Source organism: Streptomyces sp. BK340 (assembly GCF_007827595.1).
Classification (GTDB): domain Bacteria; phylum Actinomycetota; class Actinomycetes; order Streptomycetales; family Streptomycetaceae; genus Streptomyces.
On sequence record NZ_VISR01000011.1, the window covers coordinates 44,925 to 160,267 of the forward strand.

The window sequence follows — 115,343 nt, forward strand, 5'->3', positions numbered from 1 at the left end:
GGTCCATCACCGTGCCCGTAGGAGTGATCGTCGAACCCTGAGGCACCGTGATCGGATTCCCGGCACCATCCAGCACCGGCTTTCCGTCCGGACCGACCACAGACCCGTTGCCGGTGACATGCGACCCGCTGGGCACCGTCAGCGAACCGGCCTGCGGCAGAGAGGACAGCGTGGAGGACGGGTCAGCAACCGGATTACCGTCCGGGTCCATCACCGTGCCCGTAGGAGTGATCGTCGAACCCTGAGGCACCGTGATCGGATTCCCGGCACCATCCAGCACCGGCTTTCCGTCCGGACCGAGCACAGACCCGTCGTCGGCGACCATCGACCCTGGCGGCACCGTGAGAGGAGTCGACGCACCCAGCGAAGGCGACCCCGAACCCGACGAGGAAACCGGATTGCCCAGCGCATCCATCACCGTGCCCGTGGGAGTGATCATCGAGCCCTGGGGCACCACGACGGGATTACCGGCGCTATCGAGCACCGGCTGACCGTCCGGACCGACCACAGACCCGTCGTCCCCGACCGTCGACCCCGCCGGCACCGACAGAGGGCTGTTGGAGGATGTTCCCGTGCCGGTGATGCTGGAGGTCGGGGCGGACGTACTCGTGGAGGCGGAGTCGGGCAGTCCTGACGTGAGGGACTTGTTGGCAGCGACAGGGCCGAGCGTGCTGGTGGGGTCGGCGGAGGAACCGCTCACACCCGTGATCGGGCTCGAGTCCGAGCTGATGCCGGTCCCAGTGGACGTGAGGTTCTTGAGGGGGCTGTCGGTACCGGTACCGGACGTGACCGTGGAAGGACTGAGATCGGAATTGGTGCTTGTGACCGAGTTGGGCTGCGTGAGGCTCGTGTTGAGCTTGGGATCATTCAGCAGGCTGTTCGGATCTGTGGTCTGCGCCGAGGAAGGAAGACGTAGCTGCAGCGGCACGAGCGAGGCCGGAAGCACCTGCGTCGTGGACAAGTAGGAGCTGTCGAGTGCCGACAGGGCGGAGCCGGCCGGTGCGTCCAGCATGCTGGCGATATTGTCGGTCCAGAGCTTCTTGGCCTGCGTCTGGAGTTGGTCCCAGAAGTCGCCGCTTTTCGGATCTCCCAGCGACGTGTTGATTGTGAAGCCACGCACGCTGCCCCCCGGGTTCTGGTCGAGCGTGATCGTCGCAGTGCCCATGACTGCTTTAAACGCCTGATCCAGGGCGTTCAAGGGCCAGGCCAGCGCACCGGCTCGCCACGCGCTGTACGCGTTGTAGAGAGCGACCGTGGTGTTCAGCAGTTGGGATCGGCTGTTCTGTATCGAGCTCGCAAAGCTGGATGGGGTATTGAGCTGGACGTGCAAGTTCTCGAACTCGTTGGCGAACGCGTTGAGGACGGCCTTGAATTCGCTGGCGGCGCTGCCCTGCCAGTCACTCGCCTCGCTCTCAAGGTCGTTCGCCCAAGCTCGGATGCGGGGGGTCCATCCCGTCAGCCAGGTGTCGACTTGAGTGAGCATGTTCGCGGCAGCGTCAAAGCTCCACACGCTGGTCGTGTCGTTCTGACCGGGTGTGCCGACCAGAGGCTCCAGGACGTTTGCCGGATCATGAACGAACTTGTACAGCGGGCCGGAGGAGTCGTTCAGCTTGGACCAAGGCAGGTTGGCGCTGACGACGATCGCATGGGACTGGGTGGAACTAGTGGTTCCGCCGCGGTTGGTGGAATAGGTGATAGTGACATCGAAGTTGTACGCCCACCAGAGATCCGAGTCGGCACCAGGGTCATGGCCGTCCACCATCTTTACGTTGTGCGATGTAAGCCAGGGGTCGCCGGTGACCTTTGAGCGGGGCGTGATCTCGGTCTGAGCCGTCGAGGCGAAGGCCCCCAGGCCGTCTTCCCAGTTCATCGGCGATTTTCTCCCTGTGACGTGGCCGACGCGGGCCGGGCAATGTCTGCCGAGGCCCGCGCCGGCAGGGCGCTCACTGCGGTTCTAGCTCTTGCTGCTGGTGGTTGTGGTGGTGGTCGGACTCGGCGTCGTGACCGTGGGGTTGAGTGTCCCGACGATGTCCGAAATGTCCTTCCACATCTCCGCAGCGGTGAGGTCGGCCTTGTCCTCGGCGTCGCTCAGGATGCTGTCGACCGTCTGGAGATCAACCGACATCCTGGTGCAGGTCTGCCGGAGGTTGTCGATCTCCTTCTGGAGGCTTCCGCACAAGTCGTGGAAGCGGGTCTGAAGGTCCTTGGCGGTGGACAGCTTGCCGCCGCCGGCGAGAACGTTGCCGAAGTGTCCCGGCGAGGACTCGCCACCGACTCCAGCGGCGAACTCCCCAAGGTCCTTGATGCCCTGGCTGTTCTGCAGGTCTTCCAGGAACGCGCCCAGCTTGTCCTTCGCGAAGTCCTTGAGGTACTGCTCCGAGACCTTGAGCGTCTTCTCCGCCATTCGTCCCCTCTCTTCCTTCTTCTAAGGTGCTCGGACGACTGGGAGACCGGACGGAAGATCTACCGTCACTGGAAGAGACTCGCGCCCTTGTTGTCCGCGTTGGTGAGGCACTCGTGCATGCCCTCCAGTGCATTCGTCCCCTGTCCGAAGTCGTTGTGCATCACGTCCTCGGCTTGGTGGGCGACCTGGAGGAAGGCGTTGAACTCCTGCGCGGACTGTCCCGAGAAGGTGTTGCGCATGTTCTGCAGACCCTGGATGAGTTCCTCCAGGTTGGAGATCATCGTCTTGGTGGCCTGCTTCATCTCCTCGGTTGCCTGCTGAACCGTCTCGTGCTGCAGTTGGATGTCTGCCACGGAACTGAATCCCTTCGATCAGTCTCTGTGCATGAGCGGGGACGACGGAGGCGTCGGCCCGCGGCGCCGGATCCGAGGCTGGACCCGCTAGCCGGCCAGCGCGGTGTACACCCCTCCGGAGGTGCCCCCCCAGTTGCCGCCCTGCATGTGGGCCTCTTCCTCGGCCGCGTCCAGGGCCTGCTTCACGCCGCTGGAGCCGGAGGCGAGCTTCTCAAACTGGCGCATGACGGCCTGGTAGTTGTCGACCCACTCCTGGACCTTCTGCTGGAAGGTCGTGCTGGAGCCGGCGATGTAACCCTGACGGAGTTCGTCGTTGATGCGCTCGGCCGTCTGTCCGGCCTGCATCATCGCCACCACGTGGTGTTCCAGGCTGGCGATGCCCTGCTGCATCGCCGCATCTTGCTGAGAAAGAAGGGCCATTCTGGGACTCCCTGCTCTGAGAGGGCACCGTGTGGCTGTCGCCGCCCCGGCGCCCTCTTATGGAATTCTCCGTTTGCTTCAACGGAGTTGGTGTGCCCGGGGGTTCAGGGAAACCGTCCGTGCCCAGACAGACTCACCATGTGACCGGCAATCCGAGCAGCCCGTGCACGATCGCGTTATGACGGAAGAGCAGCTCCTCGAACGGCGCCGCCAGGCGCAGTCCGGGCAGCCGGCGGAAGAGTGTCTGCAGGGCCAGTTGGATCTCCAACCGGGCAAGCCCCTGTCCGAGACACTGGTGGACGCCGAAGCCGAACGCCAGGTGGCGGTGGGCGTCACCTCGCAGGTCGAGCTCCCCGCCCTGCGGAAACACGGTGTCGTCCCGGTTCGCGACGGCCGGCATGCACAGCACTCCCTCCCCCGCCCGAATGGTCTGGCCTCCAACGTTGACGTCCTCCAGGGCGAGTCGGGCCACGCCCGCATGTCCGACCGGGGACAGCCAGCGAAGCAGTTCCTCGACCATGTCGTCGACCGACTCGGGATTCCCCCGCAGAGCCGCGAGCTGCTCGGGGTGGCGGAGCAGCGCCGCAGTGGCCAGGGAGATCATGTTGGCCGTCGTATCATGGCCAGCAACCAACAGCAGCCTGGACATCGAGGCGACCTGGCCCGATGTCAGGTCGGGACGCTGCACCAACCGGCTGATGATGCCGTCGTCGGGGGCGTGCCGCATGATCTCCGCGAGTTCTTCCAGGTACTGGGCCAGGTCGCTCCACGCGGCGTGCGTGTCCTCGGGATCGGCGCTTGTGTCCGCCAGGACACGGCTGCGTTCCTGGAAGAAGTCGTGGTCCTCGTAGGGCACCCCCAGCATCTCGCAGATGACGAGGGACGGCAGTGGCAACGCGAAGTCCGCGACCAGGTCCGCAGGGGGTCCCGCGGCTTCCATCCGGTCGAGGAAGTCGTCGATCATGGCCTGGATCCGCGGCCGCATGGTCTCGATCCGCCTCACGGTGAAGTACCCGGTGAGCATGCGGCGCTGTCGTGCGTGCTCCGGGTCGTCCAGCCGGACGAAGCTGGGCTCCCCCTTCGCGATGAAGTTGCGACCGGCATTAGGGAAGGGGAATCCGGGCCGGTGTGCCTCGGCGCTAAACCTGGGGTCGCCGAAAACCGCCCGCACGTCCTCGTGGCGGGTGACCATCCATGCGTAACTCCCGTCTGCAAGAGCGACGCGCTTGACCGGTTGCTCGCTGCGGGCCCGCTCGTGTGCGGGAGCCGGGGAGAACGGGCAGGAGCCCTGTTGGGCAAAGAAGACATCCTGGTCGCCAGGTGTCGTCGCCATGGTCGATTTCTCTCCTTCTGGTCCTCTGTCCCTGGGAACGGTGCAGTTCCTGCCTCGGACGACGTGCTGTTCAGTCCCTGTGGGTGTCGGTCACCGTGATGGCCCGGCCTGGGCAGCACGACGCGGCCAGGCGCACCGCCGGCTGATGCACAGCGGCCGGCGCCGGGTCCAGCAGTACAACGGCCCCGTCGTCCGGATCCTGGTCGAACACGTCCGGTGCCTTGGTGACGCACAGGCCGGACGAGCAGCAGCGGTGGATGTCGACGGTTACTTTCACGGTGTTTTCCTTGTCCTTCGGATCTCTCGGAATTGGCCGAGGGGGCAGGTGCGGCCGCCCCGGGTGACGACGGGCGGTTCGCCGCAGCGGTCGGGAGCGGGCGGATCTGTCAGCCGCCGCACTTCGGTGGTGATGCGGGAGGGCCGACCACGCCTCCGTTCGCAAGTACGGCCGGGTCCAGGCTGGGGCCGCTGGGCAGCATGCCGAGCAGCGCCCTGGGTACACCCGCCGCGGTGGCCGTGGTGTAGCCGAGCTGTTGAGCCGTCTGGCCGGAGGGCAGCGGGAACTTCACTCCGGCGTCCGTGACCAAGTAGTAGGTCGAGCCGGTTCCTGCGCCGGACAGGGAGCGGACCAGGGCTCCTCCCCCGGGTCTGACGGCGACGCGGTCGGCCTGGGTGCAGGAGGGGATCACGCCCGGCTGGACGGCCGGAGGATGTCCTGCCGTCGTCATGGTCTCGGCCACCGCGATCGAGAGGCGGGGTGATGCCGACGCCGGGTGGAGGGCGGCGCAGACGCTCTGATCCGGATCCAGGACGATCGGGGCGGGCGGCTTGGCCGGCAGCGCGTCGCCCGGCGAGCGCGGCAGTCTTCCGGCAGGGGCCGTATGCGCGGTCAGGTCGTCGGGTCCGATGGCCGTGGTGGTGACCGAGCCGCCTTGATAGGCGTCACGTTGCGTGCGCGGGTCCCCGCTGAGCAGCATGTACTCGATCCGCGTCAGCGTGACGAGCCCTTCGGCCGTGAGGAGGTAGTGGCCGCCTGCCGGTCCGGTGAACAACTGACCGACTGTGGTGGGCTGACCGGACAGTGCCGGCCCCGGGGCGCCACGGTCCGTTACCTCGGGGGCGGCCAGGTCGGGGCCGGAAGGGATCGCGTTGAGGAATGCCGCGGACACCTGGACAGGCTGCAAGCTGCCGTAACCGAGCGCCTGGACCGCTCCGTTGTCAGCGTCCAGGCGGAGTCGCTGTCCTTGCCAGAGCAGGTACCGGACCCCGTCCGGATCCGCTACGAGTACGCCCTTGCCCTTCGGCAGAGGGGATGCTGCTCTGTCCTGTTCGATCGCGAGGGTCAACTGTGGTGCATTACTTCCGGATTCGTCGGCACGCTGGCTCGCGCAGGCCAGCCAGGTGGCGCCACGCATCGTGGCCGGGTCCGGCAGCTCGTCCGGGGCTCCGACGATCCCGACCGGCGTCCCGCGGGCGGCCGAGGAGACGGATGCCGTGTCAACGCTGTCGACGACCATCCGGTCTCCGGCCAGTAGTTTCGCGCTGGCCTCGTTGAGCACCGGATGGAGGGAGCCGCCGACGTAGAGAAAACGTGCTCCTGTCTGTTTGACGACGACCAGCGTGCCCGGAGCCTTCCAGTCCGTGCCACCACCGGGAACGATCACCCCGTACAGCGCTGCCACCAGTCCGATGCCCACACCGAGGGCCACTCCCCAGGTACGGGCCCGGCCCGTCCGGCTGTTCGGGGTGTCCAGCGCATCCGGGTCCGCGCGCAGCATGCCCGAGGCGAGCCTGCGCATGATGAACATGTGTGCCTGAACCTGGTCGCGCCTGGATTGCATCCTTGTCTCCTCGTGTGCTCGGTGCGTCGTGTTAGGCGACAGGACGCCGTGGGCCGGAAGTCCGCTGAACCGAGGTGAACCGCCGGTCGGCTGGGCCGCAGGAGTGATCCACGCTGGGCCGGACGGATCGACAGCACTCAGCCGGTGAGGGTTCGCAGCATGTGGTAAACGCCAGCGATGTCCAGCGCGAGCGGGAACAGACTGACCGCCGTCATGGTGTGCAGGATGTCGCAGGCACGCCCGTAGTAGGGCAGCAGCCGCCTTCCCGGCAGCGTCCAGGCCGCGATGGAAAGCGCAGCGGCGAGCAGCAGGAGCGCGGACAGTGACAGCACCCGGCCGCCGTAGGACTGCGACAGGAGCAGGGTCGCGGTCAGGAGGGTGAGGCCGTAGACGCCGGGAAGCAGCACCGCCAGCCGCTGCCAGACACTGCCGAGCGTCCGGGCGTGCAGAAGTAGCAGGAGGGACAATGCGGTTGTCAGGGCGTGTACCGGCCAGCCCGTACCGGAGGCGAGCACGGTCATGCACGCCACGCTGACAAGCCCCAGCGTCGTGTAGAAGGCGATGAGATAGCTGTCGGCCACAGTGGTGCGGTCCAGCACTTCGGTCGCCGGGAACGGCTCGATGTTTTCCTGCAGTTCGTCGGCGTTGCGGGGCAGCGGGGGCAGCTGCAGCCCTGAGAGGCGAAAGGACACGGCCGGGATGAAGGCACCGAGGGTCACCGCCCACACGGCGATCAGCGCCACTGCGTGCTCCGGAGGAAGTCCGAGCATCAGCAGTGCGGCGGTGGCCACTCCCACGATCGAAAGCAGGCCGATGGCCAGGTAGAGCGGGACCGAGGCGGCCACGGCGGCCACGGCGAGCACCGCCCCGCCCGCCGCGGCGGAGCTGGCGGCGAGCAGACGGGCGCCGATCAGATCCGCGCCCTGGGAGCCGGTGGGCAACAGCGCCCCGGCCATGGCGAGATAGGGAACGGCCGCAACGCCCAGGGCGGAGCCCGCTCCCGCGTCACCGACGGCCCGCGAGGCGCTCGCGGCACCGATCAGCAGCAGTACCCCGGTGACTCCTGCGGCCACGGCCCGCAGAAGGTGTGGCCCCGGGAGGGCCAGCGCGCCGATGCCGGCGGTCAGAGCGAGGAGCGCAGAAGCGAGCGAGAGGTGGTGGGTCCATGCGGGACGCCAGCCGTCGCCCCGTTGCTGCATGCCTGTGGCGACGCCGTCGACGATGTCGTCGAAGTGCACGGGTGGCAGGGCGGCTTGCCGGGGGCGTACATAGAGCGCGTCCCCGTCGTGCAGATCCAGCGAAGCGGGCGTGGCCTCCTCGTCCAGAGGTTCACCTCCCAGCCGCTGGAGGATCCAGCCTCCGTGATCGATCCCGGTCTCCTCCATGTCCGCACCCGCGTACCCGATCACTGTCGGCAGCAGGTCGGCGAGCGGGATGTCCGCCGGTACGGCGAGCTCAAAGCCGGCCTCAGGCGCATGGAACCTCAGCCTGCACAGTCCGGCGACGGCGCTACCACTCACGCCTTGCCCTCTCTCTCCTGGAAGATGCTCATACTTGTGCGCTGGGTCAACGCCCCGGATCCGGCAGCGGTCAGGCGCGCTCTGCAAGACGGCGGGTCGGCGCCCGGCCGGGCGCCGACGAATCCGCCACAGGCGACGCCCCCATCACGGTCAACGGGGCGCGAGTGAGAATCCGTTCAGCCAGCTGAACCCCTGACCGGTCTGCGCCCGTCGTGCCGAGTGGAGGGCCCGCACCCGCGGGCGTACGGGCCGTCGCACGGGTGGGCAAACCTGCCGTCGGCGTCGAAACATGCGCCTGGCTTGCTGCCGGGAGCGACATGAGGAGCCGTTCTTGAGCGTGACCCTGGTCAACCGGCCCCCCAGGCGCCCTGGCCCGGAGATGCCTTCCGGCGACATTCAGCTGCAGGAGCCGCCGAGTCTGCCGGAGGTCCAGAGCGGCGCGTCAAACATGATCACCTATGCCCCCATGGCGCTGAGTTCGCTGGGCATGGTCCTGATCTTCATGCGTCCCGGCGGCGGCGCCCTGATGTATGTGGCGATCGGCATGATGGCGATGTCGGCCGTGGGCATGCTGGTGGCCCAGCTGTTTCGCAGCTCCAGCGACCGCAAGAGCCAGCTGCGCTCCGAGCGTCGCGACTACCTGCGCTATCTCTCGCAGATGCGCCGCCAGGTCCGGACCACGATCGACCGGCAGCGGGCGGCTCTTGCCTGGCGCCATCCGGACCCGACGGCACTGTGGTCACTGGTGCGCACCTCCCGTCTGTGGGAAAGGCGCTCATCCCACCCGGACTTCGGGGATGTGCGCATCGCGGTCGGCCGGCAGCGGCTGGCCACGAAGCTCGCACCGCTGTCTACCAAGCCCGTGGAGGATCTGGAGCCGCTGTGCGCCCATGCCCTGCGCCGGTTCATCCACGCCTACGGTTCGGTGCCGGACCAGCCCATCGCGGTGTACCTGCGCGGTTACGCGCAGGTACTGGTGCGCAGCGAGGACGAGGACTCCGAGGCGGCGCGGGCGCTGGTGCGCGCCATGGTGGCCCAGCTGTCGGTCTTCCACGCCCCCGACGAACTGCGCGTCGCCGTGGTCTGCGAGCCCGACCAGCGGGCCGTCTGGGAGTGGACGAAGTGGCTGCCCCATGCGCTACACCCTGTGGACACCGACGGTGCGGGTGCGCTGCGGCTTGTCGCGAGCAGCTTCGCCGAGGCCGAGCAGCTGCTCGGGGACGAGTTCGCCGGACGTCCCGCTCATGAGGCGGACGCGCAGCCGGGTCCGGACGAGCCGTACACCGTGGTAGTGCTCGACGGTCCCCGGGTCCCGTCGTCGAGCCGGGCGGCACTCGCCGGGTACCGCAACGCGACCGTGATCGACCTGGGCGGGGCACTCGACTGGAAACCCGACAGGCAGGTGCTGAGGCTGCGCATCAACGAGGGCGTCCTGGAGATGGTCGGTGCCGACCGCAACCGCAAGGACGACATCACCGTCCTCGGCCGTCCCGACGCCCTGTCCCACGCCGCCGCCAGCAGGCTCGCGGCCCTGATGGCGCCTTACCGCCTGGGGGACTCCACCGACAGCAGCGAGCCGCTCGCGAAGGACTTCGAGCTCACTGCCCTTCTCGGCATCAGGGACCTGCTCGCCCACGATGTCCAGAAGGCGTGGACTGAGCGTCCCGCCCCGGAACGGCTGCGGGTCCCGCTCGGTGTCGCCGCCGACGGGTCGCCGGTGGCGCTGGACATCAAGGAGTCCGCGCAGGGCGGTATGGGGCCACACGGCATGCTCATCGGTGCCACCGGATCGGGAAAGTCGGAGCTATTGCGGACCCTGGTTCTGGCACTCGCCCTCACCCACTCCTCCGAGACGCTCAATCTGATCCTGGTGGACTTCAAGGGCGGAGCGACCTTCCTGGGACTCGACGAACTGCCGCACACCTCCGCGGTCATCACCAACCTGGAGGACGAAGCGGCGCTGGTCGACCGGATGCGCGACGCCCTCCACGGCGAGCTGGTCCGCCGCCAGGAACTCCTGCGCCGGGCGGGCAACTACAGCTCGGCCCTGGAGTACGAAACCGCCCGCGCCGCGGGCACCCCGCTCAACCCGCTGCCGACCCTCTTCGTCGTGGTCGACGAGTTCAGTGAACTCCTTGCGGCCCACCGGGACTTCATGGAGCTGTTCATCATGATCGGCCGTCTCGGCCGAAGCCTGGGCGTGCACCTGCTGCTGGCCTCGCAGCGCCTCGACGAGGGCCGTATGCACGCCTTGGAGTCCCACCTGTCCTACCGCATCGGTCTGCGTACGTTCTCCGCGATGGAGAGCCGCGGCGTCCTGGGTGTCCCGGACGCCTACCAACTGCCCTCACAGCCCGGAAACGGCTTCCTGCGCAGCGACATCTCGACGCTGACCCGCTTCAAGGCCGCATATGTGTCGGGCACCTACCGCCAGTTCCGTCGGGCCGTGGCCCAGGAAGCGGTCGCCCAGCAGGTAGTTCCCTACGGCACCACCTACGTCGTCCCTCGTCAGCCCGTCGAACAGCCGCAGGAGGAAACCCCACAGGAGGAGGCGGAGACCAGGAGCCTGCTCGAGGTCGCGGCGGCCCGGCTGCACGACGCCGGGCCGCCGGCCCACCAGGTGTGGCTGCCGCCCCTGGAGGTGCCGCCGACACTGGACGAGCTCCTGCCGCCCCTCGCCCCGCACTCGCAGTTCGGGCTGACCACGGACGGCTGGGCAGGACGCGGCGCGCTCACCGTACCGGTCGGCGTGGTGGACCGTCCGTTCCACCAGATGCGGGAGCTGCACGTGGCGAACCTGTCCGGCGCGGGCGGCCACGTCGGTATCGCAGGTGCCCCGCAAGGCGGCAAGAGCACGCTGCTGCGCACTCTCATTACCGCGCTCGCCCTCACCCACACCCCGCGCGAAGTGCAGTTCTACTGCCTCGACTTCGGCGGTGGCACCCTGTCATCGATACGCGACCTGCCGCACACGGGAGGCGTCACCGGCCGGCACGACGCCGAGCGGGTGGCCAGGACCATCAGCGAGATCAACAGCATCATCGACCGGCGCGAGCAACGCTTCGCGGCCGAGGGCATCGACTCCGTCGCCTCGTTCCGCCAGCGCCACGCCGCCGGAGAGTTCTCGGACGACGCGCACGGAGACGTCTTCCTGGTCATCGACGGATGGAACACCCTGCGACAGGAGTTCCCCGACCTGATTCCGATCCTCACGCTGATCGCCGGACGCGGCCTCAACTACGGAGTGCACCTGATCGTCGCCGCGACGCGCTGGGCCGAGATCACCAGCGGACTCAGGGACCAGCTCGGCACGAAGTTCGAGCTGCGCCTCGGCGACCCGGTGGACTCGGTCATCAACATGCGGGCAGCGGCCAAGGTTCCCAAACTTCCGGGACGCGGCCTGACCGACGAGCACATGCACTTCCTCACGGCACTCCCCCGTATGGACGGCTCGGGCCGCCTGGACGACCTGGGCGAGGCCATCGGCGATCTGGTGAACGCCGTCTCCGAGCACTGGGACGGCCCGCGGGCCCCTGAAGTCCGGATGCTGCCGCTGCGGCTGGAGGCCGCCTCGCTCCCGGCCCCCGAGGGACGGCTGCGCGTCGCCATCGGCCTGGAGGAGACCGGGATCGCACCGCTGTGGCACGACTTCGAGGAGACACCGCACCTGATGGTGCTGGGCGACAGCGAGACGGGCAAGACCAATCTGCTGAAACTGCTCCTCTCCGGCATCCGCCGCGCCTACACGCCCGAAGAGGCCAGGGTCATGCTGGTCGACTACCGCCGTGAGCTGTACGACGCCGTCCCGGACGAGTACCGGCTCGGGTACGCGGTCTCGGTCGACATCGTGCGCCAGTTGGTGGACGGGACGACACGGGCCATGCACACCCGTCTACCGAAGGCCGAGATCAGCCCGGCACAACTGCGCCGACGGGACTGGTGGACCGGCCCCGAACTCTTCGTCGTCATCGACGACTACGACCTGGTAGCCACCAACTCGGGTACTCACCCCTTCGGACCGCTCCTCGAGTACCTAGCCCAGGGCACCGAACTCGGACTCCACCTGATCATCGCCCGCAGCGCCAACGGCGCCGCACGGGCCATGGGCGATCCACTGCTGCGGCGGCTGCAGGAAGTCAACACCCCCGCTGTGCTCTTCTCATGCCCGCCGTCGGAGGGCTATCTGTTCGGCAACGTCAAGCCCCGGCAGCTGCACACCGGTCGTGCCCTACACATCACACGGCGCCGGACGATCCAGCTGCAGACCGGCTTGCTGACCGAGCAGGAACCGGACACAGGCGACCCCACCACCTGACCACCTGCCTTCTCCCTGACCAGATCGCATCATCGTCCGCACCGATGAACCCGTACCCGTCCCGATCCCGTTGTCCGTAGCGCCCGGATCACAACCGCGCTCCGGCTTCCCATCACACAGCAGTGGAGGCACGCCCGATGCCCGAGGCCGTTCCCCGCGCCGGCCATGCCATGGGAGCCACCCCCGGCAGCACCGAACTGCACCAGGTCGGGCCCCACCTAGTCGTCGCACCCGCTTCGGCACTCCAAGGCCCGCTGATGAAGTACGTAGCGGAGCTGCCTTCCGATCCCAGGACGCTGATCTTGCTCGCCGCCGCACCCGACGCGGCATTGGCTCTTCGCACGCAACTGCCGTTGATCAGAGCAATCACCAGAGCGCGAAGCGTCGAGACCGTCGTCCTCGCCGCTTCGGGTCTGGCCACACCCGACCAAGACGGCCGGCTTCCAGCCGAGAACCTCGCGGCTGAGCTGGAGGTTCCGGTTGCGGCCCCAGACGGTCTGGTCTCCGTGCTGTCCGGCGGGAGGATCCGGGTCAATGCGCCTGGTGCCGCGGGCAACACGCCCGATGGCCTGACGCCGTCGTGGTGGCTGTGCGAGCCCCACCGGACACCCCGACGACTCGGCAGGGTCTGGCCGACGTCCGCCGCGGACAACGAGCCCACCACCTCTCAGAGCAGGCCCAAGGTGCGGACACCTGATGTCGCACGCTCCGATCCTCCCCGGCGTGCCGCGGCGGGTCCGGCGAGTGTCATCGAGCTGTCCGAGGGCTACTGGATCACCACTGATTCCGATCCCTCCCCGCTGCCTCCCGGCGCGGTCGGGGCGGCCTCGGCGGGTCCGGACGCCCTGGCGGTGATCATCGGGTCACCCGAGACGCCCTGTGTCCACCCGGACCTACTCGCCGAGGCCGTCGACGGGTTGGCCAAACCAACACGCCACGTGCTGCTCAGCGCCCCCTGGTCGCCGCCTGCCCTCCTGTACGACATCGCGGCGCGACTGGCGGGGCGCCTCGGACAGCCTGTCAAGGTGACCCCAGGACTGCCGTTGAGCGGTATCGACGGGCCCTCCCCGTGGATCCTCGACGCCGAAGGATTCCCCACCTGGGAGCCTTACCTCACCGAACTCACGGCTCACCCAGGACGCGGACGCATCCTGCCCACCGCCTGGCGCCTGCCGATGGCAGAAGCCCGCGAAGAGGGCCGCGCCGTCTTCACGGGGTTCGCCGACTGGCACCGAGCCGCCTTCACTGCGTTCACCGACTGGCAACTGGAAGCCATACCCTGCGGGATCTGGCTACGCCCACAGGAAGGCAAGGCGGACGGGGGAGTCCGGTTCCGGGCCGCCGACCCGCGAAAGCCCCTCCTGGTCATCGGCGACGAATCCCACCCCGTCCCCAAGGAGATCTGGGACGGTGTCGAGGACATCATCCAGCGCCTGGACCGCCGCGCAGACCGCCGGATGGGCCTGCTGGTACCCAACCTCGACGACCGCGCCCCGCAAGCCGTCGCCCGCTTCGTCTGCCGCCTCCACGACTTGGTGTGGGTGGAACCGAGCCGGCCCGATCGCGCCGTTCCGGTCGCGGTTGCCCAGCCGCAGCCGGTTCTCCCCGCTTCCGTGCCCGCCACGGAGAGCACACGATCGCTTCCTCCCGTCGCGGGCTCGGAGAGCCCGCCCGGCCCGGTGCCCGGCACGCTTCCGTTCACCGCGAGCCCCACGTCCCCTACCAGTCCGAGCACTCCCTTCGGCGGACTTTCATCAGCGAACGGACGCCCAATCCAGGACATCCCGCTCCCGCCCTTGCCCGTTGACTCCGGCTCCGGGAAGGCCGCACCCCTGGCAGAGCCGACGCACAAGACGCTGGACAGCGCCGGGGAGCCGTCCGAAGCCGCAGGGACCGCCAGAGCCCCGGAGCCTGCCCCACCGAGCCCTCCGACAGCCACTCACCGCCTGCATGTCTTCGCGCCGGAGACGTTCGCCCGACTTGCGGGGATGAGCACCGATGCGGAGCGCGCTGCGTTCAGGTCACTTCTCGGCAGCCACTACGTGCGCTACGCCAGTCGCGCCGACCAACTCGCGACGCGTCTACCGGGCCTGCGGTCGTCCCGCGATAAGGACATCACACCGGATCTGGTCGCGGCTCTCCTGTACAGCACAGATGCGGGTATTCCGGTCAGCTGCGACGAAGTGGTATCCCTGGCTCGCAACGGCAACGCCGGAGAATTGGCTGCCTATTTGGCCTGTCTTGGCTCGGGCCTGCTTCGGCTGCCGGTTCATCACGGCGGCGTTCTGCTGGGTGCCGAGGCCGACGCACAAGAGCTGGCCCATTACCAGGTCGGCACCGTCCTGGTCGAGCCCGCGCCCATGGTCGGTCTGCCTCGCGCGGACGCAGCCCTGGACGCGCCCGTCGAATTCGTCGTGTGGTCGACGACGGGCCGCCGCACCTCCCTCCTGGGCGGTCCATGGGTCGTATTCGGACCGGGTACGCGGTTCTCCGTAGTGGGCGTGGAGCCCGGCTCGAAGGCATCACGGCCCACACGCGTCCTGCTCCGCGACATCGGTGCGTCACTTCCCTCCCCCGCGCAGGACCGGCGAGTCACCGATCGCGACCGATCGGCGCAGGAGCGCCTGCGGCGCTGGCTGGAGCAGCGGGACAGCGTGGACCCTCAGCAGCGGCAGCGTGTCGAGAACCCCGAGCGATTCCGGCTCACTCCGGGACTCGCGCGGGTGGCAAGTGCTCGGCCGTGAACGACCGAGCCTGTTGACTCGGTTCGTACGGTTCTGTTTGCCGGGACTTTTACAGAAAGCCCCGGCGTTCACGCCTCTGTTGGAAAATCCGTGAACCGGTGATGATGAGTGTGCCGGGCTGCCGTGATCGGTCTGTTCGCCGATCGAGGGTGGGGCTGGATGTCGCTGGAGCCGCGGGCTGATCGCGAAGTGCCGGAGCTGACTGCGCGTGGGGTGCGGTCTTCATTCCCGATGGGGACGCTTGCGGCCCGTGTTCGTGAGGCGATCGGTCTGCCGTTCGAGGATGAGTCCTTTGCCGGGGCTTTCCCTGGACGGGGGCGGTCGGCGGTCTCCCCCGGAGCATTGGCGCTGGTGCCGCTGCTGCAGTATGGCCGAAGGGCTGACCGACCGGCAGGCCGCTGACAGGTCCGCGCCCGGATGGACTGACGTTCCTCCTCGGTTTTGAGCTCGACGACCCTGGGTCCGACCTCTCGCCGTCCTTGCGACTTCAGTACCCAGCTGATCGAGTTCGGCCTCGAGGGAAAAGGTCCTTGAGCGAATCTAGGGGCTCGGGCTGCTGCACACGGGAGGCCGGCGGACCAACTCCACCCACGTGCTCGCTCCGGTGCGGACTTCGAACCGGATGGAGTTCGTCGGAATCCCTGCAGGCTGCCCTGCAGGCCCTGTCGGCGGCGGCCCTGGCTGTCCGCGCGGGTCACCGCCGACTGGGTCAGACGATACGGCGCCCGGGTCGACTCCTAGCGCTTCCCCGAAGAGGAGAACATGCGCAAGTACCACCGCGATGGCGAGGGAGGTGCGCTGGCGGGGGGCAAGGACCTCCCGCCAGGCAGATGCCAGTCTTCTCTCCCTATGACCCCGATGCCCCGGGAATCCAATAGTCGCCAGACATGACCAGGTAGACCAGCATCTTGATCGTATCGGTGTAGTAACCGTCTCCGAACCGATGGCCTGCCAGCTCCTGCCAGATGCGATTCGTCCAATCCTGGTCACCCGCAGCCATGGCGGCCGGCCCGGCCGCGGCTCCGGCCTCCGCGGCCCGGTCCTCCCCGTACGGCCTGCAGTCGAGTGTCAGGTGCGGGTTGATCTCGGCGGGAACGGATCCGGACACCGACTTGAGGCAGGCCGACTCCTTGCTTGCTGTGGACAGGGAACTCGCCGCGGTACTGCGGCCGTACAGCAATGCGTCGGTGCCAAGGTGCCAGGGCACACGCAGGGAGTTGTAGCCGACGAGGTTGTCGGGCTGATTCTCCTGATAGTCGGCAGGCGCCGGTACGGGCGCAGTGGTGTCAGCATTGACCACGTAGTCGGACAACAGACCTGTGTCAGCGGAGTTGGCGCTGGTGAATGCGTCGATGACTGCCTCAGTACGCCTGACCACCTTGTTCCAGTCGTGGTCACGATCGAATGCGGCGAAAGTACGCAGGTGGTCCAGCATCATGTCACTCGGGCGAGCATCCGTATAGGGCCCGTCGTCCTCGCACTTGAGGTGTCCGTCAGGTGCGACGTCATGACGATAGACACCGGCGAGCCATGCCTTGGCATCAGAGGTGTAGCCACCCCACTGACGGTCGGCCAGGATCAGGCCGTAGCCGACGTCCAGGTCTCCGTCGGTGGCGGCGTCAGGGGTGTCGCGATCGGCGTACTTGCAGGTCCGGCCGTCGAGTCGCCACTGCATCATGCCGTACTGGTCGCGGTGACGCCTGACCAGCTGCCACAGTCCGTCGAACTCGGCATGTGCGTCCAAGTCATAGCCGGCCATCAAAGGGATGATGTTCATGCCGTATCCCTGGGATTCGGAGACGGGACCGCCGTGGCTGCCATTGTCGTCATCCTTGGTGGACACGTAGTACTCCCCGGGATGACACCCCTGGACAAGGTAGGTGGCCTTCCAGGAGTCATAGTGCTTCTTCACCGCGGCGTCACGCTCCGCCTGCGAGACCGAGGGCATGACGCCGACCGCATATTTCTGGTGGTGGGGGAAGGAAAGCTTAGGCGGGGAGTCCGAGGGTGATGAAGTGCAGGACGTCATGGTTGCCATGAGCAGGCAGATCGCGACCACATACCTGGCGGCACCCATCACTGCGAACGTTCCTCGTGCCGTGTCCACATCGATCCCTGTTCAGCTTTGTGTCCGGTGGCCGTATCGGCCCGGGTGAATCGTGGTGGGTACCACTGACGCCATTCCAAACAACTGCCAAGCCCCTTGCCGGGGAGGCTGCCGTACCTGGTCACGGCTTCGAAAGCGCCGGGTACAACGGTCTGAGGGCTTGGTACGCGCCCTGATACAGAGCGAAGAGGTCGTCGTAGCGGCCCTTGTTTCGTGGATCGGGAGTGACAGCGCGTGCGATACGGACCATCTCTTCGGAGGCGTCCCAGAGGTTCGTGAAGCATTCTGCGCCGACGCCTGCGGTGATCGCCGCTCCCATGAGCGTGGTCTCCGTGGTCTCCGGCATGAGGATGGTCCGACCTGTCACGTCGGCCTTGATCGCGTTCCACAGCTCGCTGCCGGCTTGTCGACCGCACACGCGGATGTCGGAGACAACGGCTCCGGCGCCCCCCAGCGTCTCCGTCAGCCATCGCAGTGAGTATCCGGAGCTTTCGATCACAGCACGAGCCAGATGGGTAGGACCGTGACGGAGGGTGAGACCGAGAAAGGCTCCGCTCGCGGTGTGGTCCCACACCGGCGCGCGTTCCCCCGCAAGGAACGGCAGGAAAAGTACACCGCCGCTGCCCGCCGGGGCTTGTTCGGCGGCGGCGATCACCTGAGCGACATCCCCTCCGGCGGTCGTGTCGGCCCACCACTGTGTGGCTTTGCCGCCTGCGGCGAAGGGCCCGCCGACGGCGAATGTTCCGGGCGCGACGCCGGGGACGGACCCGATGCCCAGTCCAGTGATCTCTTCTGGGGAACACAGGGCAAGTCCACCGGAGCTGCCACCGGTGTCTGCGGCTCGGCCCGGGCGCACCGCGCCCGACCCGAGCATGGTGGCGAGGGCGTCGGCCATGCCGGCCACCACAGGGATACCGTCCGGCAGTCCGAGCTGTGCCGACCAGGGGCCTTCGGTCCGGCCGTAGACCGTGCCCGCCTGCTGGTGGGGCGGGATGACCGCCGCCCCGGACAGGCCGGCGGCCTCTACCTCGGCGGTCGGCCACAGCGGCGCACCGCTGAGCCCTGACGCGGCGGCCGCGGTACCGCCCGTGAGCCGGTGCCCGATGAAATCCCAGGGACTGAGCGCCCAGCACGCTTTGCCGACCGACGCAGGCTCGTTCTCCATCAGCCACAGGAGGCGGTGAAGCAGGTTGAAGCCGGGTCTTGTGTCGCCCAGGCGCTCGGCGATTGCTGCACGCTGGCGCTCGGCGCGGGCATCCATCCAGGATATGGCTGGTCGTACCGGTCGACCTGCTGCGTCGGACAGGACGAGTACCGGGCTTTGGCCAACCGCGCATATCGCGCGCAGTTCCGCGGGCGCACCCACCGACATGACGTCCGAGACCGTCCTGCATACCGCGGCCCACCAGTGGTTCGGGTCCTGTTCAGCGGCGCCTGGCTCCGGTGCGCTGATGTCCGAGCACTCGCCGCGGGCGAAGCGAAGCAACCGCCCGTCCAGAGCGAACAGTCCGGCCTTGACGGCCGACGTCCCAATGTCGAGGGCGAGCAACGTTCCATTCGTCCCATGACGCGTTTGCACTGCGGATCCTTCGTATCGTTGTGAGCTGCGGTCGCCAGAGCTGACAGATGCGCCTCAGGGCCTGGAGACCTCGGGGCGGTCGAAGCGAAATGTTGCTTCGAACGCACCGCCCACCACCCGGCCGTAGGTGTGGCGTACCGGTTTCGAGGTGTCGAGTCGCAGACCCGGCAGCCGTTTCAGCAGGGCCGCGACACCGATGCGTATCTCGGTCCTGACCAGGCTGGCGCCGAGGCAGTGGTGTGCGCCGCAACCGAACGACAGGTGGCGGTTGGGCGTTCTGGTGGGGTCGAAGCGTTCGGGCTCGGGGAAGTGGCCGGGATCGAGATTGGCGGTGGATATGCACGCCTGGACAAGCGCTCCGGCCGGTACCGTGACACCACCGAGTGGGACATCGTGCCGGGCGCGGACCCGCATCACGGGGAGCGCCGGATACAGGCGCATCGTCTCCTCGATCGCGCCGTCCACGAGAGCTGGGTCGTTCCGCGCGGCGTCCAGTAGTCCGTGGGAGGCCAAACCCGCCAGGACGGGGCCGAGTTTGGCTCCCGTCAGCCCGGGGCTGACCGAGGTCATCATCGCCCCCATGACATCCCAGTCGGTGAGCGGCTCGCCGTCGACGAGATAGCCTTCGCGCTGTGCTGCCAGAAGGTGGTCGAGCAGGGTGTCCTCGGGTTCCCGCCGACGGCGCTCGATCAGGCGGGTGTAGTAGTCGCGGAGGTCCGGATGGTCAGTCGACAGACCGTTGTTGAGCGCTGACTGGCGTTCCCTGCGCCATCTGGTCAATTGGCTGATGTCATCGGGGTCGATCCCCGCCAGGGCGCTGGTGAACCTGCCACCCAGTGGGTCCGCCAGCTCACGGACGATGTCGACCGTGTCGGAGCTGGCCTCCAGTATGTCGTCGATCAGCGCGTTGATGATGTCCTCGATCTGAGCCTGCATGGCGAGGATTCTTCGTGGCTGGAAGTACGGCTGGACCAGCCTGCGCAGATCGTCGTGGCGTTGCCCGTCGGCGTTCCACATCCCGGCGAAGACGGGGTCGGCGTTACGGTCCCGCACCTCCCAGGAGAAGTCGTAGGCACCAAGCAGCACGTTTTCGACATCCGCGTAGGAGCAGACGATCCAGGCGTCCTCCGCCGCGTCGAAGTGCGGCGGGGTTTCGCTGGTCCACGGAAGTGGGGGTTGCTGCAGCATCTGCGCCTCCCGGTCGTCGTCTCGGCCGCGAGTGTCACCCGGCCCGGCGGCGCCCGACAAGGAATCGTTCCGCTTCGTGGAACCTCCTCTTGCCCTTCCCCTGGCCGGAATTCGATGGTGGTGGCCACCAAAGAAAGCCGTTGGAAGGGGTCTCATGTCCAAGACCATCGGGAGCGCGATACCGACCGCGGTGCTGGACATGCTCACAGCCCGTGAAGGTGACGGTGCGGAAGGACCGTGCATCATCGTCATCACGATCGACCCGGACGGACAGCCGCGGCCTTGTCTACTGAGCCCCGGCGAGTTGCTCGTGGTCGACGATCAGCAGCTTCGCGCCGCGGTCTGGCCGGGCAGCCGCACCACGGCCAACCTCGACCGCGGGGCAGCTGTGCTGATCACCGTTGCCGCGCCACCAGAGGTGTTCCATCTGCGAGCCATTGCGGAAAGGCTTCCCGACGCACCTGACAGTGAGCTTGCCCGCTTCACCTTCACTATCAACTCGGTGGAACGGGACGGGCATGAAGGACTGCCGGTCACGGCACCGATGTGGTTCGCGGCAACCGCCGAGGCGCGGCAGGAAGTGCTCGCCATGTGGGAAGAGCAGCGGCGGGCTCTCCGCCATTGAAACCCCCGGTCGCGAGTGGCCGGAGACGCACGTGGCATCGGTGCGTCCCGCCTTGGGGCGCCCTGCCGAAGACCCGGTGCCGGCAGCGGCCGGCCTGCACTGGGTGAGCAATCAGAACCACGGCCGCGGACCAGTTGGGGAGGAATACCACCATCATGCCGACACTCAGTCTCATCGGTTCCGCTGCGGGCGGCCTGCAGGAGCTCCGGACCCATCTGATGGAACCGCTGAAGGACCGCGGCTGGAGCACCGTGGTCACCGTCACGCCGAGCGCCTATTCCTGGCTCGAGACGGCAGGAGAACTGCCGAAGATAGAGGAGCTCTCCGGCTACCCCGTCTACGGAGCACCCCGTCTTCCCACCGAGACGACCGTGCCGCCGAAGCCCGATTGCTACGCGGTGGTGCCCGCCTCCTCCAACACGATTGCGCATCTCGCGCTGGGCATCGCCGACAACCAGGCACTGACCACAGCGTGTGCCGCCATCGGTGCCAGGAACACGCCAGTGATCGTGTTCCCCGTCATGAACCGCGCCTACGCAGGACATCCGGCATGGGATGGGCACATCTCCGTACTGCGCAACGCTGGTGTTCACATGCTGTACGGCGACGATGTCTGGCCACTCCCCGAACCGAACGGCGATCCCGGTTGGTACCTTCCCACCGGCCGTGTCCTGCCGTGGGATGCCATCCTGGCAGCGATCAGTGACACGGTCTGAGCCCACTGCAGAAGACGAGGGGCACGGCTCCGCAAGCCCGCGGGACCTGCCGGTCGCGGAGCCAGTCTCTGAGCCTGTCGTGGAGCCGACAGCAGTGCCGACCGCGGAAGGCGCCATCGCCCCTCCCATCGGGACCGCCCTTACCAAACTGGTCGGTATCCGCTATCCGATCGTCCAAACCGGCATGGCATGGGTAGCCGGACCTCGACTGGCTTCCGCGGTGGCGAACGCGGGGGCCCTCGGCGTCCTGTCCGCGGCAGCGATGAGCACCGACCAACTCGCCCACGCCATCGATGAGGTGAGGGCGCGAACCGACGCCCCTTTCGGAGTGTGCCTGGTCAATCTCCTGGCTGACGTCGCAGAAGCCAGGCCGAGGGCAAGGCTGCTGGTCGAGCGGGGGGTGCGGGTCGCCTCATTCGTTATGCCCCCGGCTCGGGACGTCGTGGACTTGTTGAAGGATGCCGGAATCGCGGTGATACCCGTTGTCGGGTCCCGCCACGATGCGGAGCAGGCGGTCGCCTGGGGCGCGGACGCGGTGATCGTGGAGGGCAGCGAAGGCGGGGGCCACACCGGAGAGGCGGCGAGCACCGTACTGCTCCCCCAGGTGGTGGACGCCGTGAGTGTCCCGGTCATCGCGGCCGGAGGCTTCCACGACGGGCGGGGGCTGGTGGCGGCGCTCGCCTATGGCGCGGCAGGCATAGCCATGGGCACGCGTTTCCTCCTGACCCGCGACTGCGCAGTGCCGGAAACCGTGAAGGAACAGTACCTATCCGCAACGCTGGCGGAGATGACCGTCACCCGTGCGTTCGACGGCTTCCCGCATCGAGCCCTCATCACAGGCAGCCGTGGTACCGACGAACGTACTGCACCGCGCGGTCAACTCCTCGACACCATCCGACAGATAGTCGTCCGGTCCTCGGACACCGGCCAGGGCCCGATGCGTGTCCTCAGGACAGCGCAGCGGCTGAGACGGCGGCAGGGACTCGAATGGCAGTCCGCCCTGCGTGCGGCCAGGACTCCGGCTCTGATCAAGGCTTCGCTCGAAGACACGGGCGCGAGGCACCGGGCGCTGGTGTGCGGGCAGGCTGCCGGGGTGATCGAAGACCTGCCGAGTTGCTCGGAACTGGTGGCGCGGATCACGGCGGAAGCACGAGTCGTCACAGCTCGTCTTCCCAGATGACAGCGCAGCCGGATGTGTGCGGCGAGTCGCCCTGCCTCGGCTGAGCCAGGCGTCCCGTGGCCCGCGTTGTCGTCCAGAGGCGATCGGGTGCGTCGCGGCGAGCGGCCGCTTCGTTCTGGGCGGATGTACCAGCGTTCCGGCCGACGGACGGGGCACGGACGCGGCGAAGAAGATCGTGCGCCACAAGCAGAGCAAGTCCGGGATGGAGCAATGGGAGAAAACGACCTCGTGAGGACAACATGACCGCCCATCTCCCCACTCGCAGTCGCCTGGTCGCCGAGGCCCTGGCCGCGGCCGGGGTACAGACCGAGATCCGAGAACTGCCGGACTCCGCCCGCACGGCCGCCGAGGCCGCGGCCGCGCTCGGCTGCGAGGTCGCCGCGATCGCCAACAGCCTGGTCTTCCTCAGTGGGGGCGAGCCGCTGCTGGTGATGACCAGCGGCGGCCACCGGGTCGACACCGCCCTCCTGGCCGAGCGGCTGGGCCTCGGTCCGATCGAGCGGGCGACGGCTAAGCAAGTGAGGGAGGCGACCGGCCAGGCGATCGGCGGAGTGGCGCCGACCGGCCACCCGGCACCGCTCCGCACCGTGGTCGACATCGCACTGGCCGAGCACCCGCTCGTCTGGGCCGCCGCCGGGACTCCGCATACCGTGATGCCACTGAGCTACGACGAACTGCTGCGGGTCACGGGCGGCACGCCGGCCAAGGTCAACTAATGGTTGCTGGTGCGGGTTCGGGCTTGGGCGAGCAGGTGGGGGTCGTGGGCGTTGATGAGATGAGGTCGGGGTCGAACGCCTGCCACAGTTCTGCGCGTCGCTCGTAGTTGGCCTGCACCTTGTGCCAGTCGTGGGCGATGACACGTTCCGTGGCGAGCAGCGTCTTCGGTGTCTTGCCGGTGCCATCGACTTGGCCGCGGTGGTAGAAGGCGTCACCGGCGTGGAGCACCCAGTGGTCTCCGGCGTCGACGGCGACCGCGGCGTGCCCACGGGTGTGGCCGGGTAGGCTGATCAGTACGATTCCGGATGAGATGTCGGTGAGTTCGGTGGCAGCCTCGAACCCTCGCCAGGCCTCGCTCGTCCCGGGCATGTGGCGGACGAGCGTCGGCCTGTGTGCACGCTGGGCGGGCTTGTATCGCTCCTTCTCGAACCGAGTTGCCGACTGGAGCGCTGCAGTGGCTTCAGCACCGGTGAGGTGGACGTTTACCCCTGGGAAGTCGGCCAGTCCCCCGACATGGTCGGCGTCGAAGTGTTCTCCACCGTTTGGCACTCTCATGAGACCCTCGTGCCAATGCAGCCGGGAGGGCACTGGGGCTCCGAACAGCTCAGAGTGTGGTTGCACTGAGAGTGGTGACGGGTTCCTGTAGTTCACCCGCAGGAGTGGCGGACCTACTGGTTGCTCGGCTGCTCGGCTAGCTCGGGAGATGCGTCGTTCCCCGCGCTGTCGTTGGCGATGCTGAGAAATAGCCTGGCGGCTGCCCTGGTGATGGGCTCATCGCTCTCGGCAAGCTTGTGCATCTCCTTGAAAAGAGCGTCAGTCACGGCCTCTTCATCGCCGACAGCACTGAGCGCTTGGCCGTCGATGATGTCACTGCCGACCATGGCTCGCAGCACCCTGCTCCCGACGGTGCCGGGGTCTCCGGCTTTGGTCGCGGTCTCGGCAACGCTCATCCAAACGCGCTTGAGTCCGTCGGCCTTCCTCCTGGCCTCGTTGAACGCAGTGAAGTCCTTCTTGAGGACGGTTTCAGCCGGTGCTCCTGGCGCCGTCCGCTCAACGAACAGGCTCAGTGCTTTCAGTAGACCGCTGCCATGGTCGAAAATCTCCCAGAAGCCAGCCTCGTTGAGCCATGAGTGCTCGGAGACAATGCCGTTCGCGGAGTTCACCAGTTGGACCGGGCTGACGTGAAGGGCCATGCTATGGCCCTTGTAGTCCATCGACACGGCCTGGTCTCCGAAGTTCACGACTCCGGCTTCCTGAAGCCGCTTGCGGACATGAACCGGAGCGAACCGCTTCATGCGCCCCTTGTCGTCCGTGGTCAGCCAGTCGGCAGCATGTCCAGGGTGGATGGCGAAGTCCATCAGGAGGTATTCGATCTCCAGGACGTCGCGCATGGCGTCGGACGCGACCGAGAAGTATCCCGAGAGGGTCGCTTCCAGCGCCGTCATGAAGTCCGCGTGGGCTCTCTGAATCATGAAGGTGATCTTCGAGAGTTCCGGCGTTTCGGCGAACGCCTTCCCGACTTCCGAGAGTCGGGTAAGCAGCTCGTTGATTCCCGCGAAGCGGACGTCGCCTGCGAGCCGCTTCAGATTCCGTCGGCGTCGAGCGTCCGCGGTTGCCAAAACGAGTGCGGGAACAGGGGCCCCGTCCTCGGCCATCTTCATGAGCTGCGACATGTACGTGTTGTTGTCCGTCATCTCACCTCTTCCTTCAACAGTGATGCTCAGCCCTGCTTCGTTTGCTGGGCAAGCCCAAATTCGAGGGCGTCGTCTGTGGATGCTGCGACGAAGGAAGCGGGGTGAGGGCGCCGTCGGAGTCCTGCGACCTCATCCCCGATGTCAGTGCTAGGTCGGCCGCCGCCCGGCTCCGGGTCGGCGCCTGCCCTGGGAAGGCTCGGTCCACCTCACCGTCGAGACTCTGTCCGCCCAATCCGACGTCCCGGAGGAACAAGTACTGCCCCAACGTCAGGTGCCGGATGTCCATGTCTCTGCTCATCCCGGTGGACAGCGGGTTCGAGGAACCGGCCGCGCGCAGCGGCGAGGCCCGCCGCAGGCCCTGCCCAGCCATCCAGTCCAACAGCGTGTTGATCACGGACGCCTCGCGGTCCCATCGGACTCCACCACCGTGCCCAGGTCACGGCCCCGCTCCGCCAAAAACTCCATCAGCCGCAGCACGATGTAGGCGTAGTGCCGCAGGATGTCCTCCGGGTCGCGACCCAGGTAGGTGAGGTGACGAAACCAGCCGCATGCTGGCTCGACCGGCCGCATCTGCCCGTCCACGATCACCGGCAGACGGTCCGTGAGGGCCCGGAAGTCCAGCCGCCGTAAGGCCTCCTCACCCACCTCCGCCCGGGCCAAGGAGGACCGAACCGCTGATCGGCAGGAATGCCTCCGGCGGGACATGCCGGTAGGTCGCCATCTGATACCAAGGCCTCTGCAGCGGGTGCAGCTCGGCCGGGCCGGCCAACTCGTCGCGTTGGACAACCGCCTTGGCGTTGGGGAACGCGGCCTGTGGGCGCGCGCCGAGGTCGTCCTGGTGCGAGGTCGTGACCAGCCAGCAGCTCAGGTCTCGGGTGTACAGGTGGTCGCACAGCAGGTAGTCGACGTCGCCCGGTCGGATGCCGAGGCGCGCGAGGCGCCCGAGCACCGCGCCGTGCTCGCGGACCGTCCGCCGCTCGATGATGCCCAACCTCTCGGGCGAGGCTACCGAAGTACGGCGTATAGCGACCCAGTTCGACGTCGCTCGGCTCGAAGAGCAGCACCCGCGGTCGCCCGTCGCTGTCTGCTACCGGATCACAAGTATGCGGTTGGTGATCGAGATGAACGGCGCGATCGCGCGTGACGCGCGGAACAGGCTGAACCGCAGGGGGGCAACGTGACCAGATCGCAGGTGACGACGCCCGCCTGGTGCGGACACCTTCTGATCGCTGAACGCGGCGCCGTGTGCAGCGGATTCACGGCGCCAGCTCCCTTCGTCAGATCTGGCTCAGGTCGGCCCGCACGTAGCTGCAGCCGTCCTCGTAGATGCTTATCTGCGCGTTCTCGTCGCCGCCTGCGACGGTGTCCAGTTCGTCATCGGAGAGCTGGTCGGCCTGGTCGAGCTGCTCGGGCTGGAACGCCATGAGTCTTCCGTTTCGTCAAATGTGGTGCGTCCGCCCGCTGCGAACACCTTCCCTCTCAGAACGTGGCGGGCACCGCGGCGGGTTCATGCCCCCTGGACCTCCCTGCCAGCGCCGCCAACGCGGGCGGGTTGGATCCGCATTGACGGCGACCAGGGAGGCCCGCGGGACGGCGGACGCGGCCTGATCCCGCGGGTCACGGACTTGCGCCCCTGGCACTCGCCGGGGCTATTCCTGTTGCCTACGGGCCAGGCGCTGGAAGAGACCGTTCTCGTCGGCGAGGAGTTCGGCCGGTGAACCGTTCTGGACGATACGGCCCTGGTCGAGGACGACGATGCGGTCGGCGTCCTGGACCGTCGAGAGGCGGTGCGCGACGACCACGCGGGTGGCCTGCAGGGTGCGGGTGCTCTCGGTGACGGTCCGCTGGGTCTCGTTGTCCAGGGCGCTCGTAGCCTCGTCGAAGAAAAGGATCTTCGGGCGGCGGACCAACGCCTGGGCGATCATCAGCCGCTGCCGCTGCCCGCCTGAGAGCGAACTGCCGCCGTCACTGAGCACGGTGTGAAGGCCCATAGGCATCGCCTCGATGTCATCGGCCAGTCCCGCCATCTCGACGGCCGACCGCACCGCGTCCATGGAGTGCTGCTGAGCGCCGCGGATGTTGTCGAGGACCGAGCCGCGCAGCGGGCGTGCGTGCTGCAGGACGACGCCGCACTGGCGCCGTACCGCGGCCGTGTCGAGCCCCGCCAGGTCCTGGTCGTCGTAGCGCACGGAGCCGGTGGTGGGCCGGTCGAAGCCGATGAGGAGGCGAAGGAGTGAGGACTTGCCGCTGCCGCTGGGGCCGACGATCGCGACGAACTCCCCGGGCTCGATCTGAAGCGACACGTTCTGCAGTACGGGCGGGCCGTCCTTGCCGTAGCTGAAGAAGACGTCGCACACCTCGATCTTTCCCGTCAGTTCGCCGGGAGGCCGGGGCGCCTCGGCGCCCTCGGGGACTTCACCGGGCTCCTCCAGGATCGGCCTGAGCCGTTCGAAGAGCGGCACGACGGAGCCGAGCGAGGCGACGGCGCCGACCAGCTGACCGGTGGCGGAAAGCTGTGCGGAGAAAGCCACCACGAAGCTGAGGAACTGGCTCACGGACAGGGTTCCGGGTCCGGAGGCGGCGACCAGCCCATACAGCGCCAGGGTGCTCAGCGGAATGTATGCGGAGGTGAAGACGGTCACCGCGTACTGCAGGCGCAGTACGCGGCGGTTCAGCTCCTGGCTGCGGGCGAAGTGCCTGGCCCACTCGCCGTAGGCGAAGTTCTCGGCGGCCGCCACTCGCAGCTTGGGCAGCCCCTGCAGGGTCTGGAAGACCTTGTCGGTGAGCTTGTCCTCCAGCTGTGCCAGCTTCCGCTGCCACTTCAGCTGCCGCAGGGCCAGGGTGCCGAAGACCACCGTGTTGACCAGGACTAGGCCGACGGAGAGTAGGGTGAGTGAGGCGCTGTAGGTCAGCTGGAGAACGAAGTTGGCGAGCGTCAGAAGAAGTGTCTGGGTGACGGTGGTGGTGACGCCGGACACGGACTGCCGGATGCGGCTGATCCCCAGGGCGGTTCCGGCGAGTTCGCCTGTGGACCACCGGGTGAAGAAGCTGGCGGGGGCCCGCAACAGACGGTCCCAGACCCCCGCCTGGACGGAGGCTTCGAAGCGTCCCTCGGTGCGGAGCATGGAGAGGTTCTTGACCACGCTGAGGGCCATGGAGACCAGTGCGGCGAGGGCCACCGCGAGGCAGGCCTGCGCGATCTGTCCGCGGTCTCCATTCGGAACGTAGGTGCCGAGGATCTGTCCGGTCACCACGGGCACGATCAGCCCCAGGGTCACCGTGACCGTGCCGGCGGCGATCACCCTGAGCAGGTCGGGAGTGCTTCCGCGCAGGCCGAACTTCAACAGGCTGAAGAGGGTTGTGGTGTCAGAGGTGAGGGGCCGGTAGAACATCAGCGCGGTCGGCTCGATCCGCGCGGCGGCCTCCTTCGTGACGCGACGGGTGCGGCCCGTCGTGGGGTCGGTCACCTGGTAGCCGCCACGGTGCGGGAGCAGGGCCACCGGGGTGCCGGTCGCGGCGGTCCTGCCGAGCAACGGGCCCGAGTCGCCGCGCCACCACGGTCCCTTGAGCTCGACGCGCCGGATGCGGACGTGCGACGCGATCGCGATGCGTTCGACCGGGTCCAGGCGGTCGTCGGTACTGCTCGGCGGGGGCGTGAGGGTGATGCCCATGGCCTTAGCCACCGCGGACGCGGCAGCGAAGGTGGCGTCATCGGTGCGCTCCTGGGTATGACGGCGGGGCCCGTCTTCGGGCGTGGTGTCCGGCTTCCCCGTCGTTCCGGCTGTGGGCTGCAACTGGGACCGCAGCGCCCGTATGGCACCCGAGAGCGCCCGGGCTGCGGCGTCGCGGCCGGCCAGGAGCCTCTCCTCGTCGTGGCGCCGCTGCCGGTCCAACAGGTACCGCACCTGCCGCTCACAGTCGGCGACCTGCGCCCACAGCGAGCCGTCCGCGAGCAGATCGGCGGTGCGGACGACGCCGAGCACCGCCTCCGACGTCGCATGCAGCGCATCTCCCGCGGCCAGCGGGACCACCTCGCCCGCGCCGGCCTGGCCCAGCATGCTGCTGACCGTTCCGCCGCCGACGCCCACCCACAGCAGGCCGCTCTCGCAGACGCCCTCCTGGCCCGCAGGCAGTGTCACGGAGCCCGGTGCCAGCGTGACGCGATCGTCATCGGCGTCCCCGTCGTTCAAAGAGGCCGTGTTCAGGCAGCCGAGCATCCCCTGCAATCCGGATTCGACGCCCCGGGCCAAGGCTCGGTGCTGCTTGGGCAGGGCACCGGCATCGGCCTGCTCGTTGCGATATGGGACCAGTTCGGCCCGCAGCTGATCGAAGTCCAGCCGGTGCAGCGAGGCGCCGGGGGCCGGGCGGGCGACCAGGATGTGGTCAGGCCCCGGAGAGCAGCTGGGCAGGACGCTGCCGGGGCCGAGCCGGGCCATGAAGCGCCAGCGGCCACTGCCGTGGCCGGCTACTCCGTACAGATCCGCGTGTCCCCCGGTGACCAGCCACAGCGGTCCTGGACCGAGGAGGGCGACCACGTCTCCGTCGGCAGCCTCGCCGGCGTAGGGCGCGAGCACGTCGATGCCGACACGCAGCATCTGAGTCTGCGACATCTGTGCCAGGGACATCTGGGTCTGGGACATCGGTGTCTCTGTCATGGTGGACGCCTCCCGGTCAGTGGTCCCGTACGAGGTCGGCGTAGGCACCGTCGGCGGCGATGAGTTGGTCATGGGTGCCCCGCTCGGCGATCTGTCCCTTTTCCATGACGATGATCTCCGTGCTGTCACGGACCGTGCTCAGCCGGTGCGCTATGACCAGGCAGGCGCAGCCGCGGCGGCGCGTGTTGTCGGCGATCTTCCGTTCGGTCTCGGGGTCAAGGGCGCTGGTGGCCTCGTCGAGCACGAGCACGCTGGGGTCGCGCACCAGGGCGCGTGCGATCTCCAGGCGCTGGCGTTGCCCACCGGAGAAGTTGCGGCCCGCTTCCTCGACCCGGGCATCGTGGATGCCGCCGCGGGCCGCGACGACCTCGTACGCCTCGGCGTCTCGCAGCGCGGCGATCACGGCCTCGTCCGGGACGGTGGGATCCCACAGGGCGACGTTGTCCCGCACGCTGCCCTCGAAGAGGAATATGTCCTGGTCGACGAAGGCCACGGAGGCGGCGAGCACGCTGCGCGGCACCTCCTCGCGGCTGTGCCCGTCGAGCCGGATCGCGCCGCCCCAGGGCGTGTAGAGACCCGAGACCAGCTTCGAGACGGTGGACTTGCCGCTTCCCGATCCGCCGACCAGGGCCACCTGCTGCCCGGGGCCGACCGTGAGCGAGAAGCCCTTCAACAGCGGTGCGCCCAGCGGGCCGTAGCCGAACGTGACGTCGTCGAGTTCGAGGTGGCCGACAAGTCGGTGGATCCGTTCCGGTTCGGGGTGGGTGAACGCCTCGTCCGCCTTGAACTGCTCGACGTCGCGCAGCCTGGCCAGATCGGCCGCGAAGTCCTGGACCCGGCCCGCGACACCGCTCAGTTCACCGACCGGCCGGGTGAAGCCGGCCATCAGGGCCTGGAAGGCGACCAGTATGCCGATGGACACGTGGCCGTCGACCGCCCGAACACCGCCGATGTACAGCACGAGCGCGCTGTTGAGCGCGGCGAGCAAAGGTGCCACGGTGGCGAGCACGGAGGCGGGTACGCCCACCCGCTGCTGGGTGTCGAGGAGTGCCGCGTGGTGTCCGGCCCACCGGCTGAAGTGGGAGTTTTCGCCGCCGGTCGCCTTGAGGGTCTCGACTTGCTGCAGTGCGTCGAAAGACGCCGCGTAGAACTTGGAGCGGTCGGAGCGGAGTTTGGCCACCAGGCTCTCGCGGACGCCGGCGGACACCCTGAGGGCACCGATGTTCAGCAGGGCCATGCCGATGCCGACGACCGTGAGCTGGGGATCGTAGGACCACATCAGGAATGCGTAGACGACGACCACGACCGCGTTCACGGCCGTGGTGACGAAGTCGCGGGCGACGATCTGGGCGATCGAACTGTTCGTTCCGAGGCGTCGGGTGAGTTCGGCGGGGCTGCGCTGTGCGAAGAAGCTGACCGGGAGTCTGAGGAGGTGGCGGAAGAACCTGGCCTGGCTGAGCGTCGCGGTGACGATCTGGATGCGGCTCAGATGGCTCTGCTGCAGCGCGGTCAGCCCCGCGCCGATGAGGATGATCGCGGTCATCGCGGCGAACAGCGGCGGCAGGACGGACGTGTCGCCGCGCAGCAGGGCGCCGTCGATGAACGCCTGGGTGAAGGTCGGCATGACCAGACCGACGAGGACGAGCAGCAGGCTGGCGACGGCGGCGAGGGCCAAGGGCGAGCCCGTTCCGCGCAGCCGCGTAAGGAGTCCGGACAGCGGGCGGGGCTTGCGTCCGCCGGGCTGAAAGTCGGGTCCGGGCTCGAAGGTGAGAACGACACCGGTGAACGCAGCGTCGAACTCTTCGAGGGTGACCGTGCGCCGGCCGCTCGCCGGGTCGTCGAGGAAGACGACCTGGCGGCCGAACCGGCGCCCGGTGCCCTCGTACACCACGAAGTGGTTGAACTGCCAGAACACGATGGCCGGCCCCTGGATCCGGGCCAGCGCGTCGGGTTCGGCACGGAATCCCTTGGCGACGAGGCCGTAACTCCGCGCTGCCTTGGCCAGGTTGGAGGCCTTCGCGCCGTCCCGGGACACCCCGCAGGCCAGGCGTAGCTCCCCCAGCGGTACGTACCGCTTGTGGTACGAAAGGATCATGGCCAGGCACGCGGCACCGCACTCGACCGCCTCCATTTGGAGGGTGGGTGTCGTCCGCACCGGCTTCACGGCCGCGGGGGCGTTTGTCGCGGGGGACTGGCTCGCGGTGGCCATCAGTTGCTCCTGAACCAGTCGACGGGGTGCAGGCCGGCCAGGTGGACCGAGCCGGTGACAAGCGACCGCGAAGGAATCCTGAAGGGCGGTTTGGCGCCGTTGGACCACACGAGTCCGGTGCGGCCACGGCTCTTGGCGGGGGTCAGCTTCACCAGGACCTGTACCGGCTGCGTGGTCTGGGTGAAGCGTTCGGCGAGGTCCTCGTCGGCGAGGAAGGCGGCGACCTGGGCGCGGCTCTCCGGCGCCTTGCCGATGGACGCGACCGTGCCGCGCACATGGCCGTACTTGGGCGGAGCGGCGTTTGCCACGGTCAGGTCGACCTGCTGTCCTACGGCGATCCCGTCGATGTCGCCGGGGGGCAGATAGAGCGCCGCCACCAGTGGCTCGTCGGCAGCGGACACGGGCTCGGCGATGGCGAGGGACGTGTCCGTCGTGACGACCTGCCCGTTGCGGACGGCCACCGATGTGATCACTCCCGAAGCGGCCGCCCGGACGTCGACCAGGTCCTGATCCGGCGTCACCACTTGGGCCACGACGTCTCCGGCGCTGACGGTCCTGCCCACCACCAGGTTGTCACCGGTCGAGACGAGCTGCCCGGCCGTGGTACTCGTCAGCGCGAACGAGCCGTGGGCATGGGTCAAGATACCGGGGCCCATGACGGTGCGGGAGAGGGTGCCCGCGAACGCCCAGCCGCCGCCGGCGAGTAGGGTCACCGCCAGCGCGCCCAGAGCGATCCAGCCCCCCGAGCGGGCGTACCGGACCGGCACGTCGAGTTCTTCCGGCTGCTCGAGCCGGGCCAGTGCGTTGCGGCGGTACTGCATCGTGCCCCCTCCTCCTGCTGCTGTTGTGTGGTGTGGCCCGTGGCACCGAAGATCGCCGCGCACATCCGGGACTGCGCGGCGCGGTGCGAACGCGGTTCAGAGAGTTCCGGGAGGGCGCGGCCGTGCATCGGGCCCGCACCATCAGGTATTCGCTCAGCAGCCATCCCCGGGCGCGCTGCGCGGCGGCGACGGCCGGTGTCCTGCGGCCGCCGTGTCCGGTTTCGCGCCCGGGGCCGGCAGCTTCAGATCGAAGGCACGGGCGGTTCGGCGGGCCGCCTCCCGGGAGGCGGTGTCGGCCGTGCCCCGCAGCATCAGGCCAAGTGGCTCACTTTCCTGACGTGGCAGCCGGCTGAGCAGTTCGCCCACGTTCTCCCAGATGTCGGCGGGCAGCGTTCGGCCCGCCGCGCCGACCACAAGCACGGGCAGCCGGTGGTCCGCCGCCCGGAAACGGACGTTTCTGTCCTTGGCCGTCCCCTCTTTGGGCACCTGGCGCAGCCACAACCCGCAGGGAACAGCTTCGAGTTCCCAGCCCGGAAAGGCCTCGAACACCGCCGGGCCGACACAGGTCGCCCCCGGGAACGGGCGGCGCCAGCCGACCGGGACGACCCGGCGCCGCTCGCGCGACGCGGTGAGTTTCGTCAGATACGGCTCCCAGGCGGGGTTGCCGTCCGCGTCGAGATACACCGCGGCGAACCCGCCCTGCAGGCCCAGCGAACGGAAGGCGGCGAACCGGCCGTCCGAGCCGGCCGGCATCGGCAGGCCGAGGGAGACCAGGACCTCCTCCCCGAGGTGGGCCGTCAGACGCGCCGTCATGTCGTACAACGGCGCCGGCGCGGCCCAGGGAGCGCTGAGCACCACCTGGGCTCTCTCTCCGGCGAGCGGCCCGACGATCTCGGCCAGTCGGTCGCGGTGGACGGTGGGCGCCTGAGACGACCCGACGACCACGGTCATGGTGTTCGCCCCAGCCCCGGCGTCACCGACCACTCCGGGCGGCCGATCCGACGGTGAGGTGGTGATCCAGTAGCCGCCCGCGATCTCCGTCACGACAGGACGTTCCTGGCTCAGGGCCTGCGGCTCCGGCCAGGTGTCCCCGAGCCGCGTGGACGGCTGCGCGGGGGCGCACCGCCACCAAGAAGCCTTGGTCTTCAGCGTTCCGTCGGGCAGCAGGGCGATCGCACCGTCCGGTGCGACGACCGTCAACCCTAGTACGTCGGCGAGCAGTTCGGCGGGTCGCGGCCCATCACTACCTGCGGCCGCGAGTCCGGGGGCGGCGAGGACCAGCTCGGTGACATCCCGTTCCTTCGCGATCCGGGCGATCTCGCTGAGTTCCCCGCGCAGGACGGCCGCGGCGTCCCCTGCAGGGGTGAGCACCACGAGCGTACGGGTGTCGACGGGCAGGGCGGCCAAGGACTCCGCGAACGGCCCTCGGATCGCTTCGCCGGGCGCGATGACGAGGTGAGGACCCACCGGACGCAACGGCGATGCGTCTGCCGTACGAGTGCTCATCGGCGTTTCCTGGACCCCCGGCTGGCATGGCTGGTGCTTACGGAGCGATGCAGCTCCTCTCACAGGAACGTGCACCGTGCCGATGCCGGTTCACCGCGTGCGCGCGCTGTGAACCCCACGCGAGTCCGGATACGTGGAGGGAGTGAAGAACGCCTCGCACACGTATGCGTGTGCCGGTCTGTGAAGGAGTCAGCAGTGGGCAAGGAGCAGTCCGGCGACGGACGCGCGCCCAATCCGCAGGAGGACCCGGGGTACACGGTACCGATCGTGCTGTGGGGCCTGGAGGAATCTGCCGCCACCGAGCCCGCGTACTCGCAAGCGGGCGGCAAGAAGCGGAAGAAGCTGCAGCAGACCGACGCACAGCACCCGGCGTTCCAGGTATCTACGGAGACGACTGCTTCGATTGATCTCTGGGCGGACGAGACCGCCGGGAATACCGAAGGTGCCAGGCCCCGCCGCGTCTCCAAGCCAGTGCTCGTGGCCGCGGTGGCCGCGGGCCTGATGCTCGTCGCCCTGGCTGCGGCGATCCCGCAGCTGTCCTCGGACGGACCTGCCCGGTCCGCGAAGGCGCAGCCGGTGAAGCTGGATCCGTGGCCGGAGTCGGGGCCCGAGCCCGCGCCCGACGGCTCGGGGTATCACGGCATCGCGGGTCCCGGATGCCGCAGCGAGGGCGCCGCGTTCAAGGAGAACGGCTTCTACGAGGGCGGCGACAGCGGCTGGCTGCGTGGCACCGAGGGCGGCTACACGAGCGACGCGTGCGACGGGCAGTACGACTCTGTGCCGATGTCCGGGAAGACTGGCAAGGACGACAAGAGCTCCGTGGTGTGGACGTTCTCCGCCGACTCGCTGAACGGCGTGTCCTGCAAGGTGTCCGTCCACATCCCGGAGTACTGGGACGCGAAACGGGTCGGGGGGAAGCCCACGTTCTACAGCGTGCACTCGGGCAGCGGCGCCGACAGCACCGTCTTGGGGACGTTCGAGATCAACCAGGTCGACAACGTGGGCAAGTGGGAGACCACCGAGAAGTTCACACCCCACGGCGGTTCAGTCTCCGTCGTGATGCACACCAGAGGCCAGGACGGAGCCGGCGAACACCATGCCGCCGACGCCGTCAAGCTGGTCTGCGGCGCAGCATGAGGTGCGTCTCTCAGAAACTGTGTCACACCCTCTTTCAGCAGGTCATGGCATCTAGAATCGTGGTGTCCCTCTGATTGCCGTTCGGTTTGGCGTCGATGGACGGACAACCGAATGGCAGCAAAGGACTCGATATGCCTCCTGCGAAGGGGACGGCTGCTGTTGGAGCTGGCGGTTCGTCCTGGCCATGAGCGGTCCCGTAACTACCGAGGGTCGACCGTGGAGAATGCCGCTGGGAGGCCTGTCGTGATCTCCTTCACTGCCAGGGCCCGTGGTGGTCACTGTGACTGTGGTGGAAACCAAGCTGGCCGACCTCGCCCGTCGGCATCTGCCCCGATGAGGTGGCAGAGCACTACACCCGGCTGCTGCGGCCGGCTCTGGGACTCGGACAGGAGGCGCAAGGACCCGTCGTGGGGCAGGTGGGCGGGCTGCCGTCGCTGCCGACCGGTATGGAATGGCCAATAGGGGTCGCCGAGTACGACAAGGAGCCGTTGGCATTCGTCGCCTCGATCGATCTGGGGCTGCTCCCGCGGTGTGTGCTGGACATTCCCCTGCCCGAATCGGGGACGCTGCTGTTCTTCTACGCCGACGGACAGGCCAGCAACACAGAGGGCTGGGAAGAAGAGCCGCCCTACGGCCCCGCGGGGTGCTCTACGTGCCCGCGGGAACGGTGACATCGCAGCAGGCCTGCCCAGAGGGGATCGGGCCCTACCGGTAGGTGGTACTGCGAGCGGAGGCGATCGGCACCGATCCCGAACACGGTCACCCGGTGTGGGGCAGGCTCCCGAATATCTGGTCGAGGCACAGGGTGCTCTCGGAGTATCCAGAGTTTTCACGGACACGGTGGGAGGAAAGGCTGCGGTTCCGCTTCCGGTTGGGGGGTTACGGATTCTCGTTTCACCAGGCGCCGGAGGTGGACTTCGACAGGCTTGCTCCCCAACCGGACGCCCCGGTGGCCGACGCGGGGGCCTTGCTGGCCCAGTTCTACAGAGGCAGCCTGGTCCACGAGTGGGGCGATGTCGGTGACGGGCTGCTGAACTGGTTCATCCGACCCAGCAGGCTGGCCGCAGGCGACCTGCGGGCGACCGGCTTCGTGTGGGGGAATGGGTGAGCCCAGGCATGCCTCCAGCCGTCTGAGCTGCTCTGGCTTTCGTGGAGTCCCTGGGAAGCGGTGTCACATTCTCTTTCCGCGGGTCACGCTTGTTGAATGGTGGCTGACCCGTTTCTGTCGGGTCTGTTCGTGCCCGCGTGCGGTGGCCGCATGGGTGGGCGCAGGGTGCTGCGGCTGGTCGCGGACGAGCCGGGCCGCGGTTGTGCTGTGGGTGGGTGAGCAGTTGATGCCGGGTATGAAGGCGACGGCGGTGCTCTGCTCGTCTGCGTGCCGCGCGCGGCATGCGCCCCGGATGCGACGCGCACAACCCGATCCGCTCGGCCTGGCGCACGCCCGGTGAGGCACGGTTGCTGCCGCCCGCGGACGCGATGGCGGTGACACCGGCCACCTTCAACACGGTCGACAAGTGGGCAGCCGGCGTCTCCGGCACCTTCGCCTTGGGCATCCTGTGCGAGGCGTATGGCATGGGCATTCCGACTGCTGTCCTGCCGTAAGTGAACTCGGCTCGGGCTGCCCACCCCGCGTACCGCCGCAGCCTGGAGTATCTGCGCGAGATGGACGTTCTGATCGGCTTGTACGAACTTCACCAACCCAAGGCCTGCGGTTGCGCGGATCGATACCGGTGGGAGGAGACACTGGAGCTCCTCGCCCCTGTGGTGTCCGTAGCGAGGTGATTGGCGTTGTTGTCCCTTGGGTACAGGTCGGCCAGCCGGTACGTCGTCGACCGGGCGCACGTACCGGCTGTGGAGCTCCTACAGGTCGCGGATGCGCCGACGGGCGAGCTCGGTGGCCGCGTTGTGGGTGGATGTGTTGTTCCTTTCGGCGAGTTCGAAGACTTCGGTGAGGGTGTCGCCGATGCGGGCGCAATCCGCAAGAACGCGGGCGCGGTCGTAGCCGTCGAGAAGAGCCGCGTTGTTGATCAGACCACCGCCGTTGGCGATGAAGTCAGGGGCGTAGAGGATGCCGGAATCGCGCAGGAGGTCGGCGACCCCGGGGGCGGAGAGCTGGTTGTTGGCCGCGCCGGCGACGACCTTGGCCTTGAGCCGCGGCACGTTCGTCGAGGTCAGAACATCGCCCAGGGCGCAGGGGGCGAATATGTCCGCGGGCTGGGTCGCGATGTCGTCGCTGGCGACCTCGCGGGCGTCGTACTCCTTGACGGCGCGACGTACCGCGTCGGGGCGGATATCTGCGACGAGCAGGTGCGCTCCCGCGTCGGCGAGCATCCGGCACAGGAAGGAGCCGACCTTGCCGAGGCCCTGGACGGCGACCGTGCGGCCCGCCAGGTCGGGGGTGCCCCAGACGCGCTGTGCTCCGGAACGGATGGCGGCCAGGACACCGGCTGCGGCGGGTTCGTCGGAGTCGACGCCTTCGCCGCCCAGGACGTGGTGGGTGGACTCGCGCATGACCGCGACGTCGTCGATGGCGATGCCGACGTCCTCGCCGGTGACGAACCGGCCGCCGAGCGTGTCGACCGCATTGCCCATGGCCCGCAGGAGCGCGGCGGTCTTGTCACTTCCCGGGTCGCCGAAGATGACGGCCTTGCCGCCGCCGAAGGGCAGACCGGCCAGAGCGGACTTGTAGGTCATGGCCTGCGAGAGGCGCAGGGCGTCGGCAATGCCGTCCATCTCGGTGGCGTAATGCCACATTCGGGTACCGCCCATGGCGTTGCGGGGGCCTGTGCGGTGCACAGCGATCACGGCGCGCAGTCCGGAGCGGTGGTCGCGGGCGAACAGGACGCGCTCGTGGTCGTCGTATGCCGGGTGGTCGAACAGGGGCACAGTGACTCCTGGGTTCGGCGAGGTCGGAGGGGCGCGCACACCGTAGGCCTGCGGAAGCGGCGGGGAACCGGTCCAAGTCGGAGTCGATGCACCGGACCGTCGGTCCGTCCGCGGCTTGGTGCGGTCTTTCGGGTCTGCCTTGGTCCGGGCGCCTCAAGGGTGGCGCTGCCTAGCGTCGTGCAACCACCCCATCCCTGCGCCTGCCCGGCGTTCACAGGAGTCGTCCCATGCCTCAAGCAGCACCCGACCGTCAGCCCCTGCTCGGCTACCACCACCTGCGCTACCACGTCGGCAACGCCAAGCAGGCCGCCCACTACTACCGCACCGCCTTCGGCTTCACGCCGATCGCCTACTCCGGCCCGGAGACCGGCAACCGCGAGAGCGCCTCATGGGTCCTCGCCCAGGGGGATGTCCGCATCGTGCTCACCGCCGGGCTGCTTCCGGGGCACCAGGTCACCGACGAGCAGCACCAGCACGGCGACGGCGTGAGCGACATATCGTTCGCCGTGCCCGATGTCGAGGCCGCGTTCGCGCACGCCCTGGCCGGCGGGGCCAAGCCAGTGGCCGAGCCGCACGAGATCAGCGACGAGCACGGCACGGCTCGGCTGGCGACCATCGCTTCCTACGGCGACACCGTGCACACCTTCGTCGACGCCGCCGACTACACCGGGCCGTTCCTGCCAGGTTTCCGCGCGGTCGGTGACACCGGCAAGCTCGGCGGGCTCAAGCCCCTGTGGACCGTCCCCCCGGGCCAGAGCATCGGCATCACCGGCATCGACCACATCGTGTGCAACGTGCCCCTGCACGAGATGGACGTGTGGACCGAGTTCTACCAGCGCGTACTCGGCCTGATCCAGCTGGTCCACTACGACGACGAGACCGTCGGCACCCAGTACACCTCGATGATGAGCAAGGTCGTCTGGGACGGCACCGGCAAGATCAAGCTCAACGTCAACGAGCCCGCCCAGGGCAAGTCGCTCTCCCAGATCCAGGAGTACCTGAACTACTACGGCACCTCCGGGGTCCAGCACATCGCATTCGCCACCGACGACATCACCACGACCGTGGCACACATGCGCGAGCGCGGCGTACGGTTCATGCGCGTGCCGGGGAACTACTACGACGAGGTCTGCTCCCGTATCGACGTCGACGAACTCGGACTGGACCTGGAACAGCTCGCGGACCTGGCTGTCCTGCTCGACCAGGACGAGGACGGCTACCTGCTCCAGCTGTTCACCGAGCCCGCGCAGGACCGGCCCACCCTCTTCTACGAGATCATCGAGCGGCACGGCACCCGCGGCTTCGGCCTGAACAACTTCAAGGCGCTCTTCGAGGCCATCGAGCGCGAGCAGGCGGCCCGCGGGAACCTGTAATCCAACGGTACGGGCCGACTCCGGCCATTCCGCGGGGCAGCACGAAGGGCCGGTTCACGAAAGGGCTTTAATGTCCCTTATGGCCTTCGATCAGACCGCGCGGGGATCCGAGCTGCTGCTGGCCATGGACCCCACCAGCAGCACTCCCCTGCACACTCAGCTGGAGCGCACCCTGCGGGAGGCGATCCGTAGCGGCCGGTTCACGGACGGTACCCGGCTTCCCGCGTCCCGGGTCCTGGCCACCGAGCTCGGCTGCTCGCGCTGGGTGGTCGTGGAGGCTTACCAGCAGCTCACCGCCGAAGGCTTCCTGCGGACGCGGGCCGGCGGCGGCACGGTGGTGATCGCGCCGCAGGCCGAACGTGGCAGCGTCTCGTCGGCCGCCTCCGCACCGGCGCCTGTGCCCCTCTTGGTCGACTTCGAGCCGGGCCTGCCTGACCTTGCCGCCTTCCCGCGCAGTACCTGGCTGCGTGCCATCCAGCACACGGTGCGCAACCTCCCGCCGCACCACCTCGACTACGGGGCCGATGCCGGGGTGCCGCAACTGCGGCGTGTCCTGGCCGAGCACCTGGCCCGCACCCGGGGGGTACGGGCGGACACCGACGGCGTGATTGTGAGCGCGGGCGTCAGCCATGGCCTCGCCTTGCTGTGCGAAGTCCTGCGCGATCAAGGCCACTGCCAGGTGGCCGTCGAGGACCCGGGCTGGCCGCGGCTGAGCCTGGCGGTGCGGCGCGTCGGTCTGGAGCCGGTCCAGGTGCCCGTCGACGACGAGGGGCTAATCGTCGACGTACTGCGCGGCACCACAGCGCGCGCCGTGCTTGTCTCGCCCGCGCACCAGTTTCCGGCCGGCGTGGTGCTCTCCCCGGCCCGGCGTGCTGCCCTGCTGGAGTGGGCGACCGCATGCGACGGCGTGATCCTTGAGGACGACTACGACGCCGAGTACCGGTACGACCGCAAACCAGTGGCCGCGCTCCAGCCGCAGGCGCCCGAGCGCGTCGCCTATCTGGGCACGGTCAGCAAGACCCTGGGGCCTGGGGTGCGGCTCGGCTGGCTGGTACCCCCGCCCGCTTTGCGCTCCAGCGTGCTCCACCTGCGGGAGTGCGGCGATCCCGTCCCCGCAACCGTCGACCAGCTGGCCCTTGCCCACCTCATCGAGTCCGGCGCCCTGGACCGGCATCTTCGCCGGACCCGCGTCGACTATCTTGCACGCCTGACCGCACTGCGTACGGCCCTGGCCGAACATCTGCCCGCCGCCCACATCCAGGGCGTCGACGCCGGCCTCCACCTCACCGTCCACCTGCCCGAAGGCACCGACGAAACCGCGCTGATCCGGGAAGCCCGCCAACACGGCGTGCAGATCACCGGTCTGCACGAGTACAGCAGCGGACGACCTCTGCGACCGGGCCTGGTCATCGGCTACGGCAAGGCCCGCACACGGCAGATCGCGCCGGGCATCGCCGCGCTCGCACAGGCGTACGAGGCCGTGTGCCGCACACGGCCTTGATCTCCCCGAGGACGGACCGGCTCACCGCCGTTGTGGTCCGGTCTTCGAGTCCTCGATCGTCCGGCCTCACGAGCCTCTACGGACAGCGATGGCAACCCCTCCGATCGTCGGCGTTGCTGACAGCGACGTCTCTGTCGCTTACTCCCAGCCCCGTCACCCCGGTCACAGCCCGGAAGCGGCCGACCCACCTGCGCTCGCGCTCCGGCTTGCCGGTCACATGCCCCGCGTCCTGCCGCACGGCCGAGCCCCCGCAGGCATACCAGGCCGGATGCCTTGTACGGCGCTGACAGCGCCGCGATGGTCCGGTTCACCGGTCGGTGATTGGTCCGGGCCGCCGGAACCTGTGGTGCCTAGCCTCACACCGGCACGGCATCCCCGGGCTTCTCATCCCCCGAACGACTTCTGGAGACCGTCATGGCATCCACGCCGCAGGCCATCAGTGCACCCGAACTCGCCGCTGCACCGGCCGCCCGCTTCTACTACAACCACGGCGTCCTTCACGGCCGGCAGCTGTGGATCTCCGGCCAGGTATCCATGGACGCCACCGGCGCAGTCGTCGGAGCCGGTGACATCACCCGCCAGGCCGAGCAGGTCTTCGACAATCTCGCTGCCGTACTGCGTGCCGCGGGGGGCGACCTGTCCCAGGTAGTGTCCACCACCACCTATGTCACCGACCGCGCCCTGCTGCTCCCGGTCAACGAGGTCCGCGGCCGCTACTTGACCGCCGACCCGGCTCCCACCAGCACGCTGCTGGTCGTGGCGGGCCTGGCCCGGCCGGACTTCCTGCTGGAGATCAGCGCGGTCGCCGTCCTGCCCGAATAGGCCCCCCACGAACCGCCCCCCCGCCGTGCCCCGGCCCACCTCCGATAAGGACACCACCCATGCCCAAGACCTTCGCCTCCTCGGGCGACCTGGCCGAGAAGAAGCAGACCCTGGAAGTCCTCGCTGATGGCGTCTACGCCCTGACCGCCGAAGGCGACCCGAACGTCGGCGCCATCGAGGGCGAGGACTTCGTCGTCTGCTTCGAAGCCCTGGCGACCCCGGTGGCTGCCCGGGAGTGGCTGGCACGCCTGCGCGAGCACACGAACAAACCGGTCAAGTACCTTGTCCTGTCCCACTACCACGCCGTGCGTGTCCTGGGTGCGAGCGCCTTCGACGCTCAGGTGATCATCGCTCATCACCGCACCCGTGAGCTGATCGCCGAACGCGGCCGACAGGACTGGGAATCCGAGTACGGACGCATGCCGCGACTGTTCAAGGAGCCCGCCTCCATCCCCGGATTGACCTGGCCGACCCAGACCTTCCGCGACCGGGTCACCATCGACCTCGGCGGTGACCGTGGCGACCTGGTCCTGGAGCATGTCGGCCGCGGTCACACCGAGGGCGACATCGTCGCCTGGCTGCCGAAACACAAGATCCTGTTCGCCGGCGACCTCGTCGAGTCCCAGGCCGCGCTCTACACCGGCGACGCCTTCCACCGCGAGTGGTCCACCGACACCCTGGACTGCGTCGCCGACTACGGCGCCGAGCTCCTCGTCGGCGGCCGGGGCCAGGTGGCTCGCGGACACGACGAGGTCCAGGCTGCCATCGCCCAGACCCGGCACTTCCTCCAGGTGATGCTGAACGAGGTCAGTGCCGTCCAGCAGAGCGGCGGCACCCTGAAGGAAGCCTTTCACGCCACCCACGCCGCGCTCGTCGACCGCTACGGCGGTTGGCCCATCTTCGAGCACTGCCTGCCGTTCGACGTCTCCCGGGTCTGGGACGAACTTACCGGCACCGAGCGCCCGGTGATCTGGACAGCCGAACGCGACCGCGAGGTATGGGCCGCCCTCCAGAACTGACCGACGCGGACCAACCAGGAAAGCACCCATGACGTACTACCGGCAGGTGGGCGATATCCCGCCCAAGCGGCACACCCAGCACCGCCGCCCCGACGGCGGGCTGTACTACGAGGAGCTGATGGGCGAGGAGGGCTTCTCCTCCGACTCCTCGCTGCTCTACCACCAGCACATTCCCTCCGCAATCGTGGACGCCACACCGTGGTCCCTGCCCGAACTGGCCACGCTGGCCAACCACCCCCTTAAGCCCCGGCACTTGAAGCTGCACGCGCTCTTCCCGGACCAGAGGTGCGAGGACCACGACGTGGTGACAGGCCGTCGGCTCGTGCTGGGCAACGCGGACGTGCGCCTGTCCTACGTTGCTGCGGGAGCACCATCGCCGCTGTACCGCAATGCGATCGGCGACGAGTGTCTGTACGTCGAGGCCGGTGCGGGCACCGTGGAGACGGTGTTCGGGACACTGCAGGCGCGGCAGGGCGACTACGTCATCCTGCCCCGCGGCACCACGCACCGCTGGATACCGGCGGGGAACCAGCCCCTGCGGGTGTACTGCATCGAGGCGAACTCCCACATCACTCCGGTCCGCCGGTACCTGTCACGCTTCGGACAGTTGCTGGAGCACGCCCCGTACTGCGAACGCGACCTGCACGGACCGTCGCAGCCTCTCCTCATTGAGGCGACCGACGTGGAGGTGCTGGTCAAGCACCGCGCGGGCAACGCGATCGCGGGTACCCGCATGATCTACGCCGACCACCCCTTCGACGTGGTCGGCTGGGACGGCTGCCTGTACCCGTACACCTTCAGCATCCACGACTTCGAGCCGATCACCGGACGGATCCACCAGCCACCGCCCGCACATCAGGTCTTCGAAGGACACAACTTCGTGGTATGCAACTTCGTGCCCCGCAAGGTGGACTATCACCCACTGGCCGTCCCGGTCCCCTACTACCACTCCAACGTCGACTCCGACGAGATCATGTTCTACTGCGGGGGCGACTACGAGGCCCGCAAGGGCTCCGGCATCGGCCCCGGATCCATCTCCGTCCACCCGGGCGGGCACGCGCACGGGCCGCAGCCGGGCGCCAACGAGCGCAGCATCGGAGCGGACTTCTTCGACGAGCTCGCGGTCATGGTCGACACCTTCCGCCCACTCGAACTCGGCGAGGGAGCACTGGTCTGCGAGGACCATGCGTACACCTGGACCTGGGCAGGACGGGGGCCACGGACATGACCGAGCTGCCCGCGATCGTGCGGCACCTGTGTGACGACGCAGCGGTGTTCCCGCCCGGACTGCTCCCTCTCCCCGCAGCCATCGCCGCCCACCGCGGCCATCAACGGTCCGCCTACGCCGAGTTGGTCGGATCGTTCGTTCTCGCCGCGAAGACGCTTGAAGGACCGGGCGAGCTGTTGCGCGCCGGTACGTCGAAGAGCCATCGACTGCCTCTGGCCGCCACCGTGCCAGGGCCCACACACATCGGCCCGGCACTGGCCGCTGCCGAGAACCTGCCGGTCAGCCTCCGCGCACTGGAGGTCTCGATCCCCGAGGACATGGCGGCCCGCGAACTGGTTTCCACGCTGGATGCGACGTGCGCAGAAAGTCAGGAAGTCAACGTGTTCGTCGAGGTTCCCCGAGACGAACGCCGTCCCGCCGTTCTCGCCGCCCTGTCCGGCACCCGGTATCGCGCGAAGTTCCGCACCGGCGGGGTGAAGGCCGAGCTCTACCCCGACGAAACGGAACTGGCCGCGGCCGTGGTCGCCGCGGTCACGGCGCACGTTCCGTTCAAAGCGACCGCCGGGCTGCACCACGCCGTCCGCAACACCGATCCGCGCACCGGGTTCGAGCAGCATGGCTTCCTCAACCTGCTGCTGGCCACGGACGCCGCCGTGCGTGGCGGGCGTCGGGACGATCTGGCGGCATTGCTCGCACAGCGTGACCCCGCCGTCGTTGCCGGCCGTGTTGCCGAGCTGGACGAGAAGCGGGCCGTCGCCGCCCGCTCGATGTTCGTTTCCTTCGGCACCTGCAGCATCATCGAGCCGCTCACTGAACTGATCGACGTGGGCCTGATACCTTCCTCACTGACCAGCAGCATCGGAGAACCCGCATGACCGCCGTGGACGTTCCCGAAGGCTCACCTTTTGGGCTGGACAATCTGCCTTACGGGGTCTTCTCCACACCTCGCAGCGCGCCCCGCATCGGCGTGCGGGTCGGAGAATGCGTAGTTGACCTCACCCGACTGCTCGGCGACGACGTCTTCGCCACCCCGTCACTCAACGCGCTGATGGCGCAGGGACACACACAATGGGTGGAGGTGCGCGAACAGCTGACCGAACTCCTGTGCCAGGACGTGCCAGACGAGGCAGTCTTCCCCGTGGACGAAGTCGCCCTGCATCTGCCGTTCGAGGTCGGCGACTACGTCGACTTCTATGCCTCGGAGCATCACGCCACAAACCTCGGCCGGCTCTTCCGCCCCGACTCCGCTCCCCTGATGCCCAACTGGAAGCACCTTCCTGTCGGCTACCACGGCCGAGCAGGGACCGTCGTGGTCTCCGGAACCGACATCGTCCGCCCCAGCGGACAGCGCAAGGCGGCCAGCGGCCAGGCCCCCACGTTCGGGCCCAGCCGCCGGCTCGACATCGAGGCCGAACTCGGCTTCGTCGTCGGCACCGGATCCCCACTGGGCCGCCCGCTCTCGACCGAGGACTTCGCCACCCACGTATTCGGCGTCGTCCTGGTCAACGATTGGTCGGCACGCGATATCCAAGCGTGGGAGTACGTTCCGCTCGGGCCATTCCTGGGCAAGAGCTTCGCGACCTCCATCTCGCCGTGGGTGGTCCCCCTTCTCGCTCTGCAGGCCGCGCGCGTGCCCACCCCGCCACAGGACCCGCTGCCGCTGCCGTACCTCCGGGAAGACCAGCCCTGGGGCCTGGACATCGACCTGACCGTTGAATGGAACGGGCAGGTGGTCTCGCATCCGCCCTATAGGGAAATGTACTGGTCGCCTGCACAGATGCTGGCACACATGACCGCAGGCGGCGCATCCACCCGCACCGGTGACCTCTACGCCTCGGGCACCATATCCGGACCGCAAAAAAACCAGCGCGGCGCGTTCATCGAACTCACCTGGGACGGTAAGGAGCCGATTCAGGTCAAAGGTGAGGAACGCACCTACCTCCAGGACGGGGACGAGGTCTCCATCACAGCAACTGCTCCGGGCGTGTTCGGCGGGCGCGTCGGCTTGGGCGAAGTACGCAGCCGCATCCTGCCCGCACACGCGAAGGGTCGCTGAACGGCTGAGACAGCTCGTCGGCGAGCCCCCGCAACGCGGGCGAGCGGGAGTCCCACTGCATGGCCCATCCTCAGACCGGGAAGTTCCGGAGCCAAGCCTGCTGCGCGGACCCGTCGCCATGATTGAACCCGGTCCGCGAACTCGGGATTGGTCTCGGCCCCCCGGCCCACCATCGCGGCCCAGAACGCTGACTTCGGTAGTGAGCGCCACCATGCCCGTACAGAAACTGGACACATTATCCAGTCTGGACGTAAGGTCCAGCCATGGGGACTGTGGAGGAGGGCACCGACCCTCGTGTGCGGATGTGGGCGCCGGCGTGCCAGGCCGTGGCGCTGCTGCTAGGTCCGTATGCCGAGGTGGTCCTGCACGACCCGGATACCGACCGGATCCTGGCCATCTGGAATCCGATGAGTTCGCGCGGCCCGGGGGACCCGTCGCTGCTGGGCGAGCTGGACGCCCTCGATCCGTCGGCCCGGGATGTGTTCGGGCCCTACGAGAAGCTGCTCGCGGACGGCCGACGCCTTTCGTCGGTCAGCGCCATCCTGCGCGACGCGGACGGCAGGGCTTCGGCGGTGCTGTGCGTCAACCTCGACCGCACGCCGCTGGAGCAGGCCGCGGCTGCACTGTCCGCGTTCGGCGCCCCAACCGTTTCCCGGCCGGAGCCGCTGTTCGAGCAGGCCTGGAGCGAGCGCGTCCAGCACATCATCGGCGCCTATGTACGCGAGTGCGGCCGCCCAGTGGAGCGGCTGACACGCGCCGACCGTCTGACCGTGCTCACCCGGCTGGAGGAAGCCAAGGTCTTCGCCGTGCGCCGCGCCACCCCGGTCGTCGCCCGCGCAATGCAGGTCTCTCGATCCACCCTCTACGGCCTGCTGGCCGAGCTCAGAGCACCGAACGCAGAGGACTCAGCACCATGACCCGGCTGCCCGACTTTCGTCTGGAAACGTACCTCGCTCGCTGGGAGATCACCGCGCGTCATCATTTGACCGCTTCTGATGCCCAGACCATGGTGCTCACCGAGCTGCTGGCTCTGGCCGACGATCAGGATCGGCACGCGTTCGACAACCTGTCCCTCGGCTATACGGCGTCCTACGGGGATCCCGGCCTGCGCGAGGCCATCGCACAAACCTATGCTCAAGTGGACGCCGCTGATGTCATCTGCTTCGCGGGCGCCGAGGAAGCCCTGTACCTGGCGATGAACGTGCTGCTGGGCGCGGGCGACCACGCGGTGGTGGTGACCCCGAACTACCAGGCGGCCGAGACCGTGCCACTGGCGTTGTGCGACGTCACCGGCGTCGCTCTCGACCCGGAAAACGACTGGGCCTTGCAGCTCGACCGCATCAAGGCTGCGATCCGCCCGAACACCCGAGTGGTCTCGGTGAACTTCCCCAACAACCCCACCGGCAAGGTCATCAGCGTCGCCGACTTCACCGAACTGGCGCGCATGTGCGACGAGAACGCGATTCACCTGTTCAGCGACGAGGTGTACCGGGGTCTGGAACGCGACCCGGTCCGCACCCTGCCACAGGCCGCGGACCTCTCCGACCATGCCCTGTCGCTGAACGTGACGTCCAAGTCACTTGGCCTTCCGGGCCTGCGGATCGGCTGGATCGCCTGCCGCGACCGCGCCCTGCTCGCACGGTTGGAGAGGGCCAAGCACTACACCACCATCTGCAACTCCGCTCCCAGTGAGGTCCTGGCCCGCATCGCGCTCAAGGCCCGCAGAGTCATCCTTGACCGCAACCGGGCCCTGATCGACGCGAACCTGCCAGCCTTCGAAGCCTTCTTCGCAGAGTTTCCGGACGACTTCGAATGGCGAGCACCAGACGGCGGCTGCGTCGCCTACCCGCGTTATCTGGGGCCGGAAGGGGTCGAGGAATTCTGCACCCGTCTGGTGGAGGAAGCCGGCGTCCTGCTGCTGCCCGCCGGCATCTACCGCTCCGAACTCACCCCCACCCCCACCGACAGGTTCCGCATCGGCATCGGCCGCGCCAACCCCGAGGAGGGCCTGGCCGCCTTCGCACACTGGATGAGAGAACACCGATGACCCTGCCCGTCTTCGACGTCACCGACATCGAACAAGCAGCCACTGCAGACCTTGTCTTCGACGCAGTCCGAGAATCCCTGATCGCCCACGCCCACGGCCGCACCACGGTGCCGCCACCACTGCACCTGGAGTTCCCTGAGGCCGACGGGGACGGCCACGTCAAGGCAGGCTGGGTCACCGGCTCCCCCGACTTCACCGTTAAGATCGCGACCGGCTTCTACCGCAACCCCACGGCCGGTTTGCCCACCAACCACGGTCTGGTCTGCGTCGTCAGCGCCCGGACCGGCCAGATCCGCGCGGTACTCGACGACAAGGGCCTGCTCACCACCTGGCGCACCGCAGCCGCGGGGGCGCTGATCACCCACGCCATGGCCCGCCCCAGTGCGACGACCTTGGCCGTCTTCGGCACAGGAGAACAGGCCCGCCTCCAAGTCGAATGGCTCGGCAGGCTCCGTCCGGTCAGCACAGTGCTCGTCCATGGCCGAAGCCAGGACAAAGCACGGGCGCTGTGTGAGAACTTCAACTCGCGCGGGCACAACGCCCGACCCGCCTCCGCCGAAGAAGCGGCGGCCGCCGACATGGTCATCACCGCCACGCCCGCGTCCGTCCCGGTACTGGAAGCCGCCCACGTCCAGGAGGGCGCGCACGTGACCGGGATCGGCACTGACATGCCCCACAAGAACGAGCTCCCCCCGGCGCTGTTCGGACGCGCTGCGCTGGTCGCGACCGACGACCACCACCAGTGCCTGCAACACGGCGACTTCGGCCACGCCGTCCGTGCCGGAACCGTCATCGCCACCGACGACACCCCCGTCGGCCTCCTGCTGGAAAAGCATGTCGAGCGGCCGGACGACGCGATCACCGTCGCAGACCTGACCGGGGTCGGCGCAGTCGACGCCGTCCTAGCCTCATCGGTCCTGCGTGAACTGGGCCAATAGGCACGTGCATATCCAACCCTCGGGCTGGTCCTCGTGGAGCGCCTCGGGACTCGTAGGTTCCAGATCCGCGCCTGGCAATGCCGTCTGCCCGGAGCTCTGAGCGGGCTGGTGTCGTACGGGTTTCACGCCTGGGCCCACAAGTCCGTGGACAGGTACTTGAGTCCCGAATCGCACACCACGATGGCAAGCGTCCTGCCCTGCATCTCGCCCTCCAGCAGCTTCATGGCCGCAGCGAGGTTGGCACCGGAGGAGAATCCTCCGAAGATGCCTTCCCGGGTCGCCAGCCTACGGGCGGCCATCCTCGCCTCATCGCCGGTCACCTGGACGAAGCCGTCTATCGGTATGCCCTTAAGGAAGTCCAGGTCGCCCATGGCGTAACCGCCGCCCTGGATGGGGTGATGGGGGTCGGTAAGGGGCTGGCCAGCGACGACTGCGGCGCCGACGGGTTCGGCAACGAAGCACCTCACAGCCGGGTTGTGTTCCTTGAGGGCTTTGGTCACCCCTGTGTACGTTCCACCTGAGCCCAGGAAGTCGACGAAGCCGTCGATCGCGCCGTCCGTCTGCTGCCACAACTCCTGACCTGTGCCGCGGTAGTGGGCGAGCCAGTTGCCGGCGCGGTGGAACTGATCGGCGCGGAACGCACCGCCGATCTGGGTGATCTCCCTCGCCCTGGCTTCGACAAGTTCCAGGTCTCCACCGGTCACCTGGCCGGGGGCGGATCCGGGCAGCTGGTCGACGAGGACCACCTCAGCCCCGAGCGCCGCCATCATCCGGGCCCGCTCTGGTGAGTTCCCCTTGGACATGACCGCGATGAACGGGTAGCCCTTGACGGCGCACACGATCGCCAGCCCGGTGCCCATGTTGCCGCTGGTCAGCTCTACCACGGGCTGTCCGGGCCTGAGCAGTCCGGAGGCTTCGGCCTCCTCGATGACCCCCATTGCCGCGCGGTCCTTCTTGGACCCGCCGGGATTCAAGTATTCGAGCTTGGCCAGGAGGGTGCCGTGCAGCCCACTCGTGATCCGGTCGAGCCGCACGAGCGGCGTCGCACCGATGGCTTCCATGGCAGACGATAGGACTTCGCTCATCTCCGTTTTCCTCACTGGTCGCGATGAAGCGGGCACCACAGCCCGGAGGGTAAGGGAACCGTGCCCTTGGGTCTTGTACGTTCTTGCGCCCCGGAACGGTCCAGGGGTACTGACTCCGACACCGGGAACTGACAACTCATCGGTAGCTTTCAGAGCGCGGTCGTCCTTTTCGAGTTCCCCCAAATGGACTGGGCTGGGTAGAGCTTGACGGCCGGCCCCGGGGGACCCTACGTTTGAGCTGATCAGAGGCCCATTGAGTGACACGATGGGTGAGCGCGCTCCTTTGAAGCCGGTGTGCCTGATCACCGGTCACTGTGGCCCCTCAAGGCGCCATCCCTTCTCTCTACGCGACTGGCCACCCGTGTCGGGGCTGACCATCACACACATCATGTGGGCTGCATCGCATGCCCGGAATCATCAGAATCAAGGGAGAACGTACGTTGACAGCGCAGCAGCTGCGAAAGGGCAGGCTGGATGTAACGGCTCTTCGTAGTCGTTTCCCGTCCCTTTCCCGAGTAACCGCCGATGGTCATCCTGTGGCATATCTCGACGGGCCCGGAGGAACGCAGGTTCCGGAATCAGTGATCGAAGCAATGAGCTCCTACCTGAGATCCGCAAATTCCAACATTGAGGGCGAGTACGAGCTGTCCGTGGAAACGGACAGGATCATTGAACGCGCTCGCTCCATGGCTGGCGTATTCGTCGGCGGCGATCCGGACTGCATAGCTTTCGGTCAAAATATGACCACCCTCAACTTCAACCTGTCCCGCGCCATGGGCCGTACACTCCGGCCGGGTGACGAAATTATCACGACCGCACTCGACCATGAGGCGAACGTCTCTCCTTGGCTGCTGCTGGCGCAGGACCGCGACCTCGTCGTGCGCCAGGTCGGTCTGAGGGAAGATCTGGCGCTGGACATGGATGACTTGCGCGCCAAGCTCAGTGATCGCACTCGGGTCGTTGCTTTCTCGCTGACCTCCAATGCAGTGGGCACGTTGACGCCGGCGCGGGAAATTTCCGATCTGGCGCATTCCGTGGGTGCTCTCGCATGGGTAGACGCAGTTGCCTATGCCGCGCACCGCCGCATCGATGTCGCAGCCATGGGCTGCGATGTGCTGCTTTGTTCGCCCTACAAGTTCTTCGGGCCTCATCTGGGGATGGCGTGGATGCGGCGCGATCTGGCTGAGTCCCTTCCTGCCGAGCGAGTGCGTCCCGCGGGGCAGGAGCCGCCGGGGCACCGATTCGAAACAGGGACGCTCTCCCACGAGGCGATAGCCGGGTTCATCGCGGCGGTGGAGTACTTGGCGTCTCTGGGCGCGGGGGACGATCTCCGTCTCGCCCTCGACACCGCCTATCAGGCCATCGAAGATCACGAGACCGAACTCGCGCACCATTTCATGCGGCAGTTCACCGGACTCAATGGTGTCCGCATCGCAGGAGTGGCCTCGCCGGACGCCGAACGGCGTGTGGGGACGTTCGGCATAGCGGTAGACGGAATGGAGCCCGCAGCGGTGGCCCGAGCCCTGGGAAGGGCGGGTGTCTACACGTGGAATGGAAGCTTCTATGCGCAGAGCATCATGGAACATCTCGGAATGGATGTCGAACGAGGTCTCCTGCGGGCTGGAATGGTCCATTACAACACCACTCAGGATATCGACCGTTTCATCTGCGAACTCGACCGTCTGGTGACGAGCGGCACTTCTGCTGTGTAAGGCGGAAAGACGCGAGCAGAAGCCGCCGAATAGGCAGGCGAACAGGACCGCCGCAGTGCAGACATGCCACGCCTGTGGTCGCCGTCATCTTGGCCAGGGGGTAGAGCCGGGCTCCGCATCCGGCGTTCCCCCCTTGCTGTCTTCGCGTCCTGCCGCACCCCGGTGACCATGCGGCTCAGCTGGCGAGCAGTGATCAAGACCCATGCCTACAAAACAAATGGAAAGAAAGGTGCAATGCACAACGTTCCGCCCAGGGTTGTAAGGATCGCACTAGTCGGTTTCGGCTCGGTAGGGAAAGCCCTAGCTGCCATCATTCGTGACGAGGGAGATCGCATCCGAAACGAGTGTGGTGTCGACATAGTCATCACCGGCATTGCCACTCGACGATTCGGGAGCCGGTCCTCGGACGACGGTATCGATCCCACCGACCTACTCGATCGCGCACACCGGGGAGCCGATCAGGGGCCTCCTGGGATGTCGGCTGCACGCTTTGCCGGTACATGTCCCGCGGATTTGATCGTGGAAACTCTTCCCCTGGAGCCCTGGACAGGAGAATCAGCCACCGAAGTAATCCGTGCTTCATTGCAGGCGGGGCGCGACGTCGTAAGCGCCAACAAGGGACCTGTCGCCCATGCCCTGGACGACCTGCGGTCGCTGGCCGTACGGCACGGTGTCAGTTACCGCTTCGAGTCTGCCGTTGCCGACGGCCTCCCGGTGTTCAATCTCATCGAGCACACATTGCCGGCGGCGGGCATCACCGAGATCAGTGGGTTGTTCAACTCCACTTCCAATGTCGTGCTGGACGCCCTGGCCGAGGGGGTGTCCCTCTCTGATGCAATTGCGCAAGCAGTATCTGAGGGAATTGCCGAAACCGACCCATCCTTTGACCTCGACGGCCTGGATGCTGCCGTCAAACTTTCCGCTTTGTGTGCGGCGGTCTGGGGCAGGCGACTGCCACTCGAAAACGTGGAGGTCGAACCGGTAGATGAGTCCGTGCGCGCCCGTGCGGTCGCTGCGCGGGAGTCGGGCGGAAGGCTGGTGAGCATGGGCACCATCAGTCTGGTCGATGGGGCTCCGGCCAATGCGCGGGTGCGCTTGGCGGACATCAAGCCGGAGAACATGTTCTACCCATTGCGGGGTGCGAGTCTCGGACTGTGCATAAAGTCGGAGCTGCTGTGTCCAGTTTCCGTGATGTCTCACCGGCCGACTGTGAAGGACACTGCATACGGGCTCCTCTCGGACATTTTGTCCATGGCGCGCGGCTCCTATCCGACACGAGGTACAAGGCTCGCGTACGACGCCGGTTGACGCCTCTGTCGGTGGCGGGTCGATTGAGCGGGAGGGCGGCGGCAGAGCCCGCAGCCGCACCCACTCGGGGGCCTCATCAGTGGCGCTGATGCACGGATCAGGAATCACCGTTGGAACTTCACACTGCTCCTGAGTCAGCATGAACGCATGGCTTCATTTCGCGTCATTTCGGTTGATTCAGAGGCCGGCCTGGCCTCGGGCCGCACTACGGCTCCGGTCCCCGCAGCACGCACCGGAGGGCGCGAGCCCCACGCCCCCTCCCATGACTTCACTGGTGGATGCCAGACCTGCCAGGGCTGGCAGGAAGTCATCGAGCTGCCCCACGGGCTGGTGGGTGGATCCGGTGGACCCAGCGGCAAGCCTTGCCCGCGCTGCAGGCCGCAGAGCCACTCAAGTGGATGGCGGATTCCGCGGCCGTCGCCAGGTCCGGTGTACTCGGCCGTGGTCTGAAGTTCATAACCCCCACTGAGTGTCACCCTGAACGCTGCCGCTACCCGGATGCTCAGGCGAGCCCCTACGCCGTCTCCCCCTTACTGTTGAGAGTGGGGGGTGATTGGCACAGACAGTCGTGCGGCCCGTGGACTTCCCATATGGCCCGTGGACTTCTCAAATATGGTCAGTCCTCGATCTGGGCGATGCCCGATTATGAATGGTGGCCGCCTCGCTCCCCTCTTTGACAGCTGGAATGGCTGCTTCCCCTCGGAGGTAAGGATGCGTCCCGCAGCATCGATCACCGCACTTGCCACCGGCTTGGCACTCTTCGCCATGGCAGCCTGCAGCAGTCCGTCCAGCCAGGCAGACCAGGGCGGCAACGCATACGGCGACTGTCTGGTTTCCGGGAAACGGGCTGAGTTCAAGCTGACGCCAGAAGCGGCCGACACTCTGACAGTCGAGGCGAGTCTCCCTGCTCCGGGCTGGTGGAACGGAAGTACACCGAATTCCGTGAAGGACGGATTCGAGTATTGCATGGCGGCCAATATCGCCTACCGTGCCGGGCTCGGCCGTGTGAAGGTGAAGAGCGTTCCCTTCGCATCGCTCGCGGAGGGTAAGACGAAGAATTTTGACCTCGCCCTGTCCGAGATCACGATAACGGATAAGCGTAAGGAAATAGCCGACTTCTCTCCTCCGTACCTCTACGCCGAACAAGGAGTGGGAGTGAAGAAGGGTGCGAAGATCGACTCGACAAGCATCCATAATGCCCGCATAGGTGTTGCTCTGGGTACGACCGGCGCCAGGTTCGTCATGGATCGGCTGAAGCCGGCCAAGCCGGTCAAGGTGTTCCAGAGCGCCCCGGACATGATCGCAGGGCTCGCGAACGGCGAGGTGGACGCTGTCGTGCACGACAGCACGATTCTGCTGGCCTTCGCCAGACAGCCGAAGGCAGACCTTCAGGTGGTCGGCCAGTACAGGACCGACGAACCCTACGGGGCGCTTTACCCGAAGGGGTCGCCGAACAAGGCGACTCTCGATCGAATCATCAAGCAGATGATCGACGATGGGACACTCACCAAGTTCTCCGCGGTCTATCTCGGCGCGGCCTACGGCATCGACCCCACCAAGCTACCGTACTTCACTGTGGGTAACCCCTCTTGACACCGCGCCAACGCCCCCCTGTGACCGTATGACGCCGCCCTCAGAGCCCCGAGTCGGTCCACAGATCCAGCAGAGCATCCGCATCCGTGGCTGATTCGGCCGCTTCGTCACCAACCACCTGTTCCGTCCATATGATCTTGCCGCGGTCGAGGTAGCGGGTCCCCCAGCGCTGGGAGAACTGGGCCACCAGGAACAGGCCACGGCCACCCTCGTCTGTGGTGGCTGCGCGGCGCATGTGCGGGGAGGTGCTGCTGCCGTCTGAGACCTCGCAGATCAAGGTGTTCCCGTCGCGCAGCACCCGGGTCCGGATGGGGTCTATGCCGTAGCGGATGGCGTTGGTGACCAGTTCACTGATGATCAACTCGGTGGTGTAGACGGCCTGGTGCAAGCCCCAGGCCTCGAGTTGGCTGGTGACCTCGGCTCGGATACGGGAGACAGCTGCGATGTCATTGGGAACGTCCCAGTCGGCGACTTGGTCCGGGGCGAGCAGGCGGGTGCGGGCGACGAGCAGGGCGACGTCGTCGCTGGGCCGGGCGGACAGCATCGCATCGAGTACTGTCTGGCAGGTTCCTTCAGGGCTCCCGTCCGATTTCGCCAGGGCGTCGCGCAGCATTTCGAGTCCGCTGTCGATGTCGCGGCCCCGCTCCTCGACAAGGCCATCCGTGTAGAGGACCAACTGGCTGCCCTCTGGCAGGTGCAGTTCGGTCATCTCGACCGGCAGGCCGCTGCCTATGCCCAGTGGGGGGGCAACGGGTACATCGGGAAAGGTGACTTTGCCGTCTGGCCCCACCAGGGCGGGTCCGGGGTGGCCTGCCCTGGCCAGACAACAGCGCCCGGAGACCGGATCGTAGACGGCGTATAGGCAGGTGGCGCCAGTGATGCCGGCGTTCTTGCCTTCAGCGGCCGCTTCCTGGTCGATTCGCTCGGCCAGCTCATCGAGGTGCACGAGGAGCTCGTCGGGGGGCAGATCCAGGGCGGAGAAGTTGTGCACTGCCGTGCGCAGTCGGCCCATGGTGACGGCGGCGTGCAGGCCGTGGCCGACGACATCGCCGACGACGAGAGCTACCCGGGCGCCGGGCAGCGGAATCACGTCGAACCAGTCGCCGCCCACCCCGGCCCGAGCTGGCAGATAGCGGTGCCCCACATCCAGGGCGGAGTGCTCGGGCAGCAGGCCGGGCAGCAGGCTGCGTTGGAGGGTGACAGCTGTAGTGTGCTCCCGGGTGTAGCGGCGGGCGTTGTCGATACACACGGCCGCGCGGGCGGCCAGTTCCTCGGCGCAGGGCAGGTCGTCCTCCTCGAAGGGCTCGCGGTCAGAGCGCCAGAAGTCGGCTACCCCGAGCAAGACGCCACGGGCATGCAGCGGCACGGAGATCAGGGAGTGGATGCCGTAGTCGATGACTCTTTGGGTCCGTTCAGGGTCCTGGGCGCGCCAGCCGTCGGAGGCGGCTAGATCGGCCTCGAGAACGGCGCGTTGAGTGGTGACGCTGGTGGCCACAGGACTCGTGGGGACCAGGCGGATGAGCCGCCCCACCGGATAGAACGGCGGGTCTTCGCGTATGCCGACGGCGGCGACCCGACGTACTTCGGTACTTGCCTCCGTCGGTTCCCCACCATGCAGTACAGGGTCCAGCAGTTCGACGGTGGCAAAATCGGCGAACATAGGGACCGCGACTTCGGCCAGTTCTTCGGCCGTGAGCACCACGTCGAGGGTCGTTCCGATCCGCAGCGCGGCCTCGTAGTTCAGCTGCAGACGCTGGCGTGCCTCTTCAGCCTTTCCGGTGAGCTCGCTCAGCTCCGTGGTGTCGCGCAGGGTGGCCACGGTGCCTGGCGGTCCTTCTTTGGGATCGACAGGCCGCAGATTGACGGCCAGCAGACGGTCCCCGGCCAGGCAGACTTCGTCGTTGGCTGTGCGCCCCGATACCAGAAGGTCGGCGATGTCGGGAGCCAGGCCGAGTTCTGTGACATGGTGCCGCTCGGCTTCCGGTGGCAGGTCCAGCAGCCTGCGTGCCTCGTCATTGGCCAGCAGCAGCCGCCGGTCATCGCCGACGATGAGCACGCCTTCCCGCACTGCGTGCAGCACCGCATCATGGTGCTCGTACATGCGGGTCATCTCCGCCGGCGCAAGACCGCGAGTCTGTCGCCGCAGACGGGAACTGACGAACGTCGCGCCACCCGCAGCCAGCAATAGCGCGGCGCCCGCGACGGCGATGAGTATCGGCAGCTGATGCTGGGCCGCGCTGCTCACTCGGTTGACCGTGACGCCCACGGTTATCAAACCGACCGGTGAGCCCTTGGTGTCGAAGACGGCGACCGTTGAGTCAACGGCCCGGCCCAGGCTGCTGTCGAAGGTTTTCTGAACCGGGACGCCGGTGAGTGCTTGGCCGTAGCCAGTGGTGACGTGCTGCCCGATCATGCTGGGGTCAGGATGGGTCCAGCGGAAGCCGTAGGGGCTCAGGGCGACGATGTAGTCGACATGAGCCAGTTTCCGTGCTGCTTCTGTGCGGGGTTGCAGTACTGCGCTGGGGTCGGAGCTCTTCATCGCGGCCGCGATGCCTGGAGAGTTGGCAAAGGCTTGGGCAACCGCGAGTGACCGATCGGCGGCACTTTCCGTGGTGAGGCGCCGGTCTTGCAACAGCAGCGTCACCACGGTCACGGCCACGAGCAGCACAACGAGCGCAAGTTGGAACAGGAAGACCTGACCGGCGACGCTCCGCGCACTGACCAGGCTGCGCAGGTGGCGTCCCAGCGATCGGCGCGGGACGGACCCGGACTGCTCTGTTTCCTGCCCTGGAGTCTCGTCAGGCCGCTCCGGCTCGTCGGATCGTCCCGAAATCTCCATAACCACAGTATTGATCCCCCGGCCTGCTGCCGCGCGGGTGCAGACCAAGACCATTTATGGTGCTCATCTAGCCCGGCCCCGCAACCCGGAACGCGCGGGTGCGGAGGGCCGTGCCGTGTGAAGGCCGTGCCTATTCCACTCCACCTACATGGTTACTTTTGGTGACTATTGCTTACGCAGGGCTCCCTCCGGAGCTCAGTTCACATAGGAGCCCGTCCTCAGGGGCGTCCACTTGCCCTCCCGTACCACGTAGACGGTCAGCTGCTTGTCGGTTGAGTCGCCGTAGCGGTCGAATGACACCGGGCCTGTCACACCGGAGAACGTGACCGACTGCATGGCATCGGTGACCGCTAGACGCGGGTTGGAGGGAAGTCGGCCGGAATTGTTGGCGACAGCACCCTTCACTCCCTGGACGATGGCCCAGGCACTGTCATACGCGTACGCGCCGTACGTACCGGGTGGCGTCTTGTAGGCGGCGATCTTATAGCTGCTGACGAAGAACCGAGCCGAGCTGAGAATATCGGTCGGTACACCGACCGACGTCGCGTAGTCGCCCTCAGCCGCTTTACCCGCCTCTTTGATATACGCGGGGTCGTCAATCGCGTCGCCGCCCATCACCGGTATATCGGTCCGGGTGACTGTCTTCAGCAGCTTGCTGAGCATACTGCATTCAGGATAGAGGCCCCCGAAAAAGACGAGGTCGGGATTCGACGCCGCGATCTCCGCAGTAATAGCCCCAAGGTTCTGCTCCCCCGGGCTGATATTTTCCCTCCCGGCCACGGTGCCGCCCTGCCGGATGAACTCGGTGCTGAATGTTGCCGCCAGCCCCTTTCCGTAAGGCTCGTCGTCGGCGACCACGAAAACGCGCTTTTTACCGAGTCCCTCATAGGCGAACTGTGCGGCGAAGGGGCCCTGGCTGGCATCAGTGGTGACCGTCCTGAAATACGACGGGTATCGACGTACCTTCTCCCCGGAGAGCCAGTCGGGACCAAGCGTGAGAGTCGGGTTGGTGTTGGCCGGGGACACCAGGGTGAGGTGTGCGCGATCCAGAGTCTCCTGCATGAACAGCGCCACACCTGAGTTGAGTGGTCCCACCATGCCGATCACATCGGATGCGCCCACGGCGCGCTCGGCGTTGGCCTTCCCTCTGGAGGGCTCCCCGCCATCGTCCAGGGTAGTGGTCTTGAAGGTGATACCCGGCACTTCCTGGGTTCTGTTGGCCTGTCGGACCGCGAGTTCCACCGAATTCGCGATTCCCTTGCCCATCGGGGCGAGCGGTCCAGTGAGCGGGGCGTCGACGGCGATGGTGACCGTACGGCTGTAGCTGGCGCCGGCGTTGTCGGCGCTGCACGCCGTGAGTACGAGCAGCAGTGCCGTCAGGACGGCGCCAAATGCCCACATCCTGCGGTGCTTCATGCGGTAGGGCATGTCATTCCAGTTGGGGCTCTCGACAGGTTGCTTCCCACTCATTGCGACGCCTCCGCAGCCTGAGCGCAGGCCAGTGCCCGGTCGAGTACAACGAGCAGCGCGTCGCGTACGGAAACCCGGCTGCGCGCGTCGAACTCCACTATGGGTACTGCTGGGTTCACGGAGAGCGCCCAACGGATCTCGTCCGTCGAGTAGCTCTCCTGACCGGGAAAGCAGTTCACGCCAATTGCGAAGGGAATCCCGGCGTTCTCGAAGTAGTCCACCGCGGGGAAGCAGTCCTCGATGCGGCGCGTGTCCACGATCACGAGCGTGCCAAGGGCCCCGCGCACCAAATCGCCCCACATGAAGCCGAAGCGGTCCTGGCCGGGTGTACCGAACAGGTAGAGCTTCAGGCTGTCGTCAAGGGCGAGCGAGCCGAAGTCCATTGCCACGGTGGTCGTCTGCTTGTCCGGGGTGAGACTGTTGTCGTCGACCCCGGCTGCCACCGATGTCATGACGGCCTCGGTGGTGAGCGGCGGGACGTCGGAGATGCTTCCCACCGTGGTGGTCTTGCCGACACCGAATCCCCCCGCGATGATGATCTTCACCGGCAGAGGGGGGCGTCTCCCCGGCGGGCCGGAGTGGGATTCAGGAGATTGCGCGGAGACCACGGATGACCCTCCGAAGGGTGTCGACGTCCTGGGAAGCATCAAACTCGGGAAGATAGGCGGTGACGCGGCCTTCGGCGTACAGGTCACCGACCAGGACACGGACAACGTTCAGATGGAGGCCAAGACGGGCGGAGATCTCAGCCACGGACAGGGGTTCACGACAGAGTTCGATGATGTCGCGACGTTCGAACGTCACGAACTCCCATCCGACCTGGGCGCGTTCGCTCGCCACCACCTGCGTCTCGATGGCGATGGCCTTGCTCGCACTGTGTGTGCGACCGTGTGTGAGGAGGAACGGACGGGGGGCGAGGCCGAGCGGTACGGCCTCACCGAAGGCGGCGTCCCGATGACCCGGAGTCCATGTGCCGGCCCCGTCTGAGGGCGGCTCGGGTGGGTAAGCCGTCATGACTGGGCGTGGGTCTTGAGCTCATGGACGAGTGCCGGGGTCAGGGCGGAACCGGCCCGGTTGGCGAACAAGGCCATCTCGTAGGCGATCTGCCCGAGATTTGCCTCCTTGGATGCGACGACACCGAGGACCGATCCACACCCGATGGCGGTGATCAGCAGGTATCCGCCGGCCATGTCAATGATGACCTTGTTGAGTGCGCCCAGCCGATAGGACCCGGCGACCCCGCCCGCGAGACTTGTCATACCCGCGACGATGGCGGAGAGGCGGTCGGCGTCCGCCCGCTCCCCCGCGATGTATGAGGCGATCATGAGCCCGTCGGCCGAAACGGCGATTGCGTCGCGAACTCCGGCGGTGCCCTCGGCGAACCGGCTCAGCAGCCAGTTGAAGTTAGCGGCATCGGTACTCAGCCCAGAAGACGGATTCAGCTGCATTTCAGACTTCCTCATCTCAATCTCGCTCTGGACTCGTGCCGGCTTCCGCGGCCAGCGCTACGCCGGCCTCGAAGTCGTTGATCATGGCCCGTACTGCTTCTGGATCCACAGCACCAACGCCGAGAAATCCGTTCTCCGGAGCGACGGATCCGGTAGGCAGCTGGGCACCTGGCACCCTGCGTGCGAGGCGACCTTGCGCCCGCCTGCCTTCCGCGAAGGCTCCGAAGTCTGCCGACGCGGGCGCCGGGGCGGCCACATCCGCGGAGGTCCGGGACCGGTCCTGATCATCCGATGGGGTCGGCACCGCTACCAGTGCGGGCCAGGGAGCGGGAGGCGGGAACGACTCGGGCACCTCGGGGTCAGGTCCGAGCGGCACCGGCCGGTGGTCCAGCACGCGCTTGATCTCGTCCTCAAGTTGCCGGTTGAACCAGTCGAAGGCACCCGCGCCCGAAGGAGAGACGGACAGTATCCGCCCCGTGTTGCTCGAGGTGTCGGCCGTGACCTGCTCCTCGGAGACAGACACTTGTCCCCCCGACGCAACGAGAGTGAGCGCGGGCGTCCCGGTCGGCAGGTCCAGTTCCTCGAGCGCACCTGCCTGACGCGGCAGTTCTGCAACGGCGTCCGCCTTCGAAGCCACGGAGGCAGCTTCAAGCTCGCGTGATGCCGCTTCCCATTCAGCCGGCTCCGTCCTTCGGAATACCTCAGGGGGCAGCATGATGTGGGCGGTGACACCGCCGCCCGGCGTATGGTCCAGCTGTACCTGAAGGTGGTGGCGTCTGCTCAACCGTCCTACAACGAACAGTCCGAGAACCTCGGTCGGCACGAGATCAAGTCGCTCCTGGCGGACGAGCCGCGCGTTCTCCTCCGCGAGGCGGGATGCGGTTATGCCGATGCCGTGGTCAATGATCCGGATCTCGACGTTCCCGCCAGGCAGCTGGTTGGCAAAGCATTCGACGGATGTGGCCGGCGGCGAGAAGGAGGTGGCGTTGTCGAGCAGCTCCGCGATCAGGAGCGCCAAGTCCGATGCGGCATGGGGAGCCACCTGGACTGCAGGCATGTGCCCCACTTGGACGCGCTGGAACTCCTCGATCGTACTCAGTGAGGAGCGCGTCAGCTCGCTCAGCCCAACCGTTGAGCCCTGTAGTTCCGGCTCGGCCCAACCGGAGAGGACGATGAGGCAGTTCGCATATCTGCGCAGCCGGGACGAGACGTGATCCAGCCGGTACAGACGCTCCAGGAGTGCAGGGTCGGTTTCGCCACGCTCCATCGCGTCGATCATCGACAGCTGCAGCGCGGCGAGATTCTGCGTGCGGCGCCCGACGTTGCCCAGCATGGCGGTGGTGTTGGTGCTGCTGCGCACCTGTCGCTCTATAAGGGTGACGGCGGACTCCTGGACGCGGTTGAAGGCCACGGCCAGTTGACCGAGTTCGTCCTTGCCCAGTTCCGGGACCCGCATCAGATGCGCTGCTGTTTCGGCGGGGGATGAGCCGGCGACCGTATCGTCTGCCACACGGGTCAACTCGGCATCGGCGGCCTGCGCAACCTGTTCGGCAGCACCGTGCAGCAGTCCCAGCGGCTTGGCTATGGACCGGGCGATCCGCGTGGTCAGCCAGACCATGCCGATCGAGAGCGCAAGAGCGGCCAGGAGGAAGAGGACTGCCAGGCTGTTCGCCTGTGTCGCACGGTCGGAGGCAAGTGCGGAGGCGTCTCGTGAGGTCTTGTTCTGCACCAGCAGCCGCAGCTGGTCCTGGGAGTCGGCGGCCGCCAGAATGCGCGGGACGGTGACGCCATCTGGGCGCTCACTGTGCTGCAGTCCGCCGTCCTGGTCGGCGTACGCCCAAAGGGCCAGCGCGTCGGCATAACTCTTGATCTTGGCGGCGGCGCTGCCGGATTCGACCGCCTGGAAGAGTTCCGCCTCCGAGGGGCTGGCGACCCGGAAGAACCGGCTTCTCTCCGCAGCCTCCTCGGCTGTCCGGCCCTCGACTTCACCCATCAGCTGCCGTGTCTGATCGGGGTTCGACACCACCGCCAGCAGGGAGGCGCCGAGGCTGCTGCTGTCTTCCTGCACGCGCAGCAGAGCCTCCATTGCTGCTTGCTCGTTCCTCAGGGTCCCTTCGGACGCACCCACGTCTGTGGTGTTCAGTCTGAGCGCGTTGATGAGCGCGGAAATCAGCGCACTGTACTGGGTGTTGGCATCCGTCGAGGTCAGGCCTCTTTCCAGGACCAGGCGCCGGGCCCGGTCCAAGTCGGAGACATCGCCCAGTGCGGCCGTCAGGGCTGGAGACTCTCCGCTCTCCAGCCGCTCCCGCAGGTCGCTGACGTGCGCGTCGGTGCGTGCTGCCTGCTGTACGACCGGGTTGCCTGCGCTGCCCGGGATGGCGAGATACGCACCGCAGAGCAGACGTTCCCGCTGGAGATCGGCGATGACACCGCCCACCTGCCGTGCCAGTTCTAGTTTCGAGGCGGACCGTGCCGAATCACTCGCCGACTGCATGCGCTCGATGACGAGGGGAGCCGTGAGCAGCAGCGAAACTGTCAGCGGAACCGCGGCCAGTACCCCGATACGGTGCCGTACCCGCAGATCACCGAGCCGCATCGGCCACACTCCCCCGCGCGAGCCGACCGTTGCTTTCCGGGCCGGGCGATCCTGCGTCCGGGTGGCTCCCGGCATGCTCATCACCGTCGGACTGCTCGGCGTACTGGTGGTCGGCCGAGCCCGACGCCCGCCTGCCGCCGGTCCGGCCCGGTGGCCGGGGCTTGCCCCGGAAGAGCCGAGTGCCCTTTCGCAGCCACATCGCCGCCCCCGCGAGAAGGGCACAGATGATCAGGACCAGCGCAACCCCTTGCCGGTTCTCCTCGGTGTCCTGCTGCCGTGCTCCGAGCAGGTGGTCCAGCGCATTCAGCGTGGAGGTGTCCAGTTGGAGCGCAGTCTGGGACAGCTGGGAGCGGTCGGAGCGCATGAGTTCGACGCTCGGCGGAAGAGGCTGCTCGACGAGAGGAGTACTCGGTGCCAGTGGCTCGACAGCCGCCTGGAACGCGTCGATCTTGTCGAGGAAGCCCTTGCCGATCGTGCCGCTGGCACTGGCACCGAAGCTCTTGGCAAGCCCTGCCTCGACAGCAGAAGCTGCGGTGCTCACCCGGTCACGAGCCACGAGCACGCGGGCGAGCGGTAGGTCCTTGCCGGTGCCTTGGTTACGCAGGACCTCCAGGTCGAGCATGCGACCGCTGTCGGCGATCAGCGCAGGCAGCCGCAGCATTCCCGCGTCCATCAGGTAGTAGCTGTCGATCTCAGGATCCAGGATGAGGTTCGAGGTGTCCCCGATCCGCAGCATCAGAATGAGTGCCACATCGATCGTCTCGGAGTACGTCGAGTAAGCACTCTTGCCGACCTGTGGAGTGGCCTGCAGCTGATCGATCTTGGTCTGCAGAGCGGTCCAGCTGTCGTGGACGCGAAGGCTCTCGCCGACGGTCCTGTCCGCTTGCGTGAGCTCCTTCACGACCCGGTTGATCTCCCCGGTGTCCGGACGGCGGCCGGCCACCGCAACGGACTGCGCGTCAGCAAGCGCTGCGACCAGCTCGCTCATGGGCCGCAGATACACGACGCCTTGCCGCTCGGCCTGCACGAATTCCAGGTCGCGGCTCGTGACATCCCAGAACTGCGCTGTGATGTAGATCATCGGCGCCAGAAGAGCGAGAGCGGCACAAAGCGAAGCGAGCAGGCGCCGCCGCGGCGACGGGCCCCGCTGAGCCTGGAACATCCCGGGCATGATCAATGGCACCGACTTCCCAATGTGACAACGTCTGAGGCTGCCCCTCTGGGGAGAACACGGACCGACAGCGCGGCAGAGTTCACAAGCCCGACACTTCACCGTGGCGGCCCCGCCATCGTCACCGCTGGGCCGCCCCTCGCGGCGGTGGGCGGCGTGGGTCCGTCGGTCCGCTGCGGCATCACGGCAGCACGCTCATAGCCCGCCGATCCCGTGTCGATTGGGCCGACAATCCGGCGTGGATTCTTGATCCCCTGGGACGATGGTGTTGTGGACCTGCCTGCCCATGACGTCCATGGCGAGGGCGTGTGGATACGCTCCCTGCTTTGTTCGCCCGGCTCCTTCCGGGCATGGTCGGGTTGGCGCTCGTCGGCAGCAGCGTCACCGCCTCACGCACGCTCGTCACCCCTCGCTGTTCACCACTCATGCGGGGGATCGGGCGCGCCATCGCCGGCGCGCTGACGGCCTTGCGCTTGGTTGGCCGTGGAACGCGAAGTCCGCGAAGTTGAGGGGATGTTCACGCTGCCAGGCTGTGGGAATGGGGGGTCTGCTGCACGATCGGGTCACCCGAACCTGCATCAGACCCAACCCCACGAGAGTTTCGCCGTCCACGGCGACGACGTGCTCCTGATCGGGATCGGCCAAAGCACGGTTGTGCCAAGCAAGCTCAGTCTCGCCCAACCACATCGAGGTGTCCGCCTCGCTCTCCCAGCCGATCAGGCCGTGAATGTCGTCTGGAGAGGTGGGACGGAGCATCAACACGTTGGCTCGATGGCGACGAACCGCCCCATATGGGATCACAGCCAATCGTTGTTCGCTGCTACGCGTAGCCCGACCCGGAGCAGCCGCGGATGCTGACGGACCTGGCCGTCGGAGAGTTCGGCCGACGCGACGTCCTGATCAACAACGCGGGGACCGATCAGCCGTACCGGGCCGTTCACGGATGTCGACCCCCAGGCGTGGCGTGCGACGTTCACGGTGAACGTCGAGGCACCGCTGCGGCTGGTGCAGTGCGCATGGCGAGGGTAGATGCGCAAGCACGGCAGCGCTGTGATCAACATCTGCATGAAGGGCGCGGGGCACGGGGGGCCGAATGTGAGGGCATTCGGCACCAGCGAGGATCTACCTTCTTTAGACACCTCAACCGGATGGGCGTACGACAGCACCCCCGGCCCTTGCATCCGGGGGCGCTGTGGGCCCTCCCCTGTGCCGCCTGGCTGGGGCCGGGAAGGGCCGTCTGCAGCGGAGCCCCGCACGGCTCCGCCATCTCGGAGAACGGTGGAAAGAGCCGCGGTGGTTCAGTCCTCACTGCCACCAGGGTTTGGCCGGGAAGAGAGAATCCCCTGGAGAGTGATCACATCAGCCGGGCAACGCTTTCCGGGAGTGCGCACACGTTTTGCAGCCGTCGGTATGCGGCGTCGGCAAAGTCCGGGTGTGCGTCCGCCAGGTGCCGAGCCAGGGTGAGCCGCCGGTCGTGGTTGTCCAGGCGCTGCCCAGGGTCGCCGACGTCTTGGAGCAGGCCAACGTCTGGGCTACTCGGACCTTCTTCAGACAACTCACTTGGATGGGTCCACGGCAGCGCCCCCGGCTGTCGGACCGGGGGCGCTGCGGCTCTACCCCTACCGTCTGTGAGCTGGATCAGGGAGAGCCGTCCGTGAGGCCATCTGATCAGTAGGCCAACTCACACCCCCTGGGCGCACGACGGCGCACCGTCGCGCTCACACCCTCCGGGGCACTGAAGACCGGTGGGTCAGTCCACGCTCGGCAGGATGTGGGGTTCGGCGAGGTCGTCCTCGTAGCCCGCCAGGCGGATCGGGGCGGACCGGGCCCACACGTCGAGGCTGCTGAGCTCTCCGGGCCTGCGGCCCGCGCGTTCCGTGCGTTCCCTGGGGCGCTGATCGCGATTGGACTTCTCGGATGTCACCGCGCACTCCTTAGGCGTCTACGGCGATACTGACTTCGGCTCGTTAGGGTGATCTTCTTCGAAGTGCCTGATGGACCCGGACTGTTGTCTGTATCCCCTGGTGTATGAGGTATGCGGATCGGGGCGGGCTGAGTCCTGCGGGACGTCAGCGCCGGGAGACCGTACGGATGCAGGCAGCCGAGCTGTTCGAGCAGAAGATCAAGCCGACGGAGGTCGCACGGCGGCTGCGGGTGAGTCCGAAGTCGGCCTACCAGTGGCACCAGATGTGGCGGGACGGCGGCGCGCGGGCACTGGCTTCCCGTGGCCCGAGTGGATCGCGATGCCGACTGTCCCCGCGCTGTCTGGAGAAGCTGGCCGCGTACCTCGATGAGGGTCCTGCCGCGCATGGCTGGGTGGAGGACCAGGTGTGGACGGCCGCGAGGGTGGCCACGCTGATCGGCAGGAAGTTCCACGTCTCCTACAGCGTCTCGGGGGCCACACGGTTGATGCACCGGCTCGGCTTCAGCCCGCAGGTCCCCGCCCGGCGGGTCGCCGAGCGCGACGAGCAGGCCGTGACCGGATGGAAGGAGGCGACTTGGGCCGAGGTAAAAGAGCCCGGGCGGCGTGCGGGGGCTACGTCTGCTTCGAGGACGAGGCGGGCTTCACGCGACGGCCGGGACGCACTTGGGGCCGGCGAGGCCGCACCCCGGTCGTGACGGTGAGCGGCCGACGCTCGGGACGCCTGTCCGTGGCCGGACTCATCGCGATGCGGCCCGGCTCCCGCACCCGGCTGTGCCGAAGGCCGACGTTGTCGTGTGGGGTGGGTGCGGGTGTCGATGCAGCCGAGCGGGCCGAGTGAGGTCCCGGCGGAGACGGTGCGGGTGGCGCGGGCCGCGTTCCCTAAAGGCAGCCTGGCGATCCGGGTCAGGGACGAGCTGGGGCCGCTGTTCAGCGACGAGGAGTTCGCGGACCTGTTCCCGGCGCGAGGGAAGCCTGCCTGGTCGCCGGGGCGGCTGGCGCTCGTGCTGGTGTTGCAGTTCGTGGAGGGGCTGACCGACCGGCAGGCCGCAGAGGCGGTGCGGGCGAGGATCGACTTCAAGTACGCGCTCGGGCTGGAACTCAGTGATCCCGGGTTCGACTTCTCGGTGCTCTCGGAGTTCCGGGACCGTCTGGTGGAGGCGGATGCAGGGCTGCGGGTGTTGGACGGCATCCTTGCCGCGGCCGGGGAGAAAGGGCTTTTGAAGACGGCCGGCCGGGCGAGGACCGACTCCACCCACGTGCTGACAGCGGCCCGGGACGTCGTCTGGCTGGAGCGGGTGGCGGAGACGTTGCGGTCGGCGTTGAACACGCTGGCCCAGGCTGCTCCCGACTGGCTGGCCGAGGTCGCCGAGCCGGACTGGTTCAAGCGCTACGCCGCCAGGGCCGAGGACTCCCGGTTCCCCAAGGCCCGCACCCAGCGGGACGAGATGGGGCTGCGGATCGGCCGGGACGGGACACGGCTGCTTCAGGCCGTCTGGTCCCGCACGGCACCGCAGGAACTGGGGACGCTTCCGCAGGTGGAGCACCTTCGGCAGATGTGGGTGCAGAACTTCCACCAGGTCGAGGGCGAGGTGAGGCGCAGGGACCCAAAAGACCGGCCGCCGGGCGCAATCTGCCTGGTCAACCCCTATGACCCTGAGGTCCGCAACAGCGTCAAGCGGGATGTCGCATGGGCGGGATACAAGGTCCACCTCACCGAGACCTGCGAGCCGGACATCCCGAACCTGATCACGAACGTGGACACCACCGACGCCACGGTGCCCGATGTATCGATGACCGAGGTCGTGCATGCCCAGCTCGCCAGGGCGGGCCGTCTGCCCACAGAGCACCTCGTTGACGCCGGATACGTCGATGCGCACGTACTGGTCAGTGCCCGTCGCCAGTACGGCATCCCGCTGACCGGACCAGTCGCCGCCGCCATCAGTCACCAGGCCGCCGCAGGCGATGGATTCACCGCCGACGACTTCACCATCGACTGGGAAGCAGAGCAGGTCACCTGCCCCGGCGGGAAGACCACGACCTGCTGGGGCCCGGACCGCTCTCCCGAGGGCACGCCGGTGATCCGGGTCCGTTTCGCCGGCGGGCTGTGCCGTCCCTGCGCGGTCCGTGAGCGGTGCACCACCTCGAAGCTCGGCCGACGCCTGACCCTGCGGCCCCGCCAGGAACACGAAGCCCTCCGCCAGGCCCGCGCCGAGCAGGACACCGACACCTGGAAGACCCGCTACAACACCCACGCCGGCGTCGAGGGCACCATCTCCCAGGGCATCAACCGCTGCGGCCTGCGCAGATCCCGCTACCTGGGCCTGGCCAAGACCAGCCTCCAGCACCAGCTCACCGGCGCCGCGATCAACCTCGTCCGCATCGACGCCCACCTGACCGGCACACCCCGGGCCCGCACCCGCACCAGCCACTTCGCAGCACTCAGCCCCGCCGAGCCGAAGCCCGGCGGGGCTGAGAAGGGCCTGCCCCCGAATTAGCCAACAGCGTCTCCGCCTTGTATCCGGGGGCGCTGCCGCCCTCCCTGTACCGACTGGCCACAGAAGCGGGAGGGCTACCAGTGCCGGAGCCGCGAACGGCCCCACCAACCCGGAGAACGGAGAGTGGGAGCGCTGTGGTTCACGCCCTACTCGGAGCCCGGGCAGGACGAAGCGGCGCCCTGAGTACCTCTTGAAACCGCGTTCGGCACACAACCTTTAGATAGCCGCCCCACTACAGAGGGCTGAAATGCGCCACGAGACCCAGCGAGCCCCCAGCCTGCCGCCGTGTACCCGATGCGACGCGAACCGGGTAATCATCAGCGGACAGATGCTCGATCTCAACGCCTTCGGGCAACAGATCGTCATCCAGCTCTGCGGAATTTGCGACGCCGACGCACCGGCCGGCGGCCCGCTCGTGAGCTTCCTCCGCGAGGGAGGTGGCAGTGCCCCTGAGAGGATGAGGGAATTCGAGGAGCTGGCCCAGGCCTGGCAGATCGAGGCGATGGCCGCGCGCGGCCTCATGAGGATGCCTGGTTTCGATCAGCCGAGGTAGGGCTGCTCACGGTGCTCCAGGAAGTGACCGATCCGGAGCCGCTGCGTGTGGTGGATCGGCAGATGATCTACCTCGTGCGGCTGGACGAACCGCAGCTCCGTTGACTCGTCCGAGATCGTGAGTAGGCCGCCGACCACGCGGGCGGTGAAGCAGACGTTGAACTGTCGGGTCTCGGCCCGCGCGGCGTCGGGGTCAGTCAAAGGAGGGCGCGCAACGCGGTGCCGATGGTGATGATGCCCTCGTCGATCTGGTGGGTGGGGCTTGCGGCGTAGCCGAGGACCAGGCCGGGAGGGCCTGGGTTGATCCGGTGCCAGGACAGGGGAATGTGTCTTGACCCCCTTGGCGAGGGCGGCGCCGGCAAGGTCGGTGTCGCGGAAGCCGCTGCCCCGGTCGCCGCCTGTCGGGTCCCCGAAGGTGACCACGAGGTGCAGGCTGGCGGCCGGTCCGTGGATACGGGCGCCGGGGAGGTGCGTCTGGAGGGCTCGCTGCATCGTGTCCCGGCGCTGGCGGTGGCGCAGCCGCACATGGCGCAGGTGCTGCTCCAGCTCCCCCGAGTCCATCAGGCGGGCGAGGACAAGCTGGGTGAGGACGCTGTTCCCGAGGTCTGCGTATCGCTTGGCTGTCACGAGGGCGTCCAGGCGGCCCGACGGTACGAGGATCCAGCCCACCCGTAGTGCGGGCGCGAGCAGCTTCGAGATGCTGCCCGCGTAGCAGACGCCGTCGGGCAGCATCGAGCGCAGCGCCGGCACCGGCGGCCGGTCGTAGCGGTGCTCGGCGTCGTAGTCGTCCTCGATGACCACCCCGCCGTCGGCCACCCAGGTCAGCAGCTCGCGGCGGCGTTCCCCGTCGAGGACGACACCGGTCGGGAACTGGTGTGCCGGGGTCAGCAGCACCGCCCGGGCGCCACTGGCACGCAGCGCTCCGACGTCGAGGCCGCTCGCATCCACGGGGACGGGAAGAACCTCGTGGCCGATGTACTTGAGCAACTGGCGCGACCCGAGCGAACTGGGGTCCTCAACAGCGATGCGGTGGATCCCCTCGATGCCCGCTTGCCGTGGCCCGCGCTCTGTCACCGTTGGCCAAACTGCCTACTCCTGTTGGCGTGGGACACCTACGCGTGTGCGTCCAGGGTCGTCGTGCCGAAGTGGCCTCACTGCAAGGCGGCCCCGGCCGGATCAGTGTCCGGCCGGGGCCTGGTCCGCCCGCCCCCGATGAGCTCACGGGGTACGGGGGCGGGCGGGGTCAGAGGCCCGAGAGAGTGCGATCAGGATGCGCGCCCGCCCTCTCGATGGCAGGTGCAACCGCGGATGGCGTGGGCCCGGGTGTGCTGCTATTTCTGCGCTGTGTCTGAACAGCTTCCGGCCCGGTGATCAGCGGCGTGCTGTTCATGTTGTCCCAGGTCTCGCTCGTCACGCTCATCTTGTTCAGCTACGCCCCGATCGCAGTGGCAGTGGTGTTGTTCATCGCCACCGTGAGCCGACGGGCGGCTGAGTTGCGGCCTGATGAGGGGGAGCATCGTCCAGCGCCTCGTGTCTGGCGAGGAACTTCGCCTGCGGCCTTCACAGGCGTTGGGGTGGGGGTGTGGGTTACGGCGCTGAAGGGTCGAGGCCTCAAGGCCATGCGAGCGCTGCGTTGACCGTGTCCCCATGCCATGCGCTGCCCGGCCGATACTCGCTGGTCAGGAGGCAGGTGGGGGGATGAGTACGGTCTTGCCGAGAGCAGCCCCGGATTCGATACGCCGGTGGGCTTCGGCGGCCTGTGCCATCGGCTGGAAGTGGTCGATGGGGACGGTGATGTGGCTGGCCTGGATCAGTGCCAGCAGTTTCTGGAAGATTGCGAAACGGCGGGTGGGAGTGAGTGGGGTGACGTTGACGCCGATGACTTGCTGTTCGCGCAGCAAGAAGCGGAAGCCGTCGAAGGCGAACTGGCGCCCCTGAGCGCTGCCAATGGCCAGGAGGCGCCCGCGGTCGCGCAGGCATTGAAGGCCTTGGGCGATGGTGTCGCCGCCGACGGCGTTGAGTACGACGTCGACGCCGCGGCCGTCGGTGGCCTTGCGGACCTGGGCGGGGATGTCGTCGGCTCTGTAGTCGAAGCATTCGTCGGCGCCCAGGCGCCGGGCTCGGTTGCAGCGCGCCGGGCCGTGGGAAGTGGCAAGGACGCGGATGCCGGCGTGGTGGGCGAGCTGAATGGCGGCCGTTGCAACGCCTCCGCCCGCTCCTGGCACAAGCAGAGTTTCACCTGGGCGGATGTGATGCCGCTGGAAGAGGGCGTAGTAGGCGGTGATGTAGGGGATCCCGAGGCAGGCAGCGGTGATGTCACATGTGTCCGGTGGCAAGGGGAAGACCTCGTCAGCCGTGACGCAGACATGGGTTGCGTAGGCGCCGGGACCGCCGTTGCCGAGGCGGTCCCCGAGTACAACGACTGACGTGCCCGGGGCCAGGTCGGTTCGTGGACCGTCGTAGTGCTCGACGGTGCCGGTGCAGTCGATGCCCACGATGCGGGGCAGCGGCAGCTTGGGATTGATGCCAGCGCGGGAGAGCAGGTCGTAGCGGTTGACCGCGGCTGCCTCAACGCGCAGCAGCACCTCGCCGGGGCTGGGCTCGGGGGTGGGCATCTGCTCCCAGCGCAGGACATCGGGGTCGCCGAAGCGGTGGTGGCGTATGGCGTGCATGGCCTCAGAGCTCGATGGTGGTGGCGCCCTGCGCGAGTTGGCGGAGGGCCTTGGTGAGGATCGTGGTGAGGACGCCGGTGCCTATCCCGCCTACGAGGCCGCCGTCGACGGTGTGAAATCGCGCGGAGTGCACTGGAATGCGGCGGCCTGCTCGGTAGAGCAGGGTGTACGGGATTGACTGGATGGGGAAACGGGAGCTGAGCTCGGGTTCTTCGTCGATGTCGACCTCGAAGAACTCCACGCCGCCGACGCCACCTCCCGCTTGGATCCGGGCGATCGCCTGATCCGTGAGTCGGCAGGGCGGGCACCAGATTGCGCCCAGTTTGACGAGGGCAAGCCGGTCGGCGATGGCGGGCGCCGCGAGGACGTCGTCGAAGTCGGAGGCGGTCAGACGTACAGCCGGGTGCTTGGCCGACGATGCCGCTGGTGCTTCGGCGTTGGTGGGGTGGACCGAGTCGGCGTAGACGATCAGGGCGTCGCCGGTACGGAATTTGTCCTCGGTCATACGCATCAGGATGAAGCGGCAGCAGTACCAGCCTTGGTGAAGGCTGGTGTCGTAGCGGCGCAGCACGGACCAGTCGTGCGGGGCACTGATCAGGAAGCTGTCTGCGGTGTACTCGCCCAGGTCCCACAGCGCGCGGCGGCCGATGATCCGGTCCGAGGTGAAGATCACCGTTTTGCAGTGGTTGCAGGCGTACGCGGTGGTCGTGGTCATCGTGTCTTTCGGACGTTGGGAGGCGAGGGGCGGCCGTGGGTGTGTCCGGCTGGGTTCCAGCGGGACACACCCAGGGGGCCGAGCGGGGTCAGGCGCGGGCGAGGACCAGGCCTATGCCGGTGCCCAGGCCCTTGCCGTACGCGAGCTGAATCAGCAGTTCGGTGGCGGGCTCGATGTAGCGGGCGTTGGACAGGGGGCCGGCGTCCACCGCGTCGAAGCCGAGTTCGGTTGCCAGTTCGATGACAGTCTTCTTCGCCAGCTCGTCGTCCCCGGCGACGGGCAGGAACAGCTGCTGCTCGGCCATGGTGGCGTGCGCGTGGTTCGGAGCGAGGACGCTGGAGAACGCCTTGATGACCTTGGCACCGGGGAGCGCGGCCGCCACCTGCTCACCACCGGAGGTGGTGTGCCCCACGCGGAGCGACATGTAGTCACTGGCCAGGGGGTTGGTGGCGTCGATGACGGTCTTACCTGACAGGGCTGCGGCGACGCGCTCGTCCAGGCCGAGGGCCGCATCGTAGGGCAGGGCCAGGACGACGGTGTCTGCGTCTGCGACCAGGGCGGCGACCTGCTCGGCGGGGACCGAGGAGTCGACGGTGGTGACATCGTGGCCGACCGCCTCGAGGCCGTTGGCCAGGGGGAGGCCGACATTGCCGGTGCCCATGACTGCGATCTTCATCAGGTTCTCCAGTACTCGTGGTCAGCAGGGAGGAGGCGCGCCCTGGTCTTGGGCGAGGAACCTCCAGATGCTTCGAATTCGAAGCGCACGCCGACTGTAAACTTATTTCGAGTTCGAAGCAATTGGCGTATCCTGGACCCATGAACGAGCTCCGCTGGCTTAACGAGACCGAGATGCGGGCCTGGACCGGCCTCCTGGAGACCTACGACCTCCTCCAGCGCCTCGTCGACACCCAACTGCGCGAGGAGGGCGGAGTCACCCAGGTTCAGTACGAGATCCTCACCCGCATCAGCGAGGGCCCCGGCGAGCGCCGCCGCATGACCGAACTCGCCAGCCTGATGGTCTGCTCCCGCAGCGGCTTGACCTACCAGGTCGCCCAACTGGAAAAGGCCGGGCTGCTGCGTCGCCAAACCGACCCAACAGATGAGCGCGGCGTGCTCGCCGTCCTCACAGAGGCAGGCCGCCAGGTGCTCCACCAGGCCGCCCCCGGGCATCTGAAAGTGGTACGAGAAGGACTCATCGATCAGCTCACCCCCGAACAGGTGACCCAGCTCGCCGACATCATGGACAGAACGCGTGGCCAACTGCGCGGCCTTGTCCAGCTACCACCACCGCGACCGGTGAAGGGTCAGACAGCCCACTGACTCAGCGACCTGGACCCGGCACCTTCGGGCTACCAGACGCGCCAGGCTCTCCGCATCAGCTCTACCGGCCGCGGATCGAAGTAACCAGCGTGGTCACTCATACCGCCTCTACTTGGGGAGCCCTGTTCGAAGCCGCCTGATCACAAGACGATCTGGACCCGGAGCATGTGACATCTTCAGGTTGATACGCGCACGCGGCGGTAGACGTCGGAGTCCAGGTCACACACGCTCACGGCAAGATGGAGTTGACTGCCTTGAGGGGACGTCACGCTCTCCTGCAGGAGCGCAAGGGTGGATTCGCTCAGCTGCGCCTTGATCGCAGTGGTACGACCGGACAAGATCCAGAACTCAACGAAGACCATGGCGTGCATCTCAGCGCCATCACTGATGAAGGTCTCGTCAGTCCGGCGGAATCGCGTCTTGCAGTCGGCGATCGGGCCGCCGATCACCTTGGCTGTCAGCGCATGCAGGGCGCGAGCGAAGCCCCGGCGGTCAAATATCAGGCCTTCGGAATAATCGACGGAAATCTGCGGCATACCGACCTCCATGACTTTTCCGGGATTGTGCGTTCGGGCAAGAAGCGGGCTTGAATCTAATTCAACGGAAGACGCCAGGGAATTCGCAAGCAATCCGGTGTTCAGCGTCCGCCCAGCCCTGCTTCGGGGACGCTGAAATCAGATGTGGGTCACTACCCGTCTCTGGCGCAACTGGCACCGGATATCGACGTCGCTGTCGCCATACCCTTGGCTGTGGTCCGTCACGGATCGCACTTTTTCGCCGGGGTCCGGCCGACCGAGGTCGTCAGACTCAGCGCTGAGCGACCAGCCGACGATACCTAGAGTGGCTGAGTGGACCCCGTCGACAACTCACTGGCGTATGTCCCCCAAATGTCCGCGGCCGCCCCTGACCAGACAGTTCCCTTGGCGACCAAGGACGGCGGCCCCCAGGCGCGCACTCCGAGCCGGAGTTCGTTGTCAAGAACGTAGAACGCGAACTTGATGTAGCGATTGGCACCTTCCAGATGCCCAGGGAGTGACTTGAACACAAAGTAATTGCTCCCCATCTCAGAGACCTGGATGGGCGAGTTCCCGGGCTGAAGGACGCACGTGTCCCCCACCTTCAGCACGTTACTGCATCCCTGGAACGGGAAGAATTCTTCGAACTCAGTGGTGGCCGTCCTGAACCAGTCCTGCTTGATCGCTTCTTGCTGCGAGGCAGTTTTGCCGGACAAGTTCCGGAGGGCGAACTCGCACTTGTATTCGAAGTTCGATGATGTATTCGATATCGTCCAGCAGTCGTTGGGCGCGGGAGCCGCGCTGGCGGGTGAGGCGACACACACAGTCCCCATGATGGCCAGTGCCGTCGTGGCAAGGGCGGCAAGGGTCTTACGCATTCCTGTCCCCATGACTCGGTTCGGAGCCGGTGGCCACCGGCTCCGGCCCTCAACCTAGGGCGGCAGCGCCGATGGAGGGAGTCCTGTATTTGCATGACACCCCAAGGGCCTGACCATGTGCTAGTGGCCGTGAGGGGTCAGCAACCAGTCGGCAGCAGGCATCTATGAAGCCGAAGGCGCCGGCGCAGCCGTGGCCGCCGCGACGAAGTCGCCAAGCTCGATCGGTCAGTCGGGTATTCAGGATGCCGCGCGTGAAGCGGCAGTGGCCGCTGGAGCCGGCGTCCACCTGCAGGCCCTCACCGAGCGCCTCGCTCCGCACACCGTCGCCGAACCGGACCGTGCCTTCGCCGGCACCGCGCAGGCGCGGAGCGCCCGTTCAGGCGGAAGCGATGGAAGCTGTAGGTGTGGCTCGCAGCGCCCTACAGGATTCAGCCCGGCGGGTGCCGTGGGCTGCGTGCAGGGATGTGACGAAACGCGCATAACCGTACAATTGATCACCGCTCTCTGGCACGCTGAGCGCCTACCTTCTCCGTACCTGAGAGGGGGTATCTATCGGGACCATCGACAACGCCAGGGCGCACAAGGCCACCGGCGAAGCCAGGAAGGGCTGCGTCAACGGCCACTCCGTACCCGTATACAACTCCATCGAGGCCAGCGCGACCAACATGACCTCAGCCCCATGAGCGGCATAAGCGTTCAACGCCGCCAACGTCCCTGCCTCTACCGCGGGCGTAACCTGCAGCCCCTCGCGCTGCGACACCTGTCAGGTCACATACCGCCGAAACCAAGCGAGAAGCGGCCCTGAGCGTGGTTACACACAGCGGTGGCGCACCGCGGCGGCCCGAACCGTGGCCCAGCGCCGGACCGAGCACGGCGACTGGTGCCTTGGCTGCAGAGTCTTTCCCCACCTCGCTACCGCCCTCACCGCCGGTCACGTGGTGCATAAGGCACACGGTGGCACCGACGCCCCTGAGAACATCCGGGTCCTGCAGCAGCCAGAACCACAGCACCACCACAGACTGACGGCGGCACGGAAGTGCTGCTACAGCGGACAGTGCAGGCCCGCACCCTGCCCGTGCCGCCGTCACACTCACCCGTCACCCGCGAGCACGGCCATGGCCCGGCTCGTCGCATGATGGGACCCCTGCTCAACAACAGCACACGTGAGTTCGCGAGCTCCCACGCAGGGGCAACCCACCGGGAGGGGCTGCCGGGCAGGGCCGGCCGAGCAACTGGGCAGCAGACACTACGCTCAGCCCGGCGTCCCCAGGCTGCTCTCCGCCGTCCGCTGACATTGTGACGCGACAGCGGCCACTCCCACGCCGGTCGTGACCTGCTGAAACCAACACGTCATCAAGGTGCCGCGAAGTACGGTCGCGACGATGTGTTCACCGTTGGCCACAGCGATGTCCGCCACACTGCCATTGATCTTGCGCAGTACCTCACAGGTCTGACCGCAGGATTGTGGTTGGGGAGCACCAGCGCCGCAACGCTCGCGGCCGCCGCGGGTGAGATGCCGGCCAGCAGGCCCGAATTCTTCTTGAAGATCAAGGTCACGCTGCCGCGCGTTCTCGACCAAGTACAGAGTGCGTCTTCGTTCGGGTAACCGATCGTCTGTACAGCCGGTCGCAGGCGGTCGTTGTCGGATCCGGTGCCTTGCCGGCGCTGTGCCGCAGTTCACGAAAAGGCGCGGCTTCGTGCCCGATGCGCGCCTGTGCCGCCGAGATCGCAGACACGGGGCTCGCATCGGGCACCGTCATCCAAGTGGCCCAGTCAACGCTCGGCTCCCACCGAAGGCAGCTCCTCTGTGGGCCACTTCTCGGGTCCTTCGTCCGTCGAGTCTGTCCTGACGACGGCCAAGGAGTTCTTGATCGTGCCCGGTGTGAAGCCCTTGGTCCACTTTCCGTCCGCCTTCACAACCACCGACTCCCAGGCCAGTCCCGCAGAGGTCGATGCGTCGAAGACCAGCCGGTCCTCGACCAGTCCGCCGTCCTTTCCGATGGTTCTGCGCAGGGCCACGGCGGTACCCCACCGACCCTGCGCGTCCTTGACACGGCCGATGGTTGTGAGCCCCTTCAGTCCGCTGAGCATTCGGAAGGTGGCGGCCCGCACCTCGGGCGTGACCGGCAGATCCAGGATCAGGCGCTGAGAAGCAGAGAACAACCACTCGTCCCTGGACCGCCCCTGTGCCCCAGCCCGGTCGAATCCTTTGAGCAACTCGGCCTTGAGCCGCTGCGGGTCGGAGGGCAGGGATTGCAGCTCCTTCAAGGACACCGCGCGCCCAATGAGGTACGGCTTGTCGTCTTCCGGCGTCGTGATGTCCGGACTGCGGTTCGTGTCGGGGTCAGGAGCACGCATCTGCACATCGGCCTTCCCGAACGGCGCCCAGATGGTGATGCGCCTCGGTGACCCGGCTCGCTTCCAGGCCGCCACGTCCGACGGACCGGTCGGAGTGAGACCGAGGTCGTAAGCGGTGAAGAAGCTGCGGCCCGTCTCAGTGTCGGTCCACTCCGTCGTACGGCTCCCTCCCTTGATGGTGTAAGGGCTCTTCTCCATCGCCGCAGCGGTCAGATCCCGTTCGAGGGTTTCGACCTTCCAGTACCGGCCGGACAGGTCCGGCCGCTGGCTTGCCTGCTCGGCGGCGGCCAGCAGTATGCGCGAGGCGTCGCTCGCCCCGGCCGAAACTCCGGCGTCTGGATCGCCGCTCGGGTGAGTGGCCGTCGTGGCCACCACCAGAGCAGCGGCGGCAGCCGCTCCTACGAGACCCAGACACCAACTCGACCTGGTGGAACGCCACGCCACCCGCGGCAACGACTCGTGTCGGCGCGGCTGTGCCATCGCGTGGGCCAGCTCCGTGCTCCGCGTGGTCTCGTCCACTGGCTTACCTGGGTCCAGGTACGCAGGCCGGGCGGCCGCGACCAGCCGCATTACATCCCTGTCCATCATGCTTCCTCTCCTACGGCCTTTACGGCAACAGGCACAAAAGTGGCTACGGGAGGCGCTTGTCGATCGAGGTCGAGCGCCTGCGCGAGTCGTTTGCGCGCCCGGTGGAGCCGGACTCGCATCGTGGTCGCGGAGCAACCGACGACCTTGGCGGCCTCGTGAGCGTGCAGTCCGTGCCAGGCGGTGAGGACGAGCGCCTCTCGGTCGCCCTCACCGAGTGAGGCCAGAGCTCGCAGAATGAGATTGCGATCGGCCACCTCATCCGCAAAGTCCTCCTCGGGTGACTCGTTCCAACCCTGCACCTCAGCCGTCAGGGCCTCTCGCCGAGCCTGGGCTCGGGCACTGTCACGCAGCGCGTTGCGGGCCACGCCGAGCAGCCACGGCAGCGGGGGCTCGGGAATGTCGGCAAACCTGCGCCAAGCGATGACAAAGGTTTCACTGACGACCTCATCGGCGACCTGCCGACCCGCGCGGCTGACGGCGTAAGCCCATACGTGCTGTCGACAGGCGTCGTACAGCGCCGTGAAGCGCTCTGCTTCCTCGGCCACCGCATGCACCTCCGTTGTTCAGGGTTGCTGTCGACAGGTAATGGGCCGTAGGGCGCCAGGTGTTACAGCTGACTCGGAAGTGTTACCGGGCGGGGCGGGTCACCGGCCGGGAGGTGCAGTGAAGCGGGCCCAGCAGTTATGCATCGCCCGCCGCCTCTCTGCTGTCGCCGCCACCTGTGTAATACTCACTCTGGCAATTCAGGTATTACGTATGTTTGAGGGGTACGGGATGCGAGCAGGGGTGGATGGCCATTGGACCGATCGAGGGTCTTTTCGGCAGCACCAGACGGGACGCCTGGACTTGCATGCCCTTGCCATGGAGCACTTGGCTCCTGTGCATGCCGTCTACGGCGATCCTGCGACGTGGATCCACCTGCCTCAGGGGCGACACACCACTGCTGAAGCGACCGCCGAGATGATCGCCAAGGCCGAATCGAGCTGGCGAGACCATGGTCTGGGCTACTGGTCTCTGGTACTCAGAGCACAGCTTCCCGGGTCTCCTCTCCGGCCTGGCGATGTCGTCGGCACCGGCGGGGTCTCAGCCGTCGAAGGAGATCTGTGGAATCTCGGATATAGGCTCACGCCGGACGCATGGGGCCATGGCCTTGCCGGGGAGGTCGTCAGAGAGGCCCTCGCTTGCGCCCGTACCGTGGCACCCAGTCGCCCCGTGGTGGCCCGAATCCTCTCAGAGAACTCCGCATCACGCCGGGTCGCAGAGCGGGCCGGGATGATCCTCATCCGCGAGGAGATCGAGTCCTCCGGACCCGCTGCCGGCCAAAGACGGCTCACATTCAGCGACCGGCAACTGTCCTGATCAGTCGTCTCAGCCGGATCCTCGCAGTCTTCGGAGACAAATGTTGCTGCAGGCGAGTTCCAGGAGACCTCGATGGAGGTCGGCGCGTCGCTCGTAGCGGATGCGCCTCCGCTTGAACTGGTGGAGCCAGGCGAGCGCGCGCTCTACGACCGGGAGTGTCTGCTGACACCGAAAGATTGTTGTTGCCGTGTTGAACCCGGCTCGCCTCGCCATCCGTGATCTCTTTAGGTGGGCAACGTGGCCACCTGCGGAGGGGGGCGAACGGTTTCGACTGCAAGTGTGGTTCCAGGAGAAGCGGGCCGAGGGACCAGGTGGCAGCGGCCTCTTGCGATGCGGGCCAGTTCAAAGCCCCGTTCGGTCACTGGTCGCGGTGAGTTGAGTCATGAGGGACTGGGACAGGTGATGGCACTTCTGCAGCGGGTCAAGGAAACCTGCAGGTCAGAATGCCTTCCTGTTGGTGGCAGGGACTGTAGGGACCGAATCTCCGTATGAGGTCCAGCTTCCCCTGACACTTGGCGTCATAATCCGGCTTCCAGTCCCTACAGTCCCTGCCGCGGCACTCTGCCGCATGGTGGCTCCGCAGAAGGCGGCCAGGACGGGCGCGTGACCTGATGCTGAGGCATGCCACAAAGCCAGGAGCTCTCCAGCGTCTGGAGTGGGATAACTGTCCGTCCGTCTGTCAAGGTCGGGCACTGGCCGGATGAAATCCGAAGTTCGGTCCCTTCAGTCCCTCTTGGCGTCTCTGGGGCCCGCGGAATCAGCACTCGAAGGCGCAGAGGACCACTCACCGCACAAGCCGCCCTGCAACAGCTGCCGCCCCCGCAAAGATCAGTGTCGGCGGGGCAATCTGACGTCCTATGGAGTCGCGGATGCTATGGCCGTCCGTCCCTGGGAACGGTCGGTCTTCGCTCCGGGGTTTCTCGGCTCGATAGTGCGGGGGTCGATGGCTTCACCGGGCGCACCCACGGCGTAAGGTCCGTGCGGTTGGCTGTCACGGTCGTGTGGCAGAAGGAAGAACACACGTCGCCGGTACAGGCCGCTGTCGGGGTCGGGTTCGGCGTCATCGTCCAGGACGGCGTAGCCGATCATGCGGCCGTCGCGCGCGTAGCGCGGTTTGGTGTTGCGGCGGGGGGTCTTGTCCAAGGCCTGACGGACATAGTCGAGGGTGCCGAGGTCTTCCAGCCACACCACCTGTTCCTCGTAGGTGATCTCGCTTGCGTCCAACAGCGAGCTCATGGCTGCAGCCCCTTCCTCGTCGGCCGACTCCCCGTTCGGGGGGTGGCCGCGTGCGTCAGTGTGGTGCGGTGCTCGGCGCGCCGGGTGGCGGTGGAGCGGAGTGCGGGGGCCGCCTGATGGGAGGCCGCGCTTTCATCGTAGTTCGGGTACGGGCTGGGGCGTAGGGCCCTGGGGGTGGTCTCGGGGTGGAGATGGCGGGTCATTCGGTCACCAACAGGGCGAGACCGGGGTAGTACTTTCGGCCGTTTGATTTGATCATCTCGGAAGGTGAGCTGAGGCCGACTTCCTGACGCACCCGAGTCGCGAAGACGCGGGCTGTAGCGGGGCGGATGCCTTCGCCGGAGTTGCACCAGGAGGTGTATTCCGCATACAGCAGGCCCTGCTCCACACGGTATTCCGCGCCGGCGTCGGCGTCCTGGGTGCAGCATTCGGTGAGGAAGCGGCCGATGTGGTCTTCGGTGGTGGCGTAGGCGCTGGTGGCGATGCGGACGCGGTCGGGGCCTTCGAGGGGGTCGCGGGTGGTGAGGTAGCGGCGGGCTCCCTCGAGGAGCCACTGCAGGATGCCGGGGCCTTCGTCGCGGACGAGTTCGAAGGCGAGGTTGTCGATGCGGCGTTCGGCGGCGACGGTTCGGGTGAAGGGAACCAGGCGGATTCGGCGCCAGAACGCGAATCCTCCGGTGGAGACCTCTGGGCGGTGGTTGCCGAGTAGCCACAGGTGGTGGGTGGGGGTGAAGGAGAAATAGTCCTGCCTCATCCGGCGGGCTTTGATCTTGTCGCCGCCGGTGAGGAGACGGACGCGGGCCTCGTCGAATTTGTCGTTTGGTTTCAGCTCGCTGCACACCACCAGGCGGCGGCCGTGGAGTTCGGTCAGTTCGGTGGAGTGCTCCGCGTAGGCGCCGCGGTCCATGAGGAAGCCGGGAGGGGCGGCGTCCGCGTAGTCACCCAGGATCTGGATCATGGTGTCGAGCAGGACGCTTTTGCCGTTCTTGCCTTCGCCGTGGAGGAAGGGCAGGACCTGCGCGCCGACGTCGCCGGTGATGGAGTAGCCGAGCAGCAGGTGCAGGAAGTCGATCATTTCCCGGCCTTCGGCGTCGTCGCCGAAGGTGTCCGCCAGGAAGCGGTCCCACCGCGGGGTGGGCATGGGCTGCGGGGCGACGCTGGTGGCCCGGGAGTGGAAGTCGCGCGTCGGGTCGGGCTTGCGGAGCTGTCCGGTGGCCAAGGCGACGACGCCGGCTGGGGTGCACAGCGCGTACGGGTCGCCGTCGAGCACGTCGGGGTCGACGGACAGGTCCGGGGAGGCCTTGGCCTGAGTGAGCAGGGCCTGCATACCGGTGGTCGAGAGGGTCTTGCGCTTATGGTGGGCAAGGTCGCGATCGGAGAAGATGCCGCGCGGGTCGGTGAGGGGCATGTCCTCTGCCATCTCACCGGCTGCCCACAGGGCTGCCTTTTCCCCGCCGGTGCGCTTCCAGCGGTAGCCGTCCCACACGAACCAGCCCAGACCCTCTGCGTGCCGGAACTGGTCGCGGTACTGCTGGACGAACAGCCGTGCGTTGCCGCGGTCGGACAGGGACGGGGGAAGCAGTCCGGCTGCCACTCCCCCGCCGGCGGGCAGGACGACTGTGGCCTGTGTGGGGAGCAGCGCGGCGGGCTGGGTGGCCGCCTCGAGGTCGAGCATTTGCTGGGCAGCGGCCTGTGCATCGAAACGCGGCATTTCGGCGCTGCTCATGAACGTCCTTCAACGTGGAACGGGCGGGTGGATCCTGCAGCTAGGCCGGCGTCGATGATCTTCTCGTTGCGTGCAGTCTGCCAGGGGCGTGCCCGGTGGGCTGTCTGGCAAAGGTCCTCACGGACGACTGTTTCGTCAATGTGACCGGCCGCGGCGAGGCCTCCGGCGGTGTAAGCAGCGCGGTTGAGCTTCTCCGTGAACCCGGTGCCTTCGGGGGCGCCCGCGCACGCGGCGACATCCTCAAGGAGCGGGCCGAGCAATCGGTGCGCGATGGCGGGTTTGATGCTGCGGCGGGTACGGGGTATCGCCATGGCTGGACGTGGGCGCGGAGGCCCGATGAGGTGTCCGGTGCGGACGAGTTCGTCGTTCAGCCACTGTGGCAGAGGTGCGGGTACCCGGGTGGTTCCTTGTGCCTGATAGACCCCGTCGCCGGTGCGCGTGCCCGGGGCGATGATGTAGCCGCCGTCGGCTCGTACATCGACCTGCCAGGCAAGCGCGACCTTGGTGCTGGAACCGGTGGAACAGCGCAGTCTTATGTCGGGGCGCGGGTTGTGGTACCAGACGTGAAGACCGCCGGAGGGGGTGCGGACACGGAGGGTTTTATCGTCCATGGCCGGGTCGGGTTGCCGGCGGTATGCGGCGAGCAGGGCGAGTGTGTCGAATCCTGACGCAAGTCCGGTCAGGTTCACTGCCGCTGGGATCGGGATGCCGGGCAGAAGCCGTGCTCGGTCAGGGACCGCGGCCGGGTGGGCGTCGATGTCGATGACGACCAAATGGGCCGGACCGCAGGCGACACCCACTCCGGCGGATGGCTGTGCCTCCCACCAGGCGTCGATGTAGTGGGGATTGGTGGTTGCTGCGTGGAAGCCGTGGCACGGCTTGCCTTCTGAGAGGCAGGTGCAGGTCTTCGGATCGTGGTGCCGGTCCCTGCATTCAGGGCAGTTTGAGGCCGGTGTCTTGCGTCCCGGGGCGAGTGGGTGGACTGGCCAGCCTTGCGCAGCACACCAGCGGGCGACGGCGCGTGGCGATCCTGTCTTGCCATGGGCGGCAGGCGTAGGGATCTCACCAGGGCGCGGCACTCGAATCGTCCTCGTTGCTCGGTCTTCTTCGATCGGTCCCTGCGGAGAGGGCCAGTTCATCAGGGCGATGACGTCGACTCAGGGACCGAAGGGACTCTACTTCAGCTAGGGATTCTAGGCCCCAGCGCTGGGGTTGTCCGGTATCTCGAGCAGCGTGCCGCACTTTTCCGTTCCTCAGTCCCTTGAGTCCCTTCACTGCACAGGGCCTTGCAGCCACACGACTTCCAGCAAAAAACGGACAGAAGGTGCGTATGCCTGCCAGCGGTGAGTGTTGGCTGGCCTCCGACACATCAGACCCTAGGACTCGGGAGCACTTCCCACCCAGTGACTACCTACCGGATAGGGACTAGGGACTGGGGATGCCCCCCGTTGCAGGGATCGGACCGTTCTTCGGTCCCTCACATAAAACCGCAGGTCAGGACCCCATTGCAGCGTAACCCAGGGACTGTAGGGACCGAACTTCCCAATTATGAGCTGCACTCAGTGATGTTGTCTCACGCGCCCGCGGATACGTACCTAGAGTCTTCTAGCGGCTTCATAATTAGGATTTTGAGTCCCTACAGTCCCTGCCCAAGGGAGGGCATGTACCCTGACCTGCGGAAACAAGCAGGGACCCAATCGCAGACTGCAAGGGCTGGAATAGTCCCTGAACCCTGGTTCTCCTCGCCTCGTCTCCTCAGGATCTCCGGTCCCCCAGTCCGGCGGGGCAGCTGGTCGAGGCCCGCGTCGGGGCTCCATGCAACTACCTCGCCCTAGGGACCCCAATGGGTTTCTTCCTCATGAGGGCTTGCCAAGCAGTACTTCGGGGAGCACGACTCCCCCCGCCGGCTGGCCTCACCAGAGCCACGGCGTTTTGGGTGGGTGCCAGCCAACGACGCTGATCGGCTGGCACCCTACAAAAGTGGCCCTTGCCTCTCCCAGCGAGGTCTTTCTTCCGCGAGTACGACCTGTCCTCCAGCCTCTACCGTGTCTGCCGAGCGCGGCTCACTGCCCCTAGGTGTGCTGTCCCGGGACGTTGGTGACACGCGGGCTGGGTGCTTGAACGAGTGAGGGCCTTCTGGGTTCGGTGTGGATTGCGACATCTACGCCTGACCGCAGGAGGCCCTCATGTCCCACCGTAATGCCCCGCTGACGCCGACCGGCAGGCTGCGTCTGGCCTGGTGTGTCGTGGACGACGGCTGGCCGCTGCGTCGGCCGCGGAACGCTTCCAGGTCAGCCACACCGCCGCCGCACGCTGGGCCGGCCGATACCGGCTGTCGGGCGCCGAGGGCATGCACGACCGTTCCAGCCGCCCGCACCACCAGCCACGCCGCACCCCGCCCGCGATCGAGGCGCACGTCGCCCGTCTGCGCCGCGAACACCAGATCGGACCAGTCCGCCTGGCAGCCCGCTGCAACGTCGCCGCGTCCACCGCCCATCGCATCCTGGTCCGACACCAGCTGCCCGTCCTGGCCGCCTGCGACCGTGCCACCGGTGAACCAGTCCGCCGCTACGAACGCCCCCGGCCCGGCGAACTGGTCCACATCGACGTCAAGAAGCTCGGCCGTATCCCCGACGGCGGCGGGCACCGCACCGGGGGCCGTGCCGAAGGCCGACGCCCCCGCACGGGAACCGGCTACGCCTACCTGCACACCGCGCTGGACGACCCCTCCCGCCTGGCCTACACCGAAGACCTCCCCGACGAGACCGCCCCGACATGCGCTGCGTTCCTCCAGCGGGCCACCGCCTGGTTCGCCGCCCAGGGCATCGCCGTCGAACGTGTCCTGACCGACAACGCCTGGGCCTACAGCAAGAACACCTGGCGGGACACGAGCCGTGAGCTGGGCATCAGCCCTCGCTGGACACGGCCCTGGCGGCCTCAGACCAACGGCAAGGTCGAACGCTTCCACCGCACCCTGCTCGACGAATGGGCCTACCACCGGCCCTGCACCTCAGACACCGAGCGCCAGGCAGCATTCCCCGACTGGCTGGACTGGTACAACTACCACCGACCCCCCACCGGCATCGACGGCCACACACCAGCCAGCCGCGTCACCAACCTGTCCGAACAGCACACCTAGAGCGCCGGCATACCCAGCCGCGTGGACGAGCGCGTGATGGAGTGAACAGGAACGACAAGCCATCCCCACGATGCAACGCCAGGGCATGAGGCGGCACATGACGACAGGGCAGTTGCTCGCCGTGCTGCAGCACCACGGGTCCCCACCAGGCTCATCGGTGTCTGCGAGTCCCAGCCCAGCCCGGGCGGGGTGGGGCCGGGCTGTTCTACCGGAATCTCAATTTTGCTGTGGTCTTCGGTGAACCCGGGGCGCTGGCTGGGCCGTTGTGTCTTTACGGGTGGGCAGGGTGTCCGTCCGTGAGGGGGGCGATCGGTTTCGACTGCTTGTGTGGAGCCTGGAGAAGCGTGCCGAGGGATGCGGTGACGGCCTCGTGAATCTGAGCACCGTAAACGATGAATGCCGACAATGAGCCGGCCGTGCGTGACACCTACAGCCTTGCTGCCTGAGAGCAGCCGGGTGGTGTGAGCACTGTCAGCCCGGGAAGCCTCCGGCCCGGGATCTGGCATCAGCGAGGAGGATCCACTTCCGGACCCGGCTGCGGGGCCCGGAAGGACACTCCACAGCAGCTGGGCCGACCGGCAGCGGGTCCGCACGACCGCCGGAGGCCGAGAAAAACAGCACGCGGACTGCGCACGGAGAAGAACTGGCAAAGCCCTGCAGGACCCGGGTTCGATTCCCGGCGCCTCCACGTGCGGGCCGGACTGTGGTTTTCTGGCGATTCCCACAGTCTGGCCCGCGTTCTACTTCCCGGCGACAGGCGCATCTGAACTCACGCTTCATCGCACACAGGGCGCCCCCACGGGCACGTCTTGTCAGGGAGGCGCCCCAAGGCGCGCCTTCTCTCGGCCAGGCAAGCGCTGGATGAGCGCTTCGATGTCCTGCTGGCATTGTCAGGGCCACGCCCGTTGGGAAAGTCCCTCGATCGCGGGGGACCGGTCAGTGGCGAGTCGCATTTCTCAGTCATTCTGGCGACCCTCTTCGTCTTCGCTAGGAGCAGGCGCAACATCCCGGTTCTGGATGATGTCGCGTGCAGGGTCAGCCGAGCCGTCGAGGGGTGATCGCCGCGGTGGTTGGGGCACTGGCCTGGAGCCGGTATCGGGAGCCGTGACAGCGGCCGCATTGACAGGTTTGGCTATCGGCGTTAGCTTCCGGCTAACAAAGTTAGCCAGGCTGGAGTCGTCATGACCGAATACCTTGCCGTTGATGGCGGCACTATCGCCTACGAGGTGGCGGGGTCCGGCCCGCTGATCGTTCTCGCGCACGGCATGGGCGATAGCCGTGCCGCCTATCGTGCCGTGATCCCCCCGCTGGTGGCGGCGGGCTATCGGGTCGCAGCGGTCGATCTGCGTGGTTGCGGCGAGTCCAGCGTCGGCTGGCCGGCCTGGAGCCGTACCGCCATCGCCGGCGATCTGCTCACCGTGATCCGCCACCTGGGCGGCCCAGCCGTGCTCGTCGGCCACTCCATCTCCGGCGGCGCCGCCACCATCGCGGCAGCTCAGGAGCCCTCACTGATCAACGCGATTATCGAGCTGGCGCCATTCACCCGCAAGCAGTCGATCCGCCTCGGCGACCTGCGGGTCCAGCGCTTCCGGCGAGGCATGCTACGGCTGCTCGGCGCGGGTGCGTTCGGCAGCGTGCCGCTCTGGCGCTCGTACCTCGACGTGGCTTACCCCGGCGTGAAGCCGGCCGACTGGGCCGAGAGGCTCGGCCGCATCGACGCCCTGCTGCGCGAGCCGGGCCGGATGAAGGCCCTGCAAGGGATGGGCCGCAGCGCACCGACCGACGCCGGTGCGCATCTCACGGGCGTCCGCTGCCCGGTCCTGGTTGTGATGGGCACGCATGACCCCGACTGGGCCGACCCGCACGCCGAGGGTTCGGCGATCGTCGATGCCCTGCCGTCCGGCCTCGGCCACCTTGGGGTGATCGAGGGCGCCGGGCACTATCCGCACGACCAGTTCCCCGAAAAGGTTGTTTCGCTCATGCTCGCCTTCCTCCGGTCGGAGGCCGATCATGCCTAGAGTCGGCCTGGACCCAGCGGCCGTGGTCGCAGCAGCTGCCGCCCTGGCCGACGAGGTGGGCCTTGCCCACATGACGATGGGTTTGCTGGCCGAGCGGGTGGGCGTGCGCAGCCCGTCCCTTTACAAGCACGTGGGTGGCCAGGAAGACCTCAACCGGCGCATCGCGGCCCTGGCGTTGAACGAGGCCGCCGACGCCGTCTGCGGTGCGGTACAGGGATACGCGGGCGGCGACGCCCTTGAGCTCGCGGCGCGCGCCCTGCGCGCCTTCGTCATTCAGCACCCCGGCCGGTACGCCGCGACGATCGGCGTGGAACCATCCGGCCCGGACGATCCGCTCGCCATCGCGGGCCAGCGGCTGCTCGACTCGTTCACGGTGGTTCTGAACGGCTACGAGATCGCAGAGTCCGACGTAGACCACGCCCTGCGCACGCTCCGCAGCCTGTGCCACGGCTTCGTCACGTTGCAGGCGGCCAACGCCTTCCAGCGGAGCGCCGACATCGACAAGAGCTTCGACTGGCTGATCGCCTTCGCGGACCGCGGCCTGCGCGCTGAGTGAACTGCTGCGGTGCCCCCCGCTGGTGTGCCAGCCGACCGTGGTCAACCTCAGCGGCACTCCCTGTACGCCACTAGGGCATATATCGAATGTCAGCCACGTCCCGGTCACGCTGCTTTCGCGTCCTCACTGGCCAGGAACGGATGCAGCAGCGTGAGCAGGGCGTGCGGCCGGTGCAGCGGGATGATGTGGCCGCAGTCTTCGATGACGTGTCCGGTGAGATGGTCGGTGACCGGGCGGAGTTGGCGTTCCAGCGCAGGACCGACGGGCCGGGCGCCCAGCGCCATCGTTGGCACCGTCAGGGCCGGGTTGCCGCCGGCTATGGCCAGGCCGCCTTATCTCAGTTGGGCGCTAGGTCGGCGAGTGCAGGCTCTGCGGCAGGCGCCTCGAAGTTGCAGGGTGTCTGGGTGCGGTAGGAGTGGCCGAGTTCCGGGCCGAGTCCGAAGTAGTGGCGGAAGTTGTATATGAGGGGGCTCCAGGAGGCGGGGTCGATGTGGTCGGTGCCCGGAACGACGATGCGGGAGTCGGCGTGTACCTTGCACACGACGGCCTCGACGATGACGAAGTTCCAGGAGACGTCCGGCTGCACCCGCTCGGCACGGGCCTCCAATTGGATCGGGCATCCGGCGACGCGAGGCGGCCGGACCAAGTGGGAGGGCTCGCTGGTCAGGCCTGCGGCGGCGAATTTGTCCGGCTCGAAGCGGCAGTCCTTGGGCTTGCTGGAGGGCACCGGATTCCGTCCGGTCAGTGGCGCCAGCCGTTCTACAGCCGGCCACTGGGCGGGGGCTGGCAGGCTGATGACCAGGTCGGGGTGGCTGCCGAGGTTGTACGCGGTCTGCCCCTCACGGCCCAGTCCGATCACAACCGTCTTCCCGAGGGCCCATGCGGATGATATCGGGGCAAGGTTGAACGTGCCGTCCTGATTCTGTGTCGATAGGAGCACCACTGGTGTCCCGAAGTACAGGATGCTCGGCTCGATCTCCAGGTGGGTGGTGGCGCCTGTCTGCACGGGCAGGATGCTGGGAGATGCCGTGTTCATGGTGGGAAGCCTAGAGTCCGGATATTTCGGCCAGGGCCGAAGTGTCACAGGGACGATGGACCGCATGGACATGCAGCGCACGCATGTAGCCGGTCCGGAACCTGGCTGCCCTGGCGACGCTTCTGGCTGATGGTACGTGGGCAGGCTTTCGTCTGGCCCTGCGTGGCGGCCGGGCTTGGACAGCACACCCCTCGGCCGACAGGCACTCCGCGACCATCTCGGCTTGTCCGATGAACTTCGTACTCTGAAATGAGCGGAGCGCGCTGCTGCGTTACCACCGCACCGAGGACGGCACGCGCACCGACCCGCTCGCCGTCGCTCTCCCGGACGGGCTCGGCCCGATGGTTCCCTGCCATCGCTCTGCCTCCGTGGCGCTGGAACGGTGGCTGGCTGGAGACGGCCTCGCTCCGCCAGACGCCACCGTTTGAGGTTCCCCCGCAGTGCGGGAGTGGCTGACTAGCTGGTCAGAGCGGGTTGACGTGGTTTCAGGTTCACTTGTTCGGTCGCTGCCTGGTCGGCGTAGTGCTTCTCCTCGTACTCGATCGGGCTGAGGTAGCCGAGCCGTTTCTGGATGCGGCGGGGGTTGTAGAAGCCGTCGATGTACTCGAAGAGCGCGAGGTTTGCTTCGCCCCTGGTGGCGAAGACGCGGCCGCGGATGCATTCGGTCTTGATGACTATCCACAGGTTCTCCGCCAGGGCATTGTCGAATGAGTCGCCGACCGAGCCCATGGACGCCTGAATACCGGCCCTGACCAGGCGTGTTGTGAGCTTCACGGACGTGTATTGACAGCCGTGGCCGGCGTGGTGAACGAGCTCGCCGGGGGCGACTTCGCGGCTGGCCAGGGCATACTCCAGCGAGGTGAGGACCAGGTCCGCGTCTGCGCGGGCGGAGGTCTCCCAGGCCACAACCCGGCGGGAGAACGCGTCGCGGATCGCGGACAGCCACAGCGGCCCCTCCCCGGTGGGGATCATGGTCAGGCCGGTGACCCACAGCCGGTTCGGCCCGTTCGCTGTGAAGTCGCGTTGCACGAGGTCAGGGGCCAGATCGGCGTTCGGGTCACGCCGAGTGAAGCCCTTGCCCCGGCGAGGGCTGATCCCGGCCAGGCCGGCCTGGCGCATGAGCCGCTCGACGCGCTTGCGGCCGACGTGGACGCCCTCACGCTTGAGGACAGCGTGCACCCGGGGTGAGCCGTAGATCCCGCCGGACTCGTCGTGTACCTGCCGGATCCTGCCCGTCAGCTCGGCATCCCGACGGCGCCGTTCGCACGGCTCGGTCTCGGCCCGGCGCCAGCGGTAGTAGGTGGAGGAGGGGATATTCAGTTCCCGGAGTACGGGCTCGACCCCCAGATGCGGGTGCTCGTCAACGAGCGCCGTCACCTGGGCCGGGTCGGGTCGAGCTGGGCCGCGAAAAAAGCCGAGGCCGTCCGCAGGACCTCATTCGCACGCTTGAGCTGGGCATTCTCCTTGCGTAGGGCGGCAAGCTCCTCACGCTCGGCGGTGGTGAGCAGGTCGCCTCGCTCGCCGGCATCGGCTTCGGCCTGGCGAATCCAGTTGCGCAGGGCCTCGTGGTGCACGCCGAGTTCCTCGGCCATGCGGCGGATCACGGGCTTCGGCTCGGAAGCGCGGCACATCCGCACCGCACGCTCACGCAACTCCAGCGGGTACTTCCTATCATCAGAGCTCCTCTCGTGAGCCCCATCTGACCTGCTGTCACCTCTCCCCGCATCTCGGGGGAACCTCAGACTGAGGACGAAGGCACAGGCTGATGTGAGTCGCTGTGGTGAAACTGCAGCTCAGCAGGCATCTGGACCCTCCTATCAGCGACCGAAGCGACTCAACGACGGACACAGACTAGCGAACATGGCGAGTCTGTTTGTGGAGCGGCTGCGGAACGGTCTCGCAACCGTGTCGAGGCCCTGGCCCTGCCCAGGGGCTGCCAGCGACTGGGCGCGAGGGGTAGCTACTGAAGGCTCTTCAGTAGCTACCTGTCATGCACAGGGAAAATGCCAGTTCAAGAGGGGTGTAGTGATCCTTGCAGCGACTGAAGCGACTGAAGCTCGCTATATATGACGCACGCAAACACACGCTAGGTAGCTCATATATGGAGCACTTCAGTCGCTTCAGTCGCTGAGGAACGGTGGCACCGGCTCTGACCTGCGCTTTTCTGTACGCTTGTGGCAGCGACTCAAAGTCGCACAGTCGCTGGTGCTTCAGTCGCTCCCGCCGGACCCCCAAGCGACCAAAGCGACTGAAGCGACCGATCGCCCAGCAAGCCGGCGCCGCTGTCCCCGCTCGTATCCTCGCCACCGGGGAATCCCACCCCACAGACCTACTGCCTCTCGGGCTGCGTGTAGGCAGCAGTGCCCGACGCAGAGCCGATGACGCAATCAGCAAGCAGTGACTGGCGAGGGCACCGGTGGCGACCTTGGTGACGATTCGGTGGCCAGGAGGCTGAGTCCACCAATATGTCTGGTTGGCAGCGACCGAAGCGACCGAGCCCAGAACTCAAGGCGGCGGCACCAGTCGCTCCGAGCTTCTTGGGCCTCCCTCGAGCCCTGGGGTACTTCTACAGCGACTGAAGCGACTGAAGCCCGAGCACTGAACTTGCGGCAAGCCTTCCGGCGACCGTCTCGAGGGCACTGCGCCGCGCGATCACTGGAGATGAGGATTCGCGGCCTCGCGAGCAGTCCAGGACCGGCGGGTGGACCACTCTCTCCGCTCCCTGAAACCATATTCGTGGCTCTTCAATGGGCCCTGGCCTTCGGGTCCGAAATGACTCCCCCCTTGTTGGTCAGGTTGAGCTTGCAGAGTCCGTCAATCCGTGACGGTTCTTGATTGTTGCGGTTGGAGGTCATCATGCGGTAAGTGCCCGGGGGCGGACTGACACCCAAGGAGCAAGGGAAGCGGGAGCGGGTGCCCCTTTGGGCGACGGACCGGTTCGCTCGATGGGATCGGCGTTGATCGACAAGGGTCGCCAAGATCCTCAATGGGGTCCTGGTCACTGCTTGAGTAGATTCGATCACTATCGTTCTCTAAAATGTGCATTTGTGGCATTCAGTCGTGGATCGGGGCAGAGGTGCGCATCATGCGGAAATGAGTTGCCTCATCAAGCTGACGGTATTCGGCACTCTGTTCCTCGCCGGGCTGTGCGCCCTGCTGTTCGTGGTGTTTCCTTCAAGGGCAGAGCCTGGACCGGGCGGAGAAGGTGACCTCGGTGATCTGGGGCCTTGTCGCCATGGTCACGAGCGTGGTCGGGCTAATGTTCCGGCGGCCGACCCCGCCGCCGGCGTGATGCGGCCCTTGTCCGTCACGGGACTCGGGGGGTCGCCGTCGGCGGCAATGTGGGCGGTGACGGCGACGGAGGTGTCCGGCATGGCGGCGTCCCAGTATGCGGCCAGTTCCGGCACGGACGCCGCCGCAGCGCCGGGACCCGCGCTGGTCAGGGCAAATGTCACCGGGCACGTACGCATCAAGGTCGACGGCCGGTGTCGACGTCGCCCTGGGTGGGACCAAGGAGCGGCGTCATGACGTCCGTTCGGCACCGCTGGTTCTGGAGGGGCGCCCCCGAGATCAACGGGGACGTCCGTGACGTCAACACGACCATCAACCTGCGCTCCAGCCGCGCCCAGGACAGGACGAGGCGGCGGCACTGGCGGTGAAAAGGTTCCGCGCGGAACTCACCGCCAACAACCTGCGCACGTACCTGAACTCGGTCGACGATCCGGCGCCGATGGTCGTCCGCTGGAGCCTGCTTCAGGGGAGCGGCGTCGACCGGTGGGTCAACGTCATCACGCCTTCCGGGAAGGCCGTGTCAGACCCTCGGGTTGCTGAGGCCGAGCCTCCCGCCGCACTGAACGACCTCGTCGACCCCTTACGGCTGTACGACGCGGTGCCGTCGCGGCGGCTGCTGGTCGTCGGGGCGGCGGGCAGTGGGAAGAGCGTGTTCGCCGCCGCTTGGCGCATGCGCTGCTGGGGCGGATGGATGACGTCATTCCGGTCGTGGTGCCGTCGGCAACTGGGACCCGGAACGGGAATCGTTGGGAGACTGGTTGGTCAGGTGGTTGCACGAGTCCTACAGCAAGCTGAGCCAGCCCGCGTCGGCCGGCGGTGGCACCCTCGCCCAGTGGCTGATGGCGCAGGGCCGGCTCCTGCCCGTTCTGGACGGGCTCGATGAGATGCACGAGGATTTCCAGGAGGAAGCGTTCGCGGAGCTGAATCGCGAGCCGGGACGTCCCCTGGTCGTGGCCATGCGCGAGTCCGCGTTCCGGGAGGTCACCGTCGATGGGAGCGTGCTGCGGGCGGCAGCCGTCGTCAGTCTGCATCCGCTCGAGCCCACGGACGTGGCCGCCTATCTGGCCCGTGCACCGGTCGAGTGGGGCACCGTTCTCCGGCGACTCTGCGAGGATGACCAGGGCGCCAGGCACTTGCGCGGTGTCCTGACCAACCCGCTGATGGCTGCCCTGGCCCACCGCGCCTACGGACCCAAGGGGGGGGGCAGGAATCCGGCGGAGCTGCTGGAGGACGGCCGGCCGTCCGAGGTCCCAGCCGTCGAAACCTCCTGCTGGACGGCTTCGTACCCGCCAGCTACCCGACGCGCCCGCCCCGGAAGTTCCAGGGCGAGAAGTCCGTACGGTACCGCGCGGAACAGGCGGAGAAGTGACTCGCTCGCCTGGGCGCGGACATGAACGCCCTCGGCACCCGCGACCTCGCCTGGTGGCGCCCTGAGGAGACCGTCCCACTCCGCGTTCAGGCGCGGATCTTCTACGCTGTCCTGATCGTTTGGGAGTTCTGTGGGGCGGGGCCAGCGGCGTGTTCATGCCGGCGGGGCCGGCCGACGGGCCCTGTTCGGAGCCGCGGCGGGTTCGCTGATGAGCCTGATCTATCCGTTCTTCGCCAGGGAGCGGCGGGAACTCGGCCGGTTTCGGCTGCGCCCGAAACTCGTTGACCTGGAGCGTGCGGTGGCGGCTTGCGGCGTGTATACACCGCTGGGAGCCATCCCCGGGCTTCTGTTCGGCGGAGTCCGTGCCTCTCTCATCACCGCCGCGGCCACCTTCGTCGGCCTCTTCTTCATGCACGCCTTCTTCACGGCCAGCAACCAGCACGAGGCCAGAACCCTGGCCCACCTCCTGGCGCGCAGCCGCACCATCACGATGACCTTCTGGTTGGCGACCTGCGTCGCCGTCTACACGGGAGAGGTCTTCCTCGGCCAGATGGGGGTGGGCATGGGCCCGGTCGCGGTGCTGCCCCTGACCCTCGCGGGCACGGCCTGGAGACGATGGGTGCTGTTCGCCCGGCTGTGGTTGCCGCTGCACGGTCAGCTCCCCTAGCGGGTGAACACCTTCTTGGCCGACGCCGCCCGACGCGGCGTTCTCCGCCAGGCCGGGGCGGTGTACCAGTTCCGGCACGCCCGGCTGGCGCGGTTGGGGCGCCCGCCCGTGGATACTCAGGCTGAACTCGTGGAGTCCGATGATCCGGTCGCGTCTTAGTCCATGATCAGGCCAGCCGGTGGGAGGCAGCCGTCGATCAGGTGAGGCCGGTACTGGATCTTCTTCAGTTTCCGCTTGATCACCCGGGTCAGGTGGGCCAGGTCGGCCGCGGCGATGTCGGCCAGGTGCCGCTTGAGGTGCGACCAGATCCCCTCTGCCAGCCTCAACTCCGGAGTGTAGGAGAGTATCTGGAAGATGCGTAATCAGCCCTTGTGCTCCTCTGCGAAGTCCGCCAGCTCCTTGACCAGGTGCACGTTCAGATTGTCCCAGCACCACACCACTGGGGTACCGAGCTGGATGTGGGGCATGACGATCAGATCGCGGTACTGGCGCCACGAGAACGCCTTCGCCTCGCCCCGGCGGCCGTGCCAGATGTGCAGCTTGAAGAAGAAGCGGGGCCGGTGCCCGGTGCGGTAGCAGACTACGCCGGCGATGTTGACCCGGCCGGTCGTGCGGCCGCGCACCCGCACCACCGGCCGGGCTCCGCGCGGGGCACAGGTGCGTCCTTTCGGCGGCCTCAGCCCCTGGCCGGTCTCCTCCTAGAAGCAGATGTGGGCGCCCAGGTGGGCCGCGGTCCTTTTACCTGCTGCCACACCTCGGCCTTCCGCACCTGGATCGCCTCGTCGTCGCGCTCCTGGGCGCGCGCCACGGGTATTTAGGCGCTCCAACGGTGCCGGCGCAGCAGCATCCACATGCCCTGGATGATGTAGCCGACGTGGAACATCCGCCCAATCAGCAGCTTGACCCGCTTCAGCATCCAGCCCTGGAACTCGTCGTCGAAGCCGTACGCGAGCGGACCACGCCATAACTCCCGCTCCAGCCGCCTCCACTGCGCAGGCCTCGGCCGCTCCACCGACGTCGGCCCCGCTGAACTACGGATCGCCTCTCACCGCGCCTGGAGCCACCGATCTCGTGAGCAGACCGAGGGCCGTGTGGGCCGCTGGGGTCACGAACGGCTCGTCGGATGCAGGGCCAGCGATCCCCTCCATAAGGAGAGGCGTGCCCCGCACGACTGACGACCGCAGCGCGCCCTCGGCTGAGAGGACGAACACAACACGATGGCCGCCACCCGCTACAGCGACCGGCACACACTTACCCGCAAAAGGGCCGACCACCTCGACGCGATGATGCTCGCGAACATCCTGCGAGGCATTGCTTTAACCGCATGCTCGGCTGCCTTCACAGCAGCCTCACCAAGCACACCCCCCCTGCGACGAACTCCGCGTTTCCCACCCGCGCCAGCCCCACAACTCACCACCGCCGCTTGACAGATCAACTGCATCGGATGCCTCTTTCGAAGGTCCCGACCTAATTGGGGTGCATGGCGGTGACGGCAGGCCGGAGGACGTCTGGTTCTGACCCGGAGCTCCTCCTACTTCATTGAGGCTGTGCGCAACCGGCCCTCTGGTTCCAGCACCTTGTGATCACCCGCTGGGTAGGTGAAGGGCCTGCGAGGGGCCAACGCCGGGGCCGTACTGCGCAAGCTGACTCCGATCGTTCGCGACTGGGAGGCTTGCTACCGAGGGGCGTGTTCCACGAAGACGTTCGTGTCGATAGGGCGACGTCGAAGTCGACGACCTTGTCGTCAAGGAAACGGAAGATCGCCTGCACATCGGTAGTCGGCCAGATCCGCAAGTTCGGACACTCGGCATCCATTGGGCGGGACAGCACGAACTCCGCCCGGGGCACCGGAAGTACTGTTGCTCCCTCCGAGTGCTGGCGCTTTCAGCCCTTACGCGCCACAAGATCGAGAACCGGCCGCCAGTGCTCCACCTACGTATTCGGGACGCGTACGTCCGGCAACGGCCCCATCGAGTCCGGGCCGAAGAAGCACTTCACGTCATCCCACAGCAGATCGGTCACCCCGTCACACTGCCGGGCTCGCTGCTCACCGCACCCCGATTCCCCTTGACCAAAGGCATAGGGGCAGGCACCCCCTCGCCCCTCCCCCGCTCTGTAGGCGGCTGCTCCCCGCGCGTGCGGAGATGGTGCCGTGGCTGTCGCCCAGGGCCAGGACGGCCCCAGGTGCGCGATGAAGAAGTCGCGTGGGTGGAGCGGTCGCTGTGCCCATCGACGCGTCGCCAGCCAAACGGTCAGCACGGTGAACGTCGCCTCCTCCGCACCGGAGTCGAGTGCGTTGGCGTCCTTTCACCTGTGACACGAAGGGAGGACAGTGGATGACGCCGGAGGGCCCCAGTGCCAGGTGCTGCCGTAGGTGTCCCACCTGCCGCACCGTCTCTTCCAATTGGTGCGCGCGCCGGAGATGCGGGCGACGGCCGCCATAGCTCCCGCGGGCTGCTCTAGTACTTGGTGCGTATTGCGCAGGGCAGCACGGACGGTGTTGACCACCATCGACGGCCCTCCTGCAATGGCGCGGAGACGGGATGGAGGACAGCGGAGCCGTGCTCCATCCCGTCTCCGCTGAGGTGCCCCAGGTCCGCGGAGTGCGCACGGGCCTCAGACGGATTGAGGTCCGTCATGGTGGAGAGTCGAATGCCATAGGCAGGATGCGCACCGGGGGGGGGGCATGTCCGGGCGGCTGGGCGCGGTGCGAAGACCGCTGTGCGCACTGGCTGCGCAATGGCCGGGTTGGCTGCGCAATGCCGCGGTGACCTGCGGTTTTCCGGTTGCGCAGCCGTTGACCCGGATGAGCTCAACGGCTGCGCAGGTGACGAGCGGGGCCCGGCTTCTTACGGCTGTCGCTGCGCGTGATGGCGGGTTAGTGCCTGCCAGCGGCGCTCGTAATCGGCGGATTGCTCTGCGATGTAGTGGGTGGTCAGTGGCTTGTTGTGCTGCGCAGTGATCCCGATGGCTGCGCACTCCTGCGCGATGGCGTCGAGCGGCGGGTTTTCATTGCGCACTCGCTGCTCTGCCCAAAGGCTGTACACGCGGAAGGGCAAGAGGTAGCGGCGGAGGGTGGAGGGGCTGACTGGCTTTCCGCCTCGGCCTGTCATGCCCTTCTTGCCCGCGAGGTAGGTGGAGAGTTGCTCGGCCTTGGGCTCTTGGCCGTACTCGGTTTGGTATTCCGTCCAGGCGAGGTAGTAGCGGTCGACGGTGGTGAGTGCGGGAGGCTCATCGATCGCGGCGTCCCGGCCCGGCGCGTCGTCAATGGTGGCGTTTACCCTGGGGCTGCGTGTCTCCTGGGCAGGCTGCGTGCTGGCGCTGACCGGTACCTCGTCCTGCGTGTCCTCGTTCGAACCGGGTTCGTGAGCAGACACGGGCGCGGCGGATTTAGTGGCTTCCTCCTCGGCAGGCGGCTCTGTGTCAGCGAACTCGCTGTGCTGGATGGTCGCTACAAACCCTTCCAGGTCTTGGCCCGTGATGGGTTGGCCGTTGCCGTTGGTGATCTGGTCCCGCTCGTAGACATACAGGGCAAGGGCGGAAGCGTCGGGGTAGGCCCCGTGCTCCTGCGCGTAGGTGAGCCAGGCGTTGTAGAAGTAGTCGTCCCATGTGAGGTCGTCGTCCGCGTCTGGCACGCCTTGCCGTTCGGTACCTTCTTCGGCTTCGGCTGCGGGCGTGTGGCGCTGCTTGAGAAGCTGCAGTAGGGGGTTGAGCTGCTCCTCGGAGAGCGGTCCGCCGACTGCGGTGGCGATGCCGTACTGGTCTTGGAGCCAGTACGCGAACTGCGCGCTGTCGGGCTCGACGCCGAAGGCGGCGATCCAGTCGTCGTAGGCGGCGGCGAGGCGTTGGCGGCTTTCTGGGCCCGTCGATCCAGTGTCTTGCGATCGCTCGCCGTGCGTGGGGCGCTGCAACTCTTCTGGCTGAGGTTCCACGGTGCCTGGCTGCGTGGCTTCCGGAGCGGTCTCGACGGCAGCTTCGAGTTCGGGAGTTTGCTGCGGTGCCGGAAGCTGGGGCCGTGCAACGGTGAACTGGATCGGTGGCTGTTTGATGCCAGCGGCGGCGAGGCCGGCCGGAGCAGTCTCAGACAGGGGTACGCCGTAGCGTGCGAGACGGAGCGGCATCACCGACTCCACGGGGGCCTTGCGGCGCCAGGCGCGACCGAAGCGGGATCGGAGGCTGGCCTGGTAGACGAGGCGCTCCTGCTCCAGCTTGATGACCTGGTCGTAGGAGCGAAGCTCCCACAGCTTCATCCGACGCCAGAGAAGGAAAGTGGGGAGGGGTGACAGGAGCCAGCGGGTGATCCGGACGCCTTCCATGTGCTTGTCGGCGGTGATGTCGGCGATGCGGCCGATGGCGTGCCGGGCTGCCTCGATTGCTACGACGAAGAGGACCGGGATGACGGCGTGCATGCCGACGCCGAGTGGGTCGGGCCAGGCCGCGGCGCCGTTGAAGGCGATGGTGGCGGCCGTCAGGAGCCAGGCCGTCTGGCGCAGCAGTGGGAAGGGGATGCGGATCCAGGTCAGTAGGAGGTCCAGGGCCAGGAGTACGCAGATGCCGGCGTCGACCCCGATGGGGAAGACGTAGGAGAAGTCTCCGAAGCCCTTTTTGACGGCGAGTGCGCGGACAGCGGTGTAGGAGCCGGCGAAGCCGATTCCGGCGATGATCAACACGCCGGTCACGACCACACTGATCAGGATCCGGTGGGTTCGGGTGAGTACCGGTGGTGCACCGCTTCCTGCCGCAGTCACTACTCTTGTCACTCCCCTGCTGTGGGCCACGCTTTGATCAGGACTCACACTCGCATGCATTGAGGTGTGTGGGGGCCGTTCGGGGATGTGCGGGGCGAATCGTCAACGAAAAGTGATCGGATGAGCTGGGCCGCTCCCCCAGGCTGCTGCGTGCCGCGGCTCAAGATCACCTGGGCGCTAAGGTCATTTATGATCAGAGGGTATCTTCACGACACTTAGTGCGAGTTGCCCCTTCCTGGACTGCTGTGGGGAGTGATTGCGCCGCAATCACTCCCCACAGCGCCGATCCGAGCCGTCGGGCGGATAAGCTCGCGTCCGCGTCAGCCACAGCACCCCGGAGAAGCCCATGCCTCAGAAACCCGGCCTCAAGCGCGACCTTGCTTCCGAGAGGGCAGCACGTAAAGCAGCCACCCAGCAGGCTCGCCTTGTGCCGCAGGGACTGCCGACGGTGAACCCTGGCCAGTTGATGCCCAGCCCGGAGAACGGGCGCAAGGAACTCCTGAAAATCGATGAGCTGGCCGACACCCTCCGGACAGACGGCATGAACACCGCCATGACCGTCATCCCTCCGGACGTCTACGTCGAGCTGTACCCACAGCACAAGGAAGCCGTCGAGGACCGCGTTGCCAACGGCATTCTGTTCGTCGTTCACCACGGCCACCGACGGCTGGCCGCCGCGCTCAAGGCCGGCCTGACCGAAGTACCCATCCTGGTCCGCCGGGACGTACCTAGCCTTCGTATCGCCGCCATCCAGGAAAACCTCCAGCGGATGGGCCTCAATCCCATTGAGGAAGCCCTGGAGTTCCAAGGAGCCCTCGACGAGAGGGACGAGGTCGGAAAGAGCCTCTCCCAGCGCGAGCTCGCCAAGCGCGTCGGCTGCTCCCAGACCTACATCTCTCACCGCGTCGCCCTGCTCCGCCTCATCCCTGCGCTTCAACAAGCGGTCATCAACCACTGGCTCAAGGAACAGCAACTCCTGGAAGGCTCCGAGGAGGGCAGCGGTGCGGAAGGGCGCTTGCTGCTGCCCGTCCGCGAGGCGGCCATCGTCTACTCCCGGCTTCGAGCCGACATGCAGGAAGCCTTCGTCCGAGGAGACCTGAGCCAGGCCCAAGCCACGACCGTCAGCAAGCTGCCGGCGGATCAGCAGGGCGTGCCCACCGAACCGGCAGATGATTGCGACGCAATCACCACGACCGCACCCGAGGCGGCACCGCTACCAGAGCCGCGAGCCGCAGAGTCTGCTCCCACCACCGTGACACCAGCTGCCCCTGCACCTCAGCCCAGTGCCTCTGAACCCCGGGTGCTGCAGCCCAATCTGAACTCGCCATCTCCCCCGGTCCCCGCCGCGGAGACGACTTCTGCAGTGCAACCGACCTCCGCCAGCACCGCAGTAGCGACCGCTGAAGAACCCCGAGGCGTGATCGTGGTCCGAAGCGTGGAAGACCTGGCTCTCCACATCCTCGACCTGCTGAGCGAGTCGGAGATCGAGCAACTGAAGGAACTCCTCTCCTCCTGACAGGCGACCCACCTCGTCGCCCCACTCGCTCTCGCTGGTGGGGCGACTGGTTTTACCGGACCACGCCCTGTAACCTGCGCCCCGGTATCGCAACGCCTTCAGGTGTCCACCAGGCAGGCGTCGACCCTGAAAGATTCGTGATTGCGGCGCAATCAGCTCACGCCATCAATTCCTCGGCTCAAGCACCAGCAGGAGACGACGGGCCCCGTCGACATGACGGCAGTCCCCCACAACTGCGCTCACGGGACCCACTCCCCCGCCAGCGCGTGAACGCTCACTGCCCAAGTGATTGCGCCGCAATCATCCGTGGAGGCTCACTCATGACTTCGTCCCGCACCCGCAACACCACCGAGGAAGCACGCCGTATCGGCCGCACGCTGGCTCTCACGAACCAGAGTGGCGGCGCCGGTAAGACGACATCAGCAGTAAACATCGGGGCTTGCGCAGCCGACCTCGGCTTCACCACGCTGATCATCGATGCTGACGCGCAGTGCGACGCATCAGCCGCGGTCGGATACGACAACCCGGACGACATCCCCAACCAGGCCAACCTGTACGACGTCCTCACCGGCGCCGCCAAAATCGACGACGCTGTCGTACCAGCAATGGCCGGCCCCTACGGCGAAGACGGCACGAAGCCCATCCCCAACCTCTTCGTGCTCCTCGGTTCGAGCTCTCTCGAGGAGGCAGAGCAGCTGCTCGCCCCCAAGACCGGTCGAGAGTTCTGGCTGAAGACTCAGATCGAGCGGATCCGCGACACGTACGACCTCATTCTGATCGACTGCCCCGGCAACCTGGGCCTGATCGTCGTGAACGCGATCGTTGCTGCGGACGACGTGGTGGCATGCGTGAAGCCCGGATGGAAGGAACTGCGGGCCCTCACCCGCATGGAAGCGAAGATCGACGAGATCAGCGAAACCTTCTCCGCGATGGGCGCACGAGCCGACCTGGCGAACATCCTCATCGTTGACTGCCCCACAACGCGTAACCAAGGCGCCGTCTACGACGACAGCCAGCAGCAGGCCAAGGAGGCCTACGAGGACCTGGTGCTGCCCACCGTGCGCCGCAGCCCTCGGATTCCTGAGGCCTACGCCGCGCAGCGAGTCCTGCGCTTCTACGACCCGGTCACGGAGAATCCGTCCAAGCTCACCACAGAGACTGCCCTGTCGGCGACGGACGACTACTACCTCGTGACGCAAGCACTGGGCTTCACACGACGCTGAAGGTGATTGCGGCGCAATCACCTGTGAAGGCCCTGCCCGCGGACATCAAACTTCCCTTGCGGTGGTCGTTGCCACACCCCAACTCGAGGGGTGCGATGCGATGGAGTTCGAGATCCGCAAGGTGCAGACGGTGGTCCAAGGCCGCGAGAAGCTGGTCCGTGAGCGGGAGAAATACTTCTGGCTCATGGAGCAGGGGCTGACCAGCTACGAGGCATGCCGGGACGGCGGGATCAACTACTGCACCGGCCATCGGTGGCGGAACGGGCCCAACCCGTCCGGCACGACCAAGGGGGCGCCCCCGGCCCAGCGGCCGGTGGCGCCCCTGTCGGTTCCGCCACGGTATTTGCGTGAGGCCGAACGGATCTACATCGCCAGCTGGCTGGGGGAGACAGCCACGCTCCGTGCGATCGCCGCCGAGCTGGGCCGCAGTCCCTCAACGGTCAGTGGGGAGGTCCCCCGCAACTGCACGATCGACTCTCGCGGCCATGGGCACTACCGCCCGCACGCTGCGCAGGCCCGCGCCGATGCCCGCGCTGGCCTCGCCCGAAGACCTGAAAGATCCACTTGGCCAGCGGTGGGGCACGGAACAGAGCTGCAGGACCTGCGGACCTGGCTTCCCGACCGGCCCGAGATCGCAGGTGGTCCACGAGACGGTCCACCAGGCCCTCCACGTCCACCAGGGCTGCGGTGAACTGCGCCACGAGCCGGCCAAGGCGCTGCGCACGGGCCGAGCGCAACAAGGCCTGCCGGCAGGCCTAACAGCGCCAGCCCCGCTTCCGCCACCCCAAAGTCGTAATCAGCAAGAGCCCCGCCGAAACAGGAGACCGGGCGACACCCGGCTACTGGGAGGCTGGCCTGATCATTGGCAAGTCAGGCGCCTCCGCCGTCGGCACCCTCGTCTAGCGATGCACCCGCTTCGTGCCGCTCCCCCACCTGCCCGGCGGCCACAGCACCGAGCTGATCCCGTGACGCACTGGTGGAGACGGTCCAGGCCCTGCCCAGCCATCAGAAGCGGTTGCTGACCTGGGACCAGGGCACCGAGATGGGCTGGCACCGCGAGTTCACCGTCGCCACCGACGTCCCGGTCTACTTCTGGGATCCGGCCAGCCCCTGGCAGCGCGGCTCCAGCGAGAACACCAACGGCCTGCTCAGGCAGTACTTCCCCAAGAGCAGCGACCTGGCTGTCCATTGCCGTGAGCACCTCGATGCCCTCGCCGCCGCACTAAACAACCGACCACGCAAAACGCTCGACTGGAAAACCCCAGCCGAGCGCCTCGCTAAACTCCTTGCCACAGCCAGTTGATCACCTGTGTTGCAACGGCTCCTGGAATCTGCCAAACCGGGGCCGGGGCCTTCATCGTGTCCTGGGCCCAGCCATGAGTCTGCGAGGCTGTACGGCCGGGCCAGGCCGACGTGTCCGTCGGAGTTGTTCGGCAACCTTGTATAGGTGGCCAGCACAGGCTCCGGCTGTCGTGTCCTCAGGAAAGGCACGGGAAGCGGCAAGGCGACCTCGCCGCTCGCCGACTACGGCTATGGACGTCTCGACTCACGCGCATTAGGCCGCTCGCAGCGACCGGTCTGGCCCCGTCGTCGCCTTGGGGCACGACTGGGAGCGACTGGGAGCGACTGCTGGAGTGCATCGCGCACCGAGCGACAGGTGGTACGCAGCCCGGTCCGCCAAGAGTCGATCACGGAAGGTCAGGTGCCACGATCGGCCCCGCGCTTCAGCATCCGAGGCCCAGGCAGTGCTTGCCGCGCCTCTATCGGCTCGCCACCCAAGGGCCTGTCCAATGCGTCACGCTGACTCATCGGACAGGCCCATGGTTTGCCCGTCGGTGCCGCAATCGCGAAATCTAGAAGCCTCACGGCGCTGCAGGCACGGGTACGGAGAACGCAGCGAGTCTCACGGAGCGCCGTGGCTGGTGCCGATGACTGGTGACTCGGATCCTGCCGAGTGTGATTGCGCCGCAATCACACGTACCGAAATGTCAGGGCGGTGTGGGCCTTCGCGTCCGTGGGGATCCGCAGCACTCTGTACATCCAGGCCCTTCAGAGCCAACCGCCATGGACGGCCAGACGCTGCTCAGTGCGAAGGCTGTCAGGATCCGTGGTGGCTCAGCGTTTGAGGAGTTCCATGGCTGCAGCGAAGGCAGCGTGAGTCTCACTGGTGCTGCCGACCGGCGTCTGAGCGTGCGACTGGATCCGCCTCAGCGAGCGGACAAGAGCCTCAAGGTAGGTCTGAAGGCTGACGATTTGCGTGGCAGTTTCGCAGTGAGGGAGGACCGCCTCAATCTGGTCGCACCAGAACTCAACATCCTCGTCCTCGACCAGATCCGTACGGCACTGGAGAAGCCGATGCGCCACGGGCACTAGCAGCTCATGCCGGAGAGCGGCCTCTTCCGCTGCCCGCCGTGCTGCAGCAGCCCTAGCCTTGATCTTCTGTTCAGTTTGAAGGACTGCTTCCGGTGTTCGGCGGACTGGGGGCTCACCGTGATCAGTCAGAGCAGCCGCACGCAAGCGTGTTGCTTTGTTGTATGCCGCACTGGGGCTCTTCACTGCGAGGGCCGGCATCAACTCAATCCATTGCGCTCCGGACGCGCGCGCATCGACGACCGCCTTGGCCTGGTGGATCTCCGCTCGCTCCCTGATGTACTGCCACAGGGAGGCTCGTTTGATGGCAGCTTCTCTTCTCATCTGCGCATCTTTCAGTGCCCCTGCGTGCTGCTCCAGATAGACGAGGGCCTTGAAGATCTCGCTGCTGTCAGGCATGCGGTCGATCTCAGGATCCGCTGCCTCTTCGTGCAGTTGGCGCAGTTCTCCGATGATGGCAGCAGCGTCGAGACTGCCTATGCGAATTCCGGGCCTGACCAGCGGTTTTGCAGGCGAGACAGCCTTCTTGCGGCGACTTGGCATGACAAGAATTCTGACTCCTCAAGCCCGATTCACATAATGTGAATCGCTGCATTGACCCACCACGGCCTGACGAGCTGACTGAGTCCGTCTTGGTCGGCAGGGCTGAGCACGATTGGTGTCCATGGAGGAGACCGCCGTACGAGCTGTCCCGCCATCACTAGGACTTGTCTGGCTGATCAAGTTCGCAGCCAGATGACGAGCGCAGCCGCGGTGGTGGTGGCGAGGAAGACGCAGCCGGGGTCTGGTGCAGGTTCAGGTGACAGGTTCGGTCACGCGGCTTGGAGGGCCGGCGTGGTCATGACGGTCTCGAATTCGACGGGTGTCAGCCGGCCGAGTGCGGCTTGTCGGCGGCGCCGGTGATAGGTCCGCTCGATCCAGGACACGATCGCGATCCGCAGTTCTTCGCGGGTGGCCCAGCTCCGGCGGTCAAGGACGTTCTTCTGCAACAGGCTGAAGAAGGACTTCATGGCCGCGTTGTCGCCGGCTGCCCCGACCCTCCCTATCGATCCGACCATGCGGTGCCGCTCGAGGGCCCGGACGAACTTCCGGGACCGGAACTTGCGGCTCACGAGATCGTCGTGCACCGGCGGGCCGGCCTTCTTGCCCCTGCCGCGCTGCTTGCCGAACACGCTCCACCAGCGGTTGTCCCGGCAGATCCGCCACGCGGTCCGGTCCGCCATCCGGGCCCCGGCACCACGCGCTTCATCGGCCAGGAAGCGGTAGCCGAATTCCGGGTCGTCGCAGTGAGCGTCGAACAGTGCGTTCGCGCGATACGGCTCCTCCAGTACGGCGTCGGCCACCGGCTTGTCGAGCCAGCGGTAGTAGGGCTGTCTGGCGAGCTTGAGCACCCGGCACGTCACCGTGACGGGCACCCCGTCCACGGCCAGCTCCTTCACGAGCGGGTAGATCCTTTTCCCGGCAGGTGCGCCTGCGACAGATAGGCCGCGGCCCGGCGCAGGACCTCGTTCTCCTGCTCCAGCAGTTTGATCCGCCGACGTGCTTCCCGCAGTTCCGCGCTCTCCTGGCTGGTCATCCCGGGCTTGGTCCCGTCGTCGATGTCCGCCCGGCGCATCCACTTCCACAACGCCATCGGGTGGACCCCGAAGTCGGTGGCCACCTGCTCGACCGTGACACCCGGGCCGCGGTTCCTCGCGACTCGCACGACGTCCTGGCGGAACTCTTCCGGATAGGGCTTGGGCACAGCGACATCCTTCCCACCCACCCCTCAGGGCAAGCCGGTTCAGATGTCACCCGATCGTGCACCAGACCCATCCTTTGTGCGCTTGCGCTGGGTGCGAGTTGGCATGGTGTCCGCCTGGGGGAGGCTGGACATGGCGCTCCTTCGTGGTGTTGTGGTCCGATCCGGGGGGAGGCAGCCGGGGCGGCCGGGCTCGGTGGCCGGCGGCCGCCCCGGGCCGTATTGGGTGTGCTGGTCAGAGCGTGCGCGTGTTCGCCGTCCTGTTCGGCCAGGTGCGGCGGAGCCAGCTCCGCATTCGGTGCAAGCGCGCCGGCCGCCGCTTGGTGGGCGGGGGCGTGGGCGCGGGCTCCGTGGGGTCGGGCTCCGTGGGGTGGGTGTCGGCGGGTGCGGAGGTTGCGCGCCTTCGGTGGGCGGCAATGAGATCGCCGAGAGCGCTGGGGTCGTCGGTGGCGGCGACCCACTCTCCGGAGGTGTGCCAGAGGCTGGTGAGGCAGGTGTCGGGGTCGTTCCATGTCTGGTAGTCGCCGTAGCGCTCGATGTACCCGTACTCGGACAGGGACACGGGGCCCAGCTCTTCCTCGCTGTCGACGTGGCTGAGGTCGACGCCGTTCTCCAGCACGTGGATGGCGCTGACCTGCAGCCGTATTCCGTCCCCGGGATCGCGGGGAAGCTGGAGATGGCCGCTGACGCGGAGCAGGTCGCTGGCTCCTAGGTCGGTCACGACGGCGTGTGCCAGCCCAGGCTCGGTGACCGTGCAGGGCATGACGAGTTCGTCGATGCGGTCATCGGTGGGCGAGACGACCAGTTGGAACCGGGTCGTCTCACCGGACAGGTCGTCTGGGAGGGACTCGTCGTCGAGATAGCCCTCCAGAACGATCAGGCCGCTGGGTTCCCCGGGAGGAGGGGCAGGCAGGGGCGCGTTCACCGCACGGCCCTCCGTACTTGCCGGCCGCGGGGACGCAGCGCGCGGGGGAGTGCGCCGAGCGTCCTGCGGCGCTGGGCGTGCTCGCGGGCGTGAGCTCGCCCATGGGCGTGCGCGCAGGAGGTGCAGGGTTCCTCCCCGCGAGCTTCATGGCAGTTGTGGCCCTCGACCGTTCCATGCGGGGCGGTGATGCCATGCAGGGCGGCGAGGCGGTAGAGGTCGTTCGGATCGGTGCCGGTGCGGACGGCGATGGTGCGCTGCGTGTAACCGTCGCGGAACAAGGTCAGGGCGACGGCCTGCGAGGCGGTCAGTGTCTGCCGCGGGCTGAGGATGACGGAAGCCGCCATGGTGGAGTCCTTTTCAACGGGGGTACGGAAAGGGGCTGTCAGCTAGGCGATCCAGCGAGGTGGCGGGTGCCGGTGCGGACGAGACGCAGCGCCGGCCGTGGCGCTGCGGGTTGCCTCGGGGCAGACAGCTTGATGTCGGCGGTGTGGACCACCAGGCGCAGGTCACTGGTGTAGGTGTCGGGCAGGGCGAGGTAGCCGCTGACCGTCAGCGGGGTGCCGGGCTGCAGTGTGGCGAGGTCCGCGGCGGCCGCGGGGTCTGCCAGCGCGCAGGGCAGCACGGCCTCGCGGACTTCGTGATCGTGTCCAGCGGGGGCGCAGTTGTGGTCTTCGGGCGCGTACGTCAGCCGGAAGTAGGCCTGGCCATCGATGAGCACGGCGGGGGCGGCGAGCGTCCCGCTCAGGGTCATCGGGTGGGTGTGCACAGACATGTTGAACTCCTCCCGGGCCGTGCGGTGGCTGCGGGCGCGGCCCGGGAAGAGGCAGCGGCGACGGTGCACGTGGCGGGTTCCTTGCGGAGATGAGCGGCGAGGCAGGCAGCGTTCTGGGGGAGCGCTGCTGCGACGCGGTGACGCAGGGGGTCGTCCGGCACCCAGATGCGTTGGCGTCCCTTCACCTGCGTGACGGGGGTGGCCAGTTGGATGACGTCGGAGAGTTCCCAATGCCAGGTGCTGTCGCGGTCGGCCCACGTGCTGCACCGTCCCTCGCAGTCGGTGTGCGCCTTGGAGATGCGGGCGACGGCTACTACGGCTCCCCTGGGCAGCTCCAGGTCTTGGGGCAGCTGGCGCACGGCCGCACGGTCGGTGTCGAGGCCGGCGTGGACGAGGATGAGCCCCTGGTAGGTGGGCGGCCAGCTGCGGTTTTCGATGTCCTTGCCGAGGGCGGCCACTGCCGAGGCATGGGGCTGCCAGAGCGTCAGGGCGCGTACCGGGTACGCCTCACTGATCACGGGTTTCATACCGAGGCCCTCGCTTCCTGTGCGGGGGAGGTGATGTTCACCGTGGTGGCCGTGGGGCTGGCGGCGCGGCGGTGGGCGCGGCGGCCGCTGCGCCCTCGCGACCTTTTGATCGCGTACATGGCGGCGTCGGCGGCTTCGAGGACGGTCGAGGCCGACGGCTGCTGCACCTTGGCGACTCGTACGGCGCCGATGGAGGCGGTGACCTTGAGCGGGCCTCCCGGCCAGGGCACTGGCCGGGCGAGCTCGTGGGCCAGGCCGTCGATGAAGGCCTTCAGGTCCTGGACGCTGATCGCGGCGACGAACTCGTCTCCGCCGAGGCGGGCGCAGACGCTGCGGGATCCGCCGTTCTGGGTGACGAAGTCGTCCAGCCGGGCGCCCTCGGCCGTGAGCACGGCGTCCCCGGCCTTGTGGCCGAAGTCGTCGTTGACGGGCTTGAAGCCGTCGAGGTCGAGGAGAAGCACGTGGGTGATGTGCCCTTGGCGGATCAGCCGTTCGGTGCGGTGCATCCAGGGGCGTCGCGTCCACAGGCCGGTGAGGGGATCCCGTCGTTCGGCGCGGAGCTTGCGGGCGAGCAGGCTGGCGTGGAGGGCCCATCCGGCTGCCGGTATCGCGGCGGTGAGCAGGATCTTGTTCACGGCTGCCCCGCTTCCGTGTCGGTGATGGGGCGGACGACGACGTACTGGTCGTCGGGGAGGGACTGGTGGACGTGGGCGCCGTCGCCGAAGGCCGCGGCCTCGGCATCGGCCTTCGCCAGGGCTCGGGGCTGGCCTGTGCCGATGGAGTAGAGGCGCTCACCGGGGCGGCCGGCGCAGGTCTGGCAGCCGGGTGCCAGGGACGTGGTTGCGGAGTGCGGTAAGGCTGTGGTCATCTCGAAGTGCCTCCGTTTCGGGGGTTGGTGGGGCGCGCCCGGTGGTTGGTAGGCCGAGGGCGCGCCCCGCGCGTGTGAGCGGGGCAGGGTTCCGTCGCCTTGTGGCGCGGCAGGGCGTGCGTCGACTCGAGGTAGGCGCGGAGCGGCTTTACTGCGTAAAGGCCGGTGGGGTCGGAGGCCGGCGACCGCCGTGAGGAGGGCGTTGTCGGCGGCAGTGTCCCGTTCGGGCGTTTGTTCCGGACCGCACGGGTGAGTGGCCTGGTCTCAGCCAGTTGCGCCTTCGGTGGCCCACGAGGCCGGTGACGAGCTGTACACGGCCGCTTCTGTCCCGCCATTCAGTCGGTCCGCCGGGAACGGGTGCGGGCGGGACGGCACGCTCATGCTTCGCCTCCTCCGGAGGTCTTGCCCTGTTCAAGCAGGCGTGCGTGCGTGCGGCGGATGAGCAGGGTGGTCAGGTGGTCACAGAAGACTCCCAGGAGGGCGGCCACGACGCAGCCGACCACAACCCACACGATTCGGGCCGCCAATCCGGTGAAGGCCAAGGACGTCAGGGCGCCGGCGAGCGTGGCAGCCCCGCCGATGATGGTGAGCGCGGCCGCGCCTACGGCGACGAGGCCGATATCGGCAAGCACTCCGGCAGCGGCGGCGGTGGAACTGCGCCTCACGGCTAACAGGCCGTGCTCGAGCAGTCGAAATCCATGCTTGCAGGGAAGGCCCCTCATCCGCGGATCGCCTCCATCGCCTGTGCTGCAAGGTCGGCGCGGCCTTCGGGGTCGTCGTCTTGGTCGTGGTCGTCGGCTTCGTGGTCGCCGCCGCCGTGCACGGTGCAGACGATGTCCTCGCTGCCGTCCAGCTCGCCAGCCAGCGCGCGGTACAGGCAGGTAATGCTGTAGACGGGCACCCAGGCGTAGCCGCTGCACTCGTCGTCGTACGGGCATGGCACCAGCGCGTCGAACCCGTAGTCGCCCTCGCCGTCGGCGTCGGTGCGCAGGGCAAGGGTGATGTACTGCTGGCCGAGGCGGATCTCCGCGACGCGGTCTCCGCCGGCGACGTCGGAGCCCGGCTTCCACTGCCACAGCGGCAGGATCTCCGGGCCGAAAGCGCGGCGGACCAGGAGCAGGTCGCCCAGGCCGTCGCTGCCGTCCCGCCCGAGGTCGGCCTCGCGGGCCTCGGACAGGCTCCGCAAGAACGGCTCCAGGCGGTACAGGGAGCTGGAGAAGAGGACCTCGTTGAAGCCCTCCGCCCGCAGCAGCTGGTAGCAGTGGACCATCGCTTTGTGCTGCGCGCGGACGGTGTCGTCCCGCACGGTCCGGTTAGCCGGGCGCGGCCCCTGCCGTTCGACACAAACACCAGGTTCTCTGGAGGTCGCCGACCCTGAGGCGGACTCTCGACGGAGTTCTCGCAGCTCAGTGGCTATGTTGAGCACCATATTGATCGCAACATGTGTGGTGCAAGGCATGTCACCTTGTTCCCCTCCTTCGTGGCGTCAGAAGTCGTCGGTTGACTGTGGCGAAGGCACCAACCTGTCGAATTTGTCCCTTGGCTGGCCGGGCCCTGGTCCTCAGAAGGCGCCAGACGCCCAGCGCTGCTGCGGTCGCAAGTACCGGCTGGCGGTGCTCCCGCCGCGTCCCTGCTTCCAGGGCGATCGGGAGGATTCAAGTCAGCCGTACGATTCCCGCCATGAGCGATCGTGTTCGTCCCAGCCTTCTGATAGCCGCGCTTCTCGGCGGCCTCCTCGGCTCGGCCACCACCCTTGCGGCGGCGGTCTTCCTGCTTCCACTGCATGGCGAGCCCGGGCCTGCGGGTCCGCAGGGCTCGGCAGGCCCAGCTGGACCAGCGGGAGCCCCCGCGACGCCGCTGGATACTTCAGAGCTGCGAGACGCGATTCCGGACCTGACCGGCTCTTACGTCATCGAAGGTGTCGACTGTCCCAAGGGCAGCATCCCGAGCCGCACCGTGAAGATCCCAGGTGACCAGTTCACCGTCGGAGAGACACTCCAGCTCTGCTACTTCGGGCCTTCAGCCCGATAGCCGGTTCCGCTAGGTCTCGACGAGCAGGCCGGCCGGTTACTCAGCAGGGTGCTTTGCATCCCTGCTCGCGGTACCACCCAAGCCACCACAGCACCCCGGCCCGGCGGGCATTCACACCGACCGTTATCCTCCCGTTCTGCCCCTGGCTGGCGGGCACCCCGGGGGCGGGGCGGAGAAAAGAGGAACCGTGGACGGGGAGCTGATCACCGCGATCGTCGCGACGGGGGTGAGCGCGGTCGCCACCGGCTACGCCGCCATGCAGGCACACATCGCCAAGGGCGCCGCCCGTTCTGCCGAGGCCCAGGTAGCCCTGTTGCTCCGGCAGATTGAGGGGGAGGAGGCGGACCGATTCGAGGCCCGCGGACCGCAGTTCAGTATCGAAGCGGCTCACACCGACGAATCCGACGTGAACGTGCCGCGCGGGAAGCTGGTGGTCAAGCAGGACTCCGGACCGCCGCTGAGCTCGGTCATTGTCGGTGCGACCGGCACCGGTGTGGAGGGCATGCGGGGCGCGTACGACCCCGACCACCGTTACTCGGACTACCGCCGCGAGCAGAACATCGACATCGGGCCGATAGCCGCCGGCGGGACACACGACGTCTACGTTGATCTGGACTACCACACGCACCGCACGAACATTCAGCTCAGCCTGGTGTGCCGGGACGCCGTCGGCGACACCTGGCAGCGTGCCGTCGCCGCGCGAGTCGAGCCGCTGCCTGACCCGCCGCGCGGGCGAGGAAGAGGCCGGACGGTTCGCTGATGAGCACTCTACAGAGCCGCTGGCGGCGGGCTGCCCGGGCCATGGGGAAGATCGTCGTCTGGACCGCGAGAGGAGTGTTCGGTCTTGTTTTCGTCAGCTTCGTAGGGCTGTGGGCATGGCTATTGTTCATGGGCGCATTCGTCTGGAGCCACGACAAGGACCCGACGCCGAAGCCTTCCGCATCACCGGCCCCGGCCAAGACGGCCATCCTGTGGCAGCCGTACGAAGCGACCTGTCGAGATGGATGGGGTTCGCCGTCGATCGGCCGTAGCGGAGCGTGCAGCCATCACGGTGGTGTGGTGTGGTATTTCAAGTCGTCCCCCGGCGGCCTGATCACGGACTGCCCGTTCCCGAAGTTTCAGCCGAGCACCCTCGAACGAGCCGAGAAGCTCCGGGACAACGCTTCCGGGCTCGTGCAGTGCGATCTGCCGGACTACTCCACAGAGTCCCCCTACATCCCGGACCCGATCCACTGACCAGCAGCAAGCGCGCAGGGCGCCCCCGCCCACCTGCCCGATAGTCAGGTCAGCCTGCGTGCCAGCGGATCGACGCCTGGGCAATGGACAAGAAGTGTCCTTTGCTCCTCCCCTCACGCTTCCGCGGACCGCACGGTATTGAGTCGACTGATCAGCTGGCGATTAGCCGCCCGTGCGGCCTGGAGTTCCTGGTCGCGTTCTTCGAGTTGTCCGGTCAGGTCAACGACCTGCTGTTCCAGCGCGGTGATTCGGCTCTTGAGCTGTTCCATGTCGTCGGGGGCGCCAAGGCCGGACTCTCGCCACGCCTGCTCGCCGAGAACTTCGGAGAGCTTGGACTCCAGGTGTCGCACGCGGGCGGCGAGCCGGTTGCTGCGGTCAAGGGCGTTCGCCAGGTCGGCCTGCAGGGAAGACCGGCTGACGAGGGGACCGGTGTCCTCGCCGGGCGGTTCAGCGCTGGCTGCGTGGACTTGGGCGAGCAGGTCCTTGTGGCGGTAGAGGAAGGCGCGGTCGACTCCGGCCTGCCGTGCGATGCCCGAGACGCTGATGGTCATGCCGACGCGCCTCGCGGCGTTGATCGCCTTGATGACGCGCTGTCGGCGGCGAGCTGAGTCGGCCTTGCGGCCCTCGATCAGGGGGTTGGTGTTCATGCGGTCCGGTTCGGTCGGATGTCGGGCAGGGGCTGGCGGACGCGGGGCAGGCCGACGTGCACAACGCTGTTGCGGGCACGTCGGACCAAGGTGGTGGCGTGGTCGATCTCGACGCGTTCTTCATCGGAGAGATCGTCGACGGAGTCTTTGACGCGGCGGATCAGGCGGCGGACACGACTGATCTCCTCGTCGGAGGGCAGGGCCTCGGCTTTCGCCCAGTCGTCGGCGGCGACCGCGGCCAGGAGCCGCTCGCGGTTGCGCAGCAGATCGGCGAGATAGGTCTCCAGGTCGGGCAGGTAGGAGACGTCGGTGCGGAAGTGGCCGCAGCCGACGCAACGGAATCGGACGGGACAGTCCTGGCCGTTCGCGGCGACGTTGGACGGTTCGCTGCAGACGCCGTAGGGGACGGCGACTTCGCCGACGGCTCGCCGGAGGTGTTCGGTGTCCAGGAGTGCCTTGGCCTGCCTCCAAACGTGGTTGCCGTGACGGTCGAACTGCATCTGGGTGACCCGCTCGACAGCCTCCCGGCGGCGCTGTTCCCCGACGCGGTAGTACTGCTGCGTGGTGACCAACTGCTCGTGGTCCATGAGCTGTTGCAGGACGTCCACGGGGACTCCGGCGTCCGCGTGGCGTTGCGCGTAGGTGTGCCGGTAGGCGTAGGGGAAGATCTTGGTCTTGTCGAATGGCAGCATCTTCGTGACGGGCTGCCCCTCGATCTCGACCTTGGCCGCGACGTGGAAGTCGGGCAGCGAGTCCACCCACATCCGGTGTCTGCCGGAGACCCAAGCGGGGCTGATAGAGCGGGTGCCATCCACGCATCGGTAGGTCGTCGGCAGCAGTTTGAGCCGGTTCTGCGGCGTATCCGGGTACTGGGCGCGGACGCGTTCCTGCTGCTCGGTGATGAGTCCGGCGGTCGCTTCCGGGATCGGAAGGCGGCGCCCGTAGCGGTGCGACTTGTAGTTGTCGTAGATCAGGACCGGCTTGCCGTCGCCGTCCCGCTGGAGACAGTCCCAGGCCAGTTTGCAGATCTCGACGGGGCGTCGGCCGGTGTCGATGAGGACCTCGATGGCGAGGCGGGCTTCCCGGTTGTGGGCCTCCTCCAGCTGCGGCAGGTTGGCGCAGAGGACCTCCATGACCTCGGGGGCCAGGTCGTGGCCCGCCTCATCTTCGTCAGGCAAAGCGGGCACGTCCTCCAACCCCATGGCGAAGTCGTCCGGGAGTCCATGCAAGGGCTGACCTGGCCGGGTCAGCCCCATCGCCCGCATCCGGATCAGGACCCGGCGCACGTAGGTGCAGTTGTCGTGGCGGCTCCGCAGCGTGATGTCGCCGCGTTGTTCGAGGAAGGCCAGGCGGTTTCCGAACGCGACGATGTCCCCGCGGCCCAGAGCGGCCGGCTGGGCGCCATGGTCCGGACCTTGCACGCGCAGGCTCTCGGAAAGCTTCTCCAGCGCGTTGACCTGGGACTGCACCGTGTCGCCGACGTTGTCGCCGCGGCGCCGGGGCAGATCGTCCCACGCCCACATCTTCGCGGCCTGCCGCAGCCAGGGCTGGGTGATGCCGGTGAACCGTAGCCACTTGGTGTGGCCGAACGCCTGGAGATCCCACAGGTCCTTGTGGCGCTCGGTTTCGGGGGACAGCCCTCGGCGGTTGGCGTACCGGATAAAAGCGTCGCGCAGTTGCCGGTGCAGTCCGCTGCTCTGGTCGGTCAGCTCCAGTTCCTCGATCGAGGAGACCTGCCGCCGGCGCAGCAGGTCGCAGAATGGGCGCAGTTTGTAGTACGGGGTCCGCACACAGTCCCGGATCCGCTCCTGCAGGCCGTACAGGACTTCGGTGACGACACGGTCGGGCAGGCCGCGCAGGTTAACCTCGTTGGCCTCGTCGATCGGCGTCACCGTGCGCCGCCAGTGGTCCTCGTCGAAGTCCCTGACGCGGCGTCGAAGGTCACGCAGCCGAGCCTTGTGTGCCTCACAGTAGGGCGAGGTTTTCCCCGGCCGCTGCCGCACGCAGGCCGCGGTCTGACACAACCCGTACGACTCCAGTGCTCTCACGTCGGGGTGGAGGAGGAAGCCCTCCATGGGCAGCTTCAACGTGACCGTCCGCTGGTAGTTGTGCGCCGCGCACAACCGGACCCGTGCACCCTTCCAGGGCCGCGGACAGTCGGTGATCACG

At 67.3% G+C, this 115,343-nt stretch carries 96 protein-coding genes, 1 other RNA gene and 10 pseudogenes (1 of these 107 only partly in view); 41 read left to right on the plus strand and 66 right to left on the minus strand.

All coding sequences use genetic code 11. The features are described 5' to 3' along the window. From FB157_RS20475 to eccD, 8 genes and pseudogenes are all read right to left on the minus strand, one after another. Nucleotides 1–1,870 (minus strand): annotated as a pseudogene (locus tag FB157_RS20475) (hypothetical protein); the annotation flags it as partial. Between the two features lie 84 nt (nt 1,871–1,954). Continuing rightward, nucleotides 1,955–2,404: a hypothetical protein gene (locus FB157_RS20480; protein ID WP_145881778.1), complete on the minus strand. Its 450-nt coding sequence runs from the start codon at nt 2,402–2,404 to the stop codon at nt 1,955–1,957. A gap of 65 nt (nt 2,405–2,469) precedes the next feature. After that, nucleotides 2,470–2,757: a WXG100 family type VII secretion target gene (locus FB157_RS20485; RefSeq protein WP_145881780.1), complete on the minus strand. Its 288-nt coding sequence runs from the start codon at nt 2,755–2,757 to the stop codon at nt 2,470–2,472. An 87-nt stretch (nt 2,758–2,844) separates the two neighbouring features. Further along, nucleotides 2,845–3,147 carry a hypothetical protein gene (locus tag FB157_RS20490; RefSeq protein ID WP_145881782.1) on the minus strand — a complete coding sequence of 101 codons (303 nt, stop codon included), beginning with the start codon at nt 3,145–3,147 and terminating at the stop codon, nt 2,845–2,847. Nucleotides 3,148–3,310: 163 nt separating this feature from the next. After that, on the minus strand, nt 3,311–4,510 hold the full coding sequence (locus tag FB157_RS20495; protein ID WP_145881784.1) for a cytochrome P450: 1,200 nt from the start codon (nt 4,508–4,510) through the stop codon (nt 3,311–3,313). A 70-nt stretch (nt 4,511–4,580) separates the two neighbouring features. Next, the gene (locus FB157_RS20500; protein ID WP_145881786.1) at nt 4,581–4,787 is read right to left on the minus strand and encodes a ferredoxin; all 207 of its coding nucleotides are present in this window, start codon (nt 4,785–4,787) and stop codon (nt 4,581–4,583) included. 109 nt (nt 4,788–4,896) lie between these two features. Continuing rightward, nucleotides 4,897–6,351, minus strand: coding sequence for a type VII secretion protein EccB (gene eccB, locus FB157_RS20505; RefSeq protein WP_145881788.1), 1,455 nt, complete (start codon nt 6,349–6,351; stop codon nt 4,897–4,899). A gap of 137 nt (nt 6,352–6,488) precedes the next feature. Beyond that, entirely contained in the window at nt 6,489–7,871 is a 1,383-nt protein-coding gene (gene eccD, locus FB157_RS20510) for a type VII secretion integral membrane protein EccD (protein ID WP_145881790.1), read from the minus strand. 379 nt (nt 7,872–8,250) lie between these two features. On the opposite strand from eccD, the gene eccCa reads away from it, so the two are divergent. Next, nucleotides 8,251–12,186: a type VII secretion protein EccCa gene (eccCa, locus tag FB157_RS20515; protein WP_145882072.1), complete on the plus strand. Its 3,936-nt coding sequence runs from the start codon at nt 8,251–8,253 to the stop codon at nt 12,184–12,186. 938 nt (nt 12,187–13,124) lie between these two features. After that, nucleotides 13,125–14,930 (plus strand): hypothetical protein, encoded by a 1,806-nt coding sequence (locus tag FB157_RS20520; RefSeq protein ID WP_145881792.1) that lies wholly within the window; start codon nt 13,125–13,127, stop codon nt 14,928–14,930. An 847-nt stretch (nt 14,931–15,777) separates the two neighbouring features. On the opposite strand, the gene FB157_RS20525 is transcribed toward FB157_RS20520, so the two are convergent. The 3 genes from FB157_RS20525 to FB157_RS20535 form a co-directional block, all read right to left on the minus strand. Continuing rightward, nucleotides 15,778–17,007, minus strand: coding sequence for a glycosyl hydrolase family 8 (locus tag FB157_RS20525; RefSeq protein WP_145882074.1), 1,230 nt, complete (start codon nt 17,005–17,007; stop codon nt 15,778–15,780). Nucleotides 17,008–17,158: 151 nt separating this feature from the next. Beyond that, the gene (locus tag FB157_RS20530) at nt 17,159–18,586 is read right to left on the minus strand and encodes an FGGY-family carbohydrate kinase (RefSeq protein WP_186581602.1); all 1,428 of its coding nucleotides are present in this window, start codon (nt 18,584–18,586) and stop codon (nt 17,159–17,161) included. Between the two features lie 84 nt (nt 18,587–18,670). After that, complete coding sequence (locus FB157_RS20535; protein ID WP_145881796.1) at nt 18,671–19,804, minus strand: cytochrome P450; 1,134 nt, start codon at nt 19,802–19,804, stop codon at nt 18,671–18,673. A gap of 154 nt (nt 19,805–19,958) precedes the next feature. On the opposite strand from FB157_RS20535, the gene FB157_RS20540 reads away from it, so the two are divergent. From FB157_RS20540 to FB157_RS20555, 4 genes are all read left to right on the plus strand, one after another. Beyond that, on the plus strand, nt 19,959–20,429 hold the full coding sequence (locus FB157_RS20540) for a hypothetical protein (protein ID WP_145881798.1): 471 nt from the start codon (nt 19,959–19,961) through the stop codon (nt 20,427–20,429). Nucleotides 20,430–20,584: 155 nt separating this feature from the next. Continuing rightward, nucleotides 20,585–21,145 carry a flavoprotein gene (locus tag FB157_RS20545; protein WP_145881800.1) on the plus strand — a complete coding sequence of 187 codons (561 nt, stop codon included), beginning with the start codon at nt 20,585–20,587 and terminating at the stop codon, nt 21,143–21,145. Nucleotides 21,146–21,272: 127 nt separating this feature from the next. After that, nucleotides 21,273–22,325, plus strand: coding sequence for a nitronate monooxygenase family protein (locus FB157_RS20550; RefSeq protein WP_145882076.1), 1,053 nt, complete (start codon nt 21,273–21,275; stop codon nt 22,323–22,325). 239 nt (nt 22,326–22,564) lie between these two features. Further along, nucleotides 22,565–23,041 carry a YbaK/EbsC family protein gene (locus tag FB157_RS20555; RefSeq protein WP_145881802.1) on the plus strand — a complete coding sequence of 159 codons (477 nt, stop codon included), beginning with the start codon at nt 22,565–22,567 and terminating at the stop codon, nt 23,039–23,041. Here the strand turns inward: FB157_RS20555 and FB157_RS20560 are convergent. From FB157_RS20560 to FB157_RS20595, 9 genes are all read right to left on the minus strand, one after another. Continuing rightward, a complete protein-coding gene (locus FB157_RS20560; RefSeq protein ID WP_222440950.1) occupies nt 23,034–23,597 on the minus strand; it encodes a hypothetical protein in 564 nt (187 codons plus the stop codon). The two genes, FB157_RS20555 and FB157_RS20560, sit on opposite strands and share 8 nt — an antisense overlap. A gap of 113 nt (nt 23,598–23,710) precedes the next feature. Next, on the minus strand, nt 23,711–24,736 hold the full coding sequence (locus FB157_RS20565; RefSeq protein WP_145881804.1) for a hypothetical protein: 1,026 nt from the start codon (nt 24,734–24,736) through the stop codon (nt 23,711–23,713). A gap of 390 nt (nt 24,737–25,126) precedes the next feature. Next, a complete protein-coding gene (locus tag FB157_RS20570; protein WP_145881806.1) occupies nt 25,127–25,381 on the minus strand; it encodes a hypothetical protein in 255 nt (84 codons plus the stop codon). Then, nucleotides 25,374–25,727: a hypothetical protein gene (locus tag FB157_RS20575; protein WP_145881808.1), complete on the minus strand. Its 354-nt coding sequence runs from the start codon at nt 25,725–25,727 to the stop codon at nt 25,374–25,376. Before FB157_RS20575 ends, FB157_RS20570 begins: the two co-directional genes overlap by 8 nt. A gap of 286 nt (nt 25,728–26,013) precedes the next feature. Next, nucleotides 26,014–26,160: a hypothetical protein gene (locus FB157_RS47375; protein WP_186581603.1), complete on the minus strand. Its 147-nt coding sequence runs from the start codon at nt 26,158–26,160 to the stop codon at nt 26,014–26,016. 225 nt (nt 26,161–26,385) lie between these two features. Next, nucleotides 26,386–29,391 carry an NHLP bacteriocin export ABC transporter permease/ATPase subunit gene (locus tag FB157_RS20580; protein WP_186581604.1) on the minus strand — a complete coding sequence of 1,002 codons (3,006 nt, stop codon included), beginning with the start codon at nt 29,389–29,391 and terminating at the stop codon, nt 26,386–26,388. A 16-nt stretch (nt 29,392–29,407) separates the two neighbouring features. Next, nucleotides 29,408–31,600 carry an NHLP family bacteriocin export ABC transporter peptidase/permease/ATPase subunit gene (locus FB157_RS20585; protein ID WP_145881812.1) on the minus strand — a complete coding sequence of 731 codons (2,193 nt, stop codon included), beginning with the start codon at nt 31,598–31,600 and terminating at the stop codon, nt 29,408–29,410. Continuing rightward, nucleotides 31,600–32,421 (minus strand): HlyD family efflux transporter periplasmic adaptor subunit, encoded by an 822-nt coding sequence (locus FB157_RS20590; RefSeq protein ID WP_145881814.1) that lies wholly within the window; start codon nt 32,419–32,421, stop codon nt 31,600–31,602. The genes FB157_RS20585 and FB157_RS20590 overlap by 1 nt, the downstream gene beginning before the upstream one ends. Nucleotides 32,422–32,574: 153 nt before the next feature. Further along, a complete protein-coding gene (locus FB157_RS20595; protein ID WP_145881815.1) occupies nt 32,575–33,927 on the minus strand; it encodes a hypothetical protein in 1,353 nt (450 codons plus the stop codon). A gap of 195 nt (nt 33,928–34,122) precedes the next feature. Between FB157_RS20595 and FB157_RS20600 the strand changes: the two genes are divergently transcribed. The 4 genes and pseudogenes from FB157_RS20600 to FB157_RS20615 all read left to right on the plus strand — a co-directional run. After that, nucleotides 34,123–35,064, plus strand: a complete 942-nt coding sequence (locus tag FB157_RS20600; protein ID WP_145881817.1) for a hypothetical protein — start codon at nt 34,123–34,125, stop codon at nt 35,062–35,064. A gap of 338 nt (nt 35,065–35,402) precedes the next feature. Continuing rightward, on the plus strand, nt 35,403–35,735 hold the full coding sequence (locus FB157_RS20605) for a DUF1963 domain-containing protein (RefSeq protein ID WP_145881819.1): 333 nt from the start codon (nt 35,403–35,405) through the stop codon (nt 35,733–35,735). A 239-nt stretch (nt 35,736–35,974) separates the two neighbouring features. Further along, nucleotides 35,975–36,172, plus strand: a complete 198-nt coding sequence (locus FB157_RS20610; RefSeq protein WP_145881821.1) for a hypothetical protein — start codon at nt 35,975–35,977, stop codon at nt 36,170–36,172. A gap of 308 nt (nt 36,173–36,480) precedes the next feature. Further along, nucleotides 36,481–36,846 (plus strand): annotated as a pseudogene (locus FB157_RS20615) (flavoprotein); the annotation flags it as partial. A 78-nt stretch (nt 36,847–36,924) separates the two neighbouring features. Here FB157_RS20615 and FB157_RS20620 read toward each other — a convergent pair. Further along, complete coding sequence (locus FB157_RS20620; protein WP_186581605.1) at nt 36,925–37,950, minus strand: amino acid dehydrogenase; 1,026 nt, start codon at nt 37,948–37,950, stop codon at nt 36,925–36,927. Between the two features lie 227 nt (nt 37,951–38,177). On the opposite strand from FB157_RS20620, the gene hppD reads away from it, so the two are divergent. The 10 genes from hppD to FB157_RS20670 all read left to right on the plus strand — a co-directional run bounded on the left by hppD (nt 38,178) and on the right by FB157_RS20670 (nt 48,934). Next, a complete protein-coding gene (gene hppD / locus FB157_RS20625; RefSeq protein ID WP_145881824.1) occupies nt 38,178–39,323 on the plus strand; it encodes a 4-hydroxyphenylpyruvate dioxygenase in 1,146 nt (381 codons plus the stop codon). A gap of 79 nt (nt 39,324–39,402) precedes the next feature. After that, complete coding sequence (locus FB157_RS20630) at nt 39,403–40,824, plus strand: PLP-dependent aminotransferase family protein (RefSeq protein ID WP_186581606.1); 1,422 nt, start codon at nt 39,403–39,405, stop codon at nt 40,822–40,824. Between the two features lie 414 nt (nt 40,825–41,238). Beyond that, nucleotides 41,239–41,646: a RidA family protein gene (locus tag FB157_RS20635; protein WP_145881827.1), complete on the plus strand. Its 408-nt coding sequence runs from the start codon at nt 41,239–41,241 to the stop codon at nt 41,644–41,646. A 59-nt stretch (nt 41,647–41,705) separates the two neighbouring features. After that, entirely contained in the window at nt 41,706–42,665 is a 960-nt protein-coding gene (locus FB157_RS20640) for an MBL fold metallo-hydrolase (protein WP_145881829.1), read from the plus strand. 28 nt (nt 42,666–42,693) lie between these two features. After that, complete coding sequence (locus FB157_RS20645; protein WP_145881830.1) at nt 42,694–43,893, plus strand: homogentisate 1,2-dioxygenase; 1,200 nt, start codon at nt 42,694–42,696, stop codon at nt 43,891–43,893. Beyond that, nucleotides 43,890–44,768, plus strand: coding sequence for a hypothetical protein (locus FB157_RS20650; RefSeq protein WP_145881831.1), 879 nt, complete (start codon nt 43,890–43,892; stop codon nt 44,766–44,768). The genes FB157_RS20645 and FB157_RS20650 overlap by 4 nt, the downstream gene beginning before the upstream one ends. Then, nucleotides 44,765–45,949 carry a fumarylacetoacetase gene (gene fahA, locus FB157_RS20655; RefSeq protein ID WP_145881832.1) on the plus strand — a complete coding sequence of 395 codons (1,185 nt, stop codon included), beginning with the start codon at nt 44,765–44,767 and terminating at the stop codon, nt 45,947–45,949. The genes FB157_RS20650 and fahA overlap by 4 nt, the downstream gene beginning before the upstream one ends. 263 nt (nt 45,950–46,212) lie before the next feature. Beyond that, nucleotides 46,213–46,866, plus strand: coding sequence for a transcriptional regulator (locus tag FB157_RS20660; protein WP_145881833.1), 654 nt, complete (start codon nt 46,213–46,215; stop codon nt 46,864–46,866). After that, a complete protein-coding gene (locus FB157_RS20665) occupies nt 46,863–47,996 on the plus strand; it encodes an aminotransferase class I/II-fold pyridoxal phosphate-dependent enzyme (protein WP_145881834.1) in 1,134 nt (377 codons plus the stop codon). Before FB157_RS20660 ends, FB157_RS20665 begins: the two co-directional genes overlap by 4 nt. Then, entirely contained in the window at nt 47,993–48,934 is a 942-nt protein-coding gene (locus FB157_RS20670; protein WP_145881835.1) for an ornithine cyclodeaminase family protein, read from the plus strand. The genes FB157_RS20665 and FB157_RS20670 overlap by 4 nt, the downstream gene beginning before the upstream one ends. A 122-nt stretch (nt 48,935–49,056) precedes the next feature. Here the strand turns inward: FB157_RS20670 and FB157_RS20675 are convergent, their stop codons facing one another. Beyond that, nucleotides 49,057–50,034 carry a PLP-dependent cysteine synthase family protein gene (locus FB157_RS20675; RefSeq protein ID WP_261386388.1) on the minus strand — a complete coding sequence of 326 codons (978 nt, stop codon included), beginning with the start codon at nt 50,032–50,034 and terminating at the stop codon, nt 49,057–49,059. Between the two features lie 389 nt (nt 50,035–50,423). On the opposite strand from FB157_RS20675, the gene FB157_RS20680 reads away from it, so the two are divergent. From FB157_RS20680 to FB157_RS20690, 3 genes are all read left to right on the plus strand, one after another. Beyond that, a complete protein-coding gene (locus FB157_RS20680) occupies nt 50,424–51,731 on the plus strand; it encodes a cysteine desulfurase-like protein (RefSeq protein WP_145881836.1) in 1,308 nt (435 codons plus the stop codon). Nucleotides 51,732–51,899: 168 nt separating this feature from the next. After that, nucleotides 51,900–53,039 (plus strand): hypothetical protein, encoded by a 1,140-nt coding sequence (locus FB157_RS20685; protein WP_186581607.1) that lies wholly within the window; start codon nt 51,900–51,902, stop codon nt 53,037–53,039. Nucleotides 53,040–53,750: 711 nt separating this feature from the next. After that, nucleotides 53,751–54,632, plus strand: coding sequence for an ABC transporter substrate-binding protein (locus FB157_RS20690; RefSeq protein WP_145881838.1), 882 nt, complete (start codon nt 53,751–53,753; stop codon nt 54,630–54,632). A 40-nt stretch (nt 54,633–54,672) separates the two neighbouring features. Here FB157_RS20690 and FB157_RS20695 read toward each other — a convergent pair whose 3' ends face one another. The 9 genes from FB157_RS20695 to FB157_RS20735 form a co-directional block, all read right to left on the minus strand. Then, a complete protein-coding gene (locus FB157_RS20695) occupies nt 54,673–57,471 on the minus strand; it encodes a SpoIIE family protein phosphatase/ATP-binding protein (RefSeq protein WP_145881839.1) in 2,799 nt (932 codons plus the stop codon). 195 nt (nt 57,472–57,666) lie between these two features. Beyond that, the gene (locus FB157_RS20700) at nt 57,667–58,899 is read right to left on the minus strand and encodes a branched-chain amino acid ABC transporter substrate-binding protein (RefSeq protein WP_261386390.1); all 1,233 of its coding nucleotides are present in this window, start codon (nt 58,897–58,899) and stop codon (nt 57,667–57,669) included. Between the two features lie 38 nt (nt 58,900–58,937). After that, nucleotides 58,938–59,486 (minus strand): ATP/GTP-binding protein, encoded by a 549-nt coding sequence (locus tag FB157_RS20705; protein ID WP_315903823.1) that lies wholly within the window; start codon nt 59,484–59,486, stop codon nt 58,938–58,940. Between the two features lie 40 nt (nt 59,487–59,526). Then, entirely contained in the window at nt 59,527–59,955 is a 429-nt protein-coding gene (locus tag FB157_RS20710) for a DUF742 domain-containing protein (protein ID WP_145881841.1), read from the minus strand. Beyond that, the gene (locus tag FB157_RS20715; protein WP_145881842.1) at nt 59,952–60,389 is read right to left on the minus strand and encodes a roadblock/LC7 domain-containing protein; all 438 of its coding nucleotides are present in this window, start codon (nt 60,387–60,389) and stop codon (nt 59,952–59,954) included. The genes FB157_RS20710 and FB157_RS20715 overlap by 4 nt, the downstream gene beginning before the upstream one ends. Before the next feature lie 16 nt (nt 60,390–60,405). Then, nucleotides 60,406–62,985 (minus strand): nitrate- and nitrite sensing domain-containing protein, encoded by a 2,580-nt coding sequence (locus tag FB157_RS20720; protein WP_186581609.1) that lies wholly within the window; start codon nt 62,983–62,985, stop codon nt 60,406–60,408. Beyond that, complete coding sequence (locus FB157_RS20725; RefSeq protein WP_145881845.1) at nt 62,972–64,066, minus strand: hypothetical protein; 1,095 nt, start codon at nt 64,064–64,066, stop codon at nt 62,972–62,974. Before FB157_RS20725 ends, FB157_RS20720 begins: the two co-directional genes overlap by 14 nt. A gap of 887 nt (nt 64,067–64,953) precedes the next feature. Continuing rightward, nucleotides 64,954–65,223 (minus strand): hypothetical protein, encoded by a 270-nt coding sequence (locus tag FB157_RS49665; protein WP_186581610.1) that lies wholly within the window; start codon nt 65,221–65,223, stop codon nt 64,954–64,956. A gap of 683 nt (nt 65,224–65,906) precedes the next feature. Then, nucleotides 65,907–66,080 (minus strand): hypothetical protein, encoded by a 174-nt coding sequence (locus FB157_RS20735; protein WP_145881847.1) that lies wholly within the window; start codon nt 66,078–66,080, stop codon nt 65,907–65,909. Between the two features lie 104 nt (nt 66,081–66,184). Between FB157_RS20735 and FB157_RS20740 the strand changes: the two genes are divergently transcribed. The 3 genes from FB157_RS20740 (at nt 66,185) to FB157_RS20755 (ending at nt 69,128) form a co-directional block, all read left to right on the plus strand. Further along, the gene (locus FB157_RS20740) at nt 66,185–66,775 is read left to right on the plus strand and encodes a winged helix-turn-helix domain-containing protein (RefSeq protein ID WP_261386392.1); all 591 of its coding nucleotides are present in this window, start codon (nt 66,185–66,187) and stop codon (nt 66,773–66,775) included. 114 nt (nt 66,776–66,889) lie between these two features. Further along, nucleotides 66,890–68,575 carry an IS1182 family transposase gene (locus FB157_RS20750; RefSeq protein ID WP_145881849.1) on the plus strand — a complete coding sequence of 562 codons (1,686 nt, stop codon included), beginning with the start codon at nt 66,890–66,892 and terminating at the stop codon, nt 68,573–68,575. A 247-nt stretch (nt 68,576–68,822) separates the two neighbouring features. Then, on the plus strand, nt 68,823–69,128 hold the full coding sequence (locus FB157_RS20755; RefSeq protein ID WP_145881851.1) for a DUF6300 family protein: 306 nt from the start codon (nt 68,823–68,825) through the stop codon (nt 69,126–69,128). Here the strand turns inward: FB157_RS20755 and FB157_RS20760 are convergent. The 5 genes and pseudogenes from FB157_RS20760 to FB157_RS20780 all read right to left on the minus strand — a co-directional run bounded on the left by FB157_RS20760 (nt 69,116) and on the right by FB157_RS20780 (nt 73,190). After that, entirely contained in the window at nt 69,116–69,328 is a 213-nt protein-coding gene (locus tag FB157_RS20760; RefSeq protein ID WP_145881852.1) for a hypothetical protein, read from the minus strand. The two genes, FB157_RS20755 and FB157_RS20760, sit on opposite strands and share 13 nt — an antisense overlap. Then, nucleotides 69,325–70,168: pseudogene (locus FB157_RS20765) on the minus strand (PLP-dependent aminotransferase family protein); the annotation flags it as partial. The pseudogene FB157_RS20765 and the gene FB157_RS20760, both read right to left, overlap by 4 nt. A gap of 638 nt (nt 70,169–70,806) precedes the next feature. Then, entirely contained in the window at nt 70,807–71,799 is a 993-nt protein-coding gene (locus FB157_RS20770; protein ID WP_145881854.1) for a zinc-binding alcohol dehydrogenase family protein, read from the minus strand. Nucleotides 71,800–71,803: 4 nt separating this feature from the next. Beyond that, on the minus strand, nt 71,804–72,514 hold the full coding sequence (locus FB157_RS20775) for a co-chaperone YbbN (protein ID WP_145881856.1): 711 nt from the start codon (nt 72,512–72,514) through the stop codon (nt 71,804–71,806). An 88-nt stretch (nt 72,515–72,602) separates the two neighbouring features. Next, the gene (locus tag FB157_RS20780) at nt 72,603–73,190 is read right to left on the minus strand and encodes an NADPH-dependent F420 reductase (RefSeq protein WP_145881858.1); all 588 of its coding nucleotides are present in this window, start codon (nt 73,188–73,190) and stop codon (nt 72,603–72,605) included. 140 nt (nt 73,191–73,330) lie between these two features. Between FB157_RS20780 and FB157_RS20785 the strand changes: the two genes are divergently transcribed. Continuing rightward, the gene (locus tag FB157_RS20785; RefSeq protein WP_145881861.1) at nt 73,331–73,834 is read left to right on the plus strand and encodes a MarR family winged helix-turn-helix transcriptional regulator; all 504 of its coding nucleotides are present in this window, start codon (nt 73,331–73,333) and stop codon (nt 73,832–73,834) included. Between the two features lie 176 nt (nt 73,835–74,010). On the opposite strand, the gene FB157_RS20790 is transcribed toward FB157_RS20785, so the two are convergent. From FB157_RS20790 to FB157_RS20810, 5 genes are all read right to left on the minus strand, one after another. Further along, nucleotides 74,011–74,370 (minus strand): 5-carboxymethyl-2-hydroxymuconate Delta-isomerase, encoded by a 360-nt coding sequence (locus FB157_RS20790; protein WP_145881863.1) that lies wholly within the window; start codon nt 74,368–74,370, stop codon nt 74,011–74,013. A 299-nt stretch (nt 74,371–74,669) separates the two neighbouring features. Then, on the minus strand, nt 74,670–75,227 hold the full coding sequence (locus FB157_RS20795) for a hypothetical protein (protein ID WP_145881865.1): 558 nt from the start codon (nt 75,225–75,227) through the stop codon (nt 74,670–74,672). A gap of 1,252 nt (nt 75,228–76,479) precedes the next feature. Then, nucleotides 76,480–76,806 carry a hypothetical protein gene (locus FB157_RS20800; RefSeq protein ID WP_145881867.1) on the minus strand — a complete coding sequence of 109 codons (327 nt, stop codon included), beginning with the start codon at nt 76,804–76,806 and terminating at the stop codon, nt 76,480–76,482. A 194-nt stretch (nt 76,807–77,000) separates the two neighbouring features. After that, nucleotides 77,001–78,104, minus strand: a complete 1,104-nt coding sequence (locus tag FB157_RS20805) for a CU044_5270 family protein (protein WP_145881869.1) — start codon at nt 78,102–78,104, stop codon at nt 77,001–77,003. Nucleotides 78,105–78,169: 65 nt separating this feature from the next. Continuing rightward, nucleotides 78,170–78,718 (minus strand): RNA polymerase sigma factor, encoded by a 549-nt coding sequence (locus FB157_RS20810; protein WP_145881871.1) that lies wholly within the window; start codon nt 78,716–78,718, stop codon nt 78,170–78,172. 229 nt (nt 78,719–78,947) lie between these two features. Between FB157_RS20810 and FB157_RS49670 the strand changes: the two genes are divergently transcribed. Then, a complete protein-coding gene (locus tag FB157_RS49670; protein WP_398947035.1) occupies nt 78,948–79,532 on the plus strand; it encodes a GNAT family N-acetyltransferase in 585 nt (194 codons plus the stop codon). Nucleotides 79,533–79,541: 9 nt separating this feature from the next. Here FB157_RS49670 and FB157_RS20820 read toward each other — a convergent pair. The 4 genes and pseudogenes from FB157_RS20820 to FB157_RS20835 form a co-directional block, all read right to left on the minus strand. After that, nucleotides 79,542–79,682 (minus strand): annotated as a pseudogene (locus tag FB157_RS20820) (IS5/IS1182 family transposase); the annotation flags it as partial. Between the two features lie 705 nt (nt 79,683–80,387). After that, the gene (locus FB157_RS20825; protein ID WP_145881875.1) at nt 80,388–80,768 is read right to left on the minus strand and encodes a DUF6009 family protein; all 381 of its coding nucleotides are present in this window, start codon (nt 80,766–80,768) and stop codon (nt 80,388–80,390) included. A gap of 199 nt (nt 80,769–80,967) precedes the next feature. Then, a complete protein-coding gene (locus tag FB157_RS20830; RefSeq protein WP_145881877.1) occupies nt 80,968–82,494 on the minus strand; it encodes a phage/plasmid primase, P4 family in 1,527 nt (508 codons plus the stop codon). Then, a complete protein-coding gene (locus tag FB157_RS20835) occupies nt 82,491–83,573 on the minus strand; it encodes a bifunctional DNA primase/polymerase (RefSeq protein WP_398947036.1) in 1,083 nt (360 codons plus the stop codon). Before FB157_RS20835 ends, FB157_RS20830 begins: the two co-directional genes overlap by 4 nt. A gap of 1,107 nt (nt 83,574–84,680) precedes the next feature. Here FB157_RS20835 and FB157_RS20840 point away from each other — a divergent pair. The 4 genes and pseudogenes from FB157_RS20840 (at nt 84,681) to FB157_RS20855 (ending at nt 88,207) form a co-directional block, all read left to right on the plus strand. After that, nucleotides 84,681–85,633 (plus strand): annotated as a pseudogene (locus FB157_RS20840) (IS481 family transposase). Nucleotides 85,634–85,934: 301 nt separating this feature from the next. Then, nucleotides 85,935–86,324: a transfer-messenger RNA gene (gene ssrA, locus FB157_RS20845) on the plus strand. Nucleotides 86,325–86,814: 490 nt separating this feature from the next. After that, complete coding sequence (locus FB157_RS20850) at nt 86,815–87,651, plus strand: alpha/beta fold hydrolase (RefSeq protein WP_145881880.1); 837 nt, start codon at nt 86,815–86,817, stop codon at nt 87,649–87,651. A gap of 22 nt (nt 87,652–87,673) precedes the next feature. Further along, nucleotides 87,674–88,207: a TetR-like C-terminal domain-containing protein gene (locus FB157_RS20855; protein WP_145881883.1), complete on the plus strand. Its 534-nt coding sequence runs from the start codon at nt 87,674–87,676 to the stop codon at nt 88,205–88,207. A 104-nt stretch (nt 88,208–88,311) separates the two neighbouring features. Here the strand turns inward: FB157_RS20855 and FB157_RS20860 are convergent. From FB157_RS20860 to FB157_RS20880, 4 genes and pseudogenes are all read right to left on the minus strand, one after another. Further along, a pseudogene (locus FB157_RS20860) lies at nt 88,312–88,506 on the minus strand (alpha/beta hydrolase); the annotation flags it as partial. Nucleotides 88,507–88,544: 38 nt separating this feature from the next. Further along, complete coding sequence (locus FB157_RS20865; RefSeq protein WP_145881885.1) at nt 88,545–89,243, minus strand: flavin reductase family protein; 699 nt, start codon at nt 89,241–89,243, stop codon at nt 88,545–88,547. Between the two features lie 456 nt (nt 89,244–89,699). Continuing rightward, nucleotides 89,700–90,620, minus strand: coding sequence for an IS3 family transposase (locus tag FB157_RS20875; RefSeq protein ID WP_145881887.1), 921 nt, complete (start codon nt 90,618–90,620; stop codon nt 89,700–89,702). Continuing rightward, nucleotides 90,617–90,985 (minus strand): transposase, encoded by a 369-nt coding sequence (locus tag FB157_RS20880; protein WP_315903825.1) that lies wholly within the window; start codon nt 90,983–90,985, stop codon nt 90,617–90,619. Before FB157_RS20880 ends, FB157_RS20875 begins: the two co-directional genes overlap by 4 nt. A 1,782-nt stretch (nt 90,986–92,767) precedes the next feature. On the opposite strand from FB157_RS20880, the gene FB157_RS48525 reads away from it, so the two are divergent. From FB157_RS48525 to FB157_RS49430, 3 genes are all read left to right on the plus strand, one after another. Continuing rightward, a complete protein-coding gene (locus FB157_RS48525; protein WP_261386393.1) occupies nt 92,768–92,902 on the plus strand; it encodes a hypothetical protein in 135 nt (44 codons plus the stop codon). 390 nt (nt 92,903–93,292) lie between these two features. Continuing rightward, entirely contained in the window at nt 93,293–93,928 is a 636-nt protein-coding gene (locus FB157_RS20885; RefSeq protein ID WP_145881891.1) for a hypothetical protein, read from the plus strand. A gap of 183 nt (nt 93,929–94,111) precedes the next feature. Next, nucleotides 94,112–94,570, plus strand: coding sequence for a hypothetical protein (locus tag FB157_RS49430; protein WP_186581623.1), 459 nt, complete (start codon nt 94,112–94,114; stop codon nt 94,568–94,570). Nucleotides 94,571–94,725: 155 nt separating this feature from the next. On the opposite strand, the gene FB157_RS48535 is transcribed toward FB157_RS49430, so the two are convergent. From FB157_RS48535 to FB157_RS49675, 5 genes and pseudogenes are all read right to left on the minus strand, one after another. Further along, nucleotides 94,726–94,896, minus strand: a complete 171-nt coding sequence (locus FB157_RS48535) for a hypothetical protein (RefSeq protein WP_261386394.1) — start codon at nt 94,894–94,896, stop codon at nt 94,726–94,728. 36 nt (nt 94,897–94,932) lie between these two features. Beyond that, on the minus strand, nt 94,933–95,202 hold the full coding sequence (locus FB157_RS48540; RefSeq protein ID WP_261386395.1) for a hypothetical protein: 270 nt from the start codon (nt 95,200–95,202) through the stop codon (nt 94,933–94,935). Nucleotides 95,203–95,384: 182 nt separating this feature from the next. Then, nucleotides 95,385–95,582 (minus strand): winged helix-turn-helix domain-containing protein, encoded by a 198-nt coding sequence (locus FB157_RS20895; protein ID WP_145881892.1) that lies wholly within the window; start codon nt 95,580–95,582, stop codon nt 95,385–95,387. A gap of 701 nt (nt 95,583–96,283) precedes the next feature. Beyond that, nucleotides 96,284–96,592 (minus strand): annotated as a pseudogene (locus tag FB157_RS48545) (hypothetical protein); the annotation flags it as partial. A 2,017-nt stretch (nt 96,593–98,609) separates the two neighbouring features. After that, a pseudogene (locus FB157_RS49675) lies at nt 98,610–99,267 on the minus strand (DUF2637 domain-containing protein); the annotation flags it as partial. Between the two features lie 397 nt (nt 99,268–99,664). Here FB157_RS49675 and FB157_RS20910 point away from each other — a divergent pair. The 4 genes from FB157_RS20910 (at nt 99,665) to FB157_RS48560 (ending at nt 103,360) form a co-directional block, all read left to right on the plus strand. After that, nucleotides 99,665–100,834, plus strand: a complete 1,170-nt coding sequence (locus tag FB157_RS20910) for a ParB N-terminal domain-containing protein (RefSeq protein ID WP_145881893.1) — start codon at nt 99,665–99,667, stop codon at nt 100,832–100,834. A gap of 320 nt (nt 100,835–101,154) precedes the next feature. After that, nucleotides 101,155–102,057 (plus strand): ParA family protein, encoded by a 903-nt coding sequence (locus tag FB157_RS20915; protein WP_145881894.1) that lies wholly within the window; start codon nt 101,155–101,157, stop codon nt 102,055–102,057. Between the two features lie 184 nt (nt 102,058–102,241). Continuing rightward, nucleotides 102,242–102,748, plus strand: coding sequence for a helix-turn-helix domain-containing protein (locus FB157_RS48555; RefSeq protein WP_261386415.1), 507 nt, complete (start codon nt 102,242–102,244; stop codon nt 102,746–102,748). Between the two features lie 285 nt (nt 102,749–103,033). Further along, on the plus strand, nt 103,034–103,360 hold the full coding sequence (locus FB157_RS48560; protein ID WP_261386397.1) for an IS30 family transposase: 327 nt from the start codon (nt 103,034–103,036) through the stop codon (nt 103,358–103,360). An 812-nt stretch (nt 103,361–104,172) separates the two neighbouring features. Here the strand turns inward: FB157_RS48560 and FB157_RS20925 are convergent. From FB157_RS20925 to FB157_RS20970, 10 genes and pseudogenes are all read right to left on the minus strand, one after another. Then, nucleotides 104,173–104,970 (minus strand): hypothetical protein, encoded by a 798-nt coding sequence (locus FB157_RS20925; protein ID WP_145881896.1) that lies wholly within the window; start codon nt 104,968–104,970, stop codon nt 104,173–104,175. A gap of 269 nt (nt 104,971–105,239) precedes the next feature. Then, nucleotides 105,240–106,171, minus strand: a pseudogene (locus FB157_RS20930) (transposase). A 232-nt stretch (nt 106,172–106,403) separates the two neighbouring features. After that, on the minus strand, nt 106,404–107,093 hold the full coding sequence (locus tag FB157_RS20935; protein WP_145881898.1) for a hypothetical protein: 690 nt from the start codon (nt 107,091–107,093) through the stop codon (nt 106,404–106,406). Continuing rightward, nucleotides 107,090–107,437: a hypothetical protein gene (locus tag FB157_RS20940; protein ID WP_145881900.1), complete on the minus strand. Its 348-nt coding sequence runs from the start codon at nt 107,435–107,437 to the stop codon at nt 107,090–107,092. Before FB157_RS20940 ends, FB157_RS20935 begins: the two co-directional genes overlap by 4 nt. A gap of 38 nt (nt 107,438–107,475) precedes the next feature. Continuing rightward, nucleotides 107,476–107,865, minus strand: a complete 390-nt coding sequence (locus FB157_RS20945; RefSeq protein WP_145881902.1) for a hypothetical protein — start codon at nt 107,863–107,865, stop codon at nt 107,476–107,478. Beyond that, the gene (locus FB157_RS20950) at nt 107,841–108,392 is read right to left on the minus strand and encodes a hypothetical protein (RefSeq protein ID WP_145881904.1); all 552 of its coding nucleotides are present in this window, start codon (nt 108,390–108,392) and stop codon (nt 107,841–107,843) included. Before FB157_RS20950 ends, FB157_RS20945 begins: the two co-directional genes overlap by 25 nt. Next, nucleotides 108,389–109,027: a GGDEF domain-containing protein gene (locus FB157_RS20955; RefSeq protein ID WP_145881906.1), complete on the minus strand. Its 639-nt coding sequence runs from the start codon at nt 109,025–109,027 to the stop codon at nt 108,389–108,391. The genes FB157_RS20950 and FB157_RS20955 overlap by 4 nt, the downstream gene beginning before the upstream one ends. Further along, nucleotides 109,024–109,260, minus strand: coding sequence for a hypothetical protein (locus FB157_RS20960; RefSeq protein ID WP_145881908.1), 237 nt, complete (start codon nt 109,258–109,260; stop codon nt 109,024–109,026). The genes FB157_RS20955 and FB157_RS20960 overlap by 4 nt, the downstream gene beginning before the upstream one ends. 377 nt (nt 109,261–109,637) lie before the next feature. After that, nucleotides 109,638–109,925, minus strand: a complete 288-nt coding sequence (locus FB157_RS20965; RefSeq protein ID WP_145881910.1) for a hypothetical protein — start codon at nt 109,923–109,925, stop codon at nt 109,638–109,640. 53 nt (nt 109,926–109,978) lie between these two features. Further along, nucleotides 109,979–110,608, minus strand: a pseudogene (locus FB157_RS20970) (ATP/GTP-binding protein); the annotation flags it as partial. Nucleotides 110,609–111,478: 870 nt separating this feature from the next. Between FB157_RS20970 and FB157_RS20975 the strand changes: the two are divergent. Beyond that, on the plus strand, nt 111,479–112,051 hold the full coding sequence (locus tag FB157_RS20975) for a hypothetical protein (protein ID WP_145881912.1): 573 nt from the start codon (nt 111,479–111,481) through the stop codon (nt 112,049–112,051). Next, nucleotides 112,051–112,527: a DUF3761 domain-containing protein gene (locus FB157_RS20980; protein ID WP_145881914.1), complete on the plus strand. Its 477-nt coding sequence runs from the start codon at nt 112,051–112,053 to the stop codon at nt 112,525–112,527. Before FB157_RS20975 ends, FB157_RS20980 begins: the two co-directional genes overlap by 1 nt. Nucleotides 112,528–112,640: 113 nt before the next feature. Here FB157_RS20980 and FB157_RS20985 read toward each other — a convergent pair whose 3' ends face one another. After that, entirely contained in the window at nt 112,641–113,174 is a 534-nt protein-coding gene (locus FB157_RS20985; protein WP_145881915.1) for a DUF6262 family protein, read from the minus strand. Next, nucleotides 113,171–115,343: the 3' portion of a site-specific integrase gene (locus FB157_RS47960; protein WP_222440951.1), read on the minus strand. The gene runs 329 nt beyond the window's last position; only the last 2,173 of its 2,502 coding nucleotides appear in the window; its start codon lies beyond the right edge, outside the window; its stop codon occupies nt 113,171–113,173. Before FB157_RS47960 ends, FB157_RS20985 begins: the two co-directional genes overlap by 4 nt.

Bases quoted from the DNA above. Each gene is read 5' to 3' on its own strand.
- FB157_RS20480 (WP_145881778.1), bottom strand. From the start codon at position 2,404: ATGGCGGAGAAGACGCTCAAGGTCTCGGAGCAGTACCTCAAGGACTTC.
- FB157_RS20490 (WP_145881782.1), bottom strand. From the start codon at position 3,147: ATGCAGCAGGGCATCGCCAGCCTGGAACACCACGTGGTGGCGATGATG.
- FB157_RS20495 (WP_145881784.1), bottom strand. From the start codon at position 4,510: ATGGCGACGACACCTGGCGACCAGGATGTCTTCTTTGCCCAACAGGGC.
- eccB (WP_145881788.1), bottom strand. From the start codon at position 6,351: ATGCAATCCAGGCGCGACCAGGTTCAGGCACACATGTTCATCATGCGC.
- eccCa (WP_145882072.1), top strand. From the start codon at position 8,251: ATGCCTTCCGGCGACATTCAGCTGCAGGAGCCGCCGAGTCTGCCGGAG.
- FB157_RS20525 (WP_145882074.1), bottom strand. From the start codon at position 17,007: ATGGGTGCCGCCAGGTATGTGGTCGCGATCTGCCTGCTCATGGCAACC.
- FB157_RS20535 (WP_145881796.1), bottom strand. From the start codon at position 19,804: ATGCTGCAGCAACCCCCACTTCCGTGGACCAGCGAAACCCCGCCGCAC.
- FB157_RS20540 (WP_145881798.1), top strand. From the start codon at position 19,959: ATGTCCAAGACCATCGGGAGCGCGATACCGACCGCGGTGCTGGACATG.
- FB157_RS20545 (WP_145881800.1), top strand. From the start codon at position 20,585: ATGCCGACACTCAGTCTCATCGGTTCCGCTGCGGGCGGCCTGCAGGAG.
- FB157_RS20555 (WP_145881802.1), top strand. From the start codon at position 22,565: ATGACCGCCCATCTCCCCACTCGCAGTCGCCTGGTCGCCGAGGCCCTG.
- FB157_RS20560 (WP_222440950.1), bottom strand. From the start codon at position 23,597: ATGAGAGTGCCAAACGGTGGAGAACACTTCGACGCCGACCATGTCGGG.
- FB157_RS20565 (WP_145881804.1), bottom strand. From the start codon at position 24,736: ATGACGGACAACAACACGTACATGTCGCAGCTCATGAAGATGGCCGAG.
- FB157_RS47375 (WP_186581603.1), bottom strand. From the start codon at position 26,160: ATGGCGTTCCAGCCCGAGCAGCTCGACCAGGCCGACCAGCTCTCCGAT.
- FB157_RS20580 (WP_186581604.1), bottom strand. From the start codon at position 29,391: ATGACAGAGACACCGATGTCCCAGACCCAGATGTCCCTGGCACAGATG.
- FB157_RS20585 (WP_145881812.1), bottom strand. From the start codon at position 31,600: ATGGCCACCGCGAGCCAGTCCCCCGCGACAAACGCCCCCGCGGCCGTG.
- FB157_RS20590 (WP_145881814.1), bottom strand. From the start codon at position 32,421: ATGCAGTACCGCCGCAACGCACTGGCCCGGCTCGAGCAGCCGGAAGAA.
- FB157_RS20595 (WP_145881815.1), bottom strand. From the start codon at position 33,927: ATGAGCACTCGTACGGCAGACGCATCGCCGTTGCGTCCGGTGGGTCCT.
- hppD (WP_145881824.1), top strand. From the start codon at position 38,178: ATGCCTCAAGCAGCACCCGACCGTCAGCCCCTGCTCGGCTACCACCAC.
- FB157_RS20630 (WP_186581606.1), top strand. From the start codon at position 39,403: ATGGCCTTCGATCAGACCGCGCGGGGATCCGAGCTGCTGCTGGCCATG.
- FB157_RS20635 (WP_145881827.1), top strand. From the start codon at position 41,239: ATGGCATCCACGCCGCAGGCCATCAGTGCACCCGAACTCGCCGCTGCA.
- FB157_RS20640 (WP_145881829.1), top strand. From the start codon at position 41,706: ATGCCCAAGACCTTCGCCTCCTCGGGCGACCTGGCCGAGAAGAAGCAG.
- FB157_RS20645 (WP_145881830.1), top strand. From the start codon at position 42,694: ATGACGTACTACCGGCAGGTGGGCGATATCCCGCCCAAGCGGCACACC.
- FB157_RS20650 (WP_145881831.1), top strand. From the start codon at position 43,890: ATGACCGAGCTGCCCGCGATCGTGCGGCACCTGTGTGACGACGCAGCG.
- fahA (WP_145881832.1), top strand. From the start codon at position 44,765: ATGACCGCCGTGGACGTTCCCGAAGGCTCACCTTTTGGGCTGGACAAT.
- FB157_RS20660 (WP_145881833.1), top strand. From the start codon at position 46,213: ATGGGGACTGTGGAGGAGGGCACCGACCCTCGTGTGCGGATGTGGGCG.
- FB157_RS20665 (WP_145881834.1), top strand. From the start codon at position 46,863: ATGACCCGGCTGCCCGACTTTCGTCTGGAAACGTACCTCGCTCGCTGG.
- FB157_RS20670 (WP_145881835.1), top strand. From the start codon at position 47,993: ATGACCCTGCCCGTCTTCGACGTCACCGACATCGAACAAGCAGCCACT.
- FB157_RS20680 (WP_145881836.1), top strand. From the start codon at position 50,424: ATGCCCGGAATCATCAGAATCAAGGGAGAACGTACGTTGACAGCGCAG.
- FB157_RS20685 (WP_186581607.1), top strand. From the start codon at position 51,900: ATGCGGCTCAGCTGGCGAGCAGTGATCAAGACCCATGCCTACAAAACA.
- FB157_RS20690 (WP_145881838.1), top strand. From the start codon at position 53,751: ATGCGTCCCGCAGCATCGATCACCGCACTTGCCACCGGCTTGGCACTC.
- FB157_RS20695 (WP_145881839.1), bottom strand. From the start codon at position 57,471: ATGGAGATTTCGGGACGATCCGACGAGCCGGAGCGGCCTGACGAGACT.
- FB157_RS20700 (WP_261386390.1), bottom strand. From the start codon at position 58,899: ATGCCCTACCGCATGAAGCACCGCAGGATGTGGGCATTTGGCGCCGTC.
- FB157_RS20710 (WP_145881841.1), bottom strand. From the start codon at position 59,955: ATGACGGCTTACCCACCCGAGCCGCCCTCAGACGGGGCCGGCACATGG.
- FB157_RS20715 (WP_145881842.1), bottom strand. From the start codon at position 60,389: ATGCAGCTGAATCCGTCTTCTGGGCTGAGTACCGATGCCGCTAACTTC.
- FB157_RS20720 (WP_186581609.1), bottom strand. From the start codon at position 62,985: ATGCGGCTCGGTGATCTGCGGGTACGGCACCGTATCGGGGTACTGGCC.
- FB157_RS20725 (WP_145881845.1), bottom strand. From the start codon at position 64,066: ATGATCTACATCACAGCGCAGTTCTGGGATGTCACGAGCCGCGACCTG.
- FB157_RS49665 (WP_186581610.1), bottom strand. From the start codon at position 65,223: ATGCAGATGTTGATCACAGCGCTGCCGTGCTTGCGCATCTACCCTCGC.
- FB157_RS20740 (WP_261386392.1), top strand. From the start codon at position 66,185: ATGAGGTATGCGGATCGGGGCGGGCTGAGTCCTGCGGGACGTCAGCGC.
- FB157_RS20755 (WP_145881851.1), top strand. From the start codon at position 68,823: ATGCGCCACGAGACCCAGCGAGCCCCCAGCCTGCCGCCGTGTACCCGA.
- FB157_RS20770 (WP_145881854.1), bottom strand. From the start codon at position 71,799: ATGCACGCCATACGCCACCACCGCTTCGGCGACCCCGATGTCCTGCGC.
- FB157_RS20775 (WP_145881856.1), bottom strand. From the start codon at position 72,514: ATGACCACGACCACCGCGTACGCCTGCAACCACTGCAAAACGGTGATC.
- FB157_RS20780 (WP_145881858.1), bottom strand. From the start codon at position 73,190: ATGAAGATCGCAGTCATGGGCACCGGCAATGTCGGCCTCCCCCTGGCC.
- FB157_RS20785 (WP_145881861.1), top strand. From the start codon at position 73,331: ATGAACGAGCTCCGCTGGCTTAACGAGACCGAGATGCGGGCCTGGACC.
- FB157_RS20790 (WP_145881863.1), bottom strand. From the start codon at position 74,370: ATGCCGCAGATTTCCGTCGATTATTCCGAAGGCCTGATATTTGACCGC.
- FB157_RS20795 (WP_145881865.1), bottom strand. From the start codon at position 75,227: ATGCGTAAGACCCTTGCCGCCCTTGCCACGACGGCACTGGCCATCATG.
- FB157_RS49670 (WP_398947035.1), top strand. From the start codon at position 78,948: ATGCGAGCAGGGGTGGATGGCCATTGGACCGATCGAGGGTCTTTTCGG.
- FB157_RS20825 (WP_145881875.1), bottom strand. From the start codon at position 80,768: ATGAGCTCGCTGTTGGACGCAAGCGAGATCACCTACGAGGAACAGGTG.
- FB157_RS20830 (WP_145881877.1), bottom strand. From the start codon at position 82,494: ATGAGCAGCGCCGAAATGCCGCGTTTCGATGCACAGGCCGCTGCCCAG.
- FB157_RS20850 (WP_145881880.1), top strand. From the start codon at position 86,815: ATGACCGAATACCTTGCCGTTGATGGCGGCACTATCGCCTACGAGGTG.
- FB157_RS20865 (WP_145881885.1), bottom strand. From the start codon at position 89,243: ATGAACACGGCATCTCCCAGCATCCTGCCCGTGCAGACAGGCGCCACC.
- FB157_RS48525 (WP_261386393.1), top strand. From the start codon at position 92,768: ATGACGTCCGTTCGGCACCGCTGGTTCTGGAGGGGCGCCCCCGAGATC.
- FB157_RS49430 (WP_186581623.1), top strand. From the start codon at position 94,112: ATGAGCCTGATCTATCCGTTCTTCGCCAGGGAGCGGCGGGAACTCGGC.
- FB157_RS20910 (WP_145881893.1), top strand. From the start codon at position 99,665: ATGCCTCAGAAACCCGGCCTCAAGCGCGACCTTGCTTCCGAGAGGGCA.
- FB157_RS20915 (WP_145881894.1), top strand. From the start codon at position 101,155: ATGACTTCGTCCCGCACCCGCAACACCACCGAGGAAGCACGCCGTATC.
- FB157_RS48555 (WP_261386415.1), top strand. From the start codon at position 102,242: ATGGAGCAGGGGCTGACCAGCTACGAGGCATGCCGGGACGGCGGGATC.
- FB157_RS20925 (WP_145881896.1), bottom strand. From the start codon at position 104,970: ATGCCAAGTCGCCGCAAGAAGGCTGTCTCGCCTGCAAAACCGCTGGTC.
- FB157_RS20940 (WP_145881900.1), bottom strand. From the start codon at position 107,437: ATGGCGGCTTCCGTCATCCTCAGCCCGCGGCAGACACTGACCGCCTCG.
- FB157_RS20945 (WP_145881902.1), bottom strand. From the start codon at position 107,865: ATGTCTGTGCACACCCACCCGATGACCCTGAGCGGGACGCTCGCCGCC.
- FB157_RS20950 (WP_145881904.1), bottom strand. From the start codon at position 108,392: ATGAAACCCGTGATCAGTGAGGCGTACCCGGTACGCGCCCTGACGCTC.
- FB157_RS20960 (WP_145881908.1), bottom strand. From the start codon at position 109,260: ATGACCACAGCCTTACCGCACTCCGCAACCACGTCCCTGGCACCCGGC.
- FB157_RS20980 (WP_145881914.1), top strand. From the start codon at position 112,051: ATGAGCACTCTACAGAGCCGCTGGCGGCGGGCTGCCCGGGCCATGGGG.
- FB157_RS20985 (WP_145881915.1), bottom strand. From the start codon at position 113,174: ATGAACACCAACCCCCTGATCGAGGGCCGCAAGGCCGACTCAGCTCGC.